At 65.3% G+C, this 113,350-nt stretch carries 103 protein-coding genes, 1 tRNA gene, 1 other RNA gene and 2 pseudogenes (2 of these 107 running past the window's edge); 50 read left to right on the plus strand and 57 right to left on the minus strand.

What is annotated here, in order from left to right; translation table 11 throughout:
• From BV908_RS06230 to gyrA, 11 genes are all read right to left on the minus strand, one after another.
• On the minus strand, positions 1-2,529 hold the 5' portion of the coding sequence (locus tag BV908_RS06230) for a monovalent cation/H+ antiporter subunit A (RefSeq protein ID WP_103737550.1). Its footprint begins 426 nt before the window's first position; the window shows 2,529 of its 2,955 coding nt (coding positions 1-2,529); the start codon lies at positions 2,527-2,529; the stop codon falls past the left edge of the window.
• 111 nt (positions 2,530-2,640) lie between these two features.
• Positions 2,641-2,985, minus strand: coding sequence for a helix-hairpin-helix domain-containing protein (locus BV908_RS06235; RefSeq protein ID WP_103737642.1), 345 nt, complete (start codon positions 2,983-2,985; stop codon positions 2,641-2,643).
• Positions 2,986-2,993: 8 nt separating this feature from the next.
• Positions 2,994-4,151, minus strand: coding sequence for a lipopolysaccharide assembly protein LapB (gene lapB / locus BV908_RS06240; RefSeq protein ID WP_103737551.1), 1,158 nt, complete (start codon positions 4,149-4,151; stop codon positions 2,994-2,996).
• The gene (locus BV908_RS06245) at positions 4,141-4,467 is read right to left on the minus strand and encodes a LapA family protein (RefSeq protein ID WP_103737552.1); all 327 of its coding nucleotides are present in this window, start codon (positions 4,465-4,467) and stop codon (positions 4,141-4,143) included. Before BV908_RS06245 ends, lapB begins: the two co-directional genes overlap by 11 nt.
• Before the next feature lie 129 nt (positions 4,468-4,596).
• A complete protein-coding gene (locus tag BV908_RS06250) occupies positions 4,597-4,908 on the minus strand; it encodes an integration host factor subunit beta (protein WP_103737553.1) in 312 nt (103 codons plus the stop codon).
• Between the two features lie 121 nt (positions 4,909-5,029).
• Positions 5,030-6,733, minus strand: a complete 1,704-nt coding sequence (rpsA, locus tag BV908_RS06255) for a 30S ribosomal protein S1 (protein ID WP_103737643.1) — start codon at positions 6,731-6,733, stop codon at positions 5,030-5,032.
• 155 nt (positions 6,734-6,888) lie between these two features.
• Entirely contained in the window at positions 6,889-8,910 is a 2,022-nt protein-coding gene (locus tag BV908_RS06260; RefSeq protein WP_103737554.1) for a bifunctional 3-phosphoshikimate 1-carboxyvinyltransferase/cytidylate kinase, read from the minus strand.
• On the minus strand, positions 8,910-9,794 hold the full coding sequence (locus BV908_RS06265; RefSeq protein ID WP_015913006.1) for a prephenate dehydrogenase/arogenate dehydrogenase family protein: 885 nt from the start codon (positions 9,792-9,794) through the stop codon (positions 8,910-8,912). Before BV908_RS06265 ends, BV908_RS06260 begins: the two co-directional genes overlap by 1 nt.
• Positions 9,795-9,803: 9 nt before the next feature.
• A complete protein-coding gene (gene pheA, locus BV908_RS06270) occupies positions 9,804-10,919 on the minus strand; it encodes a prephenate dehydratase (protein ID WP_011805666.1) in 1,116 nt (371 codons plus the stop codon).
• A gap of 116 nt (positions 10,920-11,035) precedes the next feature.
• Positions 11,036-12,145, minus strand: a complete 1,110-nt coding sequence (gene serC, locus BV908_RS06275; RefSeq protein ID WP_041838989.1) for a 3-phosphoserine/phosphohydroxythreonine transaminase — start codon at positions 12,143-12,145, stop codon at positions 11,036-11,038.
• A gap of 69 nt (positions 12,146-12,214) precedes the next feature.
• Positions 12,215-14,848, minus strand: coding sequence for a DNA gyrase subunit A (gene gyrA / locus BV908_RS06280; protein WP_047349156.1), 2,634 nt, complete (start codon positions 14,846-14,848; stop codon positions 12,215-12,217).
• 226 nt (positions 14,849-15,074) lie between these two features.
• On the opposite strand from gyrA, the gene ompA reads away from it, so the two are divergent.
• The 4 genes from ompA to ssrA all read left to right on the plus strand — a co-directional run bounded on the left by ompA (position 15,075) and on the right by ssrA (position 17,590).
• Positions 15,075-15,731: an outer membrane protein OmpA gene (gene ompA / locus BV908_RS06285; RefSeq protein WP_011805663.1), complete on the plus strand. Its 657-nt coding sequence runs from the start codon at positions 15,075-15,077 to the stop codon at positions 15,729-15,731.
• Positions 15,732-15,810: 79 nt separating this feature from the next.
• Positions 15,811-16,524: a bifunctional 2-polyprenyl-6-hydroxyphenol methylase/3-demethylubiquinol 3-O-methyltransferase UbiG gene (gene ubiG / locus BV908_RS06290; protein ID WP_011805662.1), complete on the plus strand. Its 714-nt coding sequence runs from the start codon at positions 15,811-15,813 to the stop codon at positions 16,522-16,524.
• Entirely contained in the window at positions 16,521-17,198 is a 678-nt protein-coding gene (locus BV908_RS06295) for an HAD-IA family hydrolase (RefSeq protein WP_103737555.1), read from the plus strand. Before ubiG ends, BV908_RS06295 begins: the two co-directional genes overlap by 4 nt.
• A 13-nt stretch (positions 17,199-17,211) precedes the next feature.
• Positions 17,212-17,590, plus strand: a transfer-messenger RNA (tmRNA) gene (gene ssrA, locus BV908_RS06300).
• Between the two features lie 573 nt (positions 17,591-18,163).
• Here the strand turns inward: ssrA and BV908_RS06305 are convergent.
• Positions 18,164-19,420, minus strand: coding sequence for a TniQ family protein (locus BV908_RS06305; RefSeq protein WP_103737556.1), 1,257 nt, complete (start codon positions 19,418-19,420; stop codon positions 18,164-18,166).
• Positions 19,421-19,582: 162 nt separating this feature from the next.
• A complete protein-coding gene (locus BV908_RS06310; protein ID WP_103737557.1) occupies positions 19,583-19,927 on the minus strand; it encodes a hypothetical protein in 345 nt (114 codons plus the stop codon).
• A gap of 537 nt (positions 19,928-20,464) precedes the next feature.
• Here BV908_RS06310 and BV908_RS06315 point away from each other — a divergent pair.
• The 7 genes and pseudogenes from BV908_RS06315 to BV908_RS06355 all read left to right on the plus strand — a co-directional run bounded on the left by BV908_RS06315 (position 20,465) and on the right by BV908_RS06355 (position 26,148).
• Positions 20,465-20,734 (plus strand): DUF1902 domain-containing protein, encoded by a 270-nt coding sequence (locus BV908_RS06315; protein ID WP_103737558.1) that lies wholly within the window; start codon positions 20,465-20,467, stop codon positions 20,732-20,734.
• A gap of 516 nt (positions 20,735-21,250) precedes the next feature.
• Positions 21,251-22,363, plus strand: coding sequence for a hypothetical protein (locus BV908_RS06325; RefSeq protein WP_146052201.1), 1,113 nt, complete (start codon positions 21,251-21,253; stop codon positions 22,361-22,363).
• Positions 22,293-22,946, plus strand: coding sequence for a hypothetical protein (locus BV908_RS22615; protein ID WP_210433997.1), 654 nt, complete (start codon positions 22,293-22,295; stop codon positions 22,944-22,946). The genes BV908_RS06325 and BV908_RS22615 overlap by 71 nt, the downstream gene beginning before the upstream one ends.
• Before the next feature lie 24 nt (positions 22,947-22,970).
• A pseudogene (locus tag BV908_RS22410) lies at positions 22,971-23,405 on the plus strand (hypothetical protein); the annotation flags it as partial.
• 780 nt (positions 23,406-24,185) lie between these two features.
• A pseudogene (locus tag BV908_RS06340) lies at positions 24,186-24,374 on the plus strand (TetR/AcrR family transcriptional regulator); the annotation flags it as partial.
• A 171-nt stretch (positions 24,375-24,545) separates the two neighbouring features.
• A complete protein-coding gene (locus BV908_RS06345; protein WP_103737561.1) occupies positions 24,546-25,166 on the plus strand; it encodes an FMN-binding negative transcriptional regulator in 621 nt (206 codons plus the stop codon).
• A 409-nt stretch (positions 25,167-25,575) separates the two neighbouring features.
• Positions 25,576-26,148 carry a hypothetical protein gene (locus BV908_RS06355; protein WP_015913012.1) on the plus strand — a complete coding sequence of 191 codons (573 nt, stop codon included), beginning with the start codon at positions 25,576-25,578 and terminating at the stop codon, positions 26,146-26,148.
• A gap of 4 nt (positions 26,149-26,152) precedes the next feature.
• Here BV908_RS06355 and BV908_RS06360 read toward each other — a convergent pair whose 3' ends face one another.
• The 4 genes from BV908_RS06360 to BV908_RS06375 all read right to left on the minus strand — a co-directional run bounded on the left by BV908_RS06360 (position 26,153) and on the right by BV908_RS06375 (position 28,096).
• Positions 26,153-26,776 (minus strand): DUF599 family protein, encoded by a 624-nt coding sequence (locus BV908_RS06360; protein WP_103737563.1) that lies wholly within the window; start codon positions 26,774-26,776, stop codon positions 26,153-26,155.
• A gap of 97 nt (positions 26,777-26,873) precedes the next feature.
• The gene (locus tag BV908_RS06365; protein WP_103737564.1) at positions 26,874-27,296 is read right to left on the minus strand and encodes a YeeE/YedE family protein; all 423 of its coding nucleotides are present in this window, start codon (positions 27,294-27,296) and stop codon (positions 26,874-26,876) included.
• A gap of 22 nt (positions 27,297-27,318) precedes the next feature.
• Positions 27,319-27,762 (minus strand): YeeE/YedE family protein, encoded by a 444-nt coding sequence (locus BV908_RS06370; RefSeq protein ID WP_011805641.1) that lies wholly within the window; start codon positions 27,760-27,762, stop codon positions 27,319-27,321.
• 4 nt (positions 27,763-27,766) lie between these two features.
• Positions 27,767-28,096, minus strand: coding sequence for a metalloregulator ArsR/SmtB family transcription factor (locus tag BV908_RS06375; protein WP_103737644.1), 330 nt, complete (start codon positions 28,094-28,096; stop codon positions 27,767-27,769).
• A 107-nt stretch (positions 28,097-28,203) separates the two neighbouring features.
• On the opposite strand from BV908_RS06375, the gene BV908_RS06380 reads away from it, so the two are divergent.
• Positions 28,204-29,106, plus strand: a complete 903-nt coding sequence (locus tag BV908_RS06380; protein ID WP_011805639.1) for an MBL fold metallo-hydrolase — start codon at positions 28,204-28,206, stop codon at positions 29,104-29,106.
• A gap of 38 nt (positions 29,107-29,144) precedes the next feature.
• On the opposite strand, the gene BV908_RS06385 is transcribed toward BV908_RS06380, so the two are convergent.
• Genes BV908_RS06385 through BV908_RS06395 form a run of 3 tightly spaced genes read right to left on the minus strand, consistent with a single transcriptional unit; the run spans position 29,145 to position 32,129 of the window.
• Positions 29,145-29,987 carry a TlpA disulfide reductase family protein gene (locus tag BV908_RS06385; protein ID WP_103737565.1) on the minus strand — a complete coding sequence of 281 codons (843 nt, stop codon included), beginning with the start codon at positions 29,985-29,987 and terminating at the stop codon, positions 29,145-29,147.
• A gap of 7 nt (positions 29,988-29,994) precedes the next feature.
• Positions 29,995-31,455 (minus strand): ATP-binding protein, encoded by a 1,461-nt coding sequence (locus BV908_RS06390; protein WP_103737566.1) that lies wholly within the window; start codon positions 31,453-31,455, stop codon positions 29,995-29,997.
• Entirely contained in the window at positions 31,452-32,129 is a 678-nt protein-coding gene (locus BV908_RS06395; RefSeq protein ID WP_103737567.1) for a response regulator, read from the minus strand. The genes BV908_RS06390 and BV908_RS06395 overlap by 4 nt, the downstream gene beginning before the upstream one ends.
• A gap of 109 nt (positions 32,130-32,238) precedes the next feature.
• Here BV908_RS06395 and BV908_RS06400 point away from each other — a divergent pair, with 109 nt between their 5' ends.
• Both BV908_RS06400 and BV908_RS06405 read left to right on the plus strand, forming a co-directional pair.
• On the plus strand, positions 32,239-33,924 hold the full coding sequence (locus BV908_RS06400; protein WP_103737568.1) for a VRR-NUC domain-containing protein: 1,686 nt from the start codon (positions 32,239-32,241) through the stop codon (positions 33,922-33,924).
• Positions 33,921-36,503, plus strand: a complete 2,583-nt coding sequence (locus BV908_RS06405) for an ATP-dependent DNA helicase (protein WP_103737645.1) — start codon at positions 33,921-33,923, stop codon at positions 36,501-36,503. The genes BV908_RS06400 and BV908_RS06405 overlap by 4 nt, the downstream gene beginning before the upstream one ends.
• Positions 36,504-36,867: 364 nt before the next feature.
• On the opposite strand, the gene BV908_RS22065 is transcribed toward BV908_RS06405, so the two are convergent.
• The 5 genes from BV908_RS22065 to dsrO all read right to left on the minus strand — a co-directional run bounded on the left by BV908_RS22065 (position 36,868) and on the right by dsrO (position 43,981).
• Positions 36,868-37,302 (minus strand): hypothetical protein, encoded by a 435-nt coding sequence (locus BV908_RS22065; protein ID WP_172751356.1) that lies wholly within the window; start codon positions 37,300-37,302, stop codon positions 36,868-36,870.
• A gap of 122 nt (positions 37,303-37,424) precedes the next feature.
• Positions 37,425-38,387 (minus strand): M48 family metallopeptidase, encoded by a 963-nt coding sequence (locus tag BV908_RS06410; protein ID WP_103737569.1) that lies wholly within the window; start codon positions 38,385-38,387, stop codon positions 37,425-37,427.
• Positions 38,388-38,839: 452 nt separating this feature from the next.
• On the minus strand, positions 38,840-42,034 hold the full coding sequence (locus BV908_RS06415) for a tetrathionate reductase subunit A (protein WP_103737570.1): 3,195 nt from the start codon (positions 42,032-42,034) through the stop codon (positions 38,840-38,842).
• Positions 42,035-42,134: 100 nt separating this feature from the next.
• Complete coding sequence (gene nrfD / locus BV908_RS06420) at positions 42,135-43,181, minus strand: NrfD/PsrC family molybdoenzyme membrane anchor subunit (protein WP_103737571.1); 1,047 nt, start codon at positions 43,179-43,181, stop codon at positions 42,135-42,137.
• Between the two features lie 17 nt (positions 43,182-43,198).
• Positions 43,199-43,981: a sulfate reduction electron transfer complex DsrMKJOP subunit DsrO gene (gene dsrO / locus BV908_RS06425; protein WP_103737572.1), complete on the minus strand. Its 783-nt coding sequence runs from the start codon at positions 43,979-43,981 to the stop codon at positions 43,199-43,201.
• Positions 43,982-44,397: 416 nt separating this feature from the next.
• On the opposite strand from dsrO, the gene BV908_RS06430 reads away from it, so the two are divergent.
• The gene (locus BV908_RS06430) at positions 44,398-45,003 is read left to right on the plus strand and encodes a 2'-5' RNA ligase family protein (protein WP_103737573.1); all 606 of its coding nucleotides are present in this window, start codon (positions 44,398-44,400) and stop codon (positions 45,001-45,003) included.
• A 65-nt stretch (positions 45,004-45,068) separates the two neighbouring features.
• Here the strand turns inward: BV908_RS06430 and putA are convergent, their stop codons facing one another.
• Positions 45,069-48,803: a trifunctional transcriptional regulator/proline dehydrogenase/L-glutamate gamma-semialdehyde dehydrogenase gene (putA, locus tag BV908_RS06435; protein ID WP_348639063.1), complete on the minus strand. Its 3,735-nt coding sequence runs from the start codon at positions 48,801-48,803 to the stop codon at positions 45,069-45,071.
• A 59-nt stretch (positions 48,804-48,862) separates the two neighbouring features.
• Between putA and BV908_RS06440 the strand changes: the two genes are divergently transcribed.
• Positions 48,863-49,342 carry an Lrp/AsnC ligand binding domain-containing protein gene (locus BV908_RS06440; RefSeq protein ID WP_103737574.1) on the plus strand — a complete coding sequence of 160 codons (480 nt, stop codon included), beginning with the start codon at positions 48,863-48,865 and terminating at the stop codon, positions 49,340-49,342.
• A gap of 55 nt (positions 49,343-49,397) precedes the next feature.
• Here the strand turns inward: BV908_RS06440 and BV908_RS06445 are convergent, their stop codons facing one another.
• From BV908_RS06445 to BV908_RS06465, 5 genes are all read right to left on the minus strand, one after another.
• Complete coding sequence (locus BV908_RS06445; protein WP_103737575.1) at positions 49,398-49,745, minus strand: DUF4148 domain-containing protein; 348 nt, start codon at positions 49,743-49,745, stop codon at positions 49,398-49,400.
• Between the two features lie 150 nt (positions 49,746-49,895).
• A complete protein-coding gene (locus tag BV908_RS06450; protein ID WP_103737576.1) occupies positions 49,896-50,375 on the minus strand; it encodes a hypothetical protein in 480 nt (159 codons plus the stop codon).
• Positions 50,376-50,511: 136 nt separating this feature from the next.
• Positions 50,512-50,982, minus strand: a complete 471-nt coding sequence (locus tag BV908_RS06455; RefSeq protein WP_103737577.1) for a periplasmic heavy metal sensor — start codon at positions 50,980-50,982, stop codon at positions 50,512-50,514.
• Entirely contained in the window at positions 50,979-51,434 is a 456-nt protein-coding gene (locus BV908_RS06460; protein ID WP_103737578.1) for an anti-sigma factor, read from the minus strand. Before BV908_RS06460 ends, BV908_RS06455 begins: the two co-directional genes overlap by 4 nt.
• A gap of 15 nt (positions 51,435-51,449) precedes the next feature.
• On the minus strand, positions 51,450-52,004 hold the full coding sequence (locus tag BV908_RS06465; RefSeq protein ID WP_103737579.1) for a sigma-70 family RNA polymerase sigma factor: 555 nt from the start codon (positions 52,002-52,004) through the stop codon (positions 51,450-51,452).
• Between the two features lie 137 nt (positions 52,005-52,141).
• Here BV908_RS06465 and BV908_RS06470 point away from each other — a divergent pair, with 137 nt between their 5' ends.
• Both BV908_RS06470 and rlmD read left to right on the plus strand, forming a co-directional pair.
• Positions 52,142-52,468 carry a hypothetical protein gene (locus BV908_RS06470; RefSeq protein WP_103737580.1) on the plus strand — a complete coding sequence of 109 codons (327 nt, stop codon included), beginning with the start codon at positions 52,142-52,144 and terminating at the stop codon, positions 52,466-52,468.
• Positions 52,469-52,517: 49 nt separating this feature from the next.
• Positions 52,518-53,966 carry a 23S rRNA (uracil(1939)-C(5))-methyltransferase RlmD gene (rlmD, locus tag BV908_RS06475; protein ID WP_103737581.1) on the plus strand — a complete coding sequence of 483 codons (1,449 nt, stop codon included), beginning with the start codon at positions 52,518-52,520 and terminating at the stop codon, positions 53,964-53,966.
• A gap of 76 nt (positions 53,967-54,042) precedes the next feature.
• On the opposite strand, the gene BV908_RS06480 is transcribed toward rlmD, so the two are convergent.
• Positions 54,043-54,429 (minus strand): hypothetical protein, encoded by a 387-nt coding sequence (locus tag BV908_RS06480; protein WP_103737582.1) that lies wholly within the window; start codon positions 54,427-54,429, stop codon positions 54,043-54,045.
• A gap of 113 nt (positions 54,430-54,542) precedes the next feature.
• A complete protein-coding gene (locus BV908_RS06485) occupies positions 54,543-55,235 on the minus strand; it encodes a Bax inhibitor-1/YccA family protein (protein ID WP_011805616.1) in 693 nt (230 codons plus the stop codon).
• 228 nt (positions 55,236-55,463) lie between these two features.
• Between BV908_RS06485 and BV908_RS06490 the strand changes: the two genes are divergently transcribed.
• Positions 55,464-55,871, plus strand: a complete 408-nt coding sequence (locus BV908_RS06490; RefSeq protein WP_011805615.1) for a heme-binding protein — start codon at positions 55,464-55,466, stop codon at positions 55,869-55,871.
• Positions 55,872-56,091: 220 nt separating this feature from the next.
• Here the strand turns inward: BV908_RS06490 and BV908_RS06495 are convergent, their stop codons facing one another.
• The 6 genes from BV908_RS06495 to BV908_RS06520 form a co-directional block, all read right to left on the minus strand.
• Entirely contained in the window at positions 56,092-56,301 is a 210-nt protein-coding gene (locus BV908_RS06495) for a hemin uptake protein HemP (protein ID WP_011805614.1), read from the minus strand.
• Between the two features lie 196 nt (positions 56,302-56,497).
• Complete coding sequence (locus BV908_RS06500) at positions 56,498-56,908, minus strand: biopolymer transporter ExbD (RefSeq protein WP_011805613.1); 411 nt, start codon at positions 56,906-56,908, stop codon at positions 56,498-56,500.
• A 6-nt stretch (positions 56,909-56,914) separates the two neighbouring features.
• A complete protein-coding gene (locus tag BV908_RS06505) occupies positions 56,915-57,631 on the minus strand; it encodes a MotA/TolQ/ExbB proton channel family protein (protein ID WP_103737583.1) in 717 nt (238 codons plus the stop codon).
• A 17-nt stretch (positions 57,632-57,648) separates the two neighbouring features.
• On the minus strand, positions 57,649-58,350 hold the full coding sequence (locus BV908_RS06510) for an energy transducer TonB (protein ID WP_103737584.1): 702 nt from the start codon (positions 58,348-58,350) through the stop codon (positions 57,649-57,651).
• Positions 58,351-58,457: 107 nt separating this feature from the next.
• Positions 58,458-58,730 (minus strand): (2Fe-2S)-binding protein, encoded by a 273-nt coding sequence (locus BV908_RS06515; protein ID WP_011805610.1) that lies wholly within the window; start codon positions 58,728-58,730, stop codon positions 58,458-58,460.
• 187 nt (positions 58,731-58,917) lie between these two features.
• On the minus strand, positions 58,918-59,208 hold the full coding sequence (locus tag BV908_RS06520; protein ID WP_011805609.1) for an SWIB/MDM2 domain-containing protein: 291 nt from the start codon (positions 59,206-59,208) through the stop codon (positions 58,918-58,920).
• A 224-nt stretch (positions 59,209-59,432) separates the two neighbouring features.
• Between BV908_RS06520 and rraA the strand changes: the two genes are divergently transcribed.
• Positions 59,433-59,939: a ribonuclease E activity regulator RraA gene (rraA, locus tag BV908_RS06525; protein ID WP_103737647.1), complete on the plus strand. Its 507-nt coding sequence runs from the start codon at positions 59,433-59,435 to the stop codon at positions 59,937-59,939.
• A 9-nt stretch (positions 59,940-59,948) separates the two neighbouring features.
• Here rraA and BV908_RS06530 read toward each other — a convergent pair whose 3' ends face one another.
• Positions 59,949-60,896, minus strand: a complete 948-nt coding sequence (locus BV908_RS06530) for a DMT family transporter (RefSeq protein WP_210433998.1) — start codon at positions 60,894-60,896, stop codon at positions 59,949-59,951.
• 326 nt (positions 60,897-61,222) lie between these two features.
• Between BV908_RS06530 and aceA the strand changes: the two genes are divergently transcribed.
• The 16 genes from aceA to BV908_RS06610 all read left to right on the plus strand — a co-directional run bounded on the left by aceA (position 61,223) and on the right by BV908_RS06610 (position 77,910).
• On the plus strand, positions 61,223-62,554 hold the full coding sequence (gene aceA, locus BV908_RS06535) for an isocitrate lyase (protein WP_103737648.1): 1,332 nt from the start codon (positions 61,223-61,225) through the stop codon (positions 62,552-62,554).
• A 282-nt stretch (positions 62,555-62,836) separates the two neighbouring features.
• The gene (gene thrS, locus BV908_RS06540) at positions 62,837-64,756 is read left to right on the plus strand and encodes a threonine--tRNA ligase (RefSeq protein ID WP_103737586.1); all 1,920 of its coding nucleotides are present in this window, start codon (positions 62,837-62,839) and stop codon (positions 64,754-64,756) included.
• Between the two features lie 65 nt (positions 64,757-64,821).
• A complete protein-coding gene (infC, locus tag BV908_RS06545) occupies positions 64,822-65,433 on the plus strand; it encodes a translation initiation factor IF-3 (RefSeq protein ID WP_083766753.1) in 612 nt (203 codons plus the stop codon).
• Between the two features lie 173 nt (positions 65,434-65,606).
• A complete protein-coding gene (rpmI, locus tag BV908_RS06550) occupies positions 65,607-65,810 on the plus strand; it encodes a 50S ribosomal protein L35 (protein ID WP_103737587.1) in 204 nt (67 codons plus the stop codon).
• Between the two features lie 26 nt (positions 65,811-65,836).
• Complete coding sequence (rplT, locus tag BV908_RS06555; protein ID WP_005795139.1) at positions 65,837-66,196, plus strand: 50S ribosomal protein L20; 360 nt, start codon at positions 65,837-65,839, stop codon at positions 66,194-66,196.
• A gap of 102 nt (positions 66,197-66,298) precedes the next feature.
• The gene (gene pheS / locus BV908_RS06560; protein WP_011805602.1) at positions 66,299-67,351 is read left to right on the plus strand and encodes a phenylalanine--tRNA ligase subunit alpha; all 1,053 of its coding nucleotides are present in this window, start codon (positions 66,299-66,301) and stop codon (positions 67,349-67,351) included.
• A gap of 121 nt (positions 67,352-67,472) precedes the next feature.
• Positions 67,473-69,917 (plus strand): phenylalanine--tRNA ligase subunit beta, encoded by a 2,445-nt coding sequence (gene pheT, locus BV908_RS06565; RefSeq protein WP_103737588.1) that lies wholly within the window; start codon positions 67,473-67,475, stop codon positions 69,915-69,917.
• Entirely contained in the window at positions 69,914-70,264 is a 351-nt protein-coding gene (locus BV908_RS06570) for an integration host factor subunit alpha (protein ID WP_103737589.1), read from the plus strand. Before pheT ends, BV908_RS06570 begins: the two co-directional genes overlap by 4 nt.
• 100 nt (positions 70,265-70,364) lie before the next feature.
• Complete coding sequence (locus BV908_RS06575) at positions 70,365-70,793, plus strand: MerR family transcriptional regulator (protein WP_103737590.1); 429 nt, start codon at positions 70,365-70,367, stop codon at positions 70,791-70,793.
• A 27-nt stretch (positions 70,794-70,820) separates the two neighbouring features.
• Positions 70,821-70,897, plus strand: a tRNA-Pro gene (locus BV908_RS06580).
• 238 nt (positions 70,898-71,135) lie between these two features.
• On the plus strand, positions 71,136-72,308 hold the full coding sequence (gene carA, locus BV908_RS06585) for a glutamine-hydrolyzing carbamoyl-phosphate synthase small subunit (protein WP_011805598.1): 1,173 nt from the start codon (positions 71,136-71,138) through the stop codon (positions 72,306-72,308).
• A gap of 21 nt (positions 72,309-72,329) precedes the next feature.
• The gene (locus BV908_RS06590; protein ID WP_011805597.1) at positions 72,330-72,731 is read left to right on the plus strand and encodes a hypothetical protein; all 402 of its coding nucleotides are present in this window, start codon (positions 72,330-72,332) and stop codon (positions 72,729-72,731) included.
• A gap of 10 nt (positions 72,732-72,741) precedes the next feature.
• Positions 72,742-75,993, plus strand: a complete 3,252-nt coding sequence (gene carB / locus BV908_RS06595; protein WP_103737591.1) for a carbamoyl-phosphate synthase large subunit — start codon at positions 72,742-72,744, stop codon at positions 75,991-75,993.
• Positions 75,994-76,120: 127 nt separating this feature from the next.
• Positions 76,121-76,597, plus strand: a complete 477-nt coding sequence (greA, locus tag BV908_RS06600) for a transcription elongation factor GreA (RefSeq protein ID WP_011805595.1) — start codon at positions 76,121-76,123, stop codon at positions 76,595-76,597.
• Positions 76,598-76,608: 11 nt separating this feature from the next.
• Positions 76,609-77,022: a DUF4149 domain-containing protein gene (locus BV908_RS06605; protein WP_103737592.1), complete on the plus strand. Its 414-nt coding sequence runs from the start codon at positions 76,609-76,611 to the stop codon at positions 77,020-77,022.
• Between the two features lie 6 nt (positions 77,023-77,028).
• A complete protein-coding gene (locus BV908_RS06610) occupies positions 77,029-77,910 on the plus strand; it encodes a Kdo hydroxylase family protein (protein ID WP_103737593.1) in 882 nt (293 codons plus the stop codon).
• Between the two features lie 57 nt (positions 77,911-77,967).
• Here BV908_RS06610 and BV908_RS06615 read toward each other — a convergent pair whose 3' ends face one another.
• Positions 77,968-78,729, minus strand: a complete 762-nt coding sequence (locus tag BV908_RS06615; RefSeq protein WP_103737594.1) for a glycosyltransferase — start codon at positions 78,727-78,729, stop codon at positions 77,968-77,970.
• An 11-nt stretch (positions 78,730-78,740) separates the two neighbouring features.
• Entirely contained in the window at positions 78,741-79,214 is a 474-nt protein-coding gene (locus tag BV908_RS06620) for a YhbY family RNA-binding protein (protein ID WP_011805591.1), read from the minus strand.
• Positions 79,215-79,291: 77 nt separating this feature from the next.
• Here BV908_RS06620 and BV908_RS06625 point away from each other — a divergent pair, with 77 nt between their 5' ends.
• The 4 genes from BV908_RS06625 (at position 79,292) to glmM (ending at position 84,287) form a co-directional block, all read left to right on the plus strand.
• Positions 79,292-79,954: an RlmE family RNA methyltransferase gene (locus BV908_RS06625; RefSeq protein ID WP_041836315.1), complete on the plus strand. Its 663-nt coding sequence runs from the start codon at positions 79,292-79,294 to the stop codon at positions 79,952-79,954.
• 143 nt (positions 79,955-80,097) lie between these two features.
• Positions 80,098-82,017 carry an ATP-dependent zinc metalloprotease FtsH gene (gene ftsH, locus BV908_RS06630; RefSeq protein ID WP_011805589.1) on the plus strand — a complete coding sequence of 640 codons (1,920 nt, stop codon included), beginning with the start codon at positions 80,098-80,100 and terminating at the stop codon, positions 82,015-82,017.
• A 71-nt stretch (positions 82,018-82,088) separates the two neighbouring features.
• A complete protein-coding gene (gene folP / locus BV908_RS06635) occupies positions 82,089-82,940 on the plus strand; it encodes a dihydropteroate synthase (RefSeq protein WP_103737595.1) in 852 nt (283 codons plus the stop codon).
• A 12-nt stretch (positions 82,941-82,952) separates the two neighbouring features.
• Positions 82,953-84,287, plus strand: a complete 1,335-nt coding sequence (gene glmM / locus BV908_RS06640) for a phosphoglucosamine mutase (RefSeq protein ID WP_011805587.1) — start codon at positions 82,953-82,955, stop codon at positions 84,285-84,287.
• A 67-nt stretch (positions 84,288-84,354) separates the two neighbouring features.
• Here the strand turns inward: glmM and BV908_RS06645 are convergent, their stop codons facing one another.
• Positions 84,355-86,577, minus strand: a complete 2,223-nt coding sequence (locus BV908_RS06645; protein WP_103737596.1) for an EAL domain-containing protein — start codon at positions 86,575-86,577, stop codon at positions 84,355-84,357.
• Positions 86,578-86,808: 231 nt separating this feature from the next.
• Between BV908_RS06645 and BV908_RS06650 the strand changes: the two genes are divergently transcribed.
• The 3 genes from BV908_RS06650 to BV908_RS06660 all read left to right on the plus strand — a co-directional run bounded on the left by BV908_RS06650 (position 86,809) and on the right by BV908_RS06660 (position 90,393).
• A complete protein-coding gene (locus BV908_RS06650; RefSeq protein WP_015913068.1) occupies positions 86,809-87,645 on the plus strand; it encodes a GNAT family N-acyltransferase in 837 nt (278 codons plus the stop codon).
• Positions 87,646-87,760: 115 nt separating this feature from the next.
• Positions 87,761-89,932, plus strand: coding sequence for a polyphosphate kinase 1 (gene ppk1, locus BV908_RS06655; protein ID WP_103737597.1), 2,172 nt, complete (start codon positions 87,761-87,763; stop codon positions 89,930-89,932).
• Positions 89,929-90,393 carry a histidine phosphatase family protein gene (locus BV908_RS06660; RefSeq protein WP_011805583.1) on the plus strand — a complete coding sequence of 155 codons (465 nt, stop codon included), beginning with the start codon at positions 89,929-89,931 and terminating at the stop codon, positions 90,391-90,393. Before ppk1 ends, BV908_RS06660 begins: the two co-directional genes overlap by 4 nt.
• Positions 90,394-90,444: 51 nt before the next feature.
• Here BV908_RS06660 and BV908_RS06665 read toward each other — a convergent pair whose 3' ends face one another.
• From BV908_RS06665 to BV908_RS06680, 4 genes are all read right to left on the minus strand, one after another.
• Complete coding sequence (locus tag BV908_RS06665; protein ID WP_011805582.1) at positions 90,445-90,879, minus strand: hypothetical protein; 435 nt, start codon at positions 90,877-90,879, stop codon at positions 90,445-90,447.
• Between the two features lie 65 nt (positions 90,880-90,944).
• Positions 90,945-92,426, minus strand: a complete 1,482-nt coding sequence (locus BV908_RS06670) for an exopolyphosphatase (RefSeq protein WP_011805581.1) — start codon at positions 92,424-92,426, stop codon at positions 90,945-90,947.
• An 84-nt stretch (positions 92,427-92,510) separates the two neighbouring features.
• Positions 92,511-93,644, minus strand: a complete 1,134-nt coding sequence (locus BV908_RS06675; RefSeq protein WP_011805580.1) for an ABC transporter substrate-binding protein — start codon at positions 93,642-93,644, stop codon at positions 92,511-92,513.
• A 31-nt stretch (positions 93,645-93,675) separates the two neighbouring features.
• Positions 93,676-94,167: a fasciclin domain-containing protein gene (locus tag BV908_RS06680; protein WP_011805579.1), complete on the minus strand. Its 492-nt coding sequence runs from the start codon at positions 94,165-94,167 to the stop codon at positions 93,676-93,678.
• A 200-nt stretch (positions 94,168-94,367) separates the two neighbouring features.
• Between BV908_RS06680 and pstS the strand changes: the two genes are divergently transcribed.
• From pstS to phoR, 7 genes are all read left to right on the plus strand, one after another.
• A complete protein-coding gene (gene pstS / locus BV908_RS06685; protein ID WP_103737598.1) occupies positions 94,368-95,408 on the plus strand; it encodes a phosphate ABC transporter substrate-binding protein PstS in 1,041 nt (346 codons plus the stop codon).
• A 77-nt stretch (positions 95,409-95,485) separates the two neighbouring features.
• Complete coding sequence (gene pstC, locus BV908_RS06690) at positions 95,486-96,499, plus strand: phosphate ABC transporter permease subunit PstC (protein WP_011805577.1); 1,014 nt, start codon at positions 95,486-95,488, stop codon at positions 96,497-96,499.
• Positions 96,496-97,377, plus strand: coding sequence for a phosphate ABC transporter permease PstA (gene pstA / locus BV908_RS06695; RefSeq protein WP_011805576.1), 882 nt, complete (start codon positions 96,496-96,498; stop codon positions 97,375-97,377). Before pstC ends, pstA begins: the two co-directional genes overlap by 4 nt.
• 22 nt (positions 97,378-97,399) lie before the next feature.
• The gene (gene pstB / locus BV908_RS06700) at positions 97,400-98,182 is read left to right on the plus strand and encodes a phosphate ABC transporter ATP-binding protein PstB (RefSeq protein ID WP_011805575.1); all 783 of its coding nucleotides are present in this window, start codon (positions 97,400-97,402) and stop codon (positions 98,180-98,182) included.
• Positions 98,183-98,196: 14 nt separating this feature from the next.
• A complete protein-coding gene (gene phoU, locus BV908_RS06705; protein ID WP_011805574.1) occupies positions 98,197-98,898 on the plus strand; it encodes a phosphate signaling complex protein PhoU in 702 nt (233 codons plus the stop codon).
• Between the two features lie 16 nt (positions 98,899-98,914).
• Positions 98,915-99,622: a phosphate regulon transcriptional regulator PhoB gene (gene phoB, locus BV908_RS06710; protein WP_103737599.1), complete on the plus strand. Its 708-nt coding sequence runs from the start codon at positions 98,915-98,917 to the stop codon at positions 99,620-99,622.
• A gap of 87 nt (positions 99,623-99,709) precedes the next feature.
• Entirely contained in the window at positions 99,710-101,107 is a 1,398-nt protein-coding gene (phoR, locus tag BV908_RS06715; RefSeq protein WP_103737600.1) for a phosphate regulon sensor histidine kinase PhoR, read from the plus strand.
• Here phoR and BV908_RS06720 read toward each other — a convergent pair.
• From BV908_RS06720 to trbG, 10 genes are all read right to left on the minus strand, one after another.
• Complete coding sequence (locus BV908_RS06720; RefSeq protein ID WP_103737601.1) at positions 101,052-102,428, minus strand: MATE family efflux transporter; 1,377 nt, start codon at positions 102,426-102,428, stop codon at positions 101,052-101,054. The two genes, phoR and BV908_RS06720, sit on opposite strands and share 56 nt — an antisense overlap.
• Complete coding sequence (locus tag BV908_RS06725; protein WP_103737602.1) at positions 102,428-104,125, minus strand: hypothetical protein; 1,698 nt, start codon at positions 104,123-104,125, stop codon at positions 102,428-102,430. The genes BV908_RS06720 and BV908_RS06725 overlap by 1 nt, the downstream gene beginning before the upstream one ends.
• Positions 104,126-104,275: 150 nt before the next feature.
• Entirely contained in the window at positions 104,276-104,530 is a 255-nt protein-coding gene (locus BV908_RS06730; RefSeq protein WP_011805569.1) for a type B 50S ribosomal protein L31, read from the minus strand.
• A gap of 97 nt (positions 104,531-104,627) precedes the next feature.
• The gene (locus tag BV908_RS06735; protein ID WP_103737603.1) at positions 104,628-105,776 is read right to left on the minus strand and encodes an ABC transporter permease; all 1,149 of its coding nucleotides are present in this window, start codon (positions 105,774-105,776) and stop codon (positions 104,628-104,630) included.
• 3 nt (positions 105,777-105,779) lie between these two features.
• The gene (rbbA, locus tag BV908_RS06740) at positions 105,780-108,590 is read right to left on the minus strand and encodes a ribosome-associated ATPase/putative transporter RbbA (RefSeq protein WP_103737604.1); all 2,811 of its coding nucleotides are present in this window, start codon (positions 108,588-108,590) and stop codon (positions 105,780-105,782) included.
• 24 nt (positions 108,591-108,614) lie between these two features.
• Positions 108,615-109,685 carry an HlyD family efflux transporter periplasmic adaptor subunit gene (locus BV908_RS06745; RefSeq protein WP_103737605.1) on the minus strand — a complete coding sequence of 357 codons (1,071 nt, stop codon included), beginning with the start codon at positions 109,683-109,685 and terminating at the stop codon, positions 108,615-108,617.
• Positions 109,686-109,705: 20 nt separating this feature from the next.
• Positions 109,706-111,151 (minus strand): efflux transporter outer membrane subunit, encoded by a 1,446-nt coding sequence (locus BV908_RS06750; RefSeq protein ID WP_246867459.1) that lies wholly within the window; start codon positions 111,149-111,151, stop codon positions 109,706-109,708.
• A gap of 445 nt (positions 111,152-111,596) precedes the next feature.
• Positions 111,597-111,842, minus strand: a complete 246-nt coding sequence (locus BV908_RS06755; protein ID WP_103737607.1) for a DUF2274 domain-containing protein — start codon at positions 111,840-111,842, stop codon at positions 111,597-111,599.
• Positions 111,839-113,107, minus strand: a complete 1,269-nt coding sequence (locus BV908_RS06760; protein ID WP_103737608.1) for a TrbI/VirB10 family protein — start codon at positions 113,105-113,107, stop codon at positions 111,839-111,841. Before BV908_RS06760 ends, BV908_RS06755 begins: the two co-directional genes overlap by 4 nt.
• A 2-nt stretch (positions 113,108-113,109) precedes the next feature.
• A protein-coding gene (gene trbG, locus BV908_RS06765; RefSeq protein ID WP_103737609.1) for a P-type conjugative transfer protein TrbG crosses the window boundary here: on the minus strand, positions 113,110-113,350 show its 3' end. Its footprint extends 746 nt past the window's final position; the window shows 241 of its 987 coding nt (coding positions 747-987); its start codon lies beyond the right edge, outside the window; its stop codon occupies positions 113,110-113,112.

Genomic DNA, 113,350 nt, shown 5'->3' on the forward strand with positions numbered 1-113,350 from the left:
CCCGCGCATGAAGAGGTAGAAGGCCACCAGGGCCGAGAACGGCAGCAGCAGCCGCACCAGCACCGCGGGCACCATCAGGTAACCGATGGCCGTGTCGGTGGCGTTGCGCGGGTTCAGCAGGTCGGTCTGTAGATCGGCCGGCAGGTAGCGCTGCTGCTCGGGCAGGTCCATGGTCTCCACCGCGGGGCGAAAGCGCCGCAACAGCGCATACACCGTGAGCGCCACGATGCCCAGCACCACGATCTCGCCGAACGTGTCGAACCCGCGGAAGTCCACCAGCATGACGTTGACCACGTTGGTGCCGCCGCCCTCGGTGAGGGCGCGCTCCAGGAAGAACGTGGAGGTGCTCTGCGCGAAGGGCCGGCTCATCATGGCAAATGCCAGCCACGCCATGCCGCCGCCCGCGGCCACGGCCAGCAGCAGGTCGCGCACGCGCCGCGTGCGCGCCAGCGCGGCGCTGGCGGGCGAGGCGGGCAGGCTTTCGTCGCGCTTGGGCAGCCAGCGCAGGCCCAGCAGGATCAGGATGGTGGTGACCAGTTCCACGGCCAGTTGGGTGAGTGCGAGGTCCGGCGCAGAGAACCACAGGAAGGTGATGCAGACGCACAGCCCTGCACCACCCATGAGGGTCAGCGCCGCCAGACGGTGGTACTTGGCCTGCCAGGCCGAGGCCACGGCGCAGACCATGCCCAACGCCCAGATCAGCACGAAAGCGGGCGACAGCGGCAGCGTGCCCCGGTCTCCCAGCTGCAAGCCGCGTGTGTACAGCGGCATGGCGGCGCCCACGAGCGTGACGAGCACCAGCCACAGCATCTGCCACTGCAGGCGGCGCGTGGACAGCAGGCGCCGCCCGCTGTGCCCCCAGCGCGTGATCTGCACCAGCACTGCCTCGAACACGCCGCGTCCGCTGACGCGGTGCATCAGTGGGGCGGCGTTGATGCGGCCTCGCTTGCGCTCCCAGCGCAACACCATGTACAGGGCGGTGCCGCCGACCAGCGCCACCAGGCTCATCATGAAGGGCGTGTTGAAGCCGTGCCAGACCGCCAGGCTGAAGGCCGGCAGTTCGCCCCCCACCACCGGCAGCGCCGCGGCATTCAGGTACTGGCCGATCGACCACGCGGGCAGCACGCCCACCACCAGGCAGGCGCAGACCAGCAACTCCACCGGCACGCGCATCCAGTGCGGCGGCTCATGGGGCTCGTGCGGCAGATCGGTGGCGGGGGGGCCCCAGAACACATCGACGATGAAGCGCAGCGAATAGGCCACGCTGAACATGCCCGCGACGGTGGCCGCGATCGGCAGTATCTGGGCCACGGCCGGCGCAGCGTCGAAGAACACCGTCTCCGCGAAGAACATCTCCTTGGACAGGAAGCCGTTGAGCAGCGGCACGCCCGCCATGGCGGCGCTGGCGACCGTGGCCAGCGTGGCGGTGACGGGCATCATGCGCCGCAGGCCCGAGAGGCGCCGTATGTCCCGCGTGCCGCTTTCGTGGTCGATGATGCCCGCGGCCATGAACAGCGATGCCTTGAACGTGGCGTGGTTCATGATGTGGAACACGGCGGCCACGGCGGCCAGCGGGCTGTTGAGGCCCAGCAGCAGCGTGATCAGGCCCAGGTGCGAGATCGTGGAATACGCCAGCAGGCCCTTGAGGTCGTTCTGAAACATGGCCGCGTAGCCGCCGATGAGCAGCGTGGCCAGGCCCGCGCCGCCCACCAGCCAGAACCACGGCTCGGTGCCGCCCATTACGGGCCACAGCCGTGCCAGCAGGAAGACGCCCGCCTTCACCATGGTGGCCGAGTGCAGGTACGACGACACGGGCGTGGGCGCAGCCATGGCGTTGGGCAGCCAGAAGTGGAACGGAAACTGCGCACTCTTGGTGAACGCCCCCAGCAGCACCAGTACCAGCGCCGTGAGGTACATGGGGTGGTCGCGCACCAGCTCGGCTGCGCCCAGCACGCGGTCCAGGTCATAGCTGCCCACGATGTGGCCCAGCACCAGCACGCCGGCCAGCAGGCACAGTCCGCCCGCGCCCGTCACGGTGAGGGCCATGCGCGCGCCCCGGCGGGCGTCTTCACGGTGGTGCCAGTAGCCGATGAGCAGGAACGAGAACAGGCTGGTGAGTTCCCAGAAGAACACCAGCTGGATGATGTTGCCCGACAGCACCACGCCGGCCATGGCGCCCATGAAAGCCAGAAAGAACGAGAAAAAGCGCGGCACCGGGTCCGCCGGCGACATGTAGTAGCGCGCATACAGCACCACCAGCGTGCCGATGCCGAACACCAGCATGCTGAACATCCAGGCGAACCCGTCCATGCGGATGACCAGGTTCAGGCCCAGGGCAGGCAACCAGGTGATCTCCTCGCGCAACACGCCCGCTTCGGCGATCTGGGGGAAGTACAGCGCCGTTTGCACCGTGCAAAACAGCGCGACCAGGCCCGCGAGCGTGGACTCGGTATTGCGCGCATTCGCGGGCAGCACGGCCGCCAGCAAGCTGCCCACAAAGGGAAGAAGAATGAGGAGGGTCAGAGGCATCAGCGTCTGATTCTAGGGCGTCGCCCCTTCCCGCGTGCTATGAAAACCCGAGCAAGTGGCGGCGAATACGCTGCCGTCCAGCGCGTTATGGCGCGCGGCTACCAGTGTGTGTCAGCGTGAGGAGGGGCTGTCGCCGACCCCCGCGTCGGAGGCTGCAGGCGCGCCCGCGGGCGTTGCTACGGTTGGATAGGCGGCGCCATTGACGGTGAGCCCCTGCGCCGACAGCCGGGCGGCGGCCGCGGGGCCGATGCCCTTCACGCGTGCGATCAGGTCGCTCCAGTCCTGGAAGGGCCCGCGTGCCCGCTCTGCCAGGATGCGCGACGACATCGCCGGCCCGATGCCCCTGACGCCATCCAGGTCCGCTTCGCGTGCGTGGTTCACGTCCACGCCGGCCAGCGCGACGGCAGCATGCAGCAGCACGAGCGCTACGCTCGCAAGCCGCAGGGCCGGGGGCATGCGCACGGCTACAGCTCCTCGACGCGACGCGCTGGATAACTGTCCCAGGTCTGGCAGCCCGGGCATTGCCAGAAGTGCTGGCGTGCCTCGAACCCGCAGGCTGCGCAGCGGTAGCGCGTGAGCGGCTTTGCCGCTTGTTCCAGCGCGCGCTGGATCTGCGGGTGGAACTGCTCATGGGTCAGCGTCTCGCCTGCCAGCCACTTCGTCGCGGCGACCAGGGAGGGCTCGCGCTCCAGGTGGCGCACGTACCACTCGCGCCCGACGGCCGCAGTGTTCGCGTTGGCAGCCTCCAGCGCCACCACGGCTTCCAGCAGATCCAGGGATGGCATGTCCCCGTAGTGGTGCTGCAGCAGCACCTGGGCCTGCGGCGCTTGTCCCGTGGCGGTGGCGGTTTCCACCAGCAGCGGTGCGGCCAGCGGCAGCGCGGCGGGTGCAGCCTGGGCGAGCGCTTGCAGGGTGTCGAAGGCCGCTTCGGGCTGGCCCTGGCGCTGCTGCAGCCGCGCCAGCTCGATGCGCGCGCGCGGCGCCTGGGGCGCCGTGGCCAGGGCCTGCTCCAGCAGCGCCTGGGCGGCGGGCAGTTCGCCATGGGCTGCCAGCGCCAGCGCCTGCTCGCACAGGTAGTGCGCCAGCCGGGTGCTGAAGTCGCCCTGCTGCGCATCGTGCATGCGCCGTGCAATGTCCGACGCCTGTGGCCAGTCGCGCGAACGCTCGTAGATGGCCAGCAGGGCCATGCGTGCCTGGCCCTCGAAGGCGCTGCCCTCCAGGCGGCGCAGTGCGTCTTCCGCGCGGTCGAGCAGGCCTGCCTTGAGGAAGTCCAGCGCCAGCGCATGCTGTGCGCGCTCGCGGTCGGCGCGGCTCAGGTCGCCGCGCGACAGCAGGTGCTCGTGCACCCGCACGGCGCGGTTGTACTCGCCGCGGCGGCGAAACAGGTTGCCCAGGGCGAAGTGCAGTTCGGTGGTGTCAGGGTCGTTCTGCACCGCCTCGATGAAGGCATCGATGGCCTGGTCTTGCTGCTCGTTGAGAAGGTAGTTCAGGCCCTTGAAGTAAGCCTTGGGTGCGCGGCGGTTTTCCTCGCGCATCTGCCGCAGGTCGAAACGCGAGGCGAACCACCCCAGCCCGAAGGCCAGCGGCAGCCCCAGGAAGATCCAGCTCAGGTCAAATTCCATGGACGGGTGGCTGCGGCAGGGCGGGGTCGACCGCCGCCGGAGATGCGGCAGAGGACGCGGGGGCGGGCGCGGCGGGGTGCGGCAAGGCCTGGTGCGCGCGGCGCGCCGCGCTGCGGTGCTGCCACCAGCGTGGCACCATGCCGAGCACGCCCACCGCCACGCCCAAGGTGAACGCGGCCAGCACGACCAGCACGAGGGGAGCGCGCCAGTAGGTGCCAAAGAAGAAATGCACCGTGGCGTCCTGCTGGTTGTTCAGTGCAAATGCGAAGAGGGTAAAAAAAATGGCTGCCTTGAGCAGCCACAGGAGGTATTTCATGCATCTCCCCAGTGGTGGCGAGATTCTACGGGCAGCATAGCGGCCTGAGCGGTGGGCGGCAGGCCATCCGTTGGCCTCAAGCCAAAAACGGCTCTAGCGCCTGCCCAGCAAGCGTGAACAGCTATGGTTTTATTGCGCCTGTACGCCCTGCAGTTCAGCGGTGCGCTGGTCCACGGTTTCGCGCAGTGCCTTGCCGGGCTTGAAGTGGGGAACGCGCTTTTCGGGGATATGCACCGCCTCGCCGCTGCGCGGATTGCGGCCCATGCGCGGGGGGCGGCGGTTGACCGAGAAGCTGCCAAAGCCGCGGATCTCGATGCGGTGCCCGCGCACCAGTGCATCGCTCATGGCGTCCAGAATGGTCTTGACGGCGTATTCGGCGTCGCGCTGGGTGAGCTGCGCAAAGCGGGCAGCCAGTTCTTCGACGAGGTCAGATCGGGTCATGGGACGGCATTCGGGCAGAGGTTGATGTGACAGCGGGCGCTACCAGAGCGCCCGCTGTGTGTGGTGTGCCGCCACCCGCAGGTGGAGGCACACCGGCGCCTGCAGGGCAGGCCGCGACGGATTACTTGTCGGAGTTGTCCAGCTTGGCGCGCAGCAGGGCGCCCAGGCTGGTGGTACCGGCGTTTTCCTTCGCGGACTGGGCCGACAGGTGCGCCATGGCTTCCTGCTGGTCAACCATGTCCTTTTGCTTGATGGACAGCTGGATGTTGCGGGTCTTGCGATCCACGTTCACCACCACGGCCGTGACCTCGTCGCCTTCCTTCAGCACGTTGCGGGCATCTTCCACGCGGTCGCGGGAGATTTCCGAAGCGCGCAGGTAGCCGACGATGTCGTCTCCCAGATCGATCTCGGCGCCACGGGCGTCCACGGTCTTGACCTTGCCGGTCACCGTCTGGCCCTTGTCGTTCACCGTCACGAAGGTGGTGAACGGATCGCCGTCGAGCTGCTTGATGCCCAGGCTGATGCGTTCGCGGTCCACGTCCACGGCCAGCACGATGGCCTCGACTTCCTGGCCCTTCTTGTAGTTGCGCACGGCGGATTCGCCGGGCTCGTTCCAAGACAGGTCAGACAGGTGCACCAGGCCGTCAATGCCGGCAGCCAGGCCCACGAACACGCCGAAGTCGGTGATGGACTTGATCGGGCCCTTCACGCGGTCGCCGCGCTTGGTGTTCTGGGCAAACTCTTGCCAGGGGTTGGCCTTGCACTGCTTCATGCCCAGGCTGATGCGGCGCTTGTCTTCGTCGATCTCCAGGACCATGACTTCGACTTCGTCACCCAGCGACACGAGCTTGGAAGGAGCCACGTTCTTGTTGGTCCAGTCCATTTCGGAGACGTGCACCAGGCCTTCGATGCCGGGCTCCAGTTCGACGAACGCGCCGTAGTCGGCGATGTTCGTGACCTTGCCGAACAGGCGCGTGCCCGAGGGGTAGCGGCGCGATACGCCCAGCCACGGGTCGTCGCCCATTTGCTTCAGGCCCAGCGAGACGCGGTTCTTCTCGGTGTCGAACTTGAGGATCTTGGCCGTGATTTCCTGGCCAGCTTGCACCACCTCGGAGGGGTGACGCACGCGGCGCCATGCCATGTCGGTGATGTGCAGCAGGCCGTCGATGCCGCCCAGGTCCACGAACGCACCGTATTCGGTGATGTTCTTCACCACGCCCTGAACAATAGCGCCTTCCTTCAGGGTTTCCATCAGCTTGGCGCGCTCTTCGCCCATGGAGGCTTCCACCACGGCGCGGCGGCTCAGCACCACGTTGTTGCGCTTGCGGTCCAGCTTGATGACCTTGAACTCCATCGTCTTGTTTTCGTACGGAGTCAGGTCCTTGACGGGACGGGTGTCGATCAGCGAACCGGGCAGGAAGGCGCGGATGCCGTTGACCAGCACCGTCAGGCCGCCCTTGACCTTGCCGGAGGTCGTGCCGGTCACGAATTCGCCGGACTCCAGCGCCTTCTCCAGCGACAGCCAGGAGGCCAGACGCTTGGCGGTGTCGCGCGACAGGATGGTGTCGCCGTAGCCGTTTTCGATGGAGCCGATGGCCACGGACACGAAGTCGCCCACCTGGACTTCGATCTCGCCCTGGTCGTTCTTGAATTCGTCGATCGGCACATAGGCTTCCGACTTCAGGCCAGCGTTCACCACGACGAAGTTGTGCTCCACGCGCACGACTTCAGCGGTGATGACTTCGCCGGGACGCATTTCGGTGCGTGTCAACGACTCTTCAAAAAGGGCGGCAAAAGATTCAGACATGTAGTTCCTTGCCCGCATGCAGGTTTCCGACGGCACCATTGCCTTCGTTTCTAAGACTGCTTGCGGAGGTTGTGCGGCATCACACCGCGGGGTTGAGGTTGTAAGAACCACACGGCCAGTGCGCAGTCAGGGCGCGGCGGGAGCCGTGTGGGCCATGTACCGGCCGTCAGCGCTTACGCGCCGAACGGCTGGCGAGCCTGCCACCAGTCAATCACCTGCATCACGGCCTCGTCGATCGTGTGCTCGGAGTTGTCCAGTACCAGGGCGTCCTGCGCGGGCTTCAGGGGCGAGGCACTGCGGTTTGCGTCCCGCGCGTCCCGCGCTTCCAAGTCTGCGCGAAGGTCGGCGATATTAGCCGAAATTCCCTTGGAAATCAACTGCTTATAGCGGCGCTCGGCCCGGCAGGCGGCGCTGGCCGTGAGGAAGACCTTGAGCGGTGCCTGCGGGAAGATCACCGTGCCCATGTCGCGCCCGTCGGCCACCAGGCCCGGCAGGCGGCGAAAGCCATGCTGCAGCGCGACCAGGGCGCCGCGCACGGCCGGCAGCGCCGACACGCGCGAGGCGTTCATGCCGGCCTGCTCGGTGCGGATGGCGTCGGTGACGTCTTCCTCGCCCAGCCAGATGCGGTTGCCCGCGAAGCGCACGGGCAGTTGCCGCGCCAGTTCGGCGATGCGCGGCTCGTTGTCGGGGCTGATCTCCAGGCCCGCACGGGTCGCCGCGAGGGCGGTGATGCGGTACAGCGCCCCCGAATCCAGGAAGTGGTAGCCCAGCGCACGCGCCACGGCAGCGGCCACCGTGCCCTTGCCCGATGCCGTGGGGCCGTCGATGCAGATCACGGGGATGCGGTCCGTGTCCGTCTGCGCCACCTGGAACAGGGCCTCGAAGTAATCCGGGAAGGTCTTGGCGACGCACTTGGGGTCTTCGATGCGCACGGGCAGTCCGGCCGGGTTGAAGGCCGCCAGCGAAAAGCACATGGCCACGCGGTGGTCGTCGTAGGTGTGGATGTTGGCGGCGCGCCAGTCGCCGGACTGGGCGGGTGGCGTGACGCGCAGGTAGTCCGCGCCTTCCTCCACCGTGGCGCCCAGCTTGCGCAGCTCGCAGGTCATGGCGGCAATGCGGTCGGTTTCCTTGACGCGCCAGCTTGCGATGTTGCGCAGCACGGTCGTGCCCCGCGCATACAGCGCCATGACGGCGAGGGTCATCGCTGCATCGGGGATGTGGTTGCAGTCCAGGTCGATCGCCTTGAGCGGCCAGGTGTCGCGGGCCACCTCCAGCCAGTTGGGGCCGCCGGTGACGCGTGCGCCCATGGCCTGCGCCGCCTCGACGAAGCGGATGTCGCCCTGGATCGAGTCCAGTCCGACGCCCAGGATCTTGATGCCTTTTTGGCCGCTAGCGCCCCCAGCGATTGCGCCAGCAGCTATGAAATAGCTAGCAGATGATGCATCCGCCTCCACATGGATCAGCCCCGGCGACTGGTAGCGGCTGCCCGCGGGAATGGTGAAGCGCTGCCACTGCTTGTGCCGCACGGCGATGCCAAAGCGCGCCAGCAGCTCCAGCGTGATGTGGATGTAGGGCTTGGAGATCAGCTCGCCCACGACTTCGATCACCACGTCCTGCTGCCGGGCCACCAGCGGCAGCGCCATCAGCAGCGCGGTGAGGAACTGGCTGGACACGTCGCCGCGCACGCGGATCGGCGCCTGCAGCTGCAGCGGCGGCAGGCCGCCCGCGTGGGCGATGCGCAGCGGCGGAAAGCCTTCGTTGCCCAGGTGGTCGATGCGGCAGCCGAGCTGGCGCAGGGCGTCCACCAGGTCGCCAATGGGACGCTCGTGCATGCGCGGCACGCCCGACAGTTCGTACTCGCCGCCCAGCAGCGCGAGTGCCGCAGTGAGCGGGCGCATGGCCGTGCCGGCGTTGCCCATGAAGAGCTGCGTGGGCGAGGGCGGCGTGGACGATCCCAAACCCGTGATGCGCACGGTGCCGCCTCCGGCTTCGTCGACCGTGCAGCCGAGCTGGCGCAGCGCATCCAGCATCACGCGCGTGTCGTCGGAGGCCAGCAGGTCGCGCACCTCGGTCGTGCCCTGGCTCAACGCGGCCAGCAGCAGCACGCGGTTGGAGATGCTCTTGGAGCCCGGCAGCTGCACGCTGCCCTGCACGCTGGCCAGGGGCGGCAGGTCGAGGAACGCGGTGGAGAACATCAGTGGTCCTTGTGCTTGCGGGGCGCGCCCATGCGCCAGTGCGCGCGGGTGTGACTGGCGAGCGTGATGAGGTCTTCCAGCGCCTGGTCGTTGTCGGCCTGCATGGCCTCCTCTAGCGTCTGCAGTGCCTGCTTGAACACGCGCGACTGGGCCAGCACCTCGTCGCGGTTGGCGCGCAGGATGTCACGCCACATCTTGGGATCGCTGGCCGCGATGCGGGTGAAGTCGCGAAAGCCGGGTCCGGCCAGCGCGAGCAGTTCGTCCGCGTTGGGCTGCGCGGTGATGCCCGAGATCATGGCGAACGCGAGCATGTGCGGCAGATGGCTCACGGCCGCGAAGCTGGCGTCGTGCGCCTCAGGCGACATGCTGCTCACGTGGCAGCCCAGGGCGCGCCACACGTCCTCCGCGCGGTGCAGCTGGGCGGTGAGGGTGCGTTCGGTGGGGGTCAGGATCACCTGGCGGCCGGTGTACAGGTCGACGTCGGCATGTTCCACGCCCGATACCTCGCGCCCCGTGATGGGGTGCGCCGGCACGAACGAGCCGATCTGGTCACGCAGCGCGCGGCGCGCGGCCTGCACCACGTCGGCCTTGGTGGAGCCCACGTCCATGAGCAGCATCTGCGGCGTGACCAGGTGCTTGATGGCCTTCAGGGTGGATTCGGTCGCGGCCACGGGAACGGCCAGCAGCACGATGTCGGCACCCGCGGCGGCCAGCAGCGCGGAGGGCGCCTCAACGTCGATCACGCCGAGCTGGCGCGCCCGATCGGTGGTGGAGGGCGACTTGCTGTAGCCCACGACGCGCTTGACCAGCCCCGCCTTCTTCAATGCCAGGGCGAAGGAGCCGCCCATGAGTCCGCAGCCGATCAGTCCCAGTTGTTCAAACATGCTGCCCCCTCACGCCGGAACGGGGTAGGTGCCCAGCACCTTGTAGAAGGCGCACAGCTGCTGCAGCTCGGCCAGCGCGGCGGCCACGTTGGGCTGGGCGGGGTGGCCTTCGATGTCGATGTAGAAGTAGTACTCCCACTGTCCGGTGCGCGCGGGGCGGGATTCAAAGCGCGTCATGGACACGCCGTGCTTCTTCAAGGGCACCAGCAGGTCGTGTACGGCGCCGGGACGGTTGGGCACCGAGATGATGAGGCTGGTGCAGTCCCGCCCCGTGGGCGCGGGCGTGGCCAGCGTGTGCGGCAGGCAGATCACGGCAAAGCGCGTGCGGTTGTAGGCGTCGTCCTGGATGGCGTGGGCCACCACATGCAGGCCGAACTGCTGCGCGGCGCGCTCGCTGGAGATGCCGGCCCACGCCGGGTTGGTGGCGGCCAGGCGTGCGCCTTCGGCATTGCTGGACACGGGCCGGCGCTCGGCGTGGGGCAGGTGCTTGGACAGCCAGCCCTGGCACTGTGCCAGCGCCTGGGGATGGGCCAACACGGCCTCGATGTGCTCGGCGCTGTTGGTGGAGCGCAGCAGGTTGTGGCGCACCAGCAGGCTGACCTCGCCGACCACATGGCAGGGGGTGTGCAGGAACATGTCCAGCGAGCGCGTGACCACGCCCTCGTTGGAATTCTCCACGCCCACCACGCCGTACTGCGCGCTGCCCGCGGCCGTGGCGTGAAACACCTCGTCGAAGCTGTTGCAGTACATCAGGTCGGCCGCGCCGCCGAAGTACTCGATGGCTGCCTGCTCGCAGAACGTGCCCTCGGGGCCCAGCACGGCCACGCGCTGGGGCGATTCCAGCGCCAGGCAGGCCGACATGATCTCGCGCCAGATGGCGGACACGTGTGCGCCCTTGAGCGGGCCGGGGTTGGCGTTGGTGATCTTCTCGATCACCTGGGCGACGCGGTCGGGGCGGAAGTAGGGCGTGCCCTCGCGCTTCTTCAGCTCGCCCACCTGCTCGGCCACGCGGGCGCGCTGGTTGAGAAGCTGCAGCAGCTGGTGGTCCAGCGAATCGATCTGCACGCGCAGATCGGCCAGCGCGGGGCTGGCCTGGGGTGTGGGGCTTGAAGCGTTGTCTGCCATGGATTTGATAGCTGCCCGCGCTTGTCTGTTCTGTGTTTGAGTGGAGAAACTATCTCAAACCCAGATACGTCAAGCGCGAACAGCTCACATTTTTATGAAAGGGCCGTGCCGTGGCTTCAGGCAGCGGTGCGTTCGAAGTCCTGCAGATAGTCCACCAGCGCCTGCACGCCCGCCAGAGGCATGGCGTTGTAGATGCTGGCGCGCATGCCGCCCACGGACTTGTGGCCCTTGAGCTGCAGCAGGCCGCGCTCCTTGGCGCCGGCCAGGAAGGCGTCGTTGCGCGACTCATCGCGCAGGAAGAAGGGGATGTTCATGCGCGAGCGGCAGTTGGCCGCCACCTTGTTCACGTAGAACTGCGACTGGTCGATGAAGTCGTACAGCAGCCGCGCCTTGGCGATGTTGCGCTGCTCCATCGCGGCCACGCCGCTGGCCGCGCCCTCGCGCTGACGCTTGAGCCACTGGAAGGTGAGGCCGGCCATGTAGATGCCCCAGGTGGGGGGCGTGTTGAACATGGAGTGGTTCTCGGCCACGATCTTGTAATCGAAGGCGCTAGGGCAGGCGGGCAGGGCGTGGCCCAGCAGATCCTCGCGCACCACCACCAGCGTCAGGCCTGCCGGGCCCAGATTCTTCTGCGCGCCGCCGAAGGCCAGGCCCACGCGGCTCCAGTCGACGGGGCGCGACGCCACGTGAGAGGAGAAATCGATCACCAGTGGCGCATCGCTGCCCAGGGCGCGCAGGTCGGGCAGCTCCTGGAATTCCACGCCGTGGATGGTCTCGTTGCTGCAGATGTGCACGTAGCTGGCGCCGCGGCTCAGCTGCCAGCCGGCCGGGTCGGGCAGGGTGGTGAACTGGCTCTCTTCGCCGGAGGCCGCGGTGCGCACCTCGGCGGCGTATTTGGCTGCCTCCTTGCGCGACTTCTGGCTCCAGCTGCCGGTGACCACGAAGTCCACGGTGGCTGCGCGCGAGAGGTTCAGCGGCACGATGGCGTTCTCCGCCAGGCCACCGCCCTGCATGAACAGGATCTTGAACTCCGGCGGCACCGCCAGCAGCTCGCGCAGGTCGGCTTCGGCCTGCTCGTAGATCGCGATGAACTCCTTGCCGCGGTGACTCATCTCCATCACGCCCATGCCGCTGCCGTGCCAGTCCAGCATCTCGGCGGCGGCCTGCTGCAGCACTTCCTCAGGGATGGCGGCCGGACCGGCCGAGAAGTTGTAAGGGCGATTCATGGTCATGGGTCAAATGTGCTGCCAGCGCTTGTCATTCAAGCGCTGGCAGCTATCGTTTTGGAAGCGGTTTCAGGCGTCAGCAGGCGGCGGGGCGTCGGCTGCATCGAGATCAGCGGCGTTCGCGTCGTTCTCCACGATGCGCTGCAGTCCGCTGAGCTTGGCGCCTTCGTCCAGCGAGATCAGCGTCACGCCCTGCGTGGCGCGGCCCAGTTCGCGGATCTCGGACACGCGGGTGCGCACCAGCACGCCGGTATCGGTGATCAGCATGATCTCGTCGTCGGCATGCACCAGCGTGGCGGCCACGACCTTGCCGTTGCGCTCGCTTTGCTGGATGGCGATCATGCCCTTGGTGCCGCGCCCATGGCGGGTGTACTCGACGATGCTCGTGCGCTTGCCGTAGCCGTTCTCGGTGGCGGTGAGCACGCTCTGGTTCTCATCCTCAGCCACCAGCATGGCGATCACGCTCTGGCCGTCCTCCAGCATCATGCCGCGCACGCCGCGCGCCTGGCGGCCCAGCGGCCGCACGTCGTTCTCGTCAAAGCGCACGGCCTTGCCGCCGTCGGAGAACAGCATCACGTCGTGCTGACCGTCGGTCAGCGCCGCGCCGATCAGGTAGTCGCCATCATCCAGATTCACCGCGATGATGCCGCCCTTGCGGGGGTTGCTGAACTCGTCCAGTGCGGTCTTCTTCACCGTGCCCATGCTGGTCGCCATGAACACATAGTGGTCGGCGGGGAAGGTACGCATGCCGCCCGTCAGGGGCAGCACGACGTTGATTTTTTCGCCCTCGGCCAGCGGGAACATGTTGACGATGGGGCGCCCGCGCGAGTTGCGCGAGCCGGAGGGCACTTCCCACACCTTGAGCCAATACAGCCGGCCGCGGTTGGAAAAGCACAAGATGTAGTCGTGCGTATTGGCAATGAAGAGCTGGTCGATCCAGTCGTCTTCCTTGGTCGCCGCCGCCTGCTTGCCGCGCCCGCCGCGCTTTTGCGCGCGGTACTCGGACAGTGGCTGGCTCTTGATATAGCCGGTGTGCGACAGCGTGACCACCATGTCGGTGGGCGTGATCAGGTCCTCGGTGGACAGGTCCTGGGCGCTGTGCTCGATGGTGCTGCGGCGCGCACCCACCTTGGACTGGCCGAACTCCTGGCGCAGCGTGGAAAGCTCTTCGCCGATGATCGTGGACACGCGCGCGGGCTTGGCCAGAATGTCCAGCAGGTCCTCGATGACCGACATGACGTCCTTGTACTCGGCCACGATCTTGTCCTGCTCCAGGCCCGTCAGGCGCTGCAGGCGCATCTGCAGGATTTCCTGGGCCTGCGTGTCCGACAGGCGGTACAGGCCGCCTTCCTGCATGCCGAACTCGCGTTCCAGCCCTTCGGGGCGGTAGTCGTCCGCGTTGACCATGCCGCCATCGGCGCGCGTGCGCGTGAGCATCTCGCGCACCAGCTGGCTGTCCCAGGAACGCGCCATCAGTTCGGCCTTGGCCACGGGCGGCGTGGGCGACTCACGGATGATGCGGATGAACTCGTCGATGTTGGCCAGCGCCACGGCCAGGCCTTCCAGCACGTGGCCGCGCTCGCGGGCCTTGCGCAGCTCGAACACCGTGCGGCGCGTGACCACTTCACGGCGGTGCTGCAGGAAGACCTCGATCAGGTCCTTCAGGTTGCACAGCTTGGGCTGGCCGTCCACCAGCGCCACCATGTTCATGCCAAAGGTGTCTTGCAGCTGGGTCTGCTTGTACAGGTTGTTGAGCACCACCTCGGGTACTTCGCCGCGCTTGAGCTCGATCACCAGGCGCATGCCGGATTTGTCCGACTCGTCCTGGATGTGGCTGATGCCTTCGAGCTTCTTCTCGTGCACCAGCTCGGCCATGCGCTCCTGTAGCGTCTTCTTGTTGACCTGGTAGGGCAGCTCGTCAACGATGATGGCCTGGCGCTGGCCCTTGTCGATGTCCTCGAAGTGGCACTTGGCGCGCATCACCACCTTGCCGCGGCCCGTGCGGTAGCCTTCCTTGACCCCGTTGATGCCGTAGATGATGCCGGCCGTGGGGAAGTCGGGCGCGGGGATGATCTCCATGAGTTCGTCCACCGTCGCGTCAGGCTGGCGCAGCAGGTGCAAGCAGGCATCCACCACCTCATTGAGGTTGTGCGGCGGGATGTTGGTTGCCATGCCCACCGCGATGCCGGCCGATCCGTTGACCAGCAGGTTGGGCAGCTTGCTCGGCAGCACCAGCGGTTCCTTCTCGCTGCCGTCGTAGTTCGGACCGAAATCGACCGTTTCCTTGTCGATGTCCGCCAGCATCTCGTGCGCTATTTTTGACAGGCGGATTTCGGTATAGCGCATTGCCGCGGCGCTGTCGCCGTCCACCGAGCCGAAGTTGCCCTGGCCGTCCACCAGCATGTGGCGCAGAGAGAAGTCTTGCGCCATGCGCACGATCGTGTCGTATACCGCGCTGTCGCCGTGGGGGTGGTACTTACCGATCACGTCACCGACGATACGCGCGGACTTCTTATAAGGCCGGTTCCAATCATTGTTGAGCTCGTGCATGGCAAACAGCACGCGCCGGTGCACAGGCTTCAGGCCATCCCGCGCGTCGGGCAGGGCGCGCCCGACGATCACGCTCATCGCGTAATCCAGGTAACTGCGCCGCATCTCCTCTTCGAGACTGATGGGCAGGGTTTCTTTGGCAAACTGGGTCATGTCGACGGAGGGGTGGCGGCAGGAAGCGGCCATTTTAGGTGCAACGCCCTGTAGTAGCTGAGCAACACATCCCTGGGATTGCGCTTTTGTCCTACGGTTTGCACCTCGTCAAAGCAGCCCCGGCCTTGTTACGTATGGCACAATCATTTCAACGTTTTTGGTGATGGTCACTGACGACGTCCCTGATTCGCAGCGCGGCTGCGGCTTTTTCCCCAAGAGGAGAACCATGAAGAAACTGAACAAAGTGGCGATGTTGTTGGCCTCTGCTGTGCTTGCTACCTCGGCTGTTGCTCAAGTGAAGGCGGCAGACGGCGGTAAGGTCATCGATAACTGGCAAAACGGCTCGGGCGAGCTGGTCTGGAAGAACGGCACGAATGAACTGTGCTGGCGCGACGCCAACTGGACCCCCGCAACCGCTGCTGAAGGTTGCGACGGCGCTCTGGTGAAGGCTGCTGCTCCTGCTCCCGCAGCTGCACCCGCTCCTGCAGCCGCAGCTCCTGCCGCTCCTGCCCCCGCACCTGCTATCGCTAGCAAGGTGACCTATGCAGCCGACGCTTTCTTCGACTTCGACAAGTCCGTCCTCAAGCCCGAAGGCAAGGCCAAGTTGGACGACCTGGTTTCCAAGGTCAAGGGCATCAACCTGGAAGTGATCATTGCCGTGGGTCACACCGACTCCATCGGTACCGACGCCTACAACCAGAAGCTGTCTGTGCGTCGCGCTGAAGCTGTGAAGGCTTACTTGGTGTCCAAGGGCATCGAAAAGAACCGCGTCTACACCGAAGGCAAGGGCGAAAAGCAGCCCGTGGCGGACAACAAGACCAAGGAAGGTCGCGCCAAGAACCGCCGCGTGGAAATCGAAGTGGTTGGTACCCGCGCCAACTGATCGATCCATCGGTCACAAAAAAGCCCCGGCAACGGGGCTTTTTTTATGCCTTGCTCGTTGCAGATGGGACAATGAAAACATGACTGTTTCTGTAAACGCCGATCCCGCTGAGTTGGCCAAGTTTTCGGAACTGGCCCATCGCTGGTGGGACCCCGACAGCGAATTCCGTCCGCTGCACCAAATCAATCCGTTGCGGCTGGATTGGATCAATCAACTCTCGCCTCTGGAAGGGCGCAAGGTTCTCGACGTGGGGTGCGGCGGGGGAATTCTGTCGGACTCCATGGCCCGCAAGGGGGCAGAGGTCACGGGGATCGACCTGGCGTCCAAGGCATTGCGCGTGGCGCGGCTCCATGCCCTGGAGGCGGAAACGCCGCGCGTACAGTACCGGGAGATCAGCGTCGAGGAGTTGGCAAACGAGTGTCCTGGGTCGTTCGACACGGTCACCTGCATGGAGATGCTGGAGCACGTGCCCGATCCCCAGTCGGTCGTGGCCGCATGCGCGCGCCTCGTCAAGCCAGGCGGATGGGTGTTCTTCTCTACGATCAACCGGAATGCGAAGGCCTTTGCGTTGGCGATCGTTGGGGCGGAATACCTGCTCAAGATGCTGCCCCAGGGAACGCATGAGTACGCCAAATTCATCCGCCCTAGTGAGCTGGCATCCGCATGCCGCCAGGCGGGCCTTGATGTGTTGCATACGCGCGGCATGCAGTACAACCCCGTAACCGGCCGCTATTGGCTGAGCGGGGATACCGATGTGAATTACCTGTTCGCTACCAGGCGACCAACTGCATGAGCGAGGTGTCTTTCACGGCGGTGCGCGGGGTGTTGTTCGACCTGGATGGCACCTTGATCGATAGTGCGCCTGACCTAGGCTTTGCTGCGGACCAGTTGCGGTCCGTCCGCGGGCTCCCTTCGCTGCCGCTGGAGGCCTATCGTCCCCTGGCCGGCGCGGGCGCGAGGGGTATGTTGTCGGTGGCATTCGGTATCACGCCGGACCATCCGGACTTTCCCGGCTTGAGGGAAGAGTTTTTCACCAACTACGAGCAATGCATCCACGATCAAACGGCATTGTTTCCTGGCATCCAGGAATTGGTGGCTACTCTTGAGCATCGTCCGTTGAAATGGGGTGTGGTGACCAATAAAGTGGAGCGTTTTACCTCGCTCATCGCCCAGCGCGTGGCGCTTTTCGCCAATGCGGGGGCCATCGTCAGTGGAGACACCACTGCGTATTCCAAGCCCCACCCAGAGCCTTTGTGGGAGGCTGCACGGCGTCTTGGGCTGGAGCCGCACGAGTGCATTTACGTCGGTGACGACGAAAGAGATATTCAGGCAGGGCAAGCTGCAGGCATGAAAACCGTGGTGGCCATGTACGGCTATCTTGGCTCGGGCGCCTCCCCGAAGAGTTGGGGCGCGGATGCAGAGATTTATTCCCCCCTTGACCTCTTGAAATTGATGGGCCTGGACTAAAATAGTCATCCAAGGGGCTGTCCCGGTTTCGACGTGGGTTCGGAATCGGAGCGGTGCATGTCGAGCTTGAGTGACGCTCGTAAATCTCCATTCACTAAACTAACTGCAAACGACGAACGTTTCGCACTCGCCGCTTAAATACCGGTGAGCCTTGCAACAGCACGCTGATGGGCTGGGCAAGGGGGCCGCAAGGCCTCCCGGCTGCAAGGGAATTTACATCAGCTGGTGGCATGCCGGGCACCTTGGCGTGGCACGAGATTCAAGGGTGCTGGCATCTTGCGTAGCGTGTGCCTGCGCGACGTGAGATGCAAGAATGAAAACAGAGCACTAAACATGTAGATCTGCCCGAAGAAGGCTTGCGGACGCGGGTTCAATTCCCGCCAGCTCCACCATAACCCCATCCAAGGGCGTCCACACTAATCCTGTGGCGTTAACCATAAAGTGGCCACCTGGTCACTTTATGGTTAACTTACCGATAGGACACATTTTGCTTTATCGGCCTTTTGTGTTAGCAAAAAAGAAAGCCCGCAGCGTCAGCTGTGGGCTTTTTCTTTGCGATAGCAGATAGGGTGACGGGTGCGCCTCTCCCTGCCTGGAGAAGCGGTGCGTTCAACGAGCGCGCGGATGTCGCTGCCTGTGAGGGCATGCGCGGCTGATAAAAAAATTTCTGGAGAACGAACAGGTTTGGCCAACGTGTTGCTACACGCATAGCAACCCGTTGAATTTCGGGTGGCCGCCTGGCTGGTCGGGTTCAATAACGACAGCGGTCAGGGGATAGCCCGGGACTGTGGGACAGTCTTGAGACCCCGGGGAAGGTGGCGAAGCCAGTGCCTTCAGACGAACGACTGGCGGGTGACGCCGGCTCCGCAGTGCCGAAACAGCGGGGATGGGTCTGAAGGTATCCTGCGTTCGTGGCTCGCAGGATGGCTAGGCTCATCCTCACCACAGTGCGATTTGAGGGGTGTTTATACAGATATCTTGTGGTGCTCCGGGGACTCCCCCACCAACCGGAGACGGACATCTTTGAGTACGCCGTAAAACCCTTGGATGCTTTGTGTCACCTCATGAGGCAGTCTGGCTTTCATCTCCCTGAGGTTCAGAGACTTGCCCGCCATGAGCACCTCTTTGCCAGCCGACTCCAAGTGAGGTATTGCCTCTTGTAGGTTGGCGACCTTGCGGCGCCGCAGGTAGGCAAGCCAGCGCTGGCCGATTTGACGGGTGGTCTGGTTGTCGCGTAGGTACAACTGCCGGACTTCGATGCCGAGCTGGCGAGAAACCTCGCGCACCGAGACGGGGTTGGGCTGATGGAGAAACTTCTGCAGTTGGCGGTCGACTTCTTCCCAGTCGATGGTTCGAGCGGGCGATTTGCTCCGGCACTCCGGTTTGAACAGCGTAAGTGCGAGCTGCTGTCCTTGCGTGGGAGGTGTCCAGCCTTGAGATTGCCCTGTCAGCAATCGCGACAAGCCAATGCCTGACTGAGAAGCAACAGCCAGACTGGCGTCCAGCGTTGGTGTTTTGTCCGACTTGAGCCAGTAGTGCACGGTGCCTTTGGATAAGCCGACCCGTCCAGCAAATCGGGTGGCCTGACCCCCGTCCATTTCACCAATAATGTGCTCGATAGTGGCAACAAGCATGTCCCGTGATGGCGCCTGCTCCACGGACTGTTGTACACGGACCAGTTCGTAGACCTGGCGGGCCCGCCAAAGCTCAACCGCCTCGATAGCCATTTCAGGTTCGGCGGCGCGTGTTTGACCACCGAGAAACGCACCACATTTCGTGCACCATCCGGGAACCACCAATGCCGCAGCATGCCGCACATTGTCCTTGCCGCAGCACGGGCAGTGCTGGCTCAGCCTCACCCGGTGCCTGGGGCAAACGCTTACCGTCTTGAGCTCCCAGGTCAGGCGGAAGTACGGGGCGTGGCCAGCAGCCTGGTCCTCTGCGAGGCACTGCGGGCAGAATTGCCCTTTGCTCACGATGGGCAGACCGTTTTGAGAAATCACGTCGCGCCAAGGCAGAAACGTCAGCCGGTCGAGACGGGGAATGCTGGTCAAGGCCGAAAGCGCGCTTGACCACGTAAGGGCAGCCGAGCGGGCGCTGCTGACACTGCAGGGCCGGTCGGCGGAATCTGCGAACCTACGAAACAACTTCATGACCGCAGGCGGCGGCCAGGAGTGGGACCCGCAGGCCGGCGCCGTGCGTAACGTGCCACAACGCGTCATTGATCTCCGTACGGGGCGAGAAGTGGGTGCTGCGCAGGGTGGGGGGCAGGCGCCATCCGACAACCATATAGCTTGGCTCAAACAGAACCCTGGCCAAGCGGGCAACTTTGATCAGATCTATGGACAGGGTGCGGCCAAGCGGGCGCTTGGGGGCAGGTGACGTTACTTCAACAAAACCTTGCCGAGGTTCGGGTCAAGAAATGGATTTGGCTCGTCATAAAGCCGCCGACAAGCCACCCCCACCATGGCCGCCGCCTGATGACTCCGGGTGTCGCTGGCCTTCTTTGCCGTGCACTCGGCGCCGCTCTTGAACCCGAAGAAGCCGCGCCCAGAACCCTGCTTCACCGCCTGCAGGCCGCCCGGGTTCTCGGACAGGCAGAGCTGGTGGATGGCCTCCGCAGCCACATCGTTCGCCGCTCCTGGGGCTTTGCCCAACACGCACTCGGCGTAGTTAGCCGCCCAGGCTGGAGCCGAGATCAACAGGAGGCAGGCGAGGGCATGGCGCATGGGCGGAATGTAGTAGGCCCAGAAACGACAAAGGGCGCCAAGGCGCCCAAGTGGTGCAGATCGATGTATCTCTGCTGCTCAGTGGGTTGTGACGTACCAGGTCACGCCAGCAGCGGCAATCACGAAGATGATGAGTGCGGTGATGATCATGTCGGCTTCCTCAATTTCCACGACAGTGAGAGAAGTATAGGACAGATTGCAAACAGGGTAATTACCTCCCAGATGCTCAATGGGCTGTGCCCCGTCAGTCCAACCACACCGCCAATGAACGCCGAGGCCGCAATGGTGTCGATGAAGCGGGCCAGGCCTTCTTTCTGCTCCTTGGTGTATTTCGATGTCATGAGCGCCCTCTTGGCGGGAATGTAGCAGGCGTGGCATGAATGCCGATTTCCGCCGAATAGCTGCAAAAAACGTTGCTGTTCCAGCGATATTTTTGTGGTGGTGGCAGAATAGCCAGACTGTTGGCATTTGTCGGAACTTGTGACAACAGAGCTTTCAGTCTTTTTCGCGTTCGTGGAGCGAACTCAAGGAATAAACATGTACAGAGTCGGAAACCCATTCTGGCGCTTCCTCGCCAGGCTAGGTATCCCGCTGGTTGTCCGTGTGGACGTAGTGTTCGACAGTGAGGCGGACGTCTATGTGGCTACCAGCCCAGATCTGCGCGGCCTTGTTGCCGAAGCCAAAACTAAGGACGAGTTGATCTCGTCCGTCTATGACTGTGTGGATCTCTTGCTTGAGGATCAGGTGCATCAGCCGCTCAAGCACAAGCCGCTTGCGGCGTGGGATGGCGAACTGCGCTGCGCATGAACGGCTTTTACAGCTGTGTGATCGAGGTCCTGAGGCAGCACGGTTTTGAGATGAGGCGTCAAAAGGGGTCACACCAGTCCTGGTGCCGCAAGAATCTCTGCGTAACCGTGTCGACCAACTGCGATTCGCGCCATACGGCGAACGCCATCATGAAGCAAGCGGGGATTGACCACCGTTTCTGAGATAAAAGCCCGCTTCGGCGGGCTTTTTCTTTGGCCACCCCATATGGTTCGCCGCCACGCACCAAGGCGAGCACTGCCTTGGTGGAGGCTTGCCGGCGCGCCGGGGGCAGCTGCTGTACCTGCACAAGCAGAACGCCCAGTTGATCAGCCGAAGTGGAGGGGTCCAATTCCCCAAGCACGACGACGTTTCAACCGGGCGCACAAAATTCTAAGCGAGACACACCTTGAGGGGCGACCCAAGGCGCTGCTCCAGCAGATGTGGGAGATGGCGCGCGAGGCGGGCTGACCCCCATAGGGTTCGACGCACTAGCCCGCGCCCGCGACAGTGCGGGGCATGGCACAGAACCCGTTCTCCGATCCGAATCTAGGTAGCGACTTGGTGGGGGCGCGGGAAGCACCTAACCCCTTCCTTGATCCAGACCTTGGGAAGAAACCTACCCGCTCCATAGTCCACAGCCTGGGCGACTCCGCCATCGGCGCCGGCACTGGCGTGGTCCAGGGCGTCAAGATGCTGTCCGACGTGGCGGGCGCGGACAACGCGGTCTCGCGCGGGCTGGGCAAGGCCGCCGACGCGCTGACCTATCTGGAGTCCCCCTACCGCAAGGCGCAGAAGCAAGAGCGCGCCGCCAAGATCAAGACGGCTGAAGCCTCCGGCAGCACCTGGGAGGAAATGAAGGCGCACGCAGGGGCGTTTGCGGACGCTCCCATCGACACCACGTTGAATGCCTTGGGCACGGCGGCGCCCACACTGGCCGCTGCCGCCATCCCCGGCCTGGGTCAGGCGGCGCTGGCCTCGCGCGCGGCGCAGATCGGTGTTGGCGTGGCACAGGGCGTCGGCAACATCAAGGGATCGATTCACGAGGCGACCAAGCAAAAGTACCTGGAAGCGGGCGCCAGCGAGTCCGAAGCGATGCAGCGCGCGGATGCCGCGCAGGCCTACGGCGGCGACAACCTGGGCTCCATCGCGCTCGGTGGCGCGCTCGGGGGAGTAGCGGGTGACACCGGCGCGGAGTCTGCGATGCGCCGGCTGCTGGGGCGCGGTGTGGCAAGTGAGGCCGCAGAGCGCGCAGCTCCTGGCATTGTGCGCTCGGCGGTCTCTGGTGCTGCCAAGGAAGCCCCCATGGAGGCCGTGCAGGGCGGCCAGGAGTGGCTGGCTGGCAACCTGGCGCTGCAGGGCGAGGGCTTTGATGTGCCGACGTGGCAGGGTGTGGCTGGGCAGGCGGCCTTGGAGGGCTTGGCTGCCGCACCCGTGGGCGGCGGGTTTGGGGTGGCAGATGGCGCGCAGGCGCGCGCCCAGCTGCGCGCCGACACCCAGGCGCGCCAGCGCACGCAGGCGGCCATCGACAGTGCCGAAGCCCTGACCCGGCAGGCGCAGGATGAGCGGCGCGCAGCCGCTGTGCAATCCGCGCAAGACGCGGCTGTCGTGCGCGCTGGCGCGCTTGTATGACGAAGCCGCAGCACGGGTGCAGGCGTCGGGCCCCGAGCTGTCCACCCAGGAACTGTTCCCGTATGCCGTACAGGTGGCGCTGGAGATGGGCGTGAAACCCAACCTGTTGGCACCGCCTGGCACCGTGGCGCGCTGGCTGGGCCATGTGCGCGTGGCGCTGCGCCAGGTGTGGGGCAAGATCACTGGCAAGCCCGACAGCTTCAACTCGCAGGACCTGGTGAATCTGGCGTTCGGGATCGCCCAGCGGGAGAACCCCGCGCACCGCGGCGAGCTGGACGGCGCTGGCGCAGAGGCAGGGAACGTCCTGGCCGAACTCAGCCGCATGGATGATCTGTTCCAAGTGAACCGGTCAGCGGCAGATTCCGTCGAAGGCATTGCTGCAGACGTCAACAAGGCGATCAAGGTCAAGCGTGTGCAGGGCATTCCTGGCCGCCAGGAATACGAACTCACGATGCCCAGCGGCGACACGGCTACGCTGAGTGTGCGGCCGCCGAATCCCTACGGTGACACCGTCTATGGCTTCGATCTCGAAGACGGCGAGATGGCGAACATGGATCTGGGGCGCCCGGGCGACAACCCGTAGGACGTTCCGCCCGGCACGGAGGACGTGTGGATCGATGCCTCCCGGCTGGCAGGGCAGGGCGAAGGCCTGCTGATCTACGCCATCGCGGCGAACTATGCCCACAACACGAGCCGCATCTTCATCGGTGATCCGGCGGGCTTGAGCGACCAGGCGCTGCGCCGGCGCTCGGAGCAGATGCTGTCGAGTGCGCTCAAGTTCGGCACCACGCGCCACCTGGCGCCACACCCGCGACAGGTGCGCGGGGACAGTCGCGTGGGTGTGCCGCCGCTCAACTGGGTCTATGGGGATGACCTGGGCAACATCCGCCGCTTGATTGACCTGAACCTGCAGGCCATGGAGAATGCGGGCGAAACCGGCATCACCTTCGATCCTCAAAGTGGCACTTACCTCGACTCCGACCGCAACCCCATTGACCGCGACGGGATTTCCCTCCTCGCGGACGGTGGTTACGGCCGAAATGCGGGAGCAGGCCGCACAACTTTGGCGCGAAGGGCTGTCCTCGATTCCCTTCTACGCGGAACGGGCGAAGCGGGCCGAGGCGGAAACGGGCGATCTGATGCACTACTGGCGAACCTGCTGGGGCTCGCGCATCGCCATCCTGCGGCGACTGAAGGACTGTTCTACAGCCGCGGCGTAGCGGCATCGCCCGCCACGGGCGACTACACCCCAGCCCAGCAGCGCGCCGCCGAGCGCGCGTTCGGCATCATCACGAAACAGACCTGGGCTGAAAGAGCCCAGTCCATGCGCGCCAACCTGGGCACCAAGCTGCGCCAGGGTCTGGTGGACCAATTCGCCCCGATCAAGGAAGTGAGTCCGAAGGCCTACATGCCGGCGCGCCTGTCCAAGGGATCGGACGGTGCGGTCGAGGCGGCGTTGCTGTACGGCAAGCCCTACCTGCGCGACGGCGTGTACGACGTAGACATGAAGAATGGCGGCTTTGCCCAGGTCTTGGCCAGCCTCCAGGGGGAGCACGATCGCTTCTTCCAGTGGGTGGCCGCGCAGCGAGCGGAGCGCCTGAAGGCCGAGGGCAAGGAGAACCTGCTGACGGACCAGGACATCTCCGACCTCAAGACGCTCAACGCAGGGAACATGGCGGATGGCTCACCTCGCATGCCGGCCTATGCAGCCGCGCTGCGTGAACTCAACGCCTTCAACGAGGCCGCGCTGAAGGTGGCCAAGGAGTCTGGCCTGATCGACCAGGCAGCCTACGAGCTGATGAAGGACCAGCCTTACGTGCCGGGGGTGGAGCGCAACATCCACCGCTTTATGAGCGTGCTCCCGGGTAATGACGGGGCCAAGCGTGCCCGGACTATCGCGACCCTCAGCAGCATGGTTGGGGCATTGGTTCTCGCCCGCGCCACGGCGGCAGGCGACCCGGCGCTGTCTGAAGAAATATTGGCAACCTTGCGGGAGCAGCTAGCCCCGTAGTCGCTGGATTTGGACAGGCGCTCGCACATTTGAAGCGCCCATCACGTTAGTGCTGACGATGAGGCTGCTAGCCTTAGGGGGCCTGTCCATCCTTTGCGCAGCGGGTTTGGATAGGCGCCAAACGGGCGCCTGGCTGAAAGGCTTCCGGCAACTTTTTCCACCACGCGCTTTATGTACCTACCTGCACAATTCGCCGAGTCCCGGATCGGGGAGCTTCACCGCATCGTCCGCGAGAACGCGCTGGGCATGCTGGTGACACACACTTCCGCCGGTTTGGAGGCCAGCCACCTTCCATTTTTTCTGGATGGCGACATGCTGCTGGCGCATGTGGCGCGTGGCAATCCCATCTGGCGCGAGGTACGCGACGGCGATCAAGTGCTTGTCGTCTTCCGCGGCGTCGAAGGTTATATCTCTCCCAACTGGTATCCCGGTAAACAGGAGACGCATCGGCGCGTGCCTACCTGGAACTACGAGGTTGTCCATGCCCACGGAACGATTCATGTCCGCGACGATGTGAAATTCGTTCGCAGGGTGGTCGCCTTGCTAACGCGCCAGCATGAGGCGGGGCAGGCACAGCCGTGGAAGATGGGCGATGCGCCGCCAGACTACCTGGATGAGCAACTGCGGCATATCGTGGGCATCGAGATCCGTCTCGGGCGACTGGAAGGAAAGCGCAAGCTGAACCAGCACCACGGCGAGCAAGACCGCGAGGGCGCGATTCAAGGACTGGAGTCCCGCGGCAACCATGGGCTCGCCAAAGCCATGAGGGAGGCGACGTCCCCCACATCGTGACCCGCAACTCCTTGGCCGGCCGGCTTGCGGCCATGCGCGGAGCGGGGTGGCGGGCCTCAGTGCGTTGCGTGCCAGGTGATGCGCTATCCAGCAAACGATCCAGGCCCTGACCTAGCAAGGTGGGCACTGGTGGTAAGCCCGGCCATGGTGGCTGCCATGCAATCCGTCGGCGGACCTGCTGGGGCGGTAATGCCCGGCAGTGCGGTGGCGGATCGCCTCCTGCGCGCCTCGGTGAAAGCCGCGCGCCGCATCGCGTGCCGTCGCGTTGGCGCAGAGCGTGCAATGGCGACGCCGGAGCCGGTCGGCGCGGATGCCTTATTCCGGGAGCGGGCCCATGAAGGATTCCGAGGGTTGCCGCATCTCGCCCGCGGGCATGGCACCATGCGGTTTTCTATGTGGGAGTGAATCCATGAAATTCTGGCGGGCGGGTGCGTTTGGAGCGTTGGTGTTGGCGGGCTGTGCCAGCCAGCAAACGCTGGTGCCGCAGATTCAGCAAGGCGAATCCGAAGGGAAAAAGACCGTGACGGTGGCGCCCGCGAGTGCCGCGTGCTCCCGGCCCCAGTGCCCCGTGCTGGCGGCGGCGTGGAGCGCGGCGAAGCCGGCGCAGGCGGTGCTCACCGTGGGCCTGCCCCATCAGGCGGCGGAGGTCACGGGCGCGGACTTCCATTTGGGGGGCGGGCAGGCGGTGCGCGTGCGTTCGCGTTCGCGCGCCGAGGCCGCTGCGCTGGGCTACCCCGCCACGGCGTTCGATGTGCCCTTGCGGCTGGTGGACCAGATCGCCTATACGCCGCGCAGCTGGGTGCGGGTTCACACCGCCGATGGGCGCAGCGTGGATGAGACGCTCAACAGCGGTGAAGAGCGCAGCAAGGCCGTCGAGGCGATGAGCTACTTTGTCACTGCCGTGGAGTCCGCCAGCGGCCAGGTGGCCAACCCCGACAGCTCTCGCGGCGGCTTGATGGACCGCCTGGGCGGCGGCAAATAGGGCATCAGCGGTCCACGTCCAGCCAGCCCCACATCGACAGGAACAGCGCCACCGCAGTGGCGGCGCCCAGCAGGCTGTGGATGTAGAACAGCGCCAGCGGCACCGCCCAGATCATGAGGCGCAGCGACTGGCTGTAGTACAGGCCCGCGCGCATCAGACTGCGCTCGCCCAGGGTCTGCCATGACCGGCGCGCAGCGGACTCCACGGGCATGCCCGCCACGAAGCCGGCGTGGTGGTAGTTGCGCGCCGCCAGCATCGAGGTCAGGAATGCCAGCGCCAGCAGCACCAGCACGGCGAACGCGTTCCAGAAGGCCAGCCCCTGGTCGGTGCCCAACGGTGGAAAACCGTGATGCCACCACTGCGACGGCCAGTGGCCCTGGGTGAGCGTGAGCCCGCCCATGAACGCCAGCGTGGCCGTGGTCGCCGTCATGGTGCAGGACATGAGCGAGTTGCGTAGCGTCTGGACCCCCAGCACTTCGGTGCCCTTGTGCTGCGCAATGGCCGCAAACCATTCCTGCCGCAACCGTGTATGGGCGCGTGTGGCGGAAGGTGCCCACGCCCAGTGCTGCACAAGGTACAGCAACGGCAGCGCGGCGGTGAGGAGAAACAGCAGGGAGTCCATGTGCATCGCTATGAATTAAGGAGCTTATAGCGCTTGTTGGTATTGGTTTTCAGTGCGTTATTGCAATGAATTCAGCCAATGACAAGCGCTGCCAGCTATTTTTTCAGGAGCGCGTGCGGCGATCCCAGAAGTGTTGCAGCTGCATCCCCGCCAGCATGGCGGCCACGAACAGCCAGACCTCGCCGCGCAGCGTCCCCAGGTTCATCACGGCTGGGCCGGGGCAGAACCCCGCCAATCCCCAGCCGATGCCGAACAGCGCCGCGCCGGTCAGCAGGCGTTTGTCCACCGCGGTGGAGGAGGGCAGCTGCATGGGGTCTCCCAGCAGCGAGGTCTTGCGCTTGCGGGCCCAGGTGAACGCCACCAGGCCCACAAGAATGGCGCCCCCCATGACGAAGGCGAGCGAAGGGTCCCAGGCGCCGAAGAAGTCCAGGAAGTTCTGTACTTTTGCGGGATTGCCCATGCCCGACAGGATCAGGCCCACCCCGAAGATGAGGCCGGCAATCAGTGATGCGATGGCAGAAGCCATGGTGTTTCTCCTTGAGATGGGGTCAGGCCAGCACGTGACGCACCACGAACACCGTGGCGGCGCCGGCACCGATGAAGGTCAGGGTGGCGGCCAGGGAGCGCAGCGACAGGCGCGAGAGTCCGCACACGCCGTGCCCACTGGTACAGCCCGATCCCAGCCGGGTGCCAAAACCGACCAGCAGGCCAGCCAGCACGATGACCAGCGGGTTGCTGGGCATCTCCATGGGGGGCAGGGGGGCGATGAGCTGCCAGACCAATGGCGCCGCCACCATGCCGATCACGAAGGCCGCACGCCAGCCCCAGTTGGCAACGCTGGCCCAGCTGCTGCGCTGCAGCAGCGCGCCCACGATGCCGCTGATGCCGGCGATGCGCCCCAGCAGCACGATCAGCAGCGCCGCGGCCAGGCCGATCAGCATGCCGCCGGCCAGCGATGACCAGGGGGTGAACGAATTCCAGAGGATGGTCATGGGATCAAGCTCCTTGCTTGCAGAAAAGGCGATGGATGGCCTGCATCAGCTGCAGTGCGCGGTCGTCCGCCAGTTGGTACCAGATGAATTTGCCTTCACGGCGGGTTTGCACCAGCCCGTCGCGGCGCAATACGCCCAACTGCTGCGACAGCGTGGGCTGGCCGATGCCGGTGAGCTGCTCCAGCTCACCCACGGTGCGCTCGCCTTCGGTCAGCTGGCACAGCAGCATGAGCCGGTCTTCGTTGCCCAGCAGCTTGAGCATGGTCACGGCTTCGCCCGCATGGGCGCGCATGGCGGGCAGGTCCAGCTCCAGGGTCGTGGCGTCGTCAATCATGATGGAGGTGCAAAACAATATGTTTTCATATAATATATCAGAAAATAAATTGTTGTTGGCTGGTGGTGCTGCTTCGGCACTTCCGTCTTCATTGCGAAAGGACCTTCATGCCCCACGCCTCCATGCATATCGAGCCCTTCTTCGACCCCGTGACGGGCACCGTGAGCTATGTGCTCGCAGACACCGACGCCGGCCAAGCGGCCGTGATCGACCCCGTGCTGGATTTCGAGCCGAAGTCCGGCACGCTGACCAGCGCCTCATCGGATCGCATCATTGAATACGTGCGCCGCCAGGGCTGGCAGGTGCAGTGGATTCTGGAAACCCACGCACACGCCGACCATCTCTCGGGCGCGCAGCACATACGCCACCACCTCGGCGGCAAGGTCGCCATCGGCGCGCACATCCGCGCGGTGCAGCAGCTCTTTCGCAGCGTGTTCCATTTCGAGCGCAGCTTCCTGCCCGACGGCAGCCAGTTCGACCACCTGTTCGAGGACGGCGAGACCTTCCATGTCGGCGGGCTGGAGCTGACGGCGCTGCATGTACCCGGCCACACGCCTGCCGACATGGCCTACCGCGTGGGCGACGACGTGTTCGTTGGCGACACGCTGTTCATGCCCGACGTGGGTACGGCCCGTGCGGACTTCCCGGGCGGTGACGCCGCCACGCTGTACCGCTCCATCCAGCGCCTGCTGGCGCTGCCCGCGCACACCCGACTGCACATGTGCCACGACTATCCGCCCGAGAACCGCGCACCCGCCTGGGTCAGCACCGTGGCAGAGCAACGCAGCGGCAACATCCATGTGCACGAGGGCGTGACCGAGGCCGCGTTCGTGCAGATGCGCACCGCGCGGGACGCCACACTGGCCATGCCCACGCTCATCCTGCCTTCGGTGCAGGTCAATGTGCGCGCCGGCAAGCTGCCGCCCGCGCAGGACGACGGGCGTACCTATATCCAGCTGCCCATCAATGCGTTCCTGAAAGGGGCTGGCGCGCCGCAGGGCATGTCGTGATGCCGGCGGCGCACCTCTTTGCGCCAGCGGCCGCGTGGCTAAGGGGCGGAGTGGCCGCTGATGAGCGCGAGGTGTTGGGCCAGCGTGGCAGCCGACAGCTCGCCCACGCGCACCGCGGCCAGACGGCCGAGGCGGTCATAGAACAGGGTGGTGGGCAGGGCTTTGTGGCCCAGCGCGCTACCCAGCTGGCCCGCTGAGTCCAGCAGCACATCGGCGGCCGGCAGGCGCTGCTGCGCCGCAAACCGGGCGACTGTCTCGGGAGGCTCCCCCTGGTTCACCCACAGAAAACGCACCTGCGACTGGGGCGATAGGGGCGACTGCGCCTCGCGCGCCTCCAGCATGACGGGCATCTCGCGCCGGCAGGGTGGGCACCAACTGGCCCACAGGTTCACCACCACGGGCTGCCCCTTCAGCTCTGGCAGGGCGACCGTGCGCGCATCCAGCGCCACGCCTTGCCATGAGGGCAGGGCGGCCTGCTCGCGCGGTGCCGTAGCCTGCAGCACGCCCCAACCCAGCAGCCATACGCCGGCGAATGTGGCCAGCCCTGCCGTGGCGCTCTGCCGCCATGGGCTGCGCCGCAGCCACAGCAGCGCGACATAGAGCAGCGCGGCGCCCAGGCCCACCCAGGGCGACCATCCGCCGTCGCGGATGTCGAGCACAGCCACCGGCGCGCTGGCATACAGATCCGCATAGCGCAGCACGAAGCCCAGCCGCGCCGCGATCAGTGCGACCAGGGGCAGCCGCCAGCCATGCGGGCCGCCCGTCAGGCCACGCCGTGCGGCCAGTCGCTCATGCACCATCGTGCCCAACTGCCAGGCGCCCAGGAGCACCAGCAACATCCACGGCAGGACCAGTGGGCCCAGGTGCAGTACGCGGTCCACGGCGGCGTCAGTCCTTTGCCGCCGAAGAGGTCACCACCAGCGCCGGAAGGCACAGCCGCGCCCGCAGGCCGGGCTCGGCCGGCTCCAGCGTCAGCGTGCCATGGGCGCTTTCGGCGATGCGGCGCACGATCGTCAGGCCCAGGCCGCTGCCGGGCGAGGTGCTGGACTTGCGCCAGAAACGCCGCAGCGCTTGCTCGCACTCCGCAGGGGTCAGGCCGGGGCCTTCGTCGCGCACACAGACTTCCACCGTGCCCGGGCCGGCATCATCGGCTTGCCAGCGCAGCGTGGCACTCACAGGGGCGGGGCCCTGGTGATGGCGCAGCGCGTTGTCGATCAGGTTGGTGATGGCGCAGGCCAGCAGCGCGGGGGGCAGCGGTAGCTGTATTGCCTGCCAGGCTGCCGGGTCGGCGGGTATTTCTGCCGCGTCCAGCGGTGGGGAGGGCAACTGAATGCCCTCGTTCTCGGCACGCTGCAGGGACTGGCTGCAGGCCAGGCGGAAGGCCTGCGCGATGCCGGTGCCCACGGTGGCGCGCGCCTCTCCCGCGCTGGCGCTTTCCACGCGTGCAAGCTGCAGCAGTTGCTCCAGCGTGGCGTGCATGTGGTCGATGCCTTCGCCCGCTTGGCGCAGTGCGTTGGCGGCCTTGTCGGGGCTGGCGTTGTTGTTGCCCGCGGCAAGTGTCAGCTGCGCCACCTGCACATGGGTCTTGATGGCGGTGAGCGGCGTGCGCAGCTCATGCGCCGCGTCGGCGGTCCAGCGGCGCTCGTGTTCCATGCTGGCATCCATGCGCGCCAGCAACTGGTTCAGGCTGTCCACCAGCGGGGCCAGTTCCTTGACGTCGCGGCCCGACTGCACGGGCGTGGGGTCGTGGGGTGGGCGCTGCACCAGCTCCTCGCGCAGGCGCTGCAGCGGGCGCAGGCTGCGCGTGCCCATCCACCAGGTCAGCAGCAGGATGACGGCAAGCGCCAGCACGAAGGGCAGCACCAGCGTGCGCACGAAGGTCTGCACCAATTGGTCACGCACATCCAGCCGGTCGGCGGTGGCCACGCGCACCCCCTTGTCCTCCAGCACATAGGTGCGCCACTGCTTGCCGCCCTTGGTGATCTGGCCAAAGCCCGCGTTGCCGGCAGAGGCCATGTCCGGGATGTTGTTGGTGCGCGCGATGGGCAGGATGTCCACTTCGCTGCGCACCAGGCTCACCTCGCAGGCCACACCATCGCGGCCAATGACCGACAGGAGCGCATCGTTGCTGGCGCGCGGCGCTACCGCCAGCTCGGCCTGCTGGAACTGCTGCACGATGCCCACCACCATCCGGGCCGATGCGATGAGACGGTCGTCCAGCAGCGTGCGCAGCTCGCGCTGCATGTTGGTGAACTGCCAGATCGCCACGCCGCTCCAGACCAGGCAAATGGTCAGGCTCAGGCCCAGCACCAGCCGAACCCGCAGGCTTTGCACCGGTCGTGGCGTCATGCCGCACCGCCGCAGTAGCGCGCGCCCAGCCGAAAGCCCAGGCCGCGCACGGTGTCGATCACATCGGCGCCCAGCTTCTTGCGCAGATGGTGCACGTGCACGTTCACGGTGTTGCTGCCCACGTCCTGGTCCAGGCCGTACAGGCTGTCATGCAGCTGTGCCGCGCTCAGCACGCGCCCATGCGCCTGCAGCAGGGCCTGCAGCAGCGCCCATTCGCGGCGCGAGATGTCTATCGCCACGCCGTTGCGCGTGACTTCGCCGGTGGCCATGTTGACCTGGCAGTCGCCCAGCGCCAGCAGGTCGCTGGTGCGCCCGCCCGCGCGGCGCAGCAGGGCGCGCAGGCGCAGCACCAGCTCCTGCAGGTCGAAGGGTTTGGTCAGGTAGTCGTCGGTGCCGGTCTGAAAGCCGGCCACCTTGTCCTCGATGGTGCTGCGCGCGGTAAGGATCAGCACCGGCAGCGCCAACCCCTTGCCGCGCCACTGGCGCAGCAGGCTGATGCCGTCGCCATCGGGCAGGCCTAAGTCCAGCACGCAGGCATCGAACTGGCGGCTGGTCATGTGGGCCTGCGCCTGCGCCACGCTGCCCGCGGTGTCGCTGGTGAAGCCGTGCAACTCCAGCCCGGCCTGGATGCCGCTGGCCACCAGTGCGTTGTCTTCGACGATCAGGATGTGCATGCGGCCCGCTTGGCAAAAGCCCGCATTCTAGGAACGGCGCGTTATCCCCACATTAACGGCGCACCCGCTGCGCCGGTATCATTGACTGTATAAACGCACAGTCTTTTGTATGCCGCAGCCCGGCCCTGCGCCCGCACCGCACCGCTTTTACTACCTGCACAACTTCCAGCGTGCGCTGGACTGGCTGCACACGCGCTATGGCGACCTGCTCGGTGTGGACGACCTGCAGTTCCTCACCGACTTTCGGCAACTGCCCCAGGCCGCACAGGCCCTGCTGGTGCGCATGGTGATGCGGCGCAGGCCGTGGTTTCGCGCGAGCAAGCTGGCCTATGACGAGATTCCCGACACGCGCGACGCTGCCGCGCCGTTGCTGTCGCGGGGCTGGCTGTGCGCCGATGCGCCCCTGGGTCTTTTGGAGCTGTTTGCCTTGCACACCAAGCGCGAGCTGCTACAGATTTTGCAGGGCACTGCGCTGCACCCCACCATGCGCAAGGCCGAAATGCTGCAGGCCCTGGCCGACCGCGCTGACCTTCGGCAGCCCTACGCCGCCTGGCACCCGCACGCCGACGAGCCCGTTTGGCACGTGACGGTGGGCGCGCGCTGCGAGCGCCTGCGGCTCATGTTCTTCGGCAACCTGCACCAGAGCTGGGCGGAGTTCGTGCTGGCCGACCTGGGCGTGTTCCGCTACGAGGCCGTGCCGCTGGACGCTGCCTCGCGCGCCTTCCAGCATCAGGCCGATGTGGACACCTACCTCGCCCTCAGCGCCTGCCGCCAGGCGCTGGACGCGGAGGGCTTCGACGCCGCTGCGCTGCTGCAGGCCCTGGCCGCCGCGCACAGCGCCACGCCGTGGCTGGAGCAGCGCCGCGCGCGGGTCCTGCTGCGCGTGGGCCAGGCCTGCGAGCGCGCGCGCGACTGGCCGCTGGCCGCCCAGGCCTACGCCGCCAGCCGCGCCCCCGGTGCGCGCCACCGCCATATCCGCGTGCTGGAGCGCATGCAATGCTCCGATCAGGCTCTAGCCCTTGCCCATCAAGCGCTGGCTGCTCCTGAAAGTGAAGAAGAACACCAGCGCGTGGCGCGCATGCTGCCGCGCCTGCGCCGCAGCCTGGGGCAGGGCGGCGGGCCGCGCCGGCCCGCGCTGGCCCCGGCCGTGGCTGCGCTGCGCATGGACGTGGAACTGCCCGCGCCCACGCCGCCCCAGTCGGTGGAGCACGCGCTGCGCGCGCACTGGCACTGCGCCGAGGCACCGGTGTTTTATGTGGAGAACACGCTCGTCAACGCGCTGTTCGGCCTGCTGTGCTGGCCGGCCATCTTTGCGCCGCTGCCGGGCGCGTTCTTCCACCCGTTCCAGAGTGGCCCGGCCGACCTGGGCGCGCCCGACTTCGTGGCGCGCCGCCAGGCCCTGTTCGACGCCTGCCTGGCCGAGCTGCACGACGGCCGCTACCGCGCCACCATCCTGCAGCGCTTTGAAGAGAAGCACGGCACCCAGTCGCCCTTCGTGGCCTGGGGCGCGTTGAGCGCCGAACTGCTGGCGCTGGCGCTGGAATGCATTCCGCCGGCGCACCTGGAGCGGCTGTTCGCCCGGCTGCTGCGCGACGTGCAGGCCAACCGCACCGGCCTGCCCGACCTGGTGCGCTTCTGGCCCGGCCGCCCGCCCGGGGCCGAGCGCTATGCGCTGGTGGAGGTGAAGGCCCCCGGCGACAAGCTGCAGGACAACCAGATCCGCTGGCTGGATTACTGCGTGGCGCAGGGCATTCCGGTGCAGGTGTGCCACGTGCAGTGGTGCGGCGCGGCATGACGGCCGCCCCGCGCCCCCACGTGGTGGCCGTGCGCGCGCTGTGCGAGTTCACGGCCCGCACGGGCGACCTGGACCTGCGCTTCACCCCCGCTCCCAGCGCCCTTGAGGGCATGGAAGGCCACCGCGCCGTGCAGCAGCGCCGGGGCGCCGGCTACGAGGCCGAGGTGCCCCTGAGCGGCACGTACGACCACCTGACGGTGCGCGGCCGTGCCGATGGGTGGAACGCAGCGTTGGGGCAGCTTGAAGAAATCAAGACCTACCGCGGCACGCTGGACAGCGTGCGCCCCCACCACCGCGCGCTGCACTGGGCCCAGGCCCAGGTGTACGGCCACCTGCTGTGCCAGGCGCGCGGGCTGGCGGGGCTCAAGCTCGCGCTGGTCTACGTGCACGCCACCACCCATGCCGAGACCGTGCTGGTGCAAGAGAACACCGCCGCCGCGCTGCAGGCGTTCTTTGCCACGCAGTGCCAGCGTTACCTGGCTTGGGCGCACAGCGAAGCCGCGCACCGCCAGCAGCGCAACGCGGCCCTGGCGCTGCTGCGTTTTCCGCTGCCCGCGTTCCGCGCCGGGCAGCGCGACCTGGCCGTGGCCGTGTACCGCACCGCGCACCCCAACGCAGAGGGTGCCAGCGCCCCCGCCGGGCGTTGCCTGCTGGCCCAGGCGCCCACCGGCATCGGCAAGACCCTGGGCACGCTGTTCCCGCTGCTCAAGGCTATGGCGCCCCCGGCTATGGCGCCCCCGGCCACGGTGCCCCCGGCGATCACCACGCCAGGGCAGGGCGGGCCGGCTCCGGCCGCTGCCGCATCCGGCGCCGCCGCCGATGCGGTGGCCAGCGGGGACACTGAAACCATCAAAAAAGAGAGCGCGCCACGCGCACCCAGCGGGCTGGACAAGCTATTTTTCCTCACGGCCAAGGGCACGGGCCACGGCCTGGCGCTGCACGCGCTGGCCCAGTTGCAGGGCGCGCTGGCCCCGCACGCGCCCGGCACGCCGCTGCGCGTGCTGGACCTGCACGCGCGCGACAAGACCTGCGAACACCCCGGCAGCGCCTGCCATGGCGATGCCTGCCCGCTGGCGCGCGGCTTCTTTGACCGGCTGCCCGCCGCCCGCGCCGCCGCCGTGCAACAGCCCGCGCCGTGGGATGCACCCGCCGTGCGCAGCGTGGCGCTGCAGCACGGCATCTGCCCCTACTACCTGTCGCAAGAGCTGGTGCGCTGGGCCGACGTGGTGGTGGCCGACTACCACTACTACTACGACAGCGCCGCCATGCTGTACGCCCTCACGCAGCAGCAGGGCTGGCGCGTGGCCGTGCTGGTGGACGAAGCCCACAACCTGCTGGAGCGCGCGCGCAGCATGTACACCGCGCCGCTCTCGCCCTTCGAGCTGGCCGCCGCACGCCAGGCCGCCACCGGCCCCGTGAAGAAGGCGCTCGACGCGCTGCACCGCCAGTGGAATGCGCTGGGCAAGACCGTGGGCCAGGCCGCAGAAGACGCTGGCACGCCAGGCGCACCCGGCGCATCGCACGCCGGCGCCACCGCACCCGCGCGCCCCATCGCCGCCACGCCCAGCTACCAGGCCCACACCACCGTGCCGCCCGCGCTGCTGGGCGCCGTGCAGCGCGCCGTAGGCGCCATGGCCGAGGCCCAGGCCGACCAACCCCTGCCGCCGGGCGACGCGGTGCTGGCGTTCTACTGGTCGCTGCTGCACTTCCAGGCCCTGGCCGAGCAGTTCGGCACGCATGCGCTGTTCGACCTGCAGCGCACCGCCACGCCACCGCGCAGCCGCAGCGGCCGGGCCCGCACACCCGCCACCACGCTGTGCATCCGCAACGTCATGCCCGCACCGCACCTGGCCGCGCGCCACGCCGCGGCGCAGGCCACGGTGCTGTTCTCGGGCACGCTCAGCCCGCCGCAGTTCTACCGCGACCTGCTGGGCCTGCCGCCCGACACCGTCTGGCTGGACGTGGCCGCCCCCTTTGCCGCCCACCAGTTGCAGGTGCGCGTGGCCCCGCACATCTCCACCCGCTGGCGTGACCGCGAGGCCTCGCTCGCCCCCATCGCCGACCTGGTGGCCGCGCAGTACGCGCGCCAGCCCGGCAACTACCTGTGCTTTGCCAGCAGCTTCGACTACCTGCAGCGCGTGGCCGCCACCCTCGCCCAGCGCCACCCGCAGGTGCCCCAATGGCAGCAAACGCGCGAGATGGACGACGCCAGCCGCGCCGCCTTCCTCGCCCGCTTCACCGAAGGCGGCCAGGGCGTGGGCCTGGCCGTGCTGGGCGGCGCCTTTGCCGAAGGCGTGGACCTGCCAGGCACCCGCCTCATCGGCGCCTTCATCGCCACGCTGGGGCTGCCGCAAGTGAACGCCGTGAACGACGCCATGCAACATGCGTTGGACGAGACCCTGGGCCCCGGCCAGGGCTACGCCTGCACCTACCTCTATCCCGGCCTGCGCAAAGTGGTGCAGGCGGCCGGCCGCGTGATCCGCACCGAGCACGACCAGGGCGTGGTGGTGCTGATGGACGACCGCTTTCAGCGTGCAGAGGTGCGCGCGTTGTTGCCACGGTGGTGGCAGGTGGGGTGAGGGGCTTTGTCTCGGATGTGGGGCAGCACGCGTGCCCGTGATACCGAAAGCGAAAAGCGCTGGATGCTATGAATGTGGTAGCTGTTGGCGCTTGACTACAGCACCTTAGAGGCCAATTTGGCTGATAAATCCGGAGGGTTTGATTCCCCGAACCGGCTTGAAGGGAAAGCTGATTTTTCAGTGAAATGCTCAGGAATGTCCTCGCAAGCAGCGAATCGAGCGACCGGATCACTGCTCTCCCCACTCGGCGGGAAACGGACTGTTTCAACAAGAAAGGACTAGCGGCACTGGAACTAGCGGAGACCATCACCTAGTTTCCAGTGGGTAAGTGTCTGGTGCCACCTACGAGCAAGCGCCGTCTCATTCAATTCGCTTCTGATGCAGCCAGCGCTTCTATTGAGTTAATTAAGTGCTTGATAGCATCTGACGTGTTGGGCGCTGTTCTATCAATAAAAACTGGAGTCAGAGTTCCATCTTTGGACTTGTACTTCCAACCACTTGATTTCCCAGAAGGCCAGTGAAGAAATACGACAATTTGATCATCTAGTTCGATTTGATCGCCCTTGCCCTCAACAAAAGAAATCTCCGAAAAGATATTTCTCTTGCGAATCATTTCCCCAATATTTTTATAATCACGATAGTACGCATTAGCAACAAAGAAGTTACCAGTGTTATCTGGAATCCTATTTTTCAATTCATCCAAAGATATGGTGACCAGGGTTGCTTTAGGCTGTATGGATTTAACCCGAGGTTTTATCGAGTCAAGCAACTCCCGCTGATGAACATCAACAGCAGCCATGGCTTGATCAAAGTTTTTGTAACTTTTCCCAGCATAAGTGTAGGTGTGATTAGTAGCACATCCGGACAAAAATATAGATATCGATATTAATAAAAAATTTGAAAGCAAAATTAATATTTTATTCACTGATATTCTCCATTACCTTTAATGCAAAGCACCCTGGTTGTGAAAGATATTGATCCATCCTGATTTTTGCACTGCACTTTCTCGAAAAGTGGGTTTATCTTGATAGGAGCATCGTGGACAGCATCGTCATCCTCTTTAAATAATTGGGTTTTTTGGTTTACACTATTGGAATAACCTGGGTATTTTTCTTTTATGTATTGTGCAATTTGGTTTATACGATCACTTCCTGCTGGATGCGTGCTATTCCAAGTGGATTTTGGATTTTTACTATGAATCAACATGATCTGCTGCAATCTGTACCCCCCCTGAGGGTTGAAACCAGCTTGCACGGCAAGGTCAATTCCTTTTAAATCGGATTCAGTCTCTTGGTCTCTATTGTACGCATAGTAGACTGCTTTACCCAAATTGCCACCAAGTTTGTCCATTCCATCTAAAGCATCATTATTATCTACACCCTTTGAAAGCAGAAGAGCGGCGCCTGCGATTCCAACAATTTTCCCAAGGGTGGCGGATGTTCTCGCTGCCTCACGTGCTTTTTCTATGTGGCCATGAATTAAGTGAACCAACTCGTGCCCAATAAGCACTGCAAGTGCATCTGGATCATTGCCAATTTGCTGCAGAAAAGGCAGTGTGATACTAATTTGAGCCCTACCATTTGGAGCACTGGCGTATGCATTTATATACTCTGAATTTTCTACATACACATCCGCATCGAATTTAGCAACACTTAAGATGCGAGATGAAATCAATCTGTAGGTTTTTATGTATTTTCTACTTATCAGCAAATCTGGAAATTTAACTTCTCCAGCATTTTTTGCGTAAAAACCAACATATTCCGATCCAATCTCAGGAATACTTTTTATATCCCACTGAATCCTCTCTGCCGCGCCGGCAAAATTGCCTTTACTGAAGCAAAATGCCAGCACAAACGCCGCGACTATTCTACGGTAGATACGCATATTATTTTGTGTTAAATGTTATTTACCACCAAATTACAAAGGTATAGCATGTTTCTGTCTTTTTTATTTTTGGCGGCACGCATTAAATTGCAATACCTCAATAAAAAGCACAGAATAACTTTTTTACACCACAATGAGACGCACCGCAAAGCCCTCCAATTTTGACCATTGGAAATATGGGAGCGCAATTTAACCCAAATACAACCAGTGAGCCAAACTTATATTACCCATGCTTTATGCGCGCGACCATGCACATGCACTATTTCTCCACATCACCATTTTAAACAAGACTTCTGTTTCACAAAAAAATACCGATGACCCTCTGGTTTTTACCTAGACAGAAAAGGGTCGAAAACCGCTGCTGACAAAAAAGCCCATCGCAGTTGCGATGGGCTTTTTCAATTCAGTGCACCTGCGCCCGCAAGCGCCCGGTACTCAGCACCCGGCTGGCATCACACCTTCCGCACCTTCACCGGCAACCCTTGCCGCACCACGGCCCCCGACACCCAGTCGATCCACACGTTGTCCTTGGCGGGACGGGTGGGGTCGGCAAAGCCGAGCGCGTTCAGGTTCACGCCGTTGCCGTGCTGCGGGTTGTGGGCCATGGGCTTGCCATCCACGGTGTGGACGGCGGCGCCCAGCTGCTTGTGGCCGTAGCCGTATTCGATGGCCAGGGCGCCCTGGGCGATGCCGCTGCGCACCAGGGCCACGCCTTGCAGCTTGGCGCCGGGGGTGCTGACCTCGATGCGGTCGCCGTTGGCGATGCCGAGCTTGGCCGCATCGTCCTTGTTCAGGCTGATGGGGTTGTGCGGGTGCACCTGGCGCAGACGGCTGGCGGCAATCGACATGCTGCTCATCAGGTTGGACTTGTAGCTGCTCATGGTCAGCGGCCAGTCCTGCTCGGTGAAGCGCTCGCGCATACTGCTGCCGTCGGCAAAGCGGGTGGGGAACCAGGTGGGGCAGCCCACGTAGCGCTCGCCGGTCATGGAGTGGCGCATCTTGGCCAGGCCTTCGTGCCACAGCTGCACGGGGAACTTGTAGGCGGCCTTGATCTGCTCGCCCTTCCAGGCGTCTTCGATCTTGTCGAAGCGCCCGCCGCGGCTCATCACCATGGCCACGCGGCGCACTTCCTCGGGCTTGAGGCGCTTTTCCACCTCGGGCATCCAGCGGGTGACGCCAGTCAGGGCGATGTCGTCGTCGCTGGCTTCGGGCACGGGCTTGCCGGCCTGGTAGGCGATGTTGCACATGCCGCGCAGGTAGAAGTCTTCGGCGCTTTCCAGGTCGAGCGGCTCGCCGTCCTTGGTGCTCATCGCGCCCTTGCCAAAACCGGGCAGCTGCAGCTGCTTGGCCACGGCGAAGACGAAGCTCTCGAAGCTCACGGGCTTGCCGTCGGCGGTCTTGGCGGTGGCGGGCTCCACGGTGGGCCAGCGCACGGTGCTGCTCTTGGCGATCACATCGGCCCAGGGGGCGCCGATGCCCCAGCTTTCGTACGTGACGGTGTCGGGCACGATGTAGTCGGCCAGGGCCGAGGTCTCGTTGATGAACGGATCGACCGAGACGAACAGCGGCAGCTTCTTCGGGTCCTTGAGGGCGCTGACCAGCGTGTTCTCAAAGCCGCAGATGGCGTACACCGGGTTGCTCATGTGGTTGATCCACGCCTTCACCGGGTAGGGGTAGCCCAGCAGGCCGGCGGCCAGCATTTCGCTGCTCAGGCCCCCGGGCGCCGGGTACCACGGCGCCTTGGCGGGGTAGGGGTTCTGGCCGGCTTCCTTCTTGCGCTTGAACTCGCTGGTCTTCTCGTACGGAAAGCGCGTGCGCGACAGCGCCACGCCCGTGGCTTTGACCGCGCCCTCGAACTGCGCAAAGTTGTAGCGCGGGCCGGGGCCGAAGGGGCCGAACGGGCCGGCGTCCAGCACCCAGCCGCCCTTGACGTTCAGGTTGCCGATCAGGTTGTTGAGCATGGCGATGGCGTAGGCGGTGTAGAAGCCCGCGCCGCTCATGGTGCCGCCGTGCGAGTTGGCCACGGCCTGCTTGCCATGGCTGGTGAATTCGCGCGCCAGGTCCTCGATGTCCTTCACCGGCACGCCGCACAGGTCGGAGTATTCCTGCAGCGTCTTGCGGCGCGCTTCCTCGCGCAGCTTGACAAACGATGTGCACACGGCGATCGGCGCGGGCTCCTCGGTGGCGCCCGCGGCCTTCAGGGGCGTGAACTCGCGTTCCACCACCAGCTCGGCCGGCTGCGCCACGGTGTGGGGCACCAGCTTGAAGCCGCCGTTGCCGTCGGCCACCTGCACCACGTACACGTCTTCGGCGGGGGTTTTCTCGTCCACTGGCTCGGGCATGGGCAGGCCCAGGTCGGCGCCGCGCAGGAACTGGCCGTAGCGCGGGTGCTTGGGGTCGTTGATGAGCAGGTGGGTGGCGTTGCTCCAGCTCGCCTCGCCGGCGGCGGCCATGGCGGCCGGGCCGGGCTGGGTCAGGTACTTGGCGTCGTAGCGCTCGTTGTCGATGATCCAGCGGATCAGCGCCATGGCCAGCGCCAGGTCGGTGGCGGGCTTGATGGGCAGCCAGCGGTTGTTGTCGCCCGCCGCGTGGCTGGACGACATGGGCAGCACGGGCGACACCACCACGTAGCGGTAGGTGTTGTCGTCGCGCGAGCGGGCCTCGGCCAGCTCGCGCCCCATGCGCTGGAACGGGTTGCCCGCCTGCGCGGGTGCGGTGCCCAGGAACAGGCCGAAGCGCGAGTTCTTCCAGTCCGGCTTGCCGTGCGGCATGCCGGGGATGTTGCCCAGGGCCGCCGCCGTGCCCACGCGGTAGGTCTGGCCGCAGTAGGCGCCGTGGTTGGACACGTTGACCGTGCCGAAGGACTGGCGCGCAAAGCGGTTGATGAGCGGGGTGCGGCCTTCGTTGGAGGCATCGGTCACCAGCAGCTGGTTGGCCTTGGGACCGTACTCGGGGTTCTCGGGGTCGATCAGCGTCTGCACGTCGCGGATGGCGGCCAGGCCGTCCACATGGCCTTCGCCGAACAGGTCGCCGCCCTCGCAGATTTCCTTGACCAGCTGTTCCAGCGAGATGCTTTTCCACTGGCCGGAGCCGCGCGGGCCCACGCGCTTGAGCGGGGTGAGCACGCGGTGGGCCGCAGTCTGGTGCTCCAGCATGGCCGAGCCGCGCGCGCAGCTGGTGGCGCGGCCCTCCAGGCCGTTGTCGCCGCCCAGCAGGGCGTACACCTCGCGCACGGGCGTTTCCATGGGCGCGTGGTGCGTGGTGGCCAGCGGGTGGTAGGGGTTGCCGGCGATGCGGATGATCTTGTTGTGCTCGGTATCCACGCGCACGCGCACGCCGCACTGCGTCCAGCAGCCCAGGCAGCTGCTGGGGCTGACCACCTGGCCCGGCTGGGTAGTGAGCTGGCCGGTCACGGGGTCGATGCGGAACTCGGGCGTGAGCGAATTGCCACGCGTGGCGCTCTTGGTGGCAGTGCCCGAGGTGCCGGTCACCAGCCCCTTGGCGCCCTTGGCCACGGTTTCGCCGTAGCCTGCGGCAAAGGCCGCCAGGCCACCGGCCACCGCGCCGCCGCGCAGCAGCAGGCGGCGGCGGTTGGCGTCGGGGTGGGCCTCGGTCTCGGGAGAGGAATGCGGTTTCTTGTCAGTCATGGTCTGTACCTTCAAGGGCAGCGCCAGCGGGTATCACTTCAGTATTGATAGCTGCTCGCGCTTGCTGATATTGCGTTAAAGGCCGATTTGTCTATGAATTTCAGGCGGCGGTGGCCGTGGGTGCCTGGCGGGCCGGGAACAGCTCCAGCGCCCAGCTCGCCAGCCCGACCAGTGCCACGCACAGGCCTGCCACACCCACCATGCCCAGCAGCCCGTCGCCGCCCAGGGGCATGTGGTACAGGTACAGGCCCGCGCCGAACTTCGGCACGCCCTGCACGCCCATGAACAGCGCCCAGCGGAAAGCCCAGGCGGCGGCCGCCAGACCCAGGCCCAGCACCAGCGTGTAGCCCTTGGCATGCAGGCGGTGGCGCCCGCGCAGCAGCGCCCCCAGCACGGCGGCGCCACCGACGGCCGAGCCGACCATCGTCAGGCGCCACACGGGGAAGTCGTTCCACAGGCGCAGCGCGGCGTTGAACGAGGGGCTGTCGCCGCCCAAGCCGCTCGCGGCCCAGGCCAGCGCCACCACCAGCAGCGCGCCGGCCAGCGCCAGGCCCATGCCGCGCAGCGTCTGCAGCGCTTCAGCGCCGGGGCGCAGCGCGGCGGGCAGGAAGCGCTCCAGCACGAAGGCCGCGCCCACGGTGGCCAGCCAGCCGGTCAGCGCCAGGTTGACGGGCACCCACAGCGTGTTCCACAGCGGGCGCGAGCGCACCACCATCAACTCGGCGCCGGTATAGACCGAAATGGTGAGCGCCGAGAGCACGAGCAGCGGCGCCAGCAGGCGCATCCAGCGTGTCTTGCCCAGCCACCAGGCGGCGCACATGGCCACGCTGAGCGTGACGAACACCGGCAGCAGCAGCGCGCCGACCGACATCCACGACCAGGGCGTGAAGTGCGCATAGACGTGCCAGAAGCGCGCAGGCTGGTGCAGGTCGGCCAGCAGCGACACGGGCGCGGCAATGCTGCTGACGGCCAGCGTCAGCACGGCGGCGGGCAGCAGGCGCTGCAGCGTGCCGCCGTCCTTGCCCCAGGCGCAAAGCGCGGCCAGGATGGCGGCGCCGGTGGCCACGCCGACCAGAAAGAAATACTGCACGGCCCAGGGCAGCCAGGCCGCCTCGTAGTGCGGGGTCAGGAGTTCGATGATTTGCATGGTGCGCTCCTTGGGGTTCAGTGGTCGGACAGCAGGCGCACGCTGGCCTGGCCGTCCACGCCGTTGACGAACTCATCGGGCAGTCCGATGTAGTACACGCGCGGCGAAGTGTTCATGCCGGGCTTGAGCACCTTGATGTCTTGCGTGTGCTCGGCGATGCGGCGGTTGATCTCGCTGCCCTGGTCATTCAGGTCGCCGATCACGCGCGCGCCGCCCACGCAGCTTTCGACGCAGGCGGGCAGCAGGCCGGCCTCCAGGCGGTGCTCGCAGAAGGTGCACTTGTCGGCGGTCTGCGTCTCGTGGTTGATGAAGCGCGCGTCGTACGGGCAGGCCTGCACGCAGTAGCCGCAGCCCATGCAGCGCTCGTTGTCCACCAGCACGATGCCGTCGGTGCGCTGGAAGGTGGCCTGCACCGGGCACACGGGCACGCAGGGGGGCTCGTCGCAGTGGTTGCACAGGCGCGGCAGGCTGACCATGGCGGGCGCGCTGCCGTCGTCCTTGTTGATCTCGTACTGCAGCACCGTGGTGCGGAACTGGCCGATGGGCGGCTGGTTCTCCACCGAGCAGCTCACCGTGCAGGCCTGGCAGCCGATGCACTTGCGCAGATCCACCAGCATGCCGAAGCGCTTGCCCTCCATGCCGGGGCGGCGCGGCGGCTGGCCCGGCGCGAAGGGTGTGGCGGCCTGGCTGGCGCCGGCCAGGCCAAAGGCGGTGGCCAGGCCGACGAGTTCTTGCAGGAAGGTGCGCTTGCCGGGTTGCGGCGCGGCGCAGGCGGTGGGGGAGGGGGTACTTTTTGACATAAATACCTTTGAATATTTACTGCGTAGATGCATTATTCTCCTCGCATCCTGATTATTTGTTTGATTAACGTCAAATGACTTTGTTGATATTCTTCTTGGATTATTTTGGTTAAACTTTTTTAGTTTATTAATTGAAAATTAATGAAATATTAAATAATCCCGAGCAATTGCGTATGGAATGTGGAGCGGCCGCAAACGGCCATACGTGCGGGTTCCGGGCCCCGCGGGAAGTCAGCCTTCTGGGCTTGGGGATACGAATGCCATCCTGGGTGCCAAAATCCGAAAATTGCCGATGAATGGGCGGTGAGGCGATATGCCTCAATTGCCGCCATTCCGATTAAAAATATCGGTTATTGCCCGCGCCGGCGGAGTGCCTGTTACCCACAAGGGCAAGGGGCGGCGCTACAGTGGGGCGCATGGACGCTCACCAACTGCCGCTCGCCGGCGTGGAGCCCGATGCGCCACGCCCCAACCACCATCTTTTCTTTGCCGTGCTGCCCGAGCCCGGGGCGGCGCAGGCTGCGGCCGATCTGGCGCAGACGCTGATTGCGCGGCACGACCTGCAGGCGCAGGTGCGCGCGCAGCGCCTGCACGCCACGCTGCTGTCGCTGGGGTGGGAGCATGCGCTGTCGCCCCGGCATCTGCAGTGGGCGCGCGACGCGGCGCAGCAGGTGCGGGCGAGGGCGTTCTCGCTGCGGTTCGATCGGGTGTTGAGCTTTCGCCGCGCGCCGCAGGCCAAGCGGCCCTGCGTGCTCTGCGGCCCCGCCGACGGGCAGCAGGGTTTCATCGCGTTGTACGAGGCGCTGCACGCGGCGCTGTGGTCGCAGGTGCGGGGGCTGGACGGCGTGCCCCATGCGCCGCACATCACCCCGCACATGACGCTGTGTTACAGCCGCCAGGCCGTGCCCGAGCAACCCGTGCCGCCGCTGGAATGGACGGTGCGCCGCTTCGTGCTGCTGCACAACCTGCGCGGCTCGCCCGGCCCTTACGAGGCGCTGGGCGAATGGCCGCTGGCGGATTGATTGCTATTGTTTATATAGCTGTTGGCGCTTGATGGATAAGCGCTAGAGGCCAGTTTGCCCTGGCATCACGCCATGGTCATCAGGCTGGCATTGCCGCCTGCCGCCGTGGTGTTGATGCTGACCGCGCGCTCCAGCAACAGGCGCAGGGGCGCCTGCAGCGCATCGGCGGGGCCGTCCACCGCCGTCACGCCCACGATGGGGCCGGGACGCAGGGCCACGCGCTGGCATTCCACGCTGCGCGTTTCCGGGCTGCCGCTGTGCAGCACGGCGTCGTAGCCCAGGCCATCGCCGCGCCAGTCGGACACCAGGGCGATGCGCGCCTGCACCTCGCGCGGCAGCGTGGCGCACAGGGCCTGCGCGTCCTGCGGCCAGAGCGCGAGGGCGCCCGCGGCCAGCACCGCGCTCAACTGCAGCAGCAGCGCCTCGTCCGTGTCGGCCAGGCACAGCACGCGTTCGCGCGGCAGCAGCCGATAGGTGTTGCGCTCGCCGGTGGGGCCGGGCAGGGTGCAGGCCAGGCCCGCGCAACTGGCCTGCGCCTGGGCCGCGCAGGCCTGTGCCAGCGCTGCGTTGCCTTGCGCCTGGGCCCAGTGCTCCAGCGCCGACAGCGGGGCGAGCAGCGCGGGCTGTGCGCTGGCGTCGGGCACCTGCACGGCCGTCGCCGCCAGCGCGCCGTGCGTGGCGTTGGCCGGGTGGCGCGACAGCAGGCGCAACAGATACAGCGGGCCGCCTGCCTTGGGGCCCGTGCCCGACAGGCCCTCGCCGCCGAAAGGCTGCACGCCGACCACGGCGCCCACCATGTTGCGGTTCACATAGACGTTGCCGGCCGTGCTGTGGGCCAGCACCTGGGCCACGGTTTCGTCGATGCGGGTGTGCAGACCCTGGGTGAGGCCGTAGCCCGTGGCGCTGATCTGCGCGAGCAGCGCGTCCAGCTCGCCGCGCTCGTAGCGCACCACGTGCAGCACGGGGCCGAAGACCTCGCGCTCCAGCTCGGTGATGCTGTTCAGCTCGATCAGCGTGGGCGGCACGAAGGTGCCATGCGCCGTGCCCTGCCCACCGGCATGGCTTTGGAACACCGGCCGGCCGCTGGCGCGCAGGCGCTCGATGTGGCGCGCGATCGTGGCGCGCGCCTCCTCGTCGATCACCGGGCCTACGTCCACCGCCAGTTGCGTGGGGTTGCCCATGCGCAGTTCCTGCATGGCGCCGCGCAGCATCTCCAGCAGGCGGTCCGCGCAGTCGCGCTGCACGCACAGCACGCGCAGGGCGGAGCAGCGCTGGCCCGCGCTGTCGAAGGCCGAGGTGAGCACGTCCGCGACCACCTGCTCCAGCAGGGCGGAGGAGTCCACGATCAATGCGTTCTGTCCACCGGTCTCTGCGATCAGCGGAATGGGCCGGCCGCTGGCGTCCAGCCGTGCGGCCAGGCTGCGCTGCAGCAGCCGCGCCACCTCGGTGGAGCCGGTGAACATCACGCCCATCACGCGCGCGTCGCCCACCAGCGCCGCGCCCACCGTCTCGCCGCGGCCGGGCAGCAGCTGCACGGCGGCGGCGGGCACGCCGGCCTGGTGCAGCAGGCGCACGGCCTGGCAGGCAATGAGGGGCGTCTGCTCCGCCGGCTTGGCCAGCACCACGTTGCCCGCGGCCAGTGCGGCGGCCACCTGGCCCATGAAGATGGCCAGCGGGAAATTCCAGGGGCTGATGCAGGTGACCGGCCCCAGCGGCGGGTGGGTGGCGTTGTCGAAGTGCCCATCCACCTGCGCCGCGTAGTAGCGCAGGAAGTCCACCGCCTCGCGCACCTCGGCCACGGCGTTGGCGCAGGTCTTGCCGGCTTCGCGCATCAGCAGGGCCAGCAGGGCGGGCATATCGCGTTCCAGCCCATCGGCCGCGGCGCGCAGCAGCCGTGCACGTTCTGCGGGTGGCGTGGCAGCCCAGGCGGGCTGCGCCGCGGCGGCAGCCCGCAGCGCGGCGTCCACATCGGCGGTGGTGGCTTCTTGCACCTGCCCGACCACATCGGTGGCATCGGCAGGGTTGCGCACCGGGGCGCGCGGGCCGGTGGGAGCGCCGGCGGCGATGAGGGGTGTGGCTTCCAGCGGCGTGGCGGCGCTGGCGGCCAGCGCGTCGGCCACGCACTGCAGCGTGGGCTCGGCCGCCAGGTCCAGGCCCTGCGAATTGGCACGCGCCGGGCCGTAGAGCTGCGGGGGCAGCGCGATGCGCGGGTGCGGCAGGCCGGTGGCACCTTCGGCGCGGGCCTCGGCATCCACCGTGTCCACGGGGTTGTCGATCAGCGCCTCCAGCGGCAGCGTGGCGTCGGCCACGCGGTTCACGAACGAGGTGTTGGCGCCGTTTTCCAGCAGGCGGCGCACCAGGTACGCCAGCAGCGTTTCATGCGTACCCACCGGGGCGTAGATGCGGCAGGGGCGCTCGGGCACCACCTGCTCGTACAGCGGCTCGCCCATGCCGTGCAGGCACTGGAACTCGTACTGGCCGGGGCGATAGTCCGCGGGGCCCGCCAGCTCATAGATGGTGGCCAGCGTCTGCGCGTTGTGCGTGGCGAACTGGGGGTACACCGCGTCGGGCGCGGCCAGCAGCTTGCGTGCGCAGGCGATGTAGGAAATATCGGTGTGCGCCTTGCGCGTGTACACGGGGTAGTCCGCCAGGCCATCGACCTGGGCGCGCTTGATCTCGCTGTCCCAGTACGCGCCCTTGACCAGCCGGATCATCAGGCGGTGGCCGCTGCGGCGCGCCAGATCGATGCAGTAGTCGATCACGCGCGGGCAGCGCTTCTGGTAGGCCTGGATCACGAAGCCGATGCCCTTGAAGCCAGCGAGGGACGGCGCATGGCAAAGGCGCTCCAGCAGGTCCAGCGACAGTTCCAGCCGGTCGGCCTCTTCGGCGTCGATGTTCAGGCCGATGTCGTAGCCGCGCGCCAGTTCCGCCAGTTGCAGCACGCGCGGGTACAGCTCGTCCATCACGCGCTGCCACTGCGCGCGGGCGTAGCGCGGGTGCAGCGCGCTGAGCTTGATGGAAATGCCGGGCCCTTCGTACACGCCGCGGCCCGCGCTGGCGCGGCCGATGGCGTGGATGGCATCCACATAGGACTGCATGTAGCGATCGGCGTCGTGCCCCGTGAGCGCGGCCTCGCCCAGCATGTCGTAGGAATAGCGAAAGCCCCGTGCCTCCAGGGTGCGCGCCTTGCCCAGCGCCTGTTCGATGGTCTCGCCGGTGACGAACTGCTCGCCCATCATGCGCATGGCGACGTCCACACCCTTGCGGATCAGCGGCTCTCCCCCGCGTGCGGTGATGCGGCGCAGCGCATCCTTCAAGCCCCCTTCGCTGTGTGTGGTCACCAGCCGTCCGGTGAGCAGCAGGCCCCAGGTGGCCGCATTGACGAACAGTGACGGGCTCTTGCCCAGGTGCGCGGCCCAGTCGCCCGTACCGATCTTGTCGCGGATCAGCGCGTCGCGCGTGGCCGCGTCGGGAATGCGCAGCAGCGCTTCGGCCAGGCACATCAGCGCCACGCCTTCTTGCGAGGACAGCGCGAACCGCTGCAGCAGCCCCTGTACCAGGCCGGACCGGCCGCTGGCATGTTCGCGCTGGCGCAGCCCTTGCGCCAGGCGCAGGGCGCGCGCCTGGATGTCCTGCGCCATGGCAGCGGGCAGGCGCGCCTGCGCCAGCAGCGGCGCCAATGCCTCAGGCTCGGGCGGGCGGCAGGCCTGGGTGACCGCCAGGCGCAGCGGGTCGGTGTCGCGGGGGCGAGGGGAGAAAGGGGCGGCGTGGGGGGCGGCGTTTGTCATGGGCCGCATCATCCTTGGGTGAATGGCGAATGAATCACTAAAATCGGCAAGCACCACCGAATTTTTGCTCAATGACCGGCCAATTACCCACTGATCTGGATCGCATCGATCGCAGGATATTGAAGATCCTGCAAGACGATGGACGCATCTCCAACCTCAAGCTGGCAGAGACCGTGGCGCTGTCGCCCACTGCCGTGCTCGCGCGGGTGCAGCGGCTCACGCGCGAAGGCTACATCCTGGGGTATGAGGCGCGGCTCAATCCCCTCAAGCTGGGCGCGGGCATGCTGGTGTTCGTGGAGGTGCTGCTGGACCGCACCACGCCCAACGTGTTCGACCAGTTCAAGGCCGCGGTGCAGGTGCATCCCGAGGTCATGGAATGCCACATGGTGGCCGGCGGTTTCGACTACCTGCTCAAGACGCGCTGCGCCGATATGAATGCCTACCGCCAGTTCGCCGGCGCCGTGTTGTGGCAGTTGCCCGGCGTGCGCGAGACGCGCACCTACGCGGTGATGGAAGAGGTCAAGCACTCCAACCACCTGTACCTGGGTTGAAGCCCCTCGGTACTGAAGACGCAACGCCCGCGTCGTGCGGGCGTTGTGTTTCCCATCAGCCCGCCGGGTACAGCGATTGGCGTTCCCTGTGTTGTGCCGATGTTTCGTTGCGCATCTCATCGATCACCTGCTGGCGGGGCCTGGTCGAAGCCGTTGAGGGTGCCGGTTCCGGAAAGCTGCTTTCCCCATAGGACAGGCGGTCCTGTCGCACTGCGGTCTCGGTTTCTGCCCTGACTTGCTCACGGGTCCGATCACTCTTGAAGTGCTCGGGGTGAACGACCACGCCCGCTTCGTTGTTGGCAGGGTGCCAGTAGCCGGCAGATGCCATCGTTGGCAGACCGAGTGCTGCGACGGCAGCCACGCTTGCGATCACGGAGAAAAGGGGAGGTCGGCGACCCGTCATGTTCAATATCCTGTGTTGGTTTGCCGGAGCGTGCACATCCCGCCCTTGCGCAGGGGGTGCAAAGGGGCGCTCACAGCAGATGAATGCTTGGAAGGGGGCTGGCATGCACCGGGGTGTGCAGCCGCCCCTCCGGTACTTGCGGTGTGCCCCTTAGTGGGACAGCGGGATGGCCTTCCAGCCGCTGTGGCTGAAGTACTTGCCGTAGGCATTGGAGGCCTGGGCCACCTTGACCACGCCCTCGGCGCGCTTGTCCTCGCCGTGCTTGCCTTGCGCGGCCTCGGCACCGGCCATCAGGTCGGCCACGACGATGTGCAGCTGTGCATCGGCGGCGGGCGGCAGCTTGCAGTTCTCCACCATGTAGGCGACCTGCTGGTTGACGGTGTTGGCGAAGGCGTCGTAATCGGCCGGCGTGGCCTTGCCCGAGTGGGCGGTGGGCAGGATCTGCGTGACCGATCCGCGCACGGCCGTCATGGCCTTGCGCAGCGGCGCGTCGGTTTCCCACTTCTTGCCGGCGTTGAGCTGCAGTTGGTGGGTTTCGGCACTGCCGCCATGGTTGTGTGCGTCGGCGGCGTAAACGGCCAGCGGGGATGCCAGGGCGGCGGACAGCAGCAGTGCGGTGAAGGTGTTCATGAGAATGCTCCGTTGAAAAGTTGAACCATCAAGGCAGCCGCTCAAGGGAATGTGTGGCTGCCTTGCCTACTTCAACGAAGGCGGTGCCTCAATGTTCCATCTCATTTGCACCTTTTTCCTTCTCTCATCTCGGCGTTCACTTGCGGTGCAGCATTTCCTCCTCGGTGGCTTCTTCCGCATAGCGGGTCAGCAGCAATTGCAGCAGCCGCGTGCGCTGGGCGTCGTCCAGCATGGCGCGCTCGGCCAAGAGTTGGTCAATCACGCGCTGTTGCTGCGCGGCCTGCAGGCGGGCGATGGCGGCCTGCTCGGCGTCAATGGCGGTGCGCTCTGGTGCGTCAGCAAAGATGTGGCGCACCAGGGCTTCGCGGTGGCGGCGTATGTCACTCCAGTTGGACGACAGGTCATGGAGGAAGGGGGCTTCCATTCCTTCCCAGCGCGCGCGCTGTTCGGGGGTGAGCTTCAGATACTCGGGCAGGTGGACCACGGGAGGCGCGCCGCCCTCGGGCACCGAGTCCGGCGCAGGGCGCAGCACCAGTGCGGCAACCACGCCCAGGTTGAGCGCCAGCGAGATCGCCAGCAGGGTGCGAATCCAGGCAGGGTTTTTCATGGCAGGGTTCTCGGCAAACGGCAGATTTCGGCGGCGGCGCACAGCCCGCCTGGCGGCACAGGGTCGAACACGCGCGCCATGGCAGGGCTGGCAGCCGGAAGGGCCGCGCCCGTGCCCAGCAGCAGCCCCCCCAGCCAGACGCCGGACACCAGCGCGGCCCCCGCGGCGAGGCCCGTGGGCATCCAGCCCAGCAGGTTCCAGCCGGTGCGCCGGGACCGGGTGGGTCGTTGCGCCAGGTCGTGTGCCAGGCGGTCCTGCAGTTGCGCCGCCAGGTCGAAACCCAGCGCGGGCGAGGGCAGGGCCAGCAATTGCTGGCGCTGTGCCTGCAATGCGGCAAGGTGCTGGCTGCACAGGGGGCAGGCGTGCAGGTGCTGCTGCAGCGCGACCTGTGCATGCGCGGGCAGCGCATGGTCGATCAAAGCGGAAAGGTCTTCGGTGCGAGGGCAGTTCATGGCGGCTCCTTGCGTTCAGCGTGGCATGAGTTGCAGCAGCCCGGCGCGTGCGCGGGCAATGCGGGATTTGACGGTGCCCAGGCTGATGCCCAACACCTCGGCGATGTCCTCGTAGGCCATGTCTTCGATGTCGCGCAGCAGCAGGATCTCGCGGTGCTCCACCGAGAGCCGCTGCAGCGCGCCTTCCAGCGCCTCGATGCGCTGGCGGGCCTGCAGTGCAGCCTCGGGCGTGGGCGTGTCCGCCGGCACCTGCTCGGACAGGATCTCGTCCAGTTCCACGAACGCGACACGCTGCGCGCGGCGCAACAGGTCCAACGCCTGGTTGCGCGCGATGCGAAACAGCCAGGTGGACAGTTGTGCGTCCGGCCGCCAGCGGGGCAGTGCTTGGTAGGCGTTCAAGAAAGTCTCCTGGGCGAGTTCGCGCGCATCCTCTTGCGAGCGCGTCATGCGGAACAAAAAACGGTAGATGCGGTCCTGGTAGCGGGCCACCAGTTCGGAGAACGCCGCGACCTCGCCGCGCTGGGCGCGGGCGATGCAGTCGCTCTCTTCAAGGTGGCTCAGGGGGCGCATTGCCTCTTTCAACGCAGGGCCGCAGCAAAAGTTCCATGAAACCGTCAACACGGGGCCGGGAACAGCCGCTTACCGGGGCGGGCGCAAACTCCGCAATAATGCGCCGCATTCACAGCACAAGAAGGAAGGGAACCCTCATGCGAGCCATTCGCTTTGCCACGGCCTCCGCCGCCGCCATGATTGCCGGACTGTTTGCACCGGGCGCGTGGGCTACTTGCTACGTGATCTATGGCGCAGACCAGCAGGTCATCTACCGCTCGCAGACCCCCCCTGTGGACCTGTCGCGCAACCTGCACGAAACCCTGCCCCTGGTCGCGCCCGGCGGCACGCTGGTGTTTTCCTTGGACAACTATGGCTGCGAGGTGGAAGTCAACCGCCTGCCTTCCAATGTGGCTGCGGTCCGCAAGGATGCGGCTGCAGGCGCCCCCACCGCGCCCCGTGCGCCGCGCGCCAGCCGCAGCTGAAAGCCGCCCGCGCGGCGGCAGGGGTGGGCTGGCCTGAGACAATCGGGGCATGAGCGACCCCACAGAATTCAGCCCACCACCGCCCACCTCCACGGATCTTCCCCCCGGCTGGCTTGAAGTCACCGCCATGGACATGGACGCCCAAGGCGTCGCGCGCAAGCCCGATGGCAAGGTGGTGTTCATCGACGGCGCACTGCCCACCGAGCTGCTCAGCGCCAACACCCACCGCAAGAAGAACAACTGGGAGCAGGCCAGCCTCACGGAAGTCCACCGCCAGTCCAGCCAGCGCGTACAGCCCGGCTGCCCGCACTTCGGCCTGCACGCGGGCGCCTGCGGCGGCTGCAAGATGCAGCATCTGCACGTGGCGGCACAGGTGGCCGTGAAACAGCGCGTGCTGGAAGACAACCTCTGGCACCTGGGGAAAGTGAAGGCCGAGACCATCCTGCGCCCCATTGAAGGCCCTGCCTGGGGCTACCGCTACCGCGCGCGCCTGTCCGTGCGCTACGTGCCCAAGAAGGACAAGGTGCTCGTGGGCTTTCACGAGCGCAAGAGCCGCTACATCGCCGACATGGAGACCTGCAAGATCCTGCCGCCGCATGTGGACGCCATGCTGATGCCGCTGCGCGCCCTGATCGGCAGCATGGCCGCACGCGACACCTGCCCGCAGATCGAACTGGCCTGCGGCGATACGGTCACGGCGCTGGTGCTGCGCCACCTGGAGCCGCTGTCCCCGGAGGACAAAGACAAGTTGCGCGCCTTTGCCGCCGTGCATGGCGTGCAATGGTGGCTGCAACCCAAGGGGCCGGACACGGTGCATCTGCTGGACGAGGGCGGCGAGCCGCTTGCCTATGGGCTGCCCGACTTCGGCATCACCATGCCCTTCAAACCCACCGACTTCACGCAGGTCAACCCGCACATCAACCGCGTGCTGGTCACGCGCGCGCTGCGCCTGCTGGACGCGCGCAAGGACGAGCGCGTGATCGACTGGTTCTGTGGCCTGGGCAACTTCACGCTGCCCATCGCCACCCAGGCGCGCGAGGTGCTGGGCATCGAGGGCAGCGAGGCGCTGGTGGCGCGTTCGCGCGAGAATTACCAGTCAAATCAGGCTCAAAGGCAGGATGGATCTGCGCTGGCAGCTACCAGCTTTGTAGCGCGCAACCTGTTCGAGATGACGCCTGAGATGCTCATTGCCGATGGCGCCGCCGACAAATGGCTGGTGGACCCGCCGCGCGAGGGGGCGTTCGCATTGTCCAAGGCGCTGGCGGACATCCACCAGGCGCGCATCGGTGCCGAGGACGCGCCGCCGCTGCCCGCTGGGCATGAAGGCTGGCAGCCCCCCCAGCGCATCGTCTACGTGAGCTGCAACCCGGCCACGCTGGCGCGGGACGCGGGCCTGCTGGTGCACCAGGCGGGCTACCGCTGTGTGGCTGCGGGGGTGGTCAACATGTTTCCGCACACGGCCCATGTGGAGAGCATGGCAGTGTTCGAGCGGGGCTGACGCCCGCGGTGGCTCAAGACGTTTTTGGCCAGGGGCGCTTGCCTAGCAAGCGCCAGCAGCTATCGTTTGGATAGCATCAGCTGCGGTTGCGGGAGGTGCGGTCCTCGGTCTGCAGGTCCGCCTCTTCGTCGCTTGCGCGGCGACTGGCGGGCTTTTTCTCCAACTGCGTGAGTACCGAGGCCGTGCCCTCGATCTTGTTCTCGCGCATGTACAGATCCATGTCCTTCCAGCCCGCGAACACCTGGGCCTTGGGGGCCTTGGGGTTCAGCGTGAAGCAGTCCTCCAGCCCGCGCAGCGCATGCCGGCAGGCGCCACCGATGGCCTTGGCCTCGGCCTCACGCTGGGCCACGCGCGGGTCCGGCCCCATGCCGGGAATCTCACAACCCGCCAGCGGCAGCAGCGCGGCAGCGATCAGGGCGGCGCGAGCGCCGGCGGCAAGGAGGGGGTGGTGGCGAGGCAGCATGTACAGGGGTTATCGGCAGGCGTGCCGTCAAGTTGAGGCTGTCAGCCAAGGGCGGACGTGAAAAAGGCCCCGGAAATCGGGGCCTTGCGACGCTTGTGCGGTGGGAAGGCCGTTCAGTCGCGCTCGCCGCCCATGATGCCCAGCAGGGCCAGCAGGCTCTGGAACACGTTGAAGATGTCCAGGTACAGCGCCAGTGTGGCGCTGATGTAGTTGGTCTCGCCGCCGTCCAGGATCTGCTTCAGGTCGTACAGCATGTAGGCGCTGAAGATGCCGATCGCTGCCACCGAGATGGCCATCATGCCCGCCGACGAGCCGACGAACACGTTGATGATGGCGCCCACCATGAGCACCAGCGCGCCCACGAACAGCCACTTGCCCATGCCCGACAGGTCGCGCTTGATGACGCTGGCCAGGCTGGCCATGACGAAGAACACGCCCGCCGTGCCGGCGAAGGCCGTCATGATGAGGTCGGTGCCGTTCTTGAAGCCCAGCACCATGCCGATCAGGCGCGACAGCATCAGGCCCATGAAGAAGGTGAAGGCCAGCAGCACCGGCACGCCCGCGGCCGAGCGCTTGGTCTTTTCGATGGCGAACATGAAGCCGAAGGCGCCGCCGAGGAACACGATCAGCCCCAGGCCGCCGCGCAGCGACTGCGTGATGCCCGTGGCCACGCCGATCCAGGCGCCCAACACGGTGGGCAGCAGGCTGAGCGCCAGCAGCCAGTACGTGTTGCGCAGTACGCGGTGGCGCTGCTCCTGCGAGATGCCATAGCCCGCGGAGCCGACACTGGTGATTTCTGGGTTCATCTGGTTTCTCTCCTGATTGGCCTGCACAGCGCAGACCCGAATGATTCTAGGTGGTGGCTTTTGGCGCCGAATGCAATACCCGCGCACCATCCCGTACTTTATGGGTTGCATTCTTTTGCCCTGCGGCGGGGCACTGGGCGGGCCCGCTGGCACTATGCTTTTCGTTTTCCCGTTGCGCGCCCTGCCGGCTGGCCGGGCGCATCCACCCACCTCCTGCAGGACTGCCTCATGAAGACCAAACCCGAACTTGAACTCTCCGACGTCAAGCTGATCGCCGCCGCCGCCGAGGCCGAGGCCCTGAAGAACCAGTGGGCCGTGACCATCGCCATCGTGGACGACGGCGGACATCTGCTGTGGCTGCAGCGCCTGGACGGGGCCGCAGCGGTGTCCGCGCACATCGCGCCGGCCAAGGCCCACACGGCCGCCTTGGGCCGCCGCGAGAGCAAGGGCTATGAAGACGTGATCAACGGCGGCCGCACGGCCTTCCTGAGCGCGCCTGCGCTGCAGGGCATGCTGGAAGGCGGCGTACCCATCATGAAGAACGGCCAGTGCCTGGGCGCCGTGGGTGTGAGCGGCGTGAAGTCCCATGAGGACGCGCAGATTGCGCGCGCGGGGATTGCGGCGATCGGGCTGTAAGCGCTCATCGGGAGCGATTACTATTGTTTTGATAGCTGCTAGCGCTTGTTGGAAGGGCGCTGGAGGCCAAAAACATATTGGGTTCCAACAGAAAAACCGGCGCGTGGGCCGGTTTTTTCATGGGTGTGCAGGGAAAAAAAGCCTGGCTACGCGGGCATGCCCGTTGGCTGGCCAATACGACCCTTCGGACCGAGGTCCTGGAGTCGCCCCACGATGAAACTTATTTGGTCAGGATCAGCTTGCCGAGCTTGGTGGCCTGCAGCCGGTAGACGGCGCCGTTGTGCACGATGGCCACGGCCTTCTGGCCGCGCAGCAGGGTGCTGCTGTCGACGGCGCGGCCTTCGGCGTGGGACGCCGGGCTGGAATCGGCGGGCACCGCGAACATGCGGGGTGCGGTCAGTGCGGACGGTGCGGTCAGGCTGGCATGCATGGTGAAGTCTCGGTGCGTTACGGTGGTCAAATGATAACCATTCTCAATTAAAGATCAAGCATCCGGGGCTGAAAATTTCCTGTCGATTCGTATCCAGATGCAAGAGGCAGCCCCCGCAGGTGGCGCTGGAGACGCTGCTGCGCCGCCCGTGGGGCGGCAGCTGTGAAGGCCGGCGCGCCGGCGCGGCCGTGGTGCGTCAGGGCGCCGGGTCGGTCACGAAGCCGATCTTGCGCACGCCCGCGCGTTGCGCCGCCGACATCGCCTGCGCCACGCGCTCGTAGCGCACGTCCTTGTCGCCGCGGATGTGCAGGTCCGGCTGCGGGTCCTTGCGGGCCTCGGCCTGCAGGCGCGGCTCCAGCTCGTCGTCTCCGATCGTGGTCTCGTTCCAGTGGTACTTGCCGTCGGCCGTCACCGACAGGCGGATGGTTTCGGGCTTGATGATTTCGCGCTCGTTGGATGCACGCGGCAGGTCCACCGGCACCGCGTGCTTCATCACCGGCACGGTGATGATGAAGATGATGAGCAGCACCAGCATGACGTCCACCAGCGGCGTCATGTTGATTTCGTTCATCACCTCGTCGGCATCGTCCTGGGTTCCGAAAGCCATGGCGCATCAGCCTTTCTTGATGGGCAGCACCTTGGCTGCCTCGCCGTGTACCGAAACGCGCGCGCCGGTGACGAAGTAGGCGTGCAGATCGTGCGCAAAGCTGTTGAGGCTGTGCAGGATGGATTTGTTGCCCCGCACCAGGGCGTTGTAGCCCAGCACGGCGGGAATGGCCACGGCCAGGCCCAGCGCGGTCATGATCAGCGCCTCGCCGATCGGGCCGGCCACCTTGTCGATGGTCGACTGGCCCGAGGCGCCGATGGCCACCAGCGCATGGTAGATACCCCACACGGTGCCGAAGAGGCCGATGAATGGCGCCGTGGAGCCCACGGAGGCCAGGATGGCCAGGCCCGCCTGCACGCGCGCCGTGAACTCGTCGATGCAGTTGCGCAGGCAGCGCGTGACCCAGTCGCTCACGTCCAGGCTGTCATGCAGATGGGCCTGCGTGTTGCGGTGGTGCTGCGTGGCTTCGCGGCCTTCCAAGGCGAGGTGGCGGAAGGGGTTGCTCGGGTCGGAGCCCAGCTTGGTCAGGCCGGCGGCGAAGTCTTCGCTGTGCCAGAAGTCGCGTGCCTGGCGGGCGTGTTTCTTGAACTTCAGGATGTCCAGCGCCTTGATGATGATGACGATCCACGATGCCAGCGACATGCCGATGAGCAGCACAGCGACGGCGCGGGTGACGAAGTCGCCCTGTACCCAGACATTGGCAATGCCGAAATGCGATTCCATGAAAACTCCTGCGAGACTTATTGTTGGAGAACGAAATTGATCGGGACCAGATTCCACATGGCTTCTGGCACGCCGTTGCGCTTGCCGGGTACGAAGCGCCAGCGCATGACGGCGTCGATGGCCTGGCGGTCCAGGCGCTCGAAACCGCTGGACTGCTTGACTTCTACTTTCTGCGGCAGTCCGTCGGTGCCGATGAGCACGCGCAGCATCACTTTGCCTTGTTCTCCCAGCCGCTTGCTCACGGCGGGGTAGACGGGCTTGGGGTTGTTCAGGTAGCTCGCGTCGCTGGAGGGCAACTCGATGCTGGGTGCGGCCGGCGCCGGTGGAGCCGCGGGGGCCGCCGGTGCGGCGACGGGCGCGGCCGCAACCGGTGGGGCCAGGGGCTGAGGCTCAACGACGCCCGTGGGCGCGGCGGGGGCGGGTGTCGGGGCGGGGACCGCCACGGGCATGGGGGCGGGGCGCGGCTTGGGCGCCACGGGTTTGGGCGGCGCTGGGGCTGGTTTGGGCGGCGGCGGAGCGGGGGGGGCCGGTGGGGCCGGAGGCGCGGGCGGCGCGATGAATTCGCTCAACACCTCAGCAGGGATGATGATCTCCGCCGTCTTGCGCACCAGACCTGACTGCAGGGCCCACAGGCCGGCCACGTGCAGCACCACCACGGAGCCTGCGATCACGGCATTGCGGCTCAAGCCCCCGGGGGAGCCGTATCGGTCAGAGGACATAAAAATGATAGCTGCTGGCGCTTGTCCAGCTTGGTCGGAAGGCCAAAAAAGCCTTGAATAGGCGGTCTATTTATGCAGGATCCACCAGACCGAGCATATGACGATGATCAGACTTCCTGCGAGCGCGTAGAACAGTTGCATGCCTTGCCTTCCGGGATGAGGGTGGCAAGCTGGACGGCTGTGGGATCGGTGTCCTTGTACAGGGCGGCCACCGGCTGCGATGCGCAGCACTGCGCCACGACATCGCGGGCACAGTCTTCGCAGCGGCCGCATTGGGTGGCGACGCCCAACTCGAACTGAATCTCATCGAAGCTCATACCTGCGCGCGCATGGCGTGCAATCTCCCGGTCGGAAACGCGGTGGCAAACACAGACGATCATGGTGCAGGCAGTCGTGGCTGGCTATGGACGATGAACTGATTATAAATGCGAATTCATCGCATTTGCAGTCCTTGACCCCACTGCCGTGTAAGAAACCATTGCCGAGTGCCTTGCAGGCGAAAAAAAACCGGCATGCGCATGCCGGTTTTTGTTCGCCTGGCTCTCGCAGAGAGCCTGGCAGGGCAGATTATTTGACGTGCTTGCCAATCAGGCCGGCCATCTCGAACATCGAGACCTGGGGCTTGCCGAACACTTCCTTGAGCTTGGCATCCGCGTTGATCATGCGCTTGTTGGAGGCGTCCTGCAGGTTGTGCGCCTTGATGTACACCCACAGCTTGCTGATGATCTCCGTGCGCGGCAGCGGGGTGGCGCCGACCACGGCCGCCAGAGCGGGGCTGGGGGTCAGGGGCTTCATGAAAGCGGCGTTGGGGGTGCGCTTCTTTGCGGGTGCTGCGGACGCGGTCTTTGCAGTTGCCATGTTGGGTTGTTCCTTGTTGGAAATGAAATATGTCACCAGCGAACGCCGCAGCTCCACTGGCAGCGGTGATGCTACTGGGAAAAAAACCGGTTTCCAAGGCGAGCTGCCTCTTTTTTGCCTCGATTTGTTGCTCTGGCGGCCAACCGCCGGCACGCGCGAGAATGCGCCACCGCAGCTTGCTGCGGCGCACCATCCCCCTTTATGCACAGAAAGGCTTCCCTTCCATGTCTGCACACCCGACCCCGGCCATCAGCACCTGCGATCTCTGCGACGCCCACAAGGGTGACGACAGTGGCGCGTTCCGCGTGCTGCCGCCCGTGTTCCAGAGCTACGGAGCGCTGCCCGCTTTCAGCGGCCCCGTGAGCACGGTGAAGTGCTTCGAGGACAACACGCTGGTCAAGGCGGCCGTGGATTCGCCGGGCAACGGGCGCGTGTTGGTGGTGGACGGCGGAGCTTCGCTGCGTCGCGCGCTGGTGGGGGGCAATCTGGCAGCCAGCGCGGCGCGCAATGGCTGGGCCGGTATCGTCGTGAATGGCTGCGTGCGCGACGTGGCAGAACTGAATGCCGAGCGCGTGGGTATCCGCGCACTCGCACTCATGCCGTTGCCCACCGAAAAGCGGGGCGAAGGGCTTTCTGACGTGGCGGTGCAGGTACAGGGCGTGTGGGTGCGGCCGGGCGACTGGCTGTATGCGGATGCCGACGGCATCGTGATCAGCGACCACGCGCTGTAACGTCGCCGGTCAGGCGCGCATGTCGCGGCCGGTGCGCCACGGCAGCCGTGCGGGCATCGTGGCCAGTACGACGCTGGCCAGTGCGATGCCAAAGGCCATGAACTGCATGGTCGTGAAGCGCTCGCCCAGCGCCAGCACGCCCACGAGCGCCGCGCTCACCGGCAGCAGCACGGTGAATACGCCGCTCTGCGCGGCGGGGACGGTCTTCAGGCCGGTCATCCACAGCCACACGCTCCACATGCATGCTGCCATGGCGTAGAACACCAGCAGCAACCAAGTGGGCCAGCGTACGGCTGTGAAGTCGAAGTACAGGGCGAAATACAGCCCGAAAGGCATCGAGAGCATGAAGCCCCACAGGTTGATCAGCGCCGTGATGCGCCGTGGCCCCAGAGTGCCGGTGAGCTTCTTGCCGATGACGGAATAGGCGGCCTCGCACAGCGATGCGGCCAGCAGCAGGGCATAGCCCAGCCATTGCAAGTTTTGGGCATTTTCGGGCTGTAGGGCATTGCTGGCGTGTGCGGAGTGCTCTGGTTTGGATAGCGCAAACAGCACAATACCCGCCACTGCGCAGGCCACCGCCACCCAGGTGCGGGTCGCCACCTGTTCACGCAGGAACAGCCAGCTCATGACCGCCACACATGCGGGGATGGTCGCCATGATCACCCCGGCAGAGGTGGCGCTGGTCAGGCTCACGCCGTAGATCATGCAAACGGTGAACAGAAAGTTGCCCAGCAGCGACTGCAGAAAAAGCAGGCCTTGGGTCTGCCGCGTCAGAGGTGGCTCCTGGTGCGGTTTCTTCAACCATCCGAGCATGGCCATTGCGCCGATACCGAAACGCAACCACGCCAGCAAAAGCACGGGGAACGCCGCGGCCAGCGGCTTGGAGAGCGCCACGTAGGCACCCACCAGCATCATGCTGAGCGCCAGGCAAAGGTATGCGGTGGGGCGGTTTGGCATCTGATGAAGATTCCGAACGGAGGCTCCATCATGCATGAGCTCGGGGCACTCATGGAAAGGAACTCACCAGGCCTCCTATTTCGCATGGAGAAAGCCTAATTCCTTATTGCGAAAATTTTGTTTGTTGCGTTGCGGAAAAATTTCTCGATACGAGAAATGAATTTTCATATGGAGATATAGAACGCATAAGCCATTGATTTTCATGGCTTAAATTTATCTCTTATATAAGACATAAGAGATTGATGTGGTCTTATAGAAGACTTAAAGTTGTGTCCAAGGGTCCCGGGAGCGGTACCCGCCCATTCCTTCATCTCTTGGAGAGCAACATGCCAGATTCCCTGAACGCACAACTGAGCCGTGAGCAGCAAATCGCAGCCCTGGAAAAGGACTGGGCCCAGAATCCCCGCTGGAAGAGCGTGAAGCGCGGCTACACAGCAGCTGACGTGGTGCGTCTGCGTGGCAGCCTCCAGCCCGAATACACGCTGGCCAAGCGTGGCGCAGAGAAGCTGTGGGACAAGATCAATGGCGGCGCCAAGAAGGGCTATGTGAATGCCTTCGGTGCCATCACCGCCGGCCAAGCCATGCAGCAAGCCAAGGCGGGCCTGGAAGCCGTGTACCTGTCGGGCTGGCAGGTGGCCGCTGACGGCAACACCAGCGAGACCATGTACCCCGACCAGTCGCTGTATGCCTATGACTCGGTGCCCACGATGGTGCGCCGCATCAACAACACCTTCAAGCGTGCCGACGAGATCCAGTGGGGCCGCGGTATCAATCCCGGCGACAAGGAATTCATCGACTACTTCCTGCCCATCGTGGCCGACGCCGAAGCCGGCTTCGGCGGTGTGCTGAACGCCTTCGAACTGATGAAGAACATGATTGCCGCTGGCGCGGCCGGCGTGCACTTCGAAGACCAACTGGCTGCCGTGAAGAAGTGCGGGCACATGGGCGGCAAGGTCCTCGTGCCTACACAGGAAGCCATCGAAAAGCTGATCGCTGCCCGCTTCGCTGCCGACGTGATGGGCGTGCCCACCATCGTGCTGGCCCGCACCGATGCCGAGGCCGCCAACCTGATCACCAGCGACCACGACGCCAACGACAAGCCGTTCTTGACGGGCGAGCGTACGCAGGAAGGCTTCTATCGCGTGAAGAATGGTCTGGAGCAAGCCATCAGCCGCGGTGTGGCCTACGCCCCCTACGCCGACCTGGTGTGGTGCGAGACCGGCACGCCCGACCTGGGTTTTGCCCGCGAGTTCGCCCAGGCCGTGCATGCGAAGTGCCCCGGCAAGCTGCTGTCGTACAACTGCTCGCCGTCCTTCAACTGGAAGAAGAACCTGGATGAGAAGACCATCGCCAAGTTCCAGGACGAGCTGTCGGCACTCGGCTACAAGTACCAGTTCATCACGCTGGCCGGCATCCACATCAACTGGTACAACACGTTCCAGTTCGCCCATGCTTATGCCCGCGGCGAAGGCATGAAGCACTACGTGAACATGGTGCAGGAGCCCGAGTTCGCCGCACGTGAGCAGGGCTACACCTTCGTGTCGCACCAGCAGGAGGTGGGCGCAGGCTATTTCGACGACGTGACCACCGTGATCCAGGGTGGTTCTTCGAGCGTGAAGGCGCTGACCGGCTCCACCGAAGAAGAGCAGTTCCACTGATCTTCTTGGTTGATGCGAGAAGCCCGGGGCCCCCGCCTCGGGCTTTTCTGTTGCTGCAGGGTAAAATGCCACATCTGTTCACCAACAAGGGCGAGAAAGGCAGTCTGGTTATGACACCGCGAACTACGACGGAGATCTGTTCCAGCCGCTGAGGCTGGCCGTTCGCGCCTGCACGAGATTTCTCTCGCCCCCATAAAAGCGCGGACCTGTACCGCGCTTTTTGCTTTCTGAACCCCAGTCAAGCGCAGCTCACCTACCGAAAAAGACTCGATAAGGATTTCCATGATTCACATTACGCTTCCCGACGGTTCCCAGCGAGAGTTTGCTGGTCCCGTGACTGTGGCGGAGGTGGCTGCCTCCATCGGTTCGGGCCTGGCCAAAGCGGCGCTCGCCGGCAAGATCGGGGACAAGGTGGTGGATACCAGTTACCAGATCACGCAAGACAGCCCGCTGTCCATCGTGACGGCCAAGGATGCCGACGGCCTGGAGGTGATCCGCCACTCCACGGCCCACCTGCTGGCCTATGCGGTCAAGGAACTGTTTCCCGATGCGCAGGTGACCATCGGGCCGGTGATCGAAAACGGCTTCTACTACGACTTCTCGTACAAGCGTCCGTTTACGCCGGAAGACTTGGCCGCCATTGAAAAGCGCATGGCGGAACTGGCTGCGAAGGATGAACCAGTGGTGCGCCGTGTATTGCCTCGGGACGAGGCGGTGGCGTACTTCAAGGGCCTGGGCGAACACTACAAGGCCGAGATCATTGCCAGCATCCCGACGAATGAGGACGTGAGCCTGTACCGCGAGGGCGGCTTTGAAGACCTGTGCCGTGGCCCCCACGTACCCAGCACCGGCAAGCTCAAGTTCTTCAAACTCATGAAGGTGGCGGGCGCCTATTGGCGCGGCGACCACCGCAACGAGATGCTCCAGCGCATCTATGGCACGGCATGGGCCACGAAGGAAGAACTGCAGCAGTACCTGCACATGCTGGAAGAGGCCGAGAAGCGCGACCATCGCAAGCTGGGCCGTGAGCTTGACCTGTTCCACATCGACGAACATTCGCCTGGTACCGTGTTCTGGCACCCCAAGGGCTGGACGCTGTGGCAGGAGGTGGAGCAGTACATGCGCCGCGTATACCGCGACAACGGCTACCAGGAGGTCAAGGGCCCGCAGATCCTGGACAAGACGCTGTGGGAAAAAACGGGACACTGGGACAAGTACCGCGACAACATGTTCACCACTGAGAGTGAGAAGCGCGACTACGCTCTCAAGCCGATGAACTGCCCGGGCCATATCCTGATCTTCAAGCAGGGCATCAAGAGCTACCGCGACCTGCCGCTGCGCTACGGCGAGTTCGGCCAGTGCCACCGCAACGAGCCCACGGGTGGCCTGCACGGCATCATGCGCGTGCGCGGTTTCACGCAGGACGATGGTCACATCTTCTGCACGGAAGACCACATCCTGGCCGAATGCACGGCTTACACAGCGTTGCTGCAAAAGGTCTACAAGGACTTCGGCTTCCACAACATCATCTACAAGGTGGCCACGCGCCCCCAGGCACGCATCGGCTCCGACGAGAGCTGGGACAAGGCCGAGCATGCGCTGATGGAAAGCCTGCGCGCGTCGGGTTGCGAATTCGAGATCGCTCCCGGCGATGGCGCCTTCTACGGCCCGAAGATCGAATACACGCTCAAGGACGCGATCGGACGGCAGTGGCAGTGCGGCACCATGCAGGTGGACTTCTCGATGCCCGAGCGGCTGGATGCAGAGTACGTGGGCGAGGATGGCGGGCGCCATCGGCCGGTGATGCTGCACCGCGCCATCGTGGGCAGCCTGGAGCGCTTCATCGGCATCCTGATCGAAGAACACGCCGGGGCCTTGCCCGTTTGGCTTGCGCCCGTACAGGTGGCGGTGCTCAATATCACCGATGCACAGTCCGATTACTGTCGTGAAATCGCCGCAAAGCTGCAAAAAGCGTTGCCGAATCAAGGCCTTAGGGTGGTGACTGATCTGCGTAACGAGAAGATTACGTATAAAATACGGGAGCATTCGCTGCAAAAGCTGCCCTACATCCTCGTCGCCGGCGACAAGGAAAAGGCTGCAGGGGCTGTGGCAGTGCGTGCCCGGGGTAACAAAGACCTCGGCGTGATGTCCCTCGACGCATTCGTCGATCTGATCGCGCAGGACATTGCCTCCAAAGTCTGAATCATTGCTTGAAGCGCATCCCTGGTGCGTAAGCTGCTACGCTTTTCGTAGCTTTTTAATTGAAGGTGAGAGCCATCGCTACCGAATTTCGTGACCGTCGCCAGCGCGAGGAGCGCAAGCATCGACTGAACCGTGAAATCATGGCGCCTGAAGTGCGCTTGTCCGGTCCGGACAACGAGCCCCTGGGCATCGTCAGCCTGCAAGAGGCCCTGCGCATGGCGGGCGAGCTGGATGTGGACTTGGTTGAAATTGCAGCCACGGCTAATCCCCCGGTCTGCCGCCTGATGGACTATGGCAAGTTCAAGTATCAGGAGCAGAAGAAGGCGGCCGAGGCCAAGGCCAAGCAAACGGTCATCGAGATCAAGGAAGTCAAGTTCCGCCCTGGTACGGACGATGGCGACTACAACATCAAGCTGCGCAACATCCGCCGTTTTCTGGCGGAGGGCGACAAGTGCAAGATCACGCTGCGCTTCCGTGGCCGCGAGATCACGCACCAGGAGCTGGGCCTGGCATTGCTCAACCGCTTGAGGGATGACCTGGGCGACACCATTTTGGTGGAGCAGTTTCCCAAGCTGGAAGGTCGCCAAATGATCATGATGATCGCGCCGGCCCGCAAGAAGCCGGCAGGTAAACCTGCCGCCGAAAGCGCTCCCGCCGCTGGCGACAACGCTGCGTAAGTAAGGAGATTTGGCGGGCGCCCCCTAAAAAAGGGTGCCGGCCGATAGGCGGCATGCAAGTGCCGCCGCACGGCGAGCCGCAAGGCGCGTCGTTTGAAAAAGTGGCTCGGGGCCAACAAGGTTGCACAGCGGTGTGCAAACGCCTCACGAGCACAACCAACAGGAGCATTCACATGCCCAAGATGAAGACCAAGAGCAGCGCGAAGAAGCGTTTTCGCGTTCGTCCAGGCGGTACGGTCAAGCGTGGCCAAGCTTTCAAGCGCCACATCCTGACCAAGAAGACCACGAAGAACAAGCGCCACCTGCGTGGCATTGTGAACGTGCACGAAAGCGATATGGGTTCCATCGCAAAGATGCTGCCCTCCGCTGGCCTGTAATCAACTGACGAACAAGGAGAAAACACATGCCTCGCGTCAAACGTGGTGTAACGGCCCGCGCCCGTCACAAGAAGGTCCTCGCCCTTGCCAAGGGCTTCCGTGGTCGCCGCGGTAACGTCTTCCGCATCGCCAAGCAGGCGGTGATGAAGGCGGGGCAATATGCCTACCGTGACCGCCGCACCAAGAAGCGCGTGTTCCGCCAGTTGTGGATCGCCCGTATCAACGCCGCTGCCCGTGAACTGGGCCTGACCTACAGCCAGTTCGCCAACGGCCTGAAGAAGGCATCCATCGAGATCGACCGCAAGATGCTGGCCGACCTCGCGGTGCATGACAAGGCTGCCTTTGGCAGCATCGTGGAGCAAGTCAAGGCCAAGCTGGCTGCTTGAGTTCACGATTGGTGGCTATAAATTTTATAGCTACTAGCGCGCAAACAACAAGGGCTAGGGCTTGAAAAGGCACTAGCCCTTGTTTCTTTTTCAAGAGTCGATATGAACGAGTTGGATTCCTTGGTGACGAGCGCGCGCGAGTCGTTCGCGCGTTCCGCAACCCCTGCCGAACTGGAGAACGCCAAGGCGCAGTTCCTGGGCAAGTCAGGCCGCCTGACCGAGCTCATGAAGGGCATGGCGCAGCTCTCGCCCGAGGAGAAGAAAACCCGCGGCGCCGCCATCAACGTGGCCAAGCAGGCCGTGGAGGCAGCCCTCGCCGCACGCCGCCAGGAGCTGGCGGACGCCGAGCTGCAGGCACAGCTCAAGGCCGAGGCGCTGGATGTGACGCTGCCGGGCCGCCAGCGCGGCCGCGGCGGCCTGCATCCCGTGTCGTTGACGCTGGAGCGCATCGAGCGGATCTTCGGTTCGATGGGCTTCGAGGTGGCGGACGGCCCCGAGATCGAGACCGACTGGTTCAACTTCACGGCGCTGAACACGCCCGAGGACCACCCCGCCCGGTCCATGCACGACACCTTCTACGTGGAAGGCGGCACACCCGAAGCCCCCAACCTGCTGCGCACGCACACCAGCCCGATGCAGGTGCGCTACGCCGTGCAGCATGTGAAGAAACACCGTGGCCTGATCGACGCCGGCCAGGCCATGCCCGAGATCCGCGTGATCGCTCCGGGCCGCACCTACCGCGTGGACTCCGACGCCACGCACTCGCCCATGTTCCACCAATGTGAAGGCCTGTGGATCGGCGAGAACGTGAGCTTCAAGGACCTGAAGGTCGTGTTCACGGACTTCTGCAAGACCTTCTTTGAAAGCGACGACCTGGTGCTGCGCTTTCGCCCCAGCTTCTTCCCTTTCACCGAGCCCAGCGCCGAGATCGATATCCAGTTCCAGTCGGGCCCGTTGGCCGGCAAGTGGCTGGAGGTGGCGGGCTCCGGCCAGGTGCACCCCAACGTGGTGCGCAACATGGGGCTGGACCCCGAACGCTTCATCGGCTTTGCCTTCGGCATGGGGCCGGACCGACTGACCATGCTGCGCTACGGCGTGAACGACCTGCGCCTGTTCTTCGACGGCGACATCCGTTTCCTGTCGCAGTTCCAGTAATGCAAAAAAGTGAGCTGCCAGCGCTTGTTAAGCCTACTCTTCAATATGTTTTCATATGGAAAACAATAGGTAGCAAGCGCTAGCAGCTCTCTTTTCAAGAGCACGCCAAAGAAGTCTGACTATGCAATTCCCCGAATCCTGGTTGCGCGAGTTCTGCAACCCTCCGCTCACCACCCAAGAACTGGCCGATACCCTGACGATGGCAGGGCTGGAGGTCGAAGAGCTGCAGCCCGTGGCGCCGCCGTTCACGAAGATCGTCGTCGGCGAGATCAAGGATGCCCAGCAGCACCCCAATGCCGACCGCCTGCGCGTGTGCCAGGTGGATGTGGGGCAGGGCGAGCCGCTGACCATCGTCTGTGGCGCGCCCAATGCCCGCGTGGGCATCAAGGTGCCGTGCGCCATGGTGGGCGCGGAGCTGCCGCCCGGCGAGGATGGCAAGCCGTTCCTCATCAAGGTGGGCAAGCTGCGCGGTGTGGAGAGCTTTGGCATGCTGTGCTCGGCGCGCGAGCTGAAACTGTCGGAGGACCATGGCGGCCTGCTGGAACTGCCGGCCGACGCGCCGCTGGGCCAGAACATCCGCCAGTACCTGAACCTGGACGACACGCTGTTCACGCTCAAGCTCACACCCAACCTGGCGCATTGCCTGAGTGTCTACGGCATCGCGCGCGAGGTGTCCGCGCTGACGGGCGCGCCGCTGAAGGCGCCGCAGTTCCCCACCATGGCCACCGCGATCGATGACCGCTTGCCCGTGCGCGTGAGCGCGCCTGACCTGTGCGGGCGCTTCTCCGGCCGCGTCGTGCGCAACGTCAATACCCAGGCCGCCACACCGCAGTGGATGGTGGACCGCCTGGCGCGCTGCGGCCAGCGCAGTGTCTCGCCGCTGGTGGACATCTCCAACTACGTGATGTTCGAGTTCGGCCGCCCGTCGCACATCTTCGATCTGGACAAGATCCATGGCGGCCTGGAAGTGCGCTGGGGCAAGGCCGGCGAACAACTCAAGCTGCTCAACGGCAACACCGTCACCGTCGATGAGAAGGTGGGTGTGATCGCCGACGAGCGCGAGGTGGAGTCGCTTGCCGGCATCATGGGTGGTGACGCCACGGCTGTGTCGGATGACACGCGCAACATCTACGTCGAGGCGGCCTTCTGGTGGCCAGAGGCCGTAGCCGGCCGCTCGCGCCGCTACAACTTCTCCACCGACGCCGGCCATCGCTTCGAGCGCGGCGTGGATCCCGAGCTGACCGTGGAGCACATCGAGCGCATCACGCAGCTGATCGTCGACATTTGCGGTACGCCAGAGACGGCATGCGCTCCCATTGATGATCAGCGCGTCAACATGCCCGCGCAAACACCGGTGCGCATGCGCATCGCGCGTGCGGCCAAGGTGATCGGCATGCCGCTCACGCAGGCGCAGTGCGTGGATGCGCTGAGGCGCCTGGGCCTGCCGCTGCAGGAGGAAGAGGGTGCCGTGACGGTCACGCCACCGTCGTTCCGCTTCGACCTGCGCCTGGAGGAAGACCTGATCGAGGAAGTGGCGCGCGTGGTGGGCTACAACAACCTGCCCACCACCCCGCCGCTGGCGCCGATCACGCCCAAGCTGTGCGCAGAATCGCGCCGCAGCAGCTTCGCGGTGCGCCGTGAACTGGCGGCATTGGGCTACCAGGAGACCATCAACTTCAGCTTTGTCGAAGAGCATTGGGAAAAGGAACTGGCCGGCAACGCCGCTCCGATCAAGCTGCTCAACCCTATCGCCAGCCACCTGAGCGTCATGCGCTCGTCGCTGCTGGGCTCTTTGCTGCAGGTGCTCAAGTTCAACCTGGACCGCAAGGCCGGCCGCGTGCGCGTGTTCGAGCTGGGGCGGGTGTTCCTGCGTGATGCGAGCGTGCAGAACACCGACCGCACGGTGGAAGGCTTCGCGCAGCCGATGCGGGTCGCGGGCCTGGCCTATGGTGCGGCCGATGCGCTGCAGTGGGGCCGCAAGGACAAGGCGGTGGACTTCTACGATGCCAAGGGTGATGTGGAAGCGCTGCTCGCGCCGCTGCGCCCCACGTTCGAGCCAGCAGCGCATCCGGCACTGCACCCGGGCCGCTGCGCGCGCGTGCTGCTGGAGGGCCAGCCCATCGGCTTTGTGGGCGAATTGCATCCGCAATGGCGCCAGTCCTGGGACCTGCCGGCTGCGCCGATGATGTTTGAACTGGAGCTGGACGCCGTGCTGCAGCGCAAGGTGCCGGGCTTTCGCCCCGTGGCCAAGCGCCAGTTGGTGGAGCGGGACATTGCCGTGGTTGTGGCCGAGCGGGTCTCGCACGATGAGGTGATGCGTGCCATTGGCGGTGCGCTGGCGGGCGATCTGCTGCGCTCCGCAGTGCTGTTCGATGTTTTCCGGCCCCAGCCGCAGCGTGCGGGCGAGGCCGTGCCGGCGGGTGCTCTGGCGCAGGGCGAGAAGAGCCTGGCCATTCGCCTGACGCTGGGCAGCGACGCCGCCGCGTTGACGGACGCTGAGATCGAAGCCGCAGTGCAATCGGTGCTGCAGGCGCTGGGTACCCACACAGGAGCGAGGTTGCGATGACTCGGGGGATGGAGCCAGGACCGGTGGAGTTCGCCGTGGAAAGCCTGGAATCGCCTGCGCTGACCAAAGCGCAGCTGGCGGATCTGCTGTTCGAGCACATCGGCCTGAACAAGCGCGAGTCCAAGGACATGGTGGACGCCTTCTTCGACCTGATCGTGCAAAGCCTGGTCGACGGCCAGGACGTGAAGCTGTCAGGGTTTGGCAACTTCCAGATCCGCACCAAGGCGCCGCGTCCGGGGCGTAACCCGCGCACTGGGGAAGCCATCCCCATCAAGGCGCGACGCGTGGTGACCTTTCATGCCAGCACCAAACTCAAGGAACAGATCCAGGGGCAGGACAAAGCTTGAAGTAGTTGACCCGAACCGGTGTTTTTGGCCCAGAGATCCTGGCCGCCGGTAAGGGGCTGCAGTACGCTCCACAGTCCTGCCCGTTTTTTGCGCCATTCCCATGAGCACCTTGCTGCCACCCATTCCGGCCAAACGCTATTTCACGATTGGTGAAGTGGCGGAGCTCTGTGGCGTCAAACCCCATGTCCTGCGCTACTGGGAACAGGAATTCACGCAGTTGCGCCCCATGAAGCGGCGCGGCAACCGGCGCTATTACCAGCACCATGAGGTGCTGATGATCCGCCGCATTCGCGACCTGCTGTATGACCAAGGCTTCACCATCAGCGGTGCGCGCAACCGGCTGCAGGAGCTGGCCCATGCGGACAAGGCGCTGCGCGATGGTGGTGCGCCGCATGCGGATGGCCTGGAAGCGGCTGTACCCGCACAGGGTGCGAACGAGGGGATGAGCGTCGCGCAGGCGGTTCCTTTGAACACGGCGACCCTGCGAAAAGAATTGGAAGAAATTCGCGCACTTCTTCTTACGGCCTGATTTTTCGGTATAGAATTCAAGTCTTGTCGGCGTGTAGCGCAGCCTGGTAGCGCACTTGCATGGGGTGCAAGGGGTCGCGAGTTCGAATCCCGCCACGCCGACCATTTATGCCAAAGGGACCACCGTTTTAACGGTGGTCCCTTTCTTCTTTGGCCCGTTTGGATCCTTGGCGGGACCAATGTCCTGTGCGCAGTGGGCATGCGTCTCTCGCGCTACAATGAGAGGCTTTCCCGCAAACAAGTCGCCCGGCCGCATCCAAAGCAATTTTCAACAAGCAGTAGCCTTCAGGAACATCGCCGTTCCTGCGGCTCCCGGGCGACCCGTAAACCATCGGAGAACCCAGTGCTTTTGTCTCTCAAGGGAACCTTCCCGCCCGCCATCCTGGCGCTCGCAGACGGCACGGTCTTTATCGGTAACTCGATCGGTGCCGCCGGCACCACGGTCGGCGAAGTGGTCTTCAATACCGCCATCACCGGCTACCAGGAAATTCTCACGGACCCCAGCTACTGTCAGCAGATCGTCACCCTGACGTATCCGCACATCGGCAACTACGGCGTCAACGCAGAGGATATCGAGGCTGAAAAAGTCCACGCCGCAGGCCTCATCATCAAGGACCTGCCGCTGCTGGCCAGCAACTTCCGCATGACCGAGACGCTGCCCGAGTACCTCGTGCGTGCCAAGACGGTGGCCATCGCCAACATCGACACCCGTAAACTGACCCGCCTGCTGCGCACCCAGGGCGCGCAAAATGGCGCCATCGTCGGCTTGGCGGCTGGCGAGGCCGTGACCCAGGCGCGCATCGACGAAGCCGTGGCCGCGGCGAAGGCGGCGCCCAACATGAACGGGCTGGATCTGGCCAAGGTCGTGACCACGCGTGCCGCGTACGCCTGGGACCAGACTGAGTGGAAGCTGGGCGAAGGCTACGGCACGCAGACGGCCCCGCGCTTTCACGTCGTGGCCTATGACTATGGCGTGAAGCTGAACATCCTGCGCATGCTGGCCGAACGCGGCTGCAGGCTCACCGTGGTGCCCGCGCAGACCCCGGCGGCAGAGGTGCTGGCCATGAATCCCGATGGCGTGTTCCTGTCCAACGGCCCGGGCGACCCGGCGGCCTGCGACTACGCGATCACGGCAGTCAAGCAGATCATCGACAGCGGCGTACCTACCTTCGGCATCTGCCTGGGCCACCAGATCATGGCGCTGGCCAGTGGCGCCAGGACTTTCAAGATGGACAACAGCCACCATGGCGCAAACCACCCTGTGAAGGACTTGGACAGCGGCCGGGTAAGCATCACCAGCCAGAACCACGGTTTCGCGGTGGACATGGCATCGCTGCCGGCCACCTTGCGCGCCACGCACATCAGCCTGTTCGACGGCACGCTGCAGGGCCTGGAACACAAGGACAAGCCGGCCTTCTGCTTCCAGGGGCACCCCGAGGCGTCACCCGGTCCGCACGACATTGCCTACCTGTTCGACCGCTTCACCACTCTGATGCAGGCCGCCAAGGCCCAGTAAGCCCAAAAGGAAACCGGCGCCATGAAACTCTTCAGCTTCCCGGCTGCAGCGCTTGAGAAAGCCATTCACAAGCGCGTGCTGACATTGCCTCCAATGCACCGCGAGTGGTTCACCGAACGCTGGCAGCAAAAGCCCTACAAGAAGTCTTTCGTCGAGAACAAGGCCATGCCCCTGGTCACGCTGATCGCCAAGGGCAAGACCTGGGACGATGCGACCTTCGCAGAGGCCATGCAGGAGTGGGACGTGACGTTCTACGAGGCAGAAGCCGAAGTGTTGCGACCCCTGGTTCAGGGCGACGGCCTGCTGCAGCTGATGCAAAAGAACCTCCCCGCCGAGCGGGCCCAGGCGCTGCTGGACAGGCTGAATACGCGGCGCCCCGCAGCGGTGTCTGCCGCCCCAGCCTCAGCCCCAGCGACCGATTGACAGACATACCATGCCAAAACGCACAGACATCAAAAGCATTCTCATCATCGGCGCCGGCCCGATCATCATCGGCCAGGCCTGCGAGTTCGACTACTCGGGCGTGCAGGCCTGCAAGGCGCTGCGCGAGGAGGGCTACAAGGTCATCCTGATCAACAGCAACCCCGCGACGATCATGACCGACCCGGCCACCGCCGACGTCACCTACATCGAGCCCATCACCTGGCAGACGGTCGAGAAGATCATCGCCAAGGAGCGCCCCGACGCCATCCTGCCCACCATGGGTGGCCAGACCGCGCTGAACTGCGCGCTGGACCTGTGGCGCAACGGCGTGCTGCACAAGTACAAGGTCGAACTGATCGGCGCGACGCCCGAGGCCATCGACAAGGCCGAAGACCGCCTGAAGTTCAAGGATGCGATGACCCGCATCGGCCTTGGGTCGGCGCGCTCCGGCATCGCCCACAGCATGGACGAGGCCTGGGCCGTGCAGAAGAACGTGGGCTTCCCCACCGTCATCCGTCCCAGCTTCACGCTGGGCGGCACGGGCGGCGGGATCGCCTACAACCCGGAAGAATTCGAAACCATCTGCAAGCGCGGCCTGGAAGCCTCGCCGACCAACGAGCTGCTGATCGAAGAGTCGCTGCTCGGCTGGAAGGAGTACGAGATGGAGGTCGTGCGCGACAAGGCGGACAACTGCATCATCGTGTGCTCGATCGAGAACCTGGACCCGATGGGCGTGCACACGGGCGACTCCATCACCGTGGCCCCGGCGCAGACGCTGACCGACAAGGAATACCAGATCATGCGCAACGCCAGCCTGGCAGTGCTGCGCGAGATCGGTGTCGACACGGGCGGCTCCAACGTGCAGTTCTCGGTGAACCCGAAGGACGGCCGCATGATCGTGATCGAGATGAACCCACGCGTGTCGCGCTCGTCGGCGCTGGCCTCCAAGGCCACGGGCTTCCCGATCGCCAAGGTCGCTGCCAAGCTGGCCGTGGGCTATACGCTCGATGAACTGAAGAACGAGATCACCGGCGGCGCCACCCCCGCGTCGTTCGAGCCCTCCATCGACTACGTCGTCACCAAGATCCCGCGTTTTGCGTTCGAGAAATTCCCAGCGGCCGACAGCCGCCTGACCACGCAGATGAAGTCCGTAGGCGAGGTGATGGCCATGGGCCGCACTTTCCAGGAGTCCTTCCAGAAGGCGTTGCGCGGCCTGGAGGTGGGTGTGGATGGCATGAATGAGAAGACCCAGGACCGCGAACTGCTCGAGAAGGAACTGGGCGAGCCGGGACCTGAGCGCATCTGGTACGTGGGCGACGCGTTCGCCATGGGCCTGTCGGTGGACGAGGTGCATGACCTCACCAAGATCGACAAGTGGTTCCTCGTGCAGATCGAGGAGATCGTGAAGATCGAACTCGACCTGGACCAACTCACGGCCGAGAAGGGCGATGGCGCGCTGGCCTCGCTGGATGCGGACACGTTGCGCGCGCTCAAGAAGAAGGGCTTCTCCGACCGCCGCCTGGCCAAGCTGCTCAAAACCAACGAGAAGGCTGTACGTGAAGCGCGCCATGCGCTGAATGTGCGCCCGGTGTACAAGCGCGTGGATACCTGCGCCGCCGAATTCGCCACCAATACCGCCTACATGTATTCGACCTATGAGGACGAATGCGAAGCCGAGCCCACCAACCAGAAGAAGATCATGGTGCTGGGTGGCGGCCCCAACCGCATCGGCCAGGGCATCGAGTTCGACTACTGCTGCGTGCATGCCGCCCTCGCCATGCGTGAGGACGGGTACGAGACCATCATGGTCAACTGCAACCCCGAGACTGTCTCGACCGACTATGACACGTCGGATCGCCTGTACTTCGAACCGCTGACGCTGGAAGACGTGCTGGAGATCGTGGACAAGGAAAAGCCCGAGGGCGTGATCGTGCAGTACGGCGGCCAGACGCCACTGAAGCTGGCGCTAGGCCTGGAGGCCGCTGGCGTGCCCATCATTGGCACCACCCCCGACATGATCGACGCCGCCGAGGACCGCGAGCGTTTCCAGAAGCTGCTGGGCGACCTGGGCCTGCGCCAGCCGCCCAACGCCACCGCGCGTACCGAACCCGAGGCGCTGGAGAAGGCCGCTGCCCTGGGCTACCCGCTGGTGGTGCGCCCCAGCTACGTGCTGGGCGGCCGTGCCATGGAGATCGTGCATGAGCAGCGCGACCTGGAACGCTACATGCGCGAAGCCGTCAAGGTAAGCAACGATTCGCCCGTGCTGCTGGATCGCTTCCTCTCCAATGCCATCGAATGCGATGTGGATTGTGTGCGCGATGCCTCCGGTGCCGTGTTCATCGGCGGCGTGATGGAGCACATCGAACAGGCTGGCGTGCACTCGGGCGACTCCGCCTGTTCGCTGCCGCCGTACTACCTGAAGGCCGAGACGGTGGCCGAGATCAAGCGCCAGACCACGGCCATGGCCCATGGCCTGAATGTGGTGGGCCTGATGAACGTGCAGTTCGCAATTCAGGAAACTGACGACGGTGATGTGATCTACGTGCTGGAAGTGAACCCGCGCGCCTCGCGCACGGTGCCGTTCGTCAGCAAGGCCACGGGCATCCAGTTGGCCAAGGTGGCGGCGCGCTGCATGGCCGGCCAGACCCTGGCCAGCCAGGGCATCACCAAGGAGGTCACGCCGCCGTACTTCAGCGTGAAGGAGGCCGTGTTCCCCTTCGTCAAGTTCCCGGGCGTGGACACCATTCTGGGCCCCGAGATGAAGTCCACCGGCGAAGTCATGGGCGTGGGCAAGACCTTTGGCGAGGCCTTCGTCAAGAGCCAACTGGGTGCGGGTACGCGCCTGCCGCGCTCGGGCAAGGTGTTCCTCACCGTGAAGAACGCCGACAAGCAGCGCGCGGTGGCGATTGCCCGCGACCTGGCGGCCATGGGCTTCGAGCTGCTGGCTACCAAGGGAACGGCCGCGGCCATCGAGGCCGCCGGCGTGCCGGTGCAGGTGGTCAACAAGGTGACCGAAGGCCGCCCGCACATCGTGGACATGATCAAGAACGACGAGATCGCCATGGTCATCAACACAGTGGAGGAGCGCCGCAACGCGATTGCCGATTCGCGCGCGATCCGCACCAGCTCGCTGCTGGCGCGCGTGACCACCTTCACGACCATTTTCGGCGCCGAGGCGGCCGTGGAAGGCATGAAGCACCTCGACAATCTGGACGTGTATTCGGTGCAGGAACTGCACGCCCGCTTGGCGGCTGCAGCCTGAGCGCGGCACCGGGTTTTAGGGGATGACCGCCGCGGCAAACGCGGCATAATCGCCCTTGATTTGTGAGACCGCCGCGCGGCAACGCGCGGCGGTTTGCTTTTTGCATCTGGAATCTGGAGACTGACCCATGGCCACCATTCCCATCACCAAGCGCGGCGCAGAGAAACTCAAGGAGGAACTGCACCGCCTCAAGACCGTCGAGCGGCCCGCCGTAATCAGCGCCATTGCGGAGGCGCGCGCGCAGGGCGATCTGAGCGAGAACGCCGAGTACGAAGCCGCCAAGGACCGCCAGGGCTTCATCGAAGGCCGCATCATGGAGATCGAAGGCAAGCTGTCGGCGGCCCAGATCATCGACCCCTCGGCGCTGGACGCCGGCGGTCGCGTGGTCTTCGGTGCCACGGTGGAGCTGGAGGACGAGGACACGGGCGACGCCGTGAAGTACCAGATCGTGGGCGAGGACGAAGCCGACTTGAAGCACGGCCTGATCAATGTTTCCAGCCCGATCGCGCGCGCGCTCATCGGCAAGGAAGAGGGCGACACGGCCGAGGTGCAGGCGCCTGGGGGCGTGCGGCGCTACGAAGTGGTGGCCGTCAGCTACATCTGAGGGTGCACGCCATGCGCGAACGCCTGCCCGTGCTGGCTGCGGCCCTGTGGTGGGGTAGCCTCACGGCCATGGGCTTCGTGGCCGTGCCGATGCTGTTCGTCTACCTGCCCACGCCGAGTATGGCGGGGCAGATAGCAGCCCGTTTGTTCGAGGCGCAGACTTATATTTCGATAGCGTGTTGCGCTTGTCTGTTGGTGCTTTCCAAAAGAAAACACGCGGAAACCGAGGAGCAGTGGGCGCGAGCAGCTATGGTTTTTGTGATCCTCGGCCTGCTGCTGGCCTTGCTGGTGCAATATGGCGTGGCGCCGCGCATCGTGGCGCGCCAGAACCTGCGGCTGTGGCACAGCGTGGGCAGTGCCATGTATCTGGTGCAATGGCTCTGCGCGGGTATTACGTTGTGGAAAACTGCCAGGCAAGGAGGGTGAGCGAGCATGGAATCCCAGGTCGTACGCATCGAATCCCGTGATTGGTCGGTACCGGGGACCGACGTCTGGCGCGCTGCGCTGGAGGGCGGCAAGGTGCTGTTCTTTCCCAATCTCGCCTTCGAGGTGCAGCCTGACGAGCGCGCCCTGCTGCGGCCCGACATCCGCGACCCTGGTGCGCGCAACATCAGCCTGAATGTCGACGGCAGCCTGAAGGGCGCGGTGGGCGACGCCGCCACCCAGGCGCAGTTGACGGCCATGATCACGCGCTTTCGGGCGCAGGCGCTGGGCTTGATCGAGGCACTGCTGCCGCATTACACCTCTGCGCTGCGACTGGCCCCCACCAGCTACCGGCCGATGCAGGTGGAAAGCCGCCAGCAATCCTGGCGGGCCGACGACCGGCGGCTGCACGTGGATGCGTTTCCCTCGCGCCCCAACTATGGCGAACGCATCTTGCGCGTGTTTGCCAACGTCAACCCCGACGGGGCGCCCCGTGTGTGGCGCGTGGGTGAGCCCTTCGAAGCCATGGCGCGTAAGTTCCTGCCACGCGCCAAGCCGTATTCGGCGTGGCAGGCCAAGGTGCTGCAGGCGCTGCGTGTGACCAAGTCCTTTCGCAGCGAGTACGACCACCTGATGCTGCAACTGCACGACGGCATGAAGGGCGACCTGGAGTACCAGCGCACCAGTCCGCAGGAAACGGTGCCGTTTCCGGCGGGTTCGGTATGGATGTGCTTTTCGGACCAAGCCACGCATGCGGTCATGTCCGGCCAATACATGCTGGAGCAGACATTGCACCTGCCCGCGTCGCATGCGTATGACCGGGAAGCGAGCCCCTTGGCGATCCTCACGCGATTGACGGGCCGGCCGTTGCACGGCGTTCCGACGGCCTAACCGGCGCCTTGGCGCTGACGGTTCCTGTCCGCCCCGCTTCATGGCGGGGTGACCTCGTCATTCGCGCCAGTGGCGCGCCACCCAGCGTGCGGGCTGGATGTGGTGAAAGCGCTTGTTGCGCCGTCCCTCCAGCGCATCCGGCGGATTGCATTCGCCGTGGAAGATCATGATGCGTGCGCCTTCGGGCACGAAGGGCTCGCGCCAGTAGTTGCTCGGCCACGCGGGAATGCCGTCGTACTTGAAGCTCGGGCACCAGCCTTCAGGCCAGTACGACAGCTTGCCCTGGGCATGCAGGAAGCGTGACAGAAAGGCCTGCTCGTTGCGATAGCTGGCCTGCACCTCGTCCATGTGCGTGCGAAAGTACGCCAGCACATCGGCATGCGCGCCCAGTTCAAAGCGGTAGACCGAGGAGTTGCCCGTGATCCGCTGGCCAAAGCGCCAGAAACGGGGGTAGTCGTGGATGATGAGAAATTCACCCGGCTGCTCGAAGAAGGGATCCAGCCCGCCCACGATCACCACGTCGAGGTCGAGGAACAGCGCTGTGCCGCGCAGGCCGTGCAGGTCGGCCTCGAAGGTCGTGAGCTTCTTCCAGGCGCCGTCCCGCTGGCCGGGGGCCAGCTGCAGATTCAGCGGCGGGATGGGCAGGCACTGCACCTCGGGGCGTATGCCTGCATCGTCGTCCGTGAGGCAGACGAAGTTGAACTCGCCACTCAGGTGGCGGCGCACCATGGCGTAAAGACGGTTGACGTACTCGGGGCCATATTTCGTGCCCCACTTCATGCAAAGGATGTGGCGCTGGTGCTGCTGCGGTGCGTTCATGGGATCTAGGGTCAATCGGCCTGGCGTTTTTTCACCGACTTCTGCTTGGGCTTGGCACGCTTGATCTGCCCGCCAGGCGTCAGACGCTGGTTACCCAGCACACGCAGTTGCTTGACCTCGGGGCGCTGGCCGCCGCGCTTGCTGAACTTGAGTACCTTCACATCGCGGGGACCGGGCATGCGGTCTTCGTCGATGGCTTTCTCTTTCGCAGGAATGGGCCGCCACAGCACCAGCAGCTTGCCGATATGCTGGATGGGTGCGGCGTTCAGCGCATCGGCCAGTTGCTGATACATCTCCTCGCGTGCGGCGCGGTCGTCGTTGAAGACGCGCACCTTGATGAGGCCATGGGCCTTGAGTGCGGCATCGATCTCCTTTTGAACGGCGGCCGTAAGTCCGTCGCCACCGATCAGGACCACGGGGTCCAGATGGTGGGCATTGGCGCGGTGTTCCCGGCGCTCGGCGGGAGTCAGTTGAATTTGAGGCATACCCGTATTATCTCAACGCTCCGGCAATGGCCGGCATACTGCTGTCCCCCGATCCGGGGCGGCGCACCGATCTATCCATGAAAGCCCAGACCAAAAGCAAGAAGGTGAACAAGGCATGGCTTCACGACCATGTCAACGACACCTACGTCAAGCTCGCCCAGAAGGAGGGCTACCGCGCACGCGCCGCCTACAAGCTCAAAGAGATCGACGAACAGCTCGGGCTGATCAAGCCCGGCCATGTGGTGGTGGATCTTGGGTCGTCTCCGGGGGCCTGGAGCCAGTATGTGCGCCGGCGGTTGTCGCCGGACGGGGCTGCCGTGGGGCAACTCAACGGCGTCATCATCGCGCTGGACATCCTGCCGATGGAGCCGATTGAAGGCGTCACCTTTTTACAGGGGGATTTTCGGGAGGAAGAGGTGCTGGCAGGCTTGCAGGAGGCCGTGCAAGCGCGGCCCGTGGATGTGGTGGTGTCGGATATGGCGCCCAATCTGTCGGGCGTGGAGTCGGTGGATGCCGTGCGTATCGCGCACCTGATCGAGCTGGCGGTGGACTTTGCCGTGCACCATCTGAAGCCTGAGGGGGCACTGGTTGTGAAGCTGTTCCACGGCAGCGGTTACTCCCAGCTGGTGCAACTCTTCAAGGACACCTTTCGCGTGGTCAAGCCGATGAAGCCCAAGGCCTCGCGCGACAAATCATCGGAGACCTTTCTGGTGGGCATGGGGCTCAAGCGTCAAGGTTGACCGCAGCGCCTTGACCATGGCCTGTGCCGGGGTTAATGGGCGGTGCTGGCGGGTTGAAACGCCTAAAATGAACCCCAATTGCGTTAGGACGTTTCCATGACAGTGTCGTGGCCGGCCTCCCACTTCTGAATCTGGAGTTCCGCTTGAATAATCAGTGGTTTTCAAAAGTCGCCGTCTGGCTGGTCATTGCCATGGTGCTCTTTACGGTGTTCAAACAATTTGACACCCGAGCGGGCGCGGGCGCCGGAACCATCGGCTATTCGGAATTCCTGGAAGAGGTGCGCAGCAACCGCATCAAGAGCGCGACCATCCAGGAAGGGCAGGGCGGCACCGAGATCGTGGCGGTCACCAATGATGACCGCCGCATCCGCACCACGGCCACCTACCTCGACCGCGGCCTCGTGGGCGACCTGATCAACAACAACGTCAAGTTCGACGTCAAGCCGCGCGAAGAAGGCTCGCTGCTCATGACCCTGCTGGTCAGCTGGGGCCCCATGCTGCTGCTGATCGGCGTGTGGGTGTACTTCATGCGCCAGATGCAGGGCGGCGGCAAGGGTGGTGCCTTCAGCTTCGGAAAATCGAAGGCGCGCATGCTGGACGAAAACAACAACACCGTCACCTTCGCGGACGTGGCGGGCTGCGACGAGGCCAAGGAAGAGGTGAAGGAAGTGGTCGACTTCCTGAAAGACCCGCAGAAATTCCAGAAGCTCGGTGGCCGCATCCCGCGTGGCCTGTTGCTGGTCGGCCCTCCGGGCACCGGCAAGACGCTGTTGGCCAAGTCCATTGCTGGCGAAGCCAAGGTGCCGTTCTTCAGCATCTCGGGCTCCGACTTCGTGGAAATGTTCGTTGGCGTGGGCGCGGCCCGCGTGCGCGACATGTTCGAGAACGCCAAGAAGAACGCCCCCTGCATCATCTTCATCGATGAGATCGATGCCGTGGGCCGCCAGCGTGGCGCTGGCCTGGGCGGTGGCAATGACGAGCGCGAGCAGACGCTGAATCAGATGCTGGTCGAGATGGATGGCTTCGAGACCAACCTGGGCGTGATCGTCGTGGCTGCGACCAACCGTCCCGACATCCTGGACGCCGCCTTGCTGCGCCCCGGCCGTTTCGACCGCCAGGTGTATGTGACGCTGCCCGACATTCGCGGCCGCGAGCAGATCCTGGGCGTGCACATGCGCAAGATCCCGGTGGGGCAGGACGTGAACCCCGCCATCATTGCGCGCGGAACGCCCGGCATGTCCGGCGCAGACTTGGCCAACCTGTGCAACGAAGCAGCGTTGATGGCTGCACGGCGCAATGCGCGCACCGTGGAGATGCAGGACTTCGAGAAGGCCAAGGACAAGATCATCATGGGCCCCGAGCGCAAGACCATGGTCATGCCCGAGGAAGAGCGCCGCAACACGGCCTACCACGAAGCAGGCCATGCGCTGATCGGCAAGTTGTTGCCGAAGTGCGACCCGGTACATAAGGTCACCATCATTCCGCGCGGCCGCGCGCTGGGCGTGACCATGAGCCTGCCCGAGAAGGACCGCTACTCCTACGACAAGGAGTACATGCTGAACCAGATCGCCATGCTGTTCGGCGGGCGCATTGCCGAAGAAGTGTTCATGAACCAGATGACCACGGGAGCCAGCAATGACTTCGAACGCGCCACGTCCATCGCGCGCGACATGGTGATGCGCTACGGCATGAGCGAGGCCCTGGGGCCCATGGTGTACGCGGAGAACGAAGGCGAAGTGTTCCTGGGCCGTTCGGTGACCAAGACCACCAATATCTCCGAAGAAACCATGCAGAAGGTGGATGCTGAGGTGCGTCGCATCATCGACGAGCAGTACGGATTGGCACGCCGCCTGATCGAAGAGAACCAGGACAAGATGCACGCCATGGCGAAGGCCATGCTGGAGTGGGAAACCATCGATGCCGAACAGCTGGACGACATCATGGCCGGCCGGGCGCCTCGCCCGCCCAAGGACTGGACGCCGCGCACCCCTCCTTCGGGTGGTGATGGTTCCAGCGGCGGCACTCCGGCCGTCAAGCCGGACCCGGCGCCCTCCGCCGCCTGACAGCGGTTTGGCATGAAGAACGGGGCCTCGCGCCCCGTTTTCTGTATTTCATGGCTCTCACTCACTCACGCATGCGCTGGCAAACCACACGTTTCGACGTGGACCTCACGCGTCCCCAGGTCATGGGGATCGTCAACGTCACCCCAGATTCCTTCTCAGACGGCGGCCGGCATGTTGATACGCGGGGAGCGTTGCGGCACTGCGAGCAGCTGATCAAGGATGGCGCGGATATCCTGGACATCGGCGGCGAATCCACGCGCCCGGGTAGCCCGGCGGTGCCGCTGGAGCAAGAGCTGGCGCGCGTCGTGCCGCTGGTGGCGGAGGCGGTGCGCCTGGGGGTGCCAGTCTCGGTCGACACCTACAAGCCCCAGGTCATGCAGGCGGTGCTGGACCTGGGGGCGGACATCGTCAACGACATCTGGGCGTTGCGCCAGCCAGGGGCGGCCGGGATCGTCGCCGCCCATCCGCGCTGCGGCGTGTGCCTGATGCATATGCACCGGGACCCGCAGACCATGCAGGCCACGCCCATGGAGGAAGATGTGGTGCCGTCAGTGCTCTATTTTTTGGAGCGCTCAGCGCAGGAACTGCAAGCGCTGGGCGTGGAAAAGGCCCGCATCGTACTCGACTATGGCATTGGGTTCGGCAAGACAGTCGAGCAAAATTTCGCCCTGCTGGCCCGCCAGCCCGAGCTCCTGGCCTTGGGCTACCCGTTGCTGGCCGGCTGGTCGCGCAAATCGTCCATCGGTTCCGTCACTGGCCTGCCTGTGCACGAACGCATGGCACCAAGCGTTGCCGCGGCCGTGCTTGCCGTGGAGCGCGGTGCGCGGGTGGTGCGTGTGCATGACGTACGCGAGACCGTGGCGGCGCTGGCGGTGTGGAGCGCGATGCGGCAGCAGGACACCGGCGCCGCCATTTCCCAGTAATCAAGGAATTTCATGACCCGCAAGTATTTCGGCACCGATGGCATCCGCGGCACGGTGGGGCAGTCGCCCATCACCCCCGACTTCGCGCTGCGCTTGGCACATGCGGTAGGGCGTGTGCTGCGCCGCACGCAGGAGCGTCCCACGGTGCTCATCGGCAAGGACACGCGCATCTCCGGCTACATGCTGGAAAGCGCGCTGGAATCGGGCTTCAACTCGGCGGGTGTGGATGTCGTGCTGCTGGGGCCGCTGCCCACGCCGGGCGTGGCCTACCTCACGCGTGCCCAGCGTGCGAGCCTGGGCGTGGTCATCAGCGCCAGCCACAATCCATACCCCGACAACGGCATCAAGTTCTTCAGTGCGCAAGGCACCAAGCTGCCCGACGCATGGGAAGAAGAGGTGGAAGCCGCCCTGGAGCAACCGCCCGTGTGGGCCGATTCCGCATCGCTGGGCAAGACGCGACGGCTGGATGACGCCGCCGGCCGTTACATCGAATTCTGCAAGAGCACTTTTGCCAACGACCTCACCCTGCGGGGCCTGAAGATCGTCGTGGATGCCGCACATGGCGCGGCTTATCACATCGCGCCCAAGGTGTTCCATGAACTGGGGGCCGAGGTCATGGCGATCGGGTGCGCGCCCGATGGGCTCAACATCAACCATCAGGTGGGCGCCACGCATCCGGACGCGCTGGTGCGAGCCGTGCGTGCCAACCATGCTGACTACGGCATTGCGCTGGACGGCGACGCGGACCGCGTGCAAATGGTGGATGCGGCGGGGCGGCTTTTCAACGGTGACGAACTGCTCTACGTGATGGTCGCCGCCCGGCTGGCGCGCGACGAGCATGTGCCCGGCGTAGTCGGCACCTTGATGACCAACATGGCCGTGGAAGAGGCCCTGCAGCGGCGCGGCGTGAAATTCATGCGCGCCAAGGTGGGGGACCGCTATGTGCTGGAAGAGCTCCAGCGCCAGCATTGGCTGTTGGGCGGGGAGGGCTCGGGCCACCTGCTCGCGCTGGACCGGCACACCACGGGCGATGGCCTGATCAGCGCGTTGCAGGTGTTGCAGGCGTGCGTGCGCAGCGGCAAAACGCTGGCACAGCTGCTCGCGGACGTGCCGTTGTTTCCCCAGGTGTTGCTCAATGTGCGCTTGAACCCGGGCCAGGACTGGAAAACCAACCCTGTGCTCGCGGATGCCATCCGCGACGCAGAGGCCGAATTGGGCGCCCATGGCCGCGTGCTGGTACGCGCCAGCGGCACGGAGCCACTGTTGCGCGTGATGGTGGAGGCACGTGAGGCCGAGCAGGCGAACCGCTGCGCACAACGCATGGCAGACGCGGCGCGTGCGGGCTGATTTGCTATTGTTACTGTAGCTGCTTGCGCTTGATAGACGGGCGCTACAGGCACTTTTGACTGTTCATTCAGGCTGGGCGCTGCAGCAGATACTGCTGCAGATGCGGGGCCCCCAGGGGCCGGCTGAAATAGAAACCCTGGGCTTCATCACAGCCCTGTTCGCGCAGGAACGTCAGCTGATGGGCGGTTTCTACCCCCTCGGCCGTGGTGCGCATGCCCAGCGCCTGCGCCATGCGGATGATGGCGCTGACGATGGCGCGGTCGTTGCCGTCATGGTCCAGGTCGCGCACGAAGGACTGGTCGATCTTCAGCCGGTAGATCTGGAATCGCTTGAGATGGCTCAGCGACGAATAGCCGGTACCAAAGTCATCCATCGACAGGCGCACGCCTTTGGCGTGGAGCTGGTCCATCGTCGCGATCGCGGCGTGGGGGTCCGCGACGGCCACGTTCTCGGTCAGCTCCAGCTCCAGCAGGTGGGGCTGCACTCCGTACTCGGCGAGAAGCCGGTCCACCAGCTCCAGCAACTGCGGCTGGCGGAACTGCACGGCGGACAGATTCACTGCCATCGTCAGGGCCGGAAGTCCCTGGCTATGCCAGGTGCGCAACTGCGCCAGCGCCGTGCGCAGCACCCACTCGCCAATGGGCAGGATTTGCCCAGTGTCTTCTGCCACCGGAATGAATTCTGCCGGCGATACCGCGCCCAGTTCTGGGTGATGCCAGCGCAGCAGCGCCTCCACGCCGCAGACCCGGCCCGTCGCGATGGACACCTGGGGTTGGTAATGCAGCGACAACTGGTTGCGCTCCAGAGCCCGCCGCAGCGCGTTGGTCAATTGCAGCGCTCGGGCCGACTGCGCCTGCATCGTGGGCGTGAAGAACCGGAAGCTGTTGCGTCCGTCCGCCTTGGCGCGGTACATCGCGGTATCGGCCGACTGGATCAGGGTCTCGAAATCGCTCCCATGCTCAGGAAAGAGCGCAATCCCCATGGACAGGGCCAGCGACAATTCATGGTGCTGGATGTGCACCGGCTGCAGGGCTGCTTCCTGCATCTTGGCCGCCACCCGCGCGGCGCCTTGCGCGTTGGCGCCGGGTAGCAGGAGCACGAACTCGTCACCCCCTAGACGCGCCACGGTGTCCCTTTGCCGCACCGTGGTGCGCAGGCGCTGTGCGATTTCCACCAACAGTGCATCGCCGATGCGATGGCCCAGCGAGTCGTTCACGTGCTTGAAGTTGTCCAAGTCCAGGAACATCACGGCCAGGGGCGCACCGGACTCTTGCGCCTGGCGGATCGCGTCCTGACCGCGCTCGGCCAGAAGGACGCGGTTGGGCAGTTCGGTGAGCGCGTCGTAGTGCGCCATCCAGTAGATGCGTTCCTGGTCGCGTTGACGGTCCTGGATCTCGCGGTGCAGGTTGCCCACTGTCTCCTGCAACTCGCGCGTGCGGTCGCGCACTTGCTGCTCCAGTGCGCCATGCATGCCCGCGAGCTGCCTCTGAATGCGCAATCGCTCGCTCACATCCATCACGATCCAGATGGAGCCCTGCGCGACATTCGACGGATCGACGGCCTTGCTGCGTACCTCACATTCAATAGCGCGCCCATCGCGGGTGCGCAAGACCATCTGGCCTTCGAAGGCCTGTCCCTGCACCAGCGGCGCATAGCAGCGCACCCCGGCTTCGTGCCAGTCTTCGTCGCTCAAATACCACCGCCGCGACGAGGACCCTGCCAGTTCGCCCGGGCCGTACCCCAGGATCTGCTCGAAATGGCGGTTGCACCGTGTCATGCGCCGCTCTTGCAGGAAGACGATGCCCACCATGGCACTGTCGAACAGCACCTGCTTTTCCCACAAGGCCGCCTGCAACTGCGCCTGAGCACGCTTTTGCTCGTCGATGTCGTCGATGATCCAGATGGACCCTTCGCGGCTGTCCCGCGGGTTGATCAATCGCCCGGTGAGGTGCGCCCAGAACAGTTGGCCGTCGCAGCGTTTCAGCTGGCGCTCCGTGCGATACGCCTGACCGCGCGCGAGGGTCGGATAAGCGGCGCGGCCGAGTTCGCGGAACGCTCCCCGGCTTGGGTGCAGGGCTTCGCTGCTTCGGCCAATCGCGTCTTCGGGCGAGGGTAGCCCGAAGATCTCGGCGCAGCGCTGGTTGCACCGCACCAAAGCGCGGTTGCGAATGAACACGATCCCGACACCCGCGCTGTCCAGCAAGGTCTGCTGTTCGCGCAGGACGCGCTGCATCGCCCCGGGAGAAACCTGCCCTGGGTCCTGCGCCAGGGCGGTGGACGGATGCGACATGGACCAGCAGTCCGAAGATGGTGACGTTGGAAATCCTGATTTGTAGCAAATTGTATTCGCGGCGGGGCGTTTTCGGCCATCTCTTTTTGGCAGGGTTAGTCCCATGACACAAAGTCGCCACGAAGGCGACACCGCGCCGTCACGGGCCGTATGCACAGTCATGTCCAAGGAATGCGGTGCTCCGGCATCTTCGGGCAGGCACGCGTGGTCCTTGCGACATCAGGAGTGCCAATGAGCGACTTGCCGAACCCCACCATGCCCTTGAGCCCCGTGACCCTTCCCAGGGGGTCACTTCACCGCCCACGCAGCACGGAAGGTGTGGGCCACGGTGCAGCGCCGCACGGCGGTGTGGAGGTGGCCTGGGCGCGGCATCTCGATGAAGTCCGTGAAGCGCAGCGGTTGAGATTCGATGTCTTCGCTTCGGAAATGGGCGCACGTCTGCAGACCGCGCTGCCCGGCCATGATGTGGACCTCTTTGACGACTACTGTGAGCATCTGCTGGTGCGCGACACGCAGTCGCGGCAAGTGATCGGCACCTACCGGGTCTTGACGCCTGCGCAGGCCCAGCGCGTGGGCAGCACGTATAGCGATACCGAGTTCGACCTGACACGCCTGCGCGGCTTGCGTGAGCGCATGGTGGAACTGGGCCGCAGTTGCGTTCACCCCGACCATCGCCATGGCGGCGTCATTCTTGCGCTGTGGGGCGCACTGGCGGACTTCATGGCCCGCAACCGGCTGGACACGATGATCGGCTGCGCCAGCATCCCGATGCTGCACGGCGGCATTGTCACGGGCGACGTGGCCGCCAGCATCTGGCACCAATTGCGCCAGACGCATCTCGCGCCCATCGAATACCATGTCTTGCCCCGCTTGCCGCTGCCTGTCGAGCACCTGGACAGCAGCATGGATGTGGAGCCGCCAGCGTTGATCAAGGGCTATTTGCGCCTGGGTGCCAAGATTCTGGGAGCGCCTGCCTGGGACCCGGATTTCAACACGGCCGACCTGCCCATGCTGATGCGCCTGGTGGATCTGCCCCCTCGCTACCGGAAGCACTTCCTGGGACATTGACGAGTACGCCTTCGGAAAGGTATCCCGAGCAACGCATGACAAAAACAAGTCAATGTCATGAATTTGTCATTGGCATGGCGAATACTGGCAGTCACTTCTTCTTCTTTGTGCTCCCATGTCCTCTTCCGTGACTCCGTCCGCTGTCTCTCGCCAGATTGATGAGGAACCGGATGCCGGTGTGGAAAAGAAGGGGGCCGCCGCCGCTCTGCCGGTTCCCGTGGGTGGCGTGCCGTTGCTGGACCGTGACCACAGCATTCTTGCTTTCAATGAACGGGTGCTGGACTGGGCTATGCGGGAAGACGTGCCGCTGCTGGAGCGGCTGCGCTACCTGTGCATCGTTTCTTCCAACCTTGACGAGTTCTTCGAAGTACGTGCCGCTGCCCATCTTGCCGCGGCGGACAGTGGTGAAGCCAAGCAAGGCTACAGCCTGCATTCGTTTGAGGCGCTGGCACGCAAAGCCCACGATCTGGTCGAGCGGCAATACGCCCTGTACAACCATTCGCTGATTCCCGCGTTTGCCGCGCAGGGCATACGCATGGTCTCGCATGGCGAGCGCACGGCGGCGCAGCGGCGGTGGGTGCGTGAGTATTTCCAGCGCGATGTGCGCCCGCTGCTCATTCCGGTGGGGTTGGATCCGGCGCACCCATTTCCCCAAGTGGCGAACAAATCCCTGAACTTCATCGTGCGCCTGCGCGGCAGCGATGCCTTCGGGCGTGAAAACGAGATCGCCATTGTCAAGGTGCCGCGCGTATTGCCGCGCATCATGCGCCTGCCCGCACATGTGGCGCCCACGGGCATGCAGTTCGTCAGCCTCTCCAGCATCATCCGCACGCACCTGGTGGACCTGTTTCCGGGCCGCGAGGTGTACGAATTTTCGCAGTTCCGCGTCACCCGTCACTCGGACCTCGCTGTGGATGAGGAAGACGTGCGCAACCTGCGCACCGCCCTGCGGCAGGGACTGCAGCAGCGGCACTTCGGTCAAGCGGTGCGCCTGGAGGTGTCTTCCGGTTGCTCGCGATTCCTGGCCGAATTCCTGCAATCCCAGTTCGCTCTGCCTGCCGCGGCGCTGTACCGGGTGCATGGCCCTGTCAACCTGGTGCGGTTGGTGCAGATGGTGGAACTGATTAATGTGCCAGCCTTGCTGTTCCCTCCGTGGCGCCCGGCATGGCCAGTGCAATTGCCGCGCTCCAGCTCCATCATGGCGGAGCTGCGCCGCAGAGACCTGCTCATCCACCAGCCTTTCGAGAGTTTTGACGGAGTGCTGGCATTCCTGCGCGAAGCGGTCAACGATCCGCAGGTGCTGGCCATCAAGCAGACCATCTATCGCACGGGCTCGGATTCGGAACTCATGGAGCTCCTGCGTGAGGCGGTGCGTCGCGGCAAGGAAGTGACGGCAGTCGTGGAACTGAAGGCACGCTTTGACGAGGAGGTCAACATCAACTGGGCCGAAGCGCTGGAGTCCATCGGCGCGCAGGTGGTGTATGGCGTCGTGGGCTTGAAGACCCATGCCAAGATGCTCTTGGTGACGCGCCGCGAAGGAGGGCGCCTGCGGCGCTACGGGCACCTGTCCACTGGCAATTACAACCCACGCACGGCCCGGCTCTACACCGATCTAAGCTATCTGACGGCGGATCCGGACCTGACGGCGGACATGGATCTCGTCTTTGACCATCTGGCCAATCAGAACCGGCTGCCACCGTTGAAGCAGTTGGTCATGGCGCCCTTCGACCTGCACCCGTTCCTGTTGGAGCAAATAGAGCAGGCAGGGTTGGCGGCTGAGCGCGGCGAGGGCGGCCGCATCGTCGCCAAGATGAACGCGCTGACCGATGAGGCATTGGTGCAGGCGCTCATCCGCGCGGGCCAGCGTGGCGCAAGCGTTGACCTCATCGTGCGCGGCGCATGCATCCTCCCCGCACAGGTGGCGGGCGCCACGGAGAACATCCGGGTGCGTTCCGTCATCGGTCGCTTCCTGGAGCACACGCGCGTGTTTTACTTCCGCAGCGGTACGCGGGAAGACCTTTACCTGTCCAGCGCCGATTGGATGAACCGCAACATGCTGCGCCGCGTGGAGCTGGCGTGGCCGGTGACGGACAAGAAGCTGCGCCAGCGCATCATTGACGAATGCCTTGTGGCCTACCTGCACGACAACCGTGATGCGTGGAGCCTGGAGAGCGATGGCAGTTATTCCCGCGCGCCGCATGTGCTGGATGGCGCGGGAGCCCAAAATGCCCTGATGGCGCGCTACGCCCCCGTAGCTGCGCCCATGCCCCGGAAAGAAAGCGCATGACGGATCTCATACTTTGGCGCCATGCCGAGGCGGAAAATGCCGGTGAGAACGAAGACGACCTGGACCGGCCGCTGACGCAGCGTGGCGAAAAACAGGCGGCGCGCATGGCGGTGTGGCTCGATCGCCAACTGCCCGACGGATTGCGCGTGCTTGCCAGCCCCGCACGGCGCACTGAGCAGACCGCAAAAGCACTGGGCCGCAAATACAAGCTGCGTGCAGAACTGTTGCCGGGCGGACAACCGGATGAGCTACTGGAACTGGCCCAGTGGCCGCGTTCGCGGGGGGCAGTGCTGGTAGTGGGCCATCAGCCGATGCTGGGGCAAACGGTGGCACGGCTCTTGGGCTTGCGTGCCGATGAATGTTCCATCCGCAAGGGAGCCGTGTGGTGGCTGCGCCATCGGCAACGACAGGATGCCAGCGAGACCATCCTGCTTGCGGTGCAATCGCCCGAATTCCTGTAGCTGGAGCGCAGGACAGGGCAGGCGATCTTCAAACCAGCCCTGCAAAGCAGACTATTTCTTGTCCGACTTAGGGCGCCCGGTCTTGATGGCGGGTATGGACTGCATTGCCTTTTGCAGGGTGGCATCGTCCAGTTGCGACAATAACTTGAGGCCGGCCCGCAGTAACTCGCTCTTCTTGGCAGGCGTCGACAAGCGGGCCGTGCGTTCCTTCAGCGTTTCGATGACAGCGTACTCGTCCTTCGGGATGGTGAAGCTATCGCGCACCAGCTTGGGCTTCTTGGCCTTCATGTCTTTTTCTTTGTCGGCCACAGATGGTGCTGCCTTGGTGGCCGCCTTGAGGGGCGCTTTTACGTGTGCCTTGGAAGGCTTTGCCGGCGACCTCTTCGGCGAAGCCGCTGGCGCTTCTGTTGCCAGATCTTTTGCCGGAGCTGGAGCAGGGGCCTGCGCGGCCGGGGCCGCTGTGTCGGTAGCGGGAGTTCGTGCCATATACCTTGCCTGATTGAAAAACGATATAAACAGTTTATATCGTTTTATGTTGCGGCGCCATCACATCAAGAAAGCTCGGTCACGAATTCCCATGGCGTTTTTTGCCAGGCATCGGATTCTTCCCGCAGCAGGTGTGCAGACTGCGGATAGGCCGCTGCCCAGCCGGTGCGCGACTGCACGGTACAGCGGCGGCCTTCCACCTGCAGATGGATACCTTCTACGTCTGGAGGGCGCCGCGCGTGGCACAGGGCCACTGCTGCGCGTAGGCACATGAGCTGCAAGGCAAAGACCGGATCGGCGAGATTCGCGGCTTCCAGCTTGCGCACCTTCCCCCGGTGGCCCAGCACCAGGAGCCCCAGATGGTGCAGTTCGGGCAAGGCAAAGCCGGCTGCATCCGTATGGTCCAGGATGTAGGCGCCGTGATGGTGGTAGTCGCTGTGTGAAATGCGGCACCCGATCTCGTGCAGGCAGGCGGCCCAGCCGAGCTTGCGGGCGGCACGTTCGCTGCCTTGCGGGGAAGCCTCGCGGAACAGGCGGCAGGCCAGTTCGGCAACGCGCTCGGCATGGGCGTGGTCCACCGTAAAACGGTGCATGAGCGAGCGCACGGTAGCTGAGCGCAAATCCGTTTCGGGCTGGTCGCGGTCCAGAAGATCGTAGAGGGCACCTTGGCGCAGGGCGCCTTGCGCCACGGTCATGCGTTCGATATCCAGCAGATCAAAGATCGCACGCACGATGCTGACGCCCCCTCCAATCACCGCCTTGCGGTCGTCCTTGAGGCCGTCCAGTCGCAGGCGGTCTACATGGCGCGCACGCATCAACTGGTCCTGCAGCCAGTCGAGGCCCTCCCGGCGGATCACACCCTCCTCACCGCCAGCGGCAGCAAGGATGGAGCCAACGGCCCCGACGGTGCCTGATGAGCCATAGGCCACATCCCACGTCTGGCGCCGGTAACTGTCCATCGCCTCGTCCAGCACGGCCTTGGCGGCGATCTCAGCGGCTTCGAAAGCGTGGCGCGTGAAGGAACCGTCAGCGAAGTAGCGGGCAGACCAAGCCACGCTGCCCACGCGGTAGGACGCCACGGTACCTGGCGTGAACTGCTGCCCCAGAATCAATTCCGTCGAGCGACCGCCGATGTCCACGACCAGGCGCTTTTCGTCGGATTGCGGCAGCAGTCTTGCCACGCCCTGGTAGATGAGCCGCGCCTCTTCAGGCCCGGATACGACGTCGATGGGAAAGCCCAGAATCCGGCTTCCTCGGGTAATGAATTCTTCCCGGTTGCGTGCCTCGCGCAAGGTTTGCGTCGCCACCGCACGGACATGAGCGGCTGGAAAACCCGCAAGCCGCTCTGCAAACCGGGCAAGGCAATCCCAGCCACGCTGCATGGCGTCCTGCGTGAGGTTGCGGTCCTCATCGAGGCCGCCGCCCTGGCGAACGGTTTCTTTCAGGTATTCGACACGGCGGATCTGCCCGTGTTCGAGGCGGCCGATTTCCAGGCGAAAGCTATTGGAGCCCAGATCCACGGCTGCCAGCAGTATTCCATCTTGCATGGGGATGCACGCTGTGCGCAGGTTTTCCAGCGGTGCAGCATAGCATCGGCGCCGGGGAGAAAACGACTGCAGGGCGGCCACGTCTCAGCCCACGATGCGTCCGTCGGCCGTGAGCATGCTTTGTGTGACGTGGGTATTGGCCAGGCGTCTGTCTTCGTAGGCCACCAGGTAGCCGCCGACCTGGATTTCTACGCGTTTACGCAACGCGGCGAGAACGCTGGCGCGTGTGACCGGCCCGGTCACCGACTGCAGCACCTCTGCGGTATACCGTGCGGCGATGAAGCCCGCCAGCCCCTGGGGCGAGGGGGGCTCGTCGTAGAGCTTGGCCATGACCTCGCGGTAGTTGCGCACGATGGACATGCCGTGCGACACCAAGGGAACCGGTTGCGTGGCGATGACGGAAATGCCGCGCGGAATGCCACCCAACTGCGCCAGCACCTGCAGATTCGCATCGGCAAGGGCCACTACATAGCATTGCCGGCCCTGGGGCAGGGTCAGGTGTCTTACATATTCGTGAAGCTCCGGAGTGCCCCCGATGAACAGCACGATGGCGGGAGGAATTCCGCGTTGCTCCTGGGGCGAGAGGGGCTGGATGCGCAACCCCATGGCCTTGCCCACTTCGGTGACCAGACCCTGCAACTGCTGCTGGAGTGTCGCATTGGCGTAGACCGCACCCGCCTGTTGCACTCCCATGACCGCGAGAGAGCGAATGGCATGGGTCATCTGGGCCCGGTAATTGGGAAAGATGGGAAAGACGGTGTCGCTGTCGTCCTTCCATTGCCGCAGGAGCCACGGTGCCAGGTGGGCCAGTGCGGCCTCGCCCGTCTGAAGGGTGGCGATGGCGGCCGCCGTGCTGTCCCCCACGCACCCGGACAATGCCACACACGCGGCGTTGTCGTATGCCGCCTTCCACGCCGTGCGAACTGCGGCAGCCGACCCGTCGGTCTCCACCACCACATGCTGGACGGAGCGGCCGCGAATGCCGCCGCCACGAGCGTTCAGGTCCGTCCATGCAGCCCGGGACCCGATCAGGAAGTCACGGCTGACATCCTGGTTCTGTGGCGACAGATCCACGATCTGTGTGACTGCGAGAGCGCGTGGCTCCTGCGCCCGCGCCACGGGCGCATATGCCGCTGCGCCGATGGCGCAGGCAGCGCCCGCCGCCTTCAACAGGGCGCGCCGCTGCAATCGCAGGCTGCAAGAAAGGGGAGGATGCATGGTCTGGAAGGACAGGTTGGCGTGGAGCGGCTTACTTCTTGCGGGGAGGCACCAGCACGCGATCAATCACGTGTACGACACCGTTGTCCGCCTTCAGGTCGGCCTGTTCCACCAGGGCGTCCTCCACGGTCACAAAGTCTGCGGCGCGTGCCAGAGCAATGTCCGAGCCCTGCAGGGTCTTCAGCTTGCCGGCCTTGGCGCTTGCGGTGACGTGTGCCGGCACGATGTGGTAGCTCAGCACGGCCTTCAGCTGTTCCTTGTCGTTCTTGAGGGCGTCGCGCGTCTTCGCAGGAAGCGCCTGGAAGGCTGCATCGCTGGGGGCGAAAACCGTGTAGGGGCCGGAGCCGTTCAGCGTGGCTGCCATGCCTGCGTCGGCGACCAATTGGTTGAAGGTGCTGAGGTTCTTGGTCTTGGCAACCACGCCGCCCACCGTGTTAGGGGCAGACGCGGGGGTAGAGCAGGCGCCCAGGGTCGCGACGATCGCGAGGGCCAGGGTGGTTTGAAGAGTCAGGCGACGGAACATGTGGTTCTCCCGTAGAGGTGTGTTTGTTACCGACTGTTGTCGGTGGCGGGAGCGTACGTTCCCCGTGCGACAGTTCCGTGACAAGGAAGTGGGGCAGCGCTGCGGACGGTGTATGACGGTCAAGAATGAATGTCACGGTGATGTCACAAACGGCTTCTAGAGTCGCAGCATTGAGTTTTTTCAACCAAGAGGTCTCTTCCATGAAACTCTCCGCGATTCGCGTTCTGGTGTCTGGTGTTGTGGCAATGGGCGCGTTTTCTGGCGCCTGGGCACAGCAGGAAGCAACGGGCGCTGGCGCCAGCTTCCCTGCACCCCTGTATTTCAAGTGGGCGGCCGACTACAACAAGGCCACGGGCGTCAAGATCAACTACCAGTCCGTCGGCTCGGGCGCCGGTCTGCGTCAGATCGAGGCCAAGACGGTTGATTTCGGCGCTTCCGATGCGCCCCTGAAAGACGAAGAATTGGCCAAGAAGGGGCTCGTGCAGTTCCCTACCGTGATCGGCGGTATCGTTCCCGTGGTGAACATCAAGGGTATTCAGCCCGGCCAACTCAAGCTCAACGGCCAACTGCTCGGCGACATCTATCTGGGCAAGATCACCAAGTGGAACGACGAAGCCATCAAGGCCTTGAACCCGGGCCTGAACCTGCCTGATGCCGCCATCGCCCCGGTGCGCCGTGCCGATGGCTCCGGCACCACCTTCGGTTTCACCAACTACCTGAGCAAGGTGAACGCCGAGTGGAAGGCCAAGGTGGGCGAAGGCACTGCCGTGAACTGGCCCACCGGCGCGGGCGGCAAGGGCAACGAAGGCGTGGCCGCGTTCGTGGGACGCCTGCCCAACTCCATCGGCTACGTGGAGTACGCCTACGTGAAACAAAACAAGCTGACGTTCGCGCAGATGCAGAACAGCGCTGGCAACTTCGTGTCGCCTGATGAGGCCACCTTCAAGGCCGCCGCCGCGGGTGCGGAGTGGACCAAGAGCTTCTACCAGATCCTAACGAACCAGCCCGGCAAGGATGCATGGCCGCTCACCTCCGCCACCTTCATCTTGATGCAGAAGTCGCAGGACAAGCCGGTGCAGGCTGCTACGGTACTGAAGTTCTTCGAGTGGGCATACAAGTCGGGCGACAAGACCGCATCCGATCTGGACTATGTGCCCATGCCGGAAAATGTGAAGGCCGTGATCATGAAGTCGTGGGGCGAGATCAAGGACACTTCGGGCAAATCCATCGCCCTGAAGTAAGCTGAGACGGTGGTCCGCCCTCCCGGGTGGGCCACCGGTTCCCCTGTTTTACAAGGCAATCAGACGTGTCCAGTACCATGCCCGTCCACGAGGCCCCGCCGCTTGATGCGGCTGTTGGCGCATCCAGGGGTTCACCCCCGCCCCGTACCACCCTGTTTTCCGGCGTGATTGCCGATCGCATCTTCGGCTGGTTGGCGCGCGGCGCGGCCGTGCTGACCCTGGCGCTTTTGCTGGGCATCATGGCGTCGCTCGTGCACGGTGCCTGGCCATCGATCCAGCAGTACGGCCTGGGCTTCCTGACGAGCAGCGTCTGGGATCCCGTGCAGAACGAGTACGGCGGCCTGGTGATGGTCTACGGCACCCTGACGACCTCCATCATCGCGCTGTTGATCGCCGTGCCGGTCAGTTTCGGCATTGCGCTGTTTCTGACGGAGCTTTCCCCTGCATGGCTCAAGCGTCCTCTGGGAACGGCCATCGAACTGCTGGCGGCTGTGCCTTCGATCGTCTACGGCATGTGGGGCCTGATGGTGTTCGGCCCCATTCTTGCCACTTATGTGCAGCAGCCGCTGCAGTCGCTGTTCCACGGCGTGCCTTACCTTGGCGCACTGGTGTCGGGGCCGCCCGTGGGTATCGGCATTCTGTCGGCCGGCATCATCCTGGCCATCATGATCATCCCCTTCATCGCGTCGGTCATGCGCGATGTGTTTGAGGTCACTCCCGCGCTGCTCAAGGAGTCCGCCTACGGCCTGGGCTCCACCACATGGGAGGTGGTGTGGAAGGTGGTGCTGCCCTATACCAAGTCCGGTGTCCTGGGCGGCATCATGCTAGGGCTGGGCCGTGCGCTGGGCGAGACCATGGCCGTCACCTTCGTGATCGGCAATATGAACCAACTGAATTCACTGTCCGTGTTCGAGGCGGCCAACAGCATCACCTCCGCGCTGGCCAACGAATTTGCCGAAGCCGGCGAGGGCCTGCACCAGGCGTCGTTGATCTATCTGGGACTGGTGCTCTTCTTCATCACTTTCGTGGTGCTGGCCTTGTCCAAGCTGCTGCTGGCGCGCCTCAAGAAAAACGAAGGGGCCCGCGCATGAGCACGTCGCAAAAACTCATCTCCGCGGCCGAGCTGGCCCAGGTGCGCCAGGCGCGCTATGCGTCGCGCAAGCGCCTGAACCAGATCGCATTGACGCTGTCGCTTCTGGCCATGGCGTTTGGCGTGTTCTGGCTGGTCTGGATCCTGTGGGAAACCATCCGGCTGGGCGTGGGCGGGCTGAGCGTGGCGCTGTTCACGCAGATGACGCCCCCGCCCAACGAAGCCGGTGGTATCGCGAACGCGATCTTCGGTTCCTTCGTCATGGTGCTGCTGGCGACGTTCGTAGGCACGCCCATCGGCATCATGGCGGGCGTCTACCTTGCGGAATACGATGCACGCGGCTGGCTGGCATCCACGACGCGCTTTGTGAATGACATCCTCCTGTCCGCACCCAGCATCGTGATCGGCTTGTTTGTTTATGCCGTGGTGGTCGCCCAGTTCAAGAGCTTCTCGGCCTACGCCGGGATCATGGCCTTGGCGCTCATCGTCATCCCCGTGGTGATCCGCACCACCGAAAACATGCTGATCCTCGTTCCGGCCAGTCTGCGCGAGGCGGCCTACGCTCTGGGCACGCCCAAATGGAAGGTCATCACCATGGTGACGCTGCGCGCGGCCCGCGCCGGCGTGATCACCGGCATATTGCTGGCGGTGGCACGCATCGCAGGCGAGACGGCGCCCCTGCTGTTCACTGCACTGAACAACCAGTTCTGGAATGGCGACCTGTCCAAGCCCATGGCCAGTTTGCCGGTGACCATCTTCAAGTTCGCCATGAGCCCCTATGAGAACTGGCAGCAGCTCGCCTGGGCTGGCGTGTTCCTCATCACCCTTGCGGTGCTGGGCCTGAACATCCTGGCCCGCGTGGTCACGCGCCAAAAGTAACTATTGCCTCCGGAAGACATTCATGCCCTCCACCAAGACCTCCGCGCCCGTGCAATCCAAGATCACGGTCCGTGACCTGAACTTCTATTACGGGAAGTTCCATGCCCTCAAGAGCATCAACCTCGACATTCCCGAGAAGAAGGTCACCGCCTTCATCGGGCCGTCGGGCTGCGGCAAATCCACGCTGCTGCGCACCTTCAACCGCATGTTCGAGTTGTATCCCGAGCAGCGCGCCGAGGGGCAGATCATCCTCGACGGCGAGAACCTGCTCACCAGCAAGCAGGACGTGGCGCTGATCCGCGCCAAGGTGGGCATGGTGTTCCAGAAGCCCACGCCGTTTCCCATGTCGATCTACGACAACATCGCCTTTGGCGTGAAGCTTTTCGAGAGCCTGAGCGCGAGCGACATGGACGACCGCGTGGAATGGGCGCTGCGCAAGGCGGCCTTGTGGAATGAGGTCAAGGACAAGCTGGACCAGAGCGGCGCGGGCCTGTCCGGCGGCCAGCAGCAGCGCCTGTGCATCGCACGCGGCATCGCCATCAAGCCGGAAGTGTTGTTGCTCGACGAGCCCTGCTCGGCGCTGGACCCCATCTCGACCGCCAAGATCGAGGAATTGATCGCTGAACTGAAAGACGACTACACCGTGGTCATCGTCACGCACAACATGCAGCAGGCGGCGCGCTGCAGTGACTACACCGCCTATATGTATTTGGGCGACCTGGTGGAGTTCGGGGACACAGAGCAGATGTTCTTCAAGCCGCAGCGCAAGGAGACAGAGGACTACATCACGGGCCGCTTCGGCTGATGGAGGTACGGGACATGGCAGACAAACATCTTTCTTCACAGTTCGACAGCGAACTGAACAACATTTCCTCCCGCGTCATGGAACTGGGCGGCCTGGTGGAGTCGCAGATTCGCCAGGCCATCTATGCGCTTTCCCACTTCAACCTGGAAGCCGTGGAACAGGTGGAGCAGTTGGAGCGCCGCGTGAACGCCATGGAGGTCGAGATCGACCATGAGCTGGCCTCCGTCATCGCGCGCCGCCAGCCCACCGCACGCGACCTGCGCCTGCTGATGGCCTTCTCCAAGGCCATCGCCAATCTGGAGCGCATGGGTGACGAGGCCACGCGCATGGCGCGCATGGTCAAGTCCATCATCGAAAGCGGGGCCGCCCGTTCGCTACCGTCCAGCGACCTGCGTGTGGCGGCCGACCTGGCTTCGGGGCTCCTGCGCAAGGCGCTGGATGCGTTTGCCCGCCTGGACACCAAGGCCGCTGTTGCCATCCTGAAGGAAGACGATCTCATCGACCGGGAGTTCGACGGTTTCGTGCGCAAGCTCATCACCTACATGATGGAAGACCCGCGCACCATCTCCGCCAGCCTGGACCTGCTGTTCCTGGCCAAGGCCATCGAGCGCATCGGCGACCATTCCAAGAACGTGGCCGAGCTGATCATCTATCTCGTCAAGGGCAAGGACGTGCGCCACACGGCGCTGGACGAGATCGAGTCGGCCGTGGCCTGAGAAAGGCGGTGAACCGATGAAGAAGCTTCCCCGGGTACTCATCGTCGAGGACGAGTCCCCCATCGCAGAATTGGTGGCCGTGAACCTGCGCCACAACGGCTTTCAGCCCATCTGGGCGGAAGACGGCGAGTCGGCGCAGCGCGAACTGGACGCGGTGCTGCCCGATGTCATCTTGCTGGACTGGATGCTGCCGGGCCAAAGTGGCCTGCAACTGGCACGCAAGTGGCGTGCCGACAGCCGCACCAAGCAGATCCCGATCCTCATGCTGACGGCGCGCGGTGACGAGCCCGACAAGGTGGCCGGGCTGGATGCCGGCGCCGACGACTACATCACCAAGCCGTTTTCCACGCAGGAACTGCTGGCGCGCATCCGCGCCGTGCTGCGCCGGCGTGCGCCCGAGCAGGTCAGCGACAGCGTCTCTATTGGTGAACTGGTGCTGGATGCGGCCACGCATCGCGTCAGCTACCAAGGCCAGCAGCTCAAGGTCGGGCCGACAGAGTTCAAGCTGCTGCACTACCTGATGAAGCACCCGGAGCGCGTGCACAGCCGCGCGCAACTGCTCGACAAGATTTGGGGGGACCACGTCTTCATCGAGGAGCGCACGGTGGACGTGCACGTGAAGCGCCTTCGCGAAGCATTGGGTGTGGGCGGCGCCATGGTGGAGACCGTGCGCGGAGCGGGTTACCGGCTTACCGCGCAGCCGCAGGCACTCATGCGGGCGTAACGGAGAGCGTGCCTCGCTCCCGTGTTTTTTCAGGCGTCCGTATCATGTGCGGGCGCCTTTTTTGTTCCTGACCTGAGCCCTGCGGCCATGCTCCTGCGCTTCTTTTTCTTTCTGCTGTGCCAACTGATCGGCGGTGCGCTGGGCTGGTGGCAGGCGGGCCCCTGGGGTGCTGGCATCGGCGCCTGTTTCGCCGCATGGTTGTGGTTTGCCTGGGATCTGTGGCGCGGCGCGCGCGTGCTGAACTGGTTGCGCCAGGGAGACCCCACGCAAACGCCACGCCTGAGCGGCCTGTGGGGGGAGGCAGCAGACCGCGCGAGGCGCCTGGTGCGCCAGGGCCAGTTGAAGGCGCAGGCTGGCGATGCGCGCCTGCAGGAAATCCTCCAGGCGCTGCAGGCATCGCCCAATGGCGTGATGCTGCTGGATGCCGAAGGCCATATCGAATGGTGCAACCAGATGGCCGAGGAGCACTTTGGCCTGGATGCGGAGCGTGATGCGCAGCAATCCATCGGCAACCTCGTGCGGGACCCGGACTTCAGTACCTACTACGCGTCCAAGGACTACACGCGCGACGTGGTGCTGCCCGGACGCGCCAGCACGCCCTCGCGGCCGGTGCGCGTATCGGTGCACCTGCACCCGTATGGCGATGGCCGCAAGCTGCTGCTGTCACGCGACGTGACGGCGCTGGAGCAGGCCGAGGCCATGCGGCGCGACTTCGTCGCCAACGTGTCGCATGAGATCCGCACCCCGCTCACGGTGCTGATGGGTTTTGTCGAAACCCTGCAGACCCTGCAGCTCAGCAACGAGGAGCGTGCGCGTTACCTGCGCATGATGTCGCAGCAGGCCGTGCGCATGCAGAACCTGGTGCAAGACCTGTTGACGCTGTCGCGCCTGGAGGGAAGCCCTCCGCCCAGCATGCACGAATGGGTCGCGGTCTCGACGCTGCTGCGCCGCTGCGAGGACGAGGGGCGCGCGCTCTCGGCCCTGCTGACGCAGAACCAGCCCGGCAAGCCTCACCAGATCACGTTCCCCACGGCCGAAGCAGCGCAGGCGGCCGGGCAGGTGGCCGGCAATGCGGCCGAGCTGCAAAGCGCCCTGGCCAACCTGGTCAACAACGCTGTGCGCTACACGCCACCCGGAGGCAGCATCACCGTGGCGTGGGACGTGGAGCCTGATGGCAGCGCCCGTTTTATGGTGCGCGACTCAGGGCCTGGCATTGAGCCGCAACACCTGCCGCGCATCACCGAGCGCTTTTACCGCGTGGACCGCAGCCGCTCGCGCGACACGGGCGGCACGGGCCTCGGACTGGCCATCGTGAAGCATGTGGTGCAGCGCCATGGCGCAGCGCTGCAGGTGGCCAGCGTGGTGGGGCAGGGCTCGACGTTCACGGTGGTGTTTCCGCCGTCGCGCCTGCGTACGCCGCCGCGCGGCCTCAGCGGTGGGGTTCCTGCGGTAGCGGCGGAGCCGCCCGGCGTGTCTGCAGCCTGAGCACGCCCAGCAGCAGGGCCGTGAAAATCAACGCCGTCGCGCCTAGAGCGGCAGCGCTGGCGGCCCAAAAAGGCGAAGGGGAATGCATCGGACCCCAACCCGCCAGGCCGCGGTAGGCCAACACGTAGCCTCCATACAGTCCCACGCCCCACAGCAGCACGCAATAGACCGCCAATGGCGCCAGCGTGATGCGGTAGCTGCGCAGCACGAAGATGCACAGCGTCTGCAGGGCATCCGCCACATGGTAGGCGGCCACCCATACTGCCAGCGCGCCTGCCATGGCGACGACTTCCGCGCTGGTGGAGTACAAGGCCGTGATCGTGCCTTTTGCTATTAATAACATAGCTGCTAGCGCAAATCCCATAAGCGCTGCAAGCCAAAAACCCTTCAAGGCGACGGCAGCGGCCTGGTGCTCGTTCCCCGCGCCACGCCAGAAGCTCACGCGGGCGCTTGCGGCAATGGCCAGCGACAAAGGCACCATGTAGAGCACGGCGGCGAGGTTGGAAGCGATCTGGTGCGCAGCCGAGGCCAACGCCCCCTGGCGTGCGATGAACAGCGCCATCAGCGTGAAGGAAGTCACCTCCACCAGGATGGACAAGCCCGCTGGCAGGCCCAGCCGCAGAAAGCGCGCAATCTGCGCGGGGTCGGGCCGCTCCAACGGGCGCCACAGCCGCAGCGGGCCGTACATCGTGTGGCGACGCAGCATCCACCAGCCCAGCAGCATCAGGCCGTAGTTCACGGCCAGCGTGGCCCACGCGCAGCCTGCAGCACCCTGCGGCGCCAGACCGGCACCGCCGAAGGTGAACCAGACCGAGAGCGGCACTTTGACCGCCAGCGAGCCGACCTGCAGCCAGGTGACGAGCTGCGGGTGCCCCAAAGCCTGGTTGAGGGTGCTGTAGATGCGAAACAGCAATGCAGGCGGCAGGCCGAACGCGAGGATGGCCAGGTAGGCCTGCACCTCGCCGCGCAGCGCCGGCGGCACCTCGGTCCATTGCAGGAGCGGGCCTGGCGACAGCAGCACGGCCATGCCCAGCACCGCGGCACCCGCCCACAGGTACAGCGACTGGCGCACGCTGGCGCCCATGCCGGCCTGTGCGTTCGCGCCGCGCTGCTCGGCCCAGATGGGCAGCAAGGCCTGCAACACACCCATGAGCGCCACGTACACGCTCACGAACACGGCTGAGCCGATGGAGAGGGCGGCCAGGGACTCCTGCGAATGGCGTCCGGCAACGATGGTGTCGGTGACCCCGAAGGCCATCACCGCAAGCTGCCCGGCCAGCACGGTGAGTGCGTGCCGTGCAATGGTGGACAGCTCGGACATCAGCGCTTGCGGGCCGTGCGGCGCAGCACCAGCATGCGGTCGCCGCGGTCCGTGGGGCGGCTGACGCTCGCCATCTCCTGCCACTGCGCCGGGGGCAGCAACGCGCTCACCAGCGGTGCGGCGGAGGCGTCTGCGATGACCCAGTCGCACTGCGCCAGCTGTTCGGTGGGCACCATGTGCAGTTGCCCATGGTGCAGCAGCGCGGCCAACTGCGCACGGTTCAGCCCGTAGCCGACCACGCAGCTGTCGCGGTCGGTGATGGCTGCGGCAACACCCGCCACCTGGGGTGCGAAGCTGCGGCCATAGTTCAGCAGCGGCAGCCACAAGGTCATCATGAGCAGCCAGCCCAGCGTGGCGCCGCCTGCGGGCAACACCAGGCTGCGCCAGATGACGGGGCGGTTGCGTGCCGCGCGCCAGACCACCAGCAGGCACCACGCAGCCGTGGCGGCCAGCGCCACGCCGAAGGCCAACAGCGAGAACGACGGCACGTAGCCGGGCGCCAGCTTGGCCACGTTGGCCGCGGGCTTGGCCGGCACCCCTGTCTGCACCGCCAGCCACACCACCCAGATACCGATGGCCGAGGCGCTGAAGAACAGCAGGGTGAACCAGTCGATCAGCGCTGCGATGCTGCGCCGCAGCGTCGGCAGCGCAAAGGCGGCCAGCGCCGCCAGGGCGGGCAGGCCCAGCAGCAGTGCGCGGTCGGCCGGCTGGGTGGTCAGTGTGGCTGTCACGGCCACGAGGGCAAACCACAGCGGCAGTAACAGGTGCCGGTGCCATTCGCGGCTGAGGATCTGCTGCCGCCAGCGCCACAGCGTCCACAGCGTGAGGGGCCAGGCGGGCCAGCTGAACCAGATGAACAGGCGCACCAGGCTTTGCCACTGTTTCAGATCTTCGAAGCGCACGATGCGCCAGCGCCATAGGTCCAACTGCAGCGCCAGCGCGGCAGCGGCCACCGTGGCGGCCAGCAGCACGCCCCCTGCCACTGCGCGGCTTCGCAGTGTCGCGCCGCGCGTGCAGGCCACCAGCCAGGCACAGCCCAGGCCCAGCAGCACTGCGAGCGTGGGGGCGCCGCTGAGCACCAGCCCCAGCAGGCCGGCAATGGCGGTGAAGGTGGGCCACGCCGTGCGCCAAGGCATTGCGGAGCCAGCGTAAAACAGCAGCGCGGTGCAGCACAGCTGGGTGAGGTAGCTCGTGGTTTCATGCGACAGCTGGGCCAGTCCCAGGCAGGCGATGAAGGCCAGCAGGCCGGCGTCGGCCATGGCGCGGGCATAGTCGGCGGGCTGCGCCTCGCCGCCGAAGGCAAAGGCCACGGGCTGTGCGCCGGGGCTGCGCGCCAGGTAGTACACGCTGTACCAGGTGGCCGCCAGGGTCAGCAGCAGCAGAGCGACGAACGGCAGGCGCGCGGCAAGCTCCGCCGGCAGCCAGCCGTCCAGCGCCTGGATGGCCCACGCGCCCAGCCAGTAGGGCAGCAGTCCGTCGCCATCCGGCGGCACGCCCACCAGCAGCGGGTCCATCCAGGAGGTGCGCCCGAGGGCCAGTTCGCGCATGTAGCCGAACGAGGCGATGTCCGCATTGCGCCACGGGTCGCGCCCCACGAAGCCGGGAACGGCATAGGCCAGGCACAGCAGCAGCAAGGCCCAACGCGGCAGCGGGCGCACGGCGCTCTGGGCAACGATGGCGGGGGTCGGGTGTATCACGCGGACGGGGGGAAATGGCGTTGGGCCGAGGATAGCGGAGTGCGCAATAAAAAAGGCAGCGCGGAGAAGCCGGGCTGCCTGGTGTGTGCAGGTGCGGCGAATGGGTTCGCCACCTGCCTGCACGGGCCTGCACGGGGCAGGCCTTGCTGCTTACTTCGCTGCGGTCTTGCCGAAGCGGTTGCGGAAACGCTCCACGCGGCCGCCCATGTTGTCCACCGACTTTTGCGTGCCGGTGTAGAAGGGGTGCGATTCGGAGGACGTGTCCAGCTTGTACAGGGGGTATTCCTTGCCTTCGAAGGTCTCGGTTTCCTTCGTGTTCACGCAGGAACGGGTCACGAACTTGAAGCCGTTGGACAGGTCAACGAACAGCACTTCGCGGTAATTGGGGTGGATGCCTTCTTTCATGATCTTCTTCCTCAAGTCAGCGGGAGCCGCACCAGCCTATTCCAGTGTACTTTCCGCAAAAAAGCCCGCAATTATCGCACAAGCTGATTCAGCGGTGCTAGGCCATGCTGCTGATGGTGCGGCGAAAGCGCGCCAGCGACAGGGCGAACAGGACCGAGCCGATGCCCGCCAACGCCAGGAACTGCGGCCACACCACGTCCATGCCTGCGCCGCGGTACAAGATGGCCTGGCCCAGCTCCACGAAGTGCGTGGTGGGGGCCGCCAGCATCAGGTCCTGCACCAGCGCCGGCATGCTCTCGCGCGGCGTGGTGCCGCCCGACAGCATCTCCAGCGGGATGAGCGTGAGCACCATGAGCAGCCCGAACTGCGGCATGCTGCGCGCCACCGTGGCCATGAAGATGCCCATGGAGGTGGTGGCGAACAGGTGCAGCGCCGCCCCGGCCAGGAAGAGCCCCAGTGAGCCGCCAATGGGCACGCGCAGCAGCCCCTGCACCACCAGGACCAGCGACGTCGTGGCCGCCAGCAGCACCACCAGCGCCATGGACCAGACCTTGGCCAGCATGATCTCGGTGGGCGTGACGGGCATGACCAGCAGGTGCTCGATGGTGCCGTGCTCGCGCTCGCGGATCAGGGCCGCGCCGGTGAGGATGATGGACAGCATGGTCACGTTGTTGATGATCTGCATCAGGCTGCCGAACCAGGACTTCTCCAGCGCCGGGTTGAAGCGCATGCGCAGCGCCAGGTCCACGGGCGGGGCGGCGCCGCCACGGTAGCGCTGCACGAACTCGCCGACCTCGGCCAGCACGATCTGCTGCACATAGGCATTGCCGCTGAAGGCCTGGCTCATGCGCGTGGCATCCACGTTGAGCTGGACCTCCGCCGCGCGCCCCGCCAGCACGTCGCGCTGGAAGTCGGGCGGTATGTTGAGCACGAAGGTGTAGTGCCCCGCGTCCATGCCCGCATCCATCTCGCGCGCGGTGATGAGCGCCGGCGTGTTGAACTGCGGCGGGTAAAAGGCCGAAACGATGCGCTGCGACAGTTGCGACTGGTCCTCGTCCACGATCGCGATCGGCGCCTTGTGCAGGATTTCGGGCATGGCCGTGGCGGCGGCGTACACCGACAGCGTGAACACATACACGATCAGCACCAGCATGGTCGGGTCGCGCAGCAGGCTCCACAACTCCTTCACGCCCAGGCGGTAGATGTTGAGCAGGTGCAGGCGCACGGATGAGGAGGAGCCGGGCATTGGTCAGCGCTCCTGCTTCTTCAGCAGCGCAATCGCGCCCAGCATGACCACGGGCACCGACGCCAGCAGCGGCAGCAGCGCGCCCTGCAGGTCGGCCAGTCCCAGTCCCTTGCTGAAGACGCCGCGGCTGATCATGAACATGTACGTGGCCGGGTAGACCGAGCCGATGAGGCGGCCGCTGCCCTCCAGCGACGAGACGGGATCGATCAGGCCCGAGAACTGCACCGCCGGTATCAGCGTGCCGATGAGTGCGAAGAACATGGCTGCGATCTGGCTGCGCGTGACGCTGCTGGCCAGCAGGCCCATGCCGGTGGAGGTGACCGAGAACACCAGCGCTGCCAGCGCCAGCGTGGCAAAGCTGCCGGTGATGGGCACGCCGAACACGGTCACCGCCAGCAGGCACATGAGCAGGAAGTTCAGCATGGCCAGCAACACGTAGGGCAGTTGCTTGCCCAGCAGGAATTCGGTGCGTGTGACGGGCGTCACGTACAGGTTGAGGATGGAGCCCATCTCCTTCTCGCGCACCACGGCCAGCGCCGTGAGCATGGCCGGCAGCATGAGCATCAAGAGCGGAATCACCGCCGGCACCATGGCGGGCAGACTGCGTACGTCGGGGTTGTAGCGGTAGCGCGATTGCACGGTCACGCTGCTGGCCAGGCGCTGCCCCGTGCGCTCATGCAGTTGCGCGGCCAGCCAATGCTGGTGCATGCCTTGCACATAGCCGCGCACGGTTTCCGCGCGCATGGGCATGGCGCCGTCCACCCAGGCGCCGATCTCCACGTTCTTGCCGCGCAGCACGTCGCGGGCAAAGCCGCTGGGGATCTCGATGGCCAGCGAGAGCTCGCCGCTGCGCATGCGCCGGTCCAGCTCGGCATGGTCCGACAGCGGCGGTTGCTCGATGAAATAGCGCGATCCCGAGAGCGCGTTGGCATAGCTCTGGCTCAGCGTGGTCTGGTCGCGGTCGAGCACGGCGTAGCGCAGGTTCTCCACATCCATGTTGATGCCGTAGCCGATCACGAACATCAGGATCAGCGAGCCCGCCAGCGCCAGCGTGGCGCGCACCGGGTCGCGGCGCAGCTCCAGCGACTCGCGCCACATGTAGCTCAGCATGCGCTGCAGGCTGAAGGCGCGGTGCCGGGGTGCTTCTATTTCAGGAGCTGCTGCCGCTTGATTTGCGGGTGTTTCAAACTCTTTTGCGTTTGATACGACCGTCGATTGAGCGCTGAAAGCTCCTGTTTTTGTAGCGCCGTCATCGGCCGCGGGCTCGCCAGCGGCCTCCAGCAGGTAGCCGATGAACGCCTGCTCCAGCGTCTGGGCGCCGCGCCGGGCCATCAGCGCGGCCGGCGTGTCGCTGTCCAGCACCCGGCCCGCGTGCATCATGGACATGCGGTCGCAGCGCTCGGCCTCGTTCATGAAGTGGGTGGAGATGAAGATCGTCACACGGTCGCGGCGCGACAGTTCGACCAGCAGGCGCCAGAAGGCGTCGCGCGCCACCGGGTCCACGCCGGAGGTGGGCTCGTCCAGGATCAGCAACTCGGGCCGGTGCACCATGGCCACGGCCAGCGACAGGCGCTGGCGCATGCCCAGCGGCAGGTTGGCGGGCAGGGTGGCACGCTCGTCCTGCAGGGCAAAGCGCTGCAGCATCTCGTCCACGCGCGCTGTCACCTGTTCTTCCGGCACATGGAACAGGCGCGCGTGCAGCACCAGGTTCTGCTCCACCGTCAGCTCGCCATACAAAGAGAACGCCTGCGACATGTAGCCCACGCGCCGGCGCGTGGCCATGTCGTGCGGGTCCACCGCCTGCCCGAACAGCCAGGCACGGCCCTCGGACGCAGGCAGCAGTCCGGTGAGCATCTTCATGGTGGTGGACTTGCCGCAGCCGTTGGAGCCCAGAAAGCCGAAGATCTCGCCGCGTCGGATGCGAAAGCTCACCTGGTCCACGGCCACGAAGTCGCCAAAGCGCATGGTCAGGCCCTGCGCCTCGATGGCAATGTCGTCCTCGCCGTTGGTCGGCAGCGGTGGAATCACCACCGGGCTGTGGCCGCGCTTCCTGGCTTCGGGCAGCAGGGCGATGAAGGCTTCCTCCAGGGTGTCGACGCCAGCACGCTGCAGCAGCTCTTGCGGTGTGCCTGTGGCAAGAACGGCGCCATCGTCCATGGCCACCAGCCAGTCGAAGCGCTGCGCCTCGTCCATGTAGGCGGTGGCGACGATCACGCTCATGTGCGCGCGCTCGGTGCGGATGCGGGCGATCAGTTCCCAGAACTGCGCGCGTGCAAGGGGGTCCACGCCGGTGGTGGGCTCGTCCAGGATCAGCAGGTCAGGGTCATGGATCAGCGCGCAGCACAGCCCCAGCTTTTGCTTCATGCCGCCCGAGAGCTTGCCCGCGGGCCGCGCGAGGAAGGGGTACAGGCCTGTGCTGCGCGTGAGGTCGTCAATGCGCCTGCGCCGTTCGGCCGCGCCGTGGCCGAACAGGCGTGCAAAGAACTGCAGGTTCTCCTCGACCGACAGCGTGGGGTAGAGGTTCTTGCCCAGGCCCTGCGGCATGTAGGCGATGCGCGGGCAGATCGCGCCGCGGTGCGCCTTGCGCGCCATGTCGCCGCCCAGCACCTGCACGCTGCCCTGCTGCAGTGCGCGCGCGCCGGCCATCAGCGCCAGCAGGCTGGACTTGCCCACCCCGTCCGGCCCGATCAGGCCCACCATGCGGCCGGTCGGTATGTCCAGCGTGATGCCGCGCAGCGCCTGGGCCGCGCCGTAGCGCAGTTGCACGTCCCGCAGCCGGGCCACGGGGGTGGCGGTCTCAAGGTGCTGGGGCATGGAGCAGCCGGGCGTTACGGTCCGTCAGGGGGCCACGACGTTGTGCAGGTGCGCCGGCCAGTCGCGGCCCGCGTCCAGCTTGATCCAGGCCTGGCCGGGCAGGCCGGTCTTCACCTGCGTGATGTGCTTGCGCAGCAGCTCGGGGGCGATGCGCGCGCGCACGCGGAACATGAGCTTTTGCCGCTCGCTGGCCGTCTCCACGGTCTTGGGCGTGAACTGTGCCGTGCTGGCGACGAACGACACCTTGGCCGGGATCACATACTGCGGTGCGGCGTCGAGCACGATGCGCACCTCGGTTCCCAGCGCCACGCGGCCGGCCACGGTCTCGGGCAGGAAGAAGCTCATGTACACGTCGGTCAGGTCCACCAGGTTCAGCAGCTTGCCGCCGCCGCCCAGCACCTCGCCGGGCTGGGCCAGGCGCAGCTGCACGCGTCCATCGCGCGGCGCGGCGAGTTCGCTGTCGGCCAGGTCGGCGTTGATGCGCTGCACGGTCGCATCGGCGGCTTTTACCGCCGATTCGGCGCCGGCCACCTGGGTGCGCGCGGCAACGATGGCCGCGCCCGCGGCCTGCGCCTGTGCCTGCGTGGCCTTCAGCGCGGCCTGTGCGCTGCGCACGCGGGCCCGGTCATCGTCCAGTTCCTGCTCGGAGGATGCGCCCTCGCGCGCCAGCGTCTCCGACCGTGCCGCGCGGCGCTGAGCGGCGTCCAGGTCGGCCTCGCGCTGGGCGATCAGGGCCTGGGCGGCCGTGTGCTCGCTCTCGCGCAGTGCCACCTGGGCGCGCGCGGAGGCCACGGCCTGCAGGGCGCGGTCGCGGCTGGCCTCGGCCTCGCGCTGCTGGGCCAGCAGGCTGTCCACCTGCATGCGCGCCAGTGTCTGGCCGGCCTGCACGAAGTCGCCTTCCTGCACCAGGATCTCGGCCACGCGGCCGGCGTACTTGGTGGCCACGTCCACCTCGGTGGCCTCGATGCGCCCGTTGCCGCCCACAAGGCCGGCGTTCTGCTGCGTTTCCTTCCACTGCAGCCAGGCGTAGCCGCCCAGTGCGGCGATGGCAGCGATTGCGGCTGCGGCGATGAGGATTTTCTTGGGAATGGTCATGCGAGGGTCCCGTTGGGTTGTCAGCGCGCGGGCGCGCCGCCGCCCAGCGCGGCATAGACGGCGATGTGTGCGGCCTGCAGCGCATAGCGTGCCTGCACGAGTTGCTGCTCGGCGGCCAGCAGGTCGCGCTGGGCATCCAGCACTTCGAAGTAGGGCGTGGCACCGTGGTCGTAGCGCAGTTGCGCCAAACGTGCGCGTTCATGCAAGGCGTCGCGCTGGGCCTGCTGCAGCGTGATCTGGCGCGCTGCCGTGGCGCGCGTGGCCAACGCGTCTGACACTTCGCGGAAGGCCGTCTGCACGGTCTTTTCGTAGTCGGCCACAGCGATGTTCTGGCGTGCGGCGCTCAGATCCAGGTTGGACTGCAGGCGCCCGCCGTCGAAGAGCGGCACAGAGATGCTGGGAGCGAACGTCCAGGCGCGGCTGCCGCTGTCGAACAGGCCGTCCAGGTGCGCGCTGGCGGTGCCCGCACTCGTGGTCAGAGCGATGCGCGGAAAGAACGCTGCGCGCGCGGCTTGCACGCGGGCGTTGGCGGCGTGCAGGGTGTGCTCGGCGGCGGCAATGTCGGGGCGGCGCAGCAGCAGGTCGGAAGGCAATCCCGCGGGCACGGTGGGAAGGGCGACGGCAGCCTGGGGCGGCGCCAGGGCCAGCGCATCCCACGGTACGCCCACGAGCTGCGCCAGCGCATGGGCCTGCAGTGCCTGCTGCTGCGCGAGCTGGGTGCCGATGGATTCGGCCTGGTACAGCAGAGATTCCACCTGCGTCAGCGCCAGGCGCGAGATGGCGCCGGCCGCGTGGCGGCGCCCGAAGATGCGCAGGCTCTCGCGGCGCGTGGCGATGGTGTCTTCTGTCAGCGCGATGCGTTCCTGCGTTTCGCGCCATGCGAGGTAGTTGCGTGCCACCTGGTTCACCAGTGCGGCCTGGGCGGCGCGGCTGCCTTCGGCGGAGGCGAAGTAGGCCTGCTGCGCTGCCGCCTCCAGGCTGCGCACGCGGCCCCACAGATCCAGCTCCCAGTTGCTGATGGCAAGGCCCACGCGGTGCTCGCCGGTGGTGACGGCGCGGCCGCTCACGTTCAGGTCCCCCGGCACGCGTGCGCGGGTGTGGCTGCTGCCCACGGCCAGGGTCGGCCAGCGTTCGGCGGACTGCAGGCCCAGGGCGGCGCGCGCCTCGTCCACGCGCAGCATTGCCAGGCGCAGGTCGCGGTTGTTCTCGAGCGCCTGGCGCACCAGGCCTTGCAGTGTGGGGTCGCGGTAGAACATCCCCCACTCGGCCTGATCGTCAACGCTGACGGTGCTGTCATTGAAGGCGACGGGTGGCGCGGGCCATGCGGCGGGCAGCAGCGCAGGGGAGGGCACGTCCGTTCGCACCCCTGCCATGCATCCGGCGACTGTGACGCAGATCCCGAGCAGGCCCGTGCGCAGCGCTGGGCTGTCAAGGAGCGACACGAGGGCGGGGAGGGCGAAGGGCATACGCAGGCCGGCGATGGTAATCCGCAATTTCGTTCGCAGCGCCCGGTCCGTTGGGCGCCCCATTGCGGGCCACCATGCTATCGAAATGAGATGACAGCCAGTATGGGCCGGCGCGTCGCGCCGTGCCTTGAGGCGAATCAAGTGAGCGGTGGGCGGGGAGTCATGCCTGCGCACAGCGAGGGGCAATGGGCGGCCATGAAAAATGTCCGCTGTCAAGCCCCTGATGAGAAATGACATTGGCAAGAAAGGGCTGAGTAGACAAGAGGTTAGCTCGGATTGCTGGCATCCAGACGTTCTCTTGCTTTATAGGCCAGGAGCCACATGGGAGCATCGCGGCAGCAAAGCCAAGAGCATTTCAGCAAACATCCTGCACAAAAGCTGGAATGCAAACGCGCAGCTTTGAGCTGCGCGTTTGAGATGAGGCCAATCACGAAACGGGACAGCGTCAGCCCGGCTTCGGAGAAGGTGCCTTGATCTTGTCTCCTTTCCTGAATCCACGATCCCCCGCCATGAACGCGGCCAGCATGTGCGGGATCAACGTTGTCACATCGACCGCTTCGCCATACGCCTGGGCGTGCAGCGCGGCATAGCGGTCAAGATCCTGCTTCAAGCTGAGCGGGCACGCGAAGGTCAGTTTCGTGGATTCGAGTTTGGGGAGCGGCCCGAGCCGCAGCTTTTTCGTTGTGTTCATCGCATGGCCCCTCGGTTGAAGAACATTGGCTGGTAAGGACGAAGCTGTAAATCGCGGTTCACGATCACCCGGACCGGCAAGCCCGGCCGCGCCGTCAGCGTCGGCTGGATGTTCATGTTGCGCCGGGTCATCTCTTGCCCCACCTGGTTCACACTGTCCTGCAGACCATCGCGCCCGGCGATGACGATGCGGTTGCCGTTTTGCCGGTTCTCCGGCGCCGCCAGCTCGGCGCCAATGCCCAGCAGCGTGGTCAGCGCCGCCCCGGCAAAGATGCGGCCCCAATGCCGATCCACGTCATCCTCCAGACCGGCATAGCCGGCCGGATCGGTGCCCACGAGGTTGTCCAGTGTCAGCGAGGACGTGTCCGGCAGGATGATGCGGTTCCACACCATCTGCACTCGGCTCTGCCCATAGCTCACCTGGCTGTTGTAGCGCCCGAGGATGCGCGAGCCCTGCGGGATCAGCAGGAACTTGCCCGTGGCCGTGTCGTAGACCGGCTCCGTCACCGTGGCAATCACATCGCCCGGCAGATCGGACTTGATCCCCGTCACCAGCGCTGCCGCTATCACCGTTCCGGCCATGACCTGGTACGGCGAGGTCGGCATTTGGAGATGGCCAGAATTACGGGTTTCCGTAGAACCGCCTTTCAGGAAGGCTTCCTTCTGCTCCTGCCGGTTCTGCACGGCGGCCGGATCGGCAGGCTGGGCCGCCGTCGAAGCTGGGCCAGCCGCCATCGGGTCGAACCCCGCCAAGGCGCTGGCCATGCTGGGTGTATTGAGGGCACCGGGCGCCGTCTGCGCGACAGCGCCAGCGGCTTGTCCGGGCTTGCCCGAGCGGAAGAACACCGACGAAGCCGCCGCAGCTTCTGCCTCCTTGCGCAAGGCATCGGCGGGATCATGGCCCGGCGGCATGTACGTAGGCTGCTGCGATGCCACGATGGCCGGCCCCAAATCGCCCGGCAGCGGCGGCCCCAGCTCTGGCACCTTCGGCAGCTTGGAGTAATCCGAAGGCAGCCCATCCAACCCCTCGGACTTGGACACGCGATCCACGTTGTACAGCTCGTTCTGCCCGCTCCCGCGCCGGTGCGGCTGCAATGACCAGATCGTGGCCCCGAGCACGGCGACCGACAAGCCACCCGTGAGGATGGCCAACGTGCGCCGGTTCAGGCGCGTGACCGATCGCGGCTGGGCGCGCAGCGCCACCGCCTCAGGCGCGACCTTGCCCGCCGACGACGTGGCAAGTTCAGGAGAATCGTCTTGCTGCATGGTCAATTCCTCCGCGTGCCATCCGTGCGCTCGATCCGCACCACGTCGCCCTTGTCACCTCCAAGACGCAGCTCAGCCGCGCCGAACAGGCGATCCACGATGTAGTACGGCGAGCGGAAGCGGTAGTTGACCAACTGCCCATCCCCCTGCGCGCCGATGACGAACAGCGGCGGCAGCTCGCCCTGGGCGATGCCCGGCGGGAACTGGATGTAGACCTTCTCGCCATCGTCGAAGGCACGCAGC

The organism is Diaphorobacter sp. LR2014-1 (genome assembly GCF_002916785.1).
GTDB lineage: Bacteria > Pseudomonadota > Gammaproteobacteria > Burkholderiales > Burkholderiaceae_C > Diaphorobacter > Diaphorobacter nitroreducens.

Coding starts and splice junctions, on each gene's coding strand:
- BV908_RS06235 (WP_103737642.1), bottom strand. CDS start 2,985: ATGCCCCCGGCCCTGCGGCTTGCGAGCGTAGCGCTCGTGCTGCTGCAT.
- lapB (WP_103737551.1), bottom strand. CDS start 4,151: ATGGAATTTGACCTGAGCTGGATCTTCCTGGGGCTGCCGCTGGCCTTC.
- BV908_RS06245 (WP_103737552.1), bottom strand. CDS start 4,467: ATGAAATACCTCCTGTGGCTGCTCAAGGCAGCCATTTTTTTTACCCTC.
- BV908_RS06250 (WP_103737553.1), bottom strand. CDS start 4,908: ATGACCCGATCTGACCTCGTCGAAGAACTGGCTGCCCGCTTTGCGCAG.
- rpsA (WP_103737643.1), bottom strand. CDS start 6,733: ATGCGGGCAAGGAACTACATGTCTGAATCTTTTGCCGCCCTTTTTGAA.
- BV908_RS06260 (WP_103737554.1), bottom strand. CDS start 8,910: ATGTTCTCCACCGCGTTCCTCGACCTGCCGCCCCTGGCCAGCGTGCAG.
- BV908_RS06265 (WP_015913006.1), bottom strand. CDS start 9,794: ATGTTTGAACAACTGGGACTGATCGGCTGCGGACTCATGGGCGGCTCC.
- pheA (WP_011805666.1), bottom strand. CDS start 10,919: ATGGCAGACAACGCTTCAAGCCCCACACCCCAGGCCAGCCCCGCGCTG.
- serC (WP_041838989.1), bottom strand. CDS start 12,145: ATGAATCGCCCTTACAACTTCTCGGCCGGTCCGGCCGCCATCCCTGAG.
- gyrA (WP_047349156.1), bottom strand. CDS start 14,848: ATGACCCAGTTTGCCAAAGAAACCCTGCCCATCAGTCTCGAAGAGGAG.
- ompA (WP_011805663.1), top strand. CDS start 15,075: ATGAAGAAACTGAACAAAGTGGCGATGTTGTTGGCCTCTGCTGTGCTT.
- ubiG (WP_011805662.1), top strand. CDS start 15,811: ATGACTGTTTCTGTAAACGCCGATCCCGCTGAGTTGGCCAAGTTTTCG.
- BV908_RS06295 (WP_103737555.1), top strand. CDS start 16,521: ATGAGCGAGGTGTCTTTCACGGCGGTGCGCGGGGTGTTGTTCGACCTG.
- BV908_RS06305 (WP_103737556.1), bottom strand. CDS start 19,420: ATGACGCGTTGTGGCACGTTACGCACGGCGCCGGCCTGCGGGTCCCAC.
- BV908_RS06310 (WP_103737557.1), bottom strand. CDS start 19,927: ATGCGCCATGCCCTCGCCTGCCTCCTGTTGATCTCGGCTCCAGCCTGG.
- BV908_RS06315 (WP_103737558.1), top strand. CDS start 20,465: ATGTACAGAGTCGGAAACCCATTCTGGCGCTTCCTCGCCAGGCTAGGT.
- BV908_RS06325 (WP_146052201.1), top strand. CDS start 21,251: ATGGCACAGAACCCGTTCTCCGATCCGAATCTAGGTAGCGACTTGGTG.
- BV908_RS22615 (WP_210433997.1), top strand. CDS start 22,293: ATGAGCGGCGCGCAGCCGCTGTGCAATCCGCGCAAGACGCGGCTGTCG.
- BV908_RS06345 (WP_103737561.1), top strand. CDS start 24,546: ATGTACCTACCTGCACAATTCGCCGAGTCCCGGATCGGGGAGCTTCAC.
- BV908_RS06355 (WP_015913012.1), top strand. CDS start 25,576: ATGAAATTCTGGCGGGCGGGTGCGTTTGGAGCGTTGGTGTTGGCGGGC.
- BV908_RS06360 (WP_103737563.1), bottom strand. CDS start 26,776: ATGCACATGGACTCCCTGCTGTTTCTCCTCACCGCCGCGCTGCCGTTG.
- BV908_RS06365 (WP_103737564.1), bottom strand. CDS start 27,296: ATGGCTTCTGCCATCGCATCACTGATTGCCGGCCTCATCTTCGGGGTG.
- BV908_RS06370 (WP_011805641.1), bottom strand. CDS start 27,762: ATGACCATCCTCTGGAATTCGTTCACCCCCTGGTCATCGCTGGCCGGC.
- BV908_RS06375 (WP_103737644.1), bottom strand. CDS start 28,096: ATGATTGACGACGCCACGACCCTGGAGCTGGACCTGCCCGCCATGCGC.
- BV908_RS06380 (WP_011805639.1), top strand. CDS start 28,204: ATGCCCCACGCCTCCATGCATATCGAGCCCTTCTTCGACCCCGTGACG.
- BV908_RS06390 (WP_103737566.1), bottom strand. CDS start 31,455: ATGACGCCACGACCGGTGCAAAGCCTGCGGGTTCGGCTGGTGCTGGGC.
- BV908_RS06395 (WP_103737567.1), bottom strand. CDS start 32,129: ATGCACATCCTGATCGTCGAAGACAACGCACTGGTGGCCAGCGGCATC.
- BV908_RS06400 (WP_103737568.1), top strand. CDS start 32,239: ATGCCGCAGCCCGGCCCTGCGCCCGCACCGCACCGCTTTTACTACCTG.
- BV908_RS06405 (WP_103737645.1), top strand. CDS start 33,921: ATGACGGCCGCCCCGCGCCCCCACGTGGTGGCCGTGCGCGCGCTGTGC.
- BV908_RS22065 (WP_172751356.1), bottom strand. CDS start 37,302: ATGGCTGCTGTTGATGTTCATCAGCGGGAGTTGCTTGACTCGATAAAA.
- BV908_RS06410 (WP_103737569.1), bottom strand. CDS start 38,387: ATGCGTATCTACCGTAGAATAGTCGCGGCGTTTGTGCTGGCATTTTGC.
- BV908_RS06415 (WP_103737570.1), bottom strand. CDS start 42,034: ATGACTGACAAGAAACCGCATTCCTCTCCCGAGACCGAGGCCCACCCC.
- nrfD (WP_103737571.1), bottom strand. CDS start 43,181: ATGCAAATCATCGAACTCCTGACCCCGCACTACGAGGCGGCCTGGCTG.
- dsrO (WP_103737572.1), bottom strand. CDS start 43,981: ATGTCAAAAAGTACCCCCTCCCCCACCGCCTGCGCCGCGCCGCAACCC.
- BV908_RS06430 (WP_103737573.1), top strand. CDS start 44,398: ATGGACGCTCACCAACTGCCGCTCGCCGGCGTGGAGCCCGATGCGCCA.
- putA (WP_348639063.1), bottom strand. CDS start 48,803: ATGATGCGGCCCATGACAAACGCCGCCCCCCACGCCGCCCCTTTCTCC.
- BV908_RS06440 (WP_103737574.1), top strand. CDS start 48,863: ATGACCGGCCAATTACCCACTGATCTGGATCGCATCGATCGCAGGATA.
- BV908_RS06445 (WP_103737575.1), bottom strand. CDS start 49,745: ATGACGGGTCGCCGACCTCCCCTTTTCTCCGTGATCGCAAGCGTGGCT.
- BV908_RS06450 (WP_103737576.1), bottom strand. CDS start 50,375: ATGAACACCTTCACCGCACTGCTGCTGTCCGCCGCCCTGGCATCCCCG.
- BV908_RS06455 (WP_103737577.1), bottom strand. CDS start 50,982: ATGAAAAACCCTGCCTGGATTCGCACCCTGCTGGCGATCTCGCTGGCG.
- BV908_RS06460 (WP_103737578.1), bottom strand. CDS start 51,434: ATGAACTGCCCTCGCACCGAAGACCTTTCCGCTTTGATCGACCATGCG.
- BV908_RS06465 (WP_103737579.1), bottom strand. CDS start 52,004: ATGCGCCCCCTGAGCCACCTTGAAGAGAGCGACTGCATCGCCCGCGCC.
- BV908_RS06470 (WP_103737580.1), top strand. CDS start 52,142: ATGCGAGCCATTCGCTTTGCCACGGCCTCCGCCGCCGCCATGATTGCC.
- rlmD (WP_103737581.1), top strand. CDS start 52,518: ATGAGCGACCCCACAGAATTCAGCCCACCACCGCCCACCTCCACGGAT.
- BV908_RS06480 (WP_103737582.1), bottom strand. CDS start 54,429: ATGCTGCCTCGCCACCACCCCCTCCTTGCCGCCGGCGCTCGCGCCGCC.
- BV908_RS06485 (WP_011805616.1), bottom strand. CDS start 55,235: ATGAACCCAGAAATCACCAGTGTCGGCTCCGCGGGCTATGGCATCTCG.
- BV908_RS06490 (WP_011805615.1), top strand. CDS start 55,464: ATGAAGACCAAACCCGAACTTGAACTCTCCGACGTCAAGCTGATCGCC.
- BV908_RS06495 (WP_011805614.1), bottom strand. CDS start 56,301: ATGCATGCCAGCCTGACCGCACCGTCCGCACTGACCGCACCCCGCATG.
- BV908_RS06500 (WP_011805613.1), bottom strand. CDS start 56,908: ATGGCTTTCGGAACCCAGGACGATGCCGACGAGGTGATGAACGAAATC.
- BV908_RS06505 (WP_103737583.1), bottom strand. CDS start 57,631: ATGGAATCGCATTTCGGCATTGCCAATGTCTGGGTACAGGGCGACTTC.
- BV908_RS06510 (WP_103737584.1), bottom strand. CDS start 58,350: ATGTCCTCTGACCGATACGGCTCCCCCGGGGGCTTGAGCCGCAATGCC.
- BV908_RS06515 (WP_011805610.1), bottom strand. CDS start 58,730: ATGATCGTCTGTGTTTGCCACCGCGTTTCCGACCGGGAGATTGCACGC.
- BV908_RS06520 (WP_011805609.1), bottom strand. CDS start 59,208: ATGGCAACTGCAAAGACCGCGTCCGCAGCACCCGCAAAGAAGCGCACC.
- rraA (WP_103737647.1), top strand. CDS start 59,433: ATGTCTGCACACCCGACCCCGGCCATCAGCACCTGCGATCTCTGCGAC.
- BV908_RS06530 (WP_210433998.1), bottom strand. CDS start 60,896: ATGCCAAACCGCCCCACCGCATACCTTTGCCTGGCGCTCAGCATGATG.
- aceA (WP_103737648.1), top strand. CDS start 61,223: ATGCCAGATTCCCTGAACGCACAACTGAGCCGTGAGCAGCAAATCGCA.
- thrS (WP_103737586.1), top strand. CDS start 62,837: ATGATTCACATTACGCTTCCCGACGGTTCCCAGCGAGAGTTTGCTGGT.
- rpmI (WP_103737587.1), top strand. CDS start 65,607: ATGCCCAAGATGAAGACCAAGAGCAGCGCGAAGAAGCGTTTTCGCGTT.
- rplT (WP_005795139.1), top strand. CDS start 65,837: ATGCCTCGCGTCAAACGTGGTGTAACGGCCCGCGCCCGTCACAAGAAG.
- pheS (WP_011805602.1), top strand. CDS start 66,299: ATGAACGAGTTGGATTCCTTGGTGACGAGCGCGCGCGAGTCGTTCGCG.
- pheT (WP_103737588.1), top strand. CDS start 67,473: ATGCAATTCCCCGAATCCTGGTTGCGCGAGTTCTGCAACCCTCCGCTC.
- BV908_RS06570 (WP_103737589.1), top strand. CDS start 69,914: ATGACTCGGGGGATGGAGCCAGGACCGGTGGAGTTCGCCGTGGAAAGC.
- BV908_RS06575 (WP_103737590.1), top strand. CDS start 70,365: ATGAGCACCTTGCTGCCACCCATTCCGGCCAAACGCTATTTCACGATT.
- BV908_RS06590 (WP_011805597.1), top strand. CDS start 72,330: ATGAAACTCTTCAGCTTCCCGGCTGCAGCGCTTGAGAAAGCCATTCAC.
- carB (WP_103737591.1), top strand. CDS start 72,742: ATGCCAAAACGCACAGACATCAAAAGCATTCTCATCATCGGCGCCGGC.
- greA (WP_011805595.1), top strand. CDS start 76,121: ATGGCCACCATTCCCATCACCAAGCGCGGCGCAGAGAAACTCAAGGAG.
- BV908_RS06605 (WP_103737592.1), top strand. CDS start 76,609: ATGCGCGAACGCCTGCCCGTGCTGGCTGCGGCCCTGTGGTGGGGTAGC.
- BV908_RS06610 (WP_103737593.1), top strand. CDS start 77,029: ATGGAATCCCAGGTCGTACGCATCGAATCCCGTGATTGGTCGGTACCG.
- BV908_RS06615 (WP_103737594.1), bottom strand. CDS start 78,729: ATGAACGCACCGCAGCAGCACCAGCGCCACATCCTTTGCATGAAGTGG.
- BV908_RS06620 (WP_011805591.1), bottom strand. CDS start 79,214: ATGCCTCAAATTCAACTGACTCCCGCCGAGCGCCGGGAACACCGCGCC.
- BV908_RS06625 (WP_041836315.1), top strand. CDS start 79,292: ATGAAAGCCCAGACCAAAAGCAAGAAGGTGAACAAGGCATGGCTTCAC.
- folP (WP_103737595.1), top strand. CDS start 82,089: ATGCGCTGGCAAACCACACGTTTCGACGTGGACCTCACGCGTCCCCAG.
- glmM (WP_011805587.1), top strand. CDS start 82,953: ATGACCCGCAAGTATTTCGGCACCGATGGCATCCGCGGCACGGTGGGG.
- BV908_RS06645 (WP_103737596.1), bottom strand. CDS start 86,577: ATGTCGCATCCGTCCACCGCCCTGGCGCAGGACCCAGGGCAGGTTTCT.
- BV908_RS06650 (WP_015913068.1), top strand. CDS start 86,809: ATGAGCGACTTGCCGAACCCCACCATGCCCTTGAGCCCCGTGACCCTT.
- ppk1 (WP_103737597.1), top strand. CDS start 87,761: ATGTCCTCTTCCGTGACTCCGTCCGCTGTCTCTCGCCAGATTGATGAG.
- BV908_RS06660 (WP_011805583.1), top strand. CDS start 89,929: ATGACGGATCTCATACTTTGGCGCCATGCCGAGGCGGAAAATGCCGGT.
- BV908_RS06665 (WP_011805582.1), bottom strand. CDS start 90,879: ATGGCACGAACTCCCGCTACCGACACAGCGGCCCCGGCCGCGCAGGCC.
- BV908_RS06670 (WP_011805581.1), bottom strand. CDS start 92,426: ATGCAAGATGGAATACTGCTGGCAGCCGTGGATCTGGGCTCCAATAGC.
- BV908_RS06675 (WP_011805580.1), bottom strand. CDS start 93,644: ATGCATCCTCCCCTTTCTTGCAGCCTGCGATTGCAGCGGCGCGCCCTG.
- BV908_RS06680 (WP_011805579.1), bottom strand. CDS start 94,167: ATGTTCCGTCGCCTGACTCTTCAAACCACCCTGGCCCTCGCGATCGTC.
- pstS (WP_103737598.1), top strand. CDS start 94,368: ATGAAACTCTCCGCGATTCGCGTTCTGGTGTCTGGTGTTGTGGCAATG.
- pstC (WP_011805577.1), top strand. CDS start 95,486: ATGCCCGTCCACGAGGCCCCGCCGCTTGATGCGGCTGTTGGCGCATCC.
- pstA (WP_011805576.1), top strand. CDS start 96,496: ATGAGCACGTCGCAAAAACTCATCTCCGCGGCCGAGCTGGCCCAGGTG.
- pstB (WP_011805575.1), top strand. CDS start 97,400: ATGCCCTCCACCAAGACCTCCGCGCCCGTGCAATCCAAGATCACGGTC.
- phoU (WP_011805574.1), top strand. CDS start 98,197: ATGGCAGACAAACATCTTTCTTCACAGTTCGACAGCGAACTGAACAAC.
- phoB (WP_103737599.1), top strand. CDS start 98,915: ATGAAGAAGCTTCCCCGGGTACTCATCGTCGAGGACGAGTCCCCCATC.
- phoR (WP_103737600.1), top strand. CDS start 99,710: ATGCTCCTGCGCTTCTTTTTCTTTCTGCTGTGCCAACTGATCGGCGGT.
- BV908_RS06720 (WP_103737601.1), bottom strand. CDS start 102,428: ATGTCCGAGCTGTCCACCATTGCACGGCACGCACTCACCGTGCTGGCC.
- BV908_RS06730 (WP_011805569.1), bottom strand. CDS start 104,530: ATGAAAGAAGGCATCCACCCCAATTACCGCGAAGTGCTGTTCGTTGAC.
- BV908_RS06735 (WP_103737603.1), bottom strand. CDS start 105,776: ATGCCCGGCTCCTCCTCATCCGTGCGCCTGCACCTGCTCAACATCTAC.
- rbbA (WP_103737604.1), bottom strand. CDS start 108,590: ATGCCCCAGCACCTTGAGACCGCCACCCCCGTGGCCCGGCTGCGGGAC.
- BV908_RS06745 (WP_103737605.1), bottom strand. CDS start 109,685: ATGACCATTCCCAAGAAAATCCTCATCGCCGCAGCCGCAATCGCTGCC.
- BV908_RS06750 (WP_246867459.1), bottom strand. CDS start 111,151: ATGCCCTTCGCCCTCCCCGCCCTCGTGTCGCTCCTTGACAGCCCAGCG.
- BV908_RS06755 (WP_103737607.1), bottom strand. CDS start 111,842: ATGAACACAACGAAAAAGCTGCGGCTCGGGCCGCTCCCCAAACTCGAA.
- BV908_RS06760 (WP_103737608.1), bottom strand. CDS start 113,107: ATGCAGCAAGACGATTCTCCTGAACTTGCCACGTCGTCGGCGGGCAAG.